This window comes from Aestuariimicrobium kwangyangense DSM 21549, from assembly GCF_000421525.1.
GTDB lineage: Bacteria > Actinomycetota > Actinomycetes > Propionibacteriales > Propionibacteriaceae > Aestuariimicrobium > Aestuariimicrobium kwangyangense.
In genome coordinates, this window is sequence record NZ_ATXE01000003.1 from 115,344 (window position 1) to 229,425 (window position 114,082).

103 protein-coding genes, 4 pseudogenes and 1 riboswitch (1 of these 108 running past the window's edge) are annotated in these 114,082 nt (G+C 68.7%); of the genes and pseudogenes, 68 read left to right on the forward strand and 39 right to left on the reverse strand.

Features of this window, described 5'->3' with window-relative positions; genetic code table 11:
• Positions 1-121: 121 nt before the first annotated feature.
• Genes secY through map form a run of 3 tightly spaced genes read left to right on the forward strand, consistent with a single transcriptional unit; the run spans position 122 to position 2,860 of the window.
• The gene (gene secY, locus H507_RS0110500) at positions 122-1,429 is read left to right on the forward strand and encodes a preprotein translocase subunit SecY (RefSeq protein ID WP_022910671.1); all 1,308 of its coding nucleotides are present in this window, start codon (positions 122-124) and stop codon (positions 1,427-1,429) included.
• On the forward strand, positions 1,426-2,001 hold the full coding sequence (locus H507_RS0110505; RefSeq protein WP_022910672.1) for an adenylate kinase: 576 nt from the start codon (positions 1,426-1,428) through the stop codon (positions 1,999-2,001). Before secY ends, H507_RS0110505 begins: the two co-directional genes overlap by 4 nt.
• A 10-nt stretch (positions 2,002-2,011) precedes the next feature.
• A complete protein-coding gene (gene map, locus H507_RS0110510) occupies positions 2,012-2,860 on the forward strand; it encodes a type I methionyl aminopeptidase (RefSeq protein WP_022910673.1) in 849 nt (282 codons plus the stop codon).
• A 25-nt stretch (positions 2,861-2,885) separates the two neighbouring features.
• Here map and H507_RS17385 read toward each other — a convergent pair whose 3' ends face one another.
• Positions 2,886-4,028 carry a GNAT family N-acetyltransferase gene (locus tag H507_RS17385; protein WP_022910674.1) on the reverse strand — a complete coding sequence of 381 codons (1,143 nt, stop codon included), beginning with the start codon at positions 4,026-4,028 and terminating at the stop codon, positions 2,886-2,888.
• 84 nt (positions 4,029-4,112) lie between these two features.
• On the opposite strand from H507_RS17385, the gene H507_RS0110520 reads away from it, so the two are divergent.
• A complete protein-coding gene (locus tag H507_RS0110520; protein ID WP_022910675.1) occupies positions 4,113-6,185 on the forward strand; it encodes a prolyl oligopeptidase family serine peptidase in 2,073 nt (690 codons plus the stop codon).
• Positions 6,186-6,198: 13 nt separating this feature from the next.
• Positions 6,199-6,567 carry a DUF1707 SHOCT-like domain-containing protein gene (locus H507_RS0110525; protein WP_245558909.1) on the forward strand — a complete coding sequence of 123 codons (369 nt, stop codon included), beginning with the start codon at positions 6,199-6,201 and terminating at the stop codon, positions 6,565-6,567.
• A gap of 18 nt (positions 6,568-6,585) precedes the next feature.
• Here the strand turns inward: H507_RS0110525 and H507_RS0110530 are convergent, their stop codons facing one another.
• Positions 6,586-6,870: a YciI family protein gene (locus H507_RS0110530; protein WP_022910677.1), complete on the reverse strand. Its 285-nt coding sequence runs from the start codon at positions 6,868-6,870 to the stop codon at positions 6,586-6,588.
• Positions 6,871-7,026: 156 nt separating this feature from the next.
• On the opposite strand from H507_RS0110530, the gene H507_RS17390 reads away from it, so the two are divergent.
• The 10 genes from H507_RS17390 to H507_RS16160 all read left to right on the forward strand — a co-directional run bounded on the left by H507_RS17390 (position 7,027) and on the right by H507_RS16160 (position 15,043).
• Complete coding sequence (locus H507_RS17390) at positions 7,027-8,460, forward strand: neutral zinc metallopeptidase (protein ID WP_157438959.1); 1,434 nt, start codon at positions 7,027-7,029, stop codon at positions 8,458-8,460.
• A 24-nt stretch (positions 8,461-8,484) separates the two neighbouring features.
• Entirely contained in the window at positions 8,485-9,435 is a 951-nt protein-coding gene (locus H507_RS0110540; RefSeq protein ID WP_026378092.1) for an aldo/keto reductase, read from the forward strand.
• A 172-nt stretch (positions 9,436-9,607) separates the two neighbouring features.
• Positions 9,608-9,829 (forward strand): translation initiation factor IF-1, encoded by a 222-nt coding sequence (infA, locus tag H507_RS0110545; protein ID WP_022910680.1) that lies wholly within the window; start codon positions 9,608-9,610, stop codon positions 9,827-9,829.
• A gap of 37 nt (positions 9,830-9,866) precedes the next feature.
• Positions 9,867-9,980, forward strand: coding sequence for a 50S ribosomal protein L36 (gene rpmJ / locus H507_RS0110550; protein ID WP_020575560.1), 114 nt, complete (start codon positions 9,867-9,869; stop codon positions 9,978-9,980).
• 303 nt (positions 9,981-10,283) lie between these two features.
• Positions 10,284-10,658: a 30S ribosomal protein S13 gene (gene rpsM / locus H507_RS0110555; protein WP_022910681.1), complete on the forward strand. Its 375-nt coding sequence runs from the start codon at positions 10,284-10,286 to the stop codon at positions 10,656-10,658.
• A 72-nt stretch (positions 10,659-10,730) separates the two neighbouring features.
• Entirely contained in the window at positions 10,731-11,144 is a 414-nt protein-coding gene (rpsK, locus tag H507_RS0110560) for a 30S ribosomal protein S11 (protein WP_026378093.1), read from the forward strand.
• A 28-nt stretch (positions 11,145-11,172) separates the two neighbouring features.
• Complete coding sequence (gene rpsD, locus H507_RS0110565) at positions 11,173-11,778, forward strand: 30S ribosomal protein S4 (protein ID WP_022910683.1); 606 nt, start codon at positions 11,173-11,175, stop codon at positions 11,776-11,778.
• A gap of 221 nt (positions 11,779-11,999) precedes the next feature.
• On the forward strand, positions 12,000-13,025 hold the full coding sequence (locus H507_RS0110570; protein WP_022910684.1) for a DNA-directed RNA polymerase subunit alpha: 1,026 nt from the start codon (positions 12,000-12,002) through the stop codon (positions 13,023-13,025).
• Positions 13,026-13,087: 62 nt separating this feature from the next.
• Positions 13,088-13,660, forward strand: coding sequence for a 50S ribosomal protein L17 (gene rplQ, locus H507_RS0110575; protein WP_022910685.1), 573 nt, complete (start codon positions 13,088-13,090; stop codon positions 13,658-13,660).
• A gap of 129 nt (positions 13,661-13,789) precedes the next feature.
• Entirely contained in the window at positions 13,790-15,043 is a 1,254-nt protein-coding gene (locus tag H507_RS16160; RefSeq protein ID WP_022910686.1) for an MFS transporter, read from the forward strand.
• 1 nt (position 15,044) lies between these two features.
• On the opposite strand, the gene H507_RS0110585 is transcribed toward H507_RS16160, so the two are convergent.
• The gene (locus H507_RS0110585; protein ID WP_022910687.1) at positions 15,045-17,684 is read right to left on the reverse strand and encodes an FtsX-like permease family protein; all 2,640 of its coding nucleotides are present in this window, start codon (positions 17,682-17,684) and stop codon (positions 15,045-15,047) included.
• Positions 17,685-17,856: 172 nt separating this feature from the next.
• Here H507_RS0110585 and H507_RS16165 point away from each other — a divergent pair.
• The 11 genes and pseudogenes from H507_RS16165 to H507_RS17395 all read left to right on the forward strand — a co-directional run.
• Positions 17,857-18,915 (forward strand): annotated as a pseudogene (locus H507_RS16165) (glycosyltransferase); the annotation flags it as partial.
• Between the two features lie 176 nt (positions 18,916-19,091).
• On the forward strand, positions 19,092-19,706 hold the full coding sequence (locus tag H507_RS0110595) for a hypothetical protein (protein ID WP_022910689.1): 615 nt from the start codon (positions 19,092-19,094) through the stop codon (positions 19,704-19,706).
• Positions 19,707-19,712: 6 nt separating this feature from the next.
• The gene (locus tag H507_RS16170; RefSeq protein WP_022910690.1) at positions 19,713-21,251 is read left to right on the forward strand and encodes an arylsulfatase; all 1,539 of its coding nucleotides are present in this window, start codon (positions 19,713-19,715) and stop codon (positions 21,249-21,251) included.
• 235 nt (positions 21,252-21,486) lie between these two features.
• Complete coding sequence (locus tag H507_RS0110605) at positions 21,487-22,602, forward strand: ABC transporter permease (protein WP_022910691.1); 1,116 nt, start codon at positions 21,487-21,489, stop codon at positions 22,600-22,602.
• A 243-nt stretch (positions 22,603-22,845) separates the two neighbouring features.
• Positions 22,846-23,460 (forward strand): annotated as a pseudogene (locus tag H507_RS0110610) (ABC transporter permease); the annotation flags it as partial.
• A gap of 107 nt (positions 23,461-23,567) precedes the next feature.
• Positions 23,568-25,280 (forward strand): ABC transporter substrate-binding protein, encoded by a 1,713-nt coding sequence (locus tag H507_RS0110615; protein ID WP_084707776.1) that lies wholly within the window; start codon positions 23,568-23,570, stop codon positions 25,278-25,280.
• A gap of 122 nt (positions 25,281-25,402) precedes the next feature.
• On the forward strand, positions 25,403-26,464 hold the full coding sequence (locus H507_RS16175; RefSeq protein ID WP_022910694.1) for an ABC transporter ATP-binding protein: 1,062 nt from the start codon (positions 25,403-25,405) through the stop codon (positions 26,462-26,464).
• On the forward strand, positions 26,461-27,663 hold the full coding sequence (locus H507_RS16180) for an ABC transporter ATP-binding protein (RefSeq protein ID WP_022910695.1): 1,203 nt from the start codon (positions 26,461-26,463) through the stop codon (positions 27,661-27,663). The genes H507_RS16175 and H507_RS16180 overlap by 4 nt, the downstream gene beginning before the upstream one ends.
• Entirely contained in the window at positions 27,660-29,459 is a 1,800-nt protein-coding gene (locus H507_RS16185; protein WP_022910696.1) for a glycoside hydrolase family 35 protein, read from the forward strand. Before H507_RS16180 ends, H507_RS16185 begins: the two co-directional genes overlap by 4 nt.
• Before the next feature lie 11 nt (positions 29,460-29,470).
• On the forward strand, positions 29,471-30,643 hold the full coding sequence (locus tag H507_RS0110635) for a Gfo/Idh/MocA family protein (RefSeq protein WP_022910697.1): 1,173 nt from the start codon (positions 29,471-29,473) through the stop codon (positions 30,641-30,643).
• 3 nt (positions 30,644-30,646) lie between these two features.
• Positions 30,647-31,681 (forward strand): LacI family DNA-binding transcriptional regulator, encoded by a 1,035-nt coding sequence (locus H507_RS17395; protein WP_022910698.1) that lies wholly within the window; start codon positions 30,647-30,649, stop codon positions 31,679-31,681.
• A gap of 102 nt (positions 31,682-31,783) precedes the next feature.
• On the opposite strand, the gene H507_RS0110645 is transcribed toward H507_RS17395, so the two are convergent.
• Positions 31,784-33,382: a hypothetical protein gene (locus tag H507_RS0110645; protein WP_157438960.1), complete on the reverse strand. Its 1,599-nt coding sequence runs from the start codon at positions 33,380-33,382 to the stop codon at positions 31,784-31,786.
• Positions 33,352-34,107, reverse strand: a complete 756-nt coding sequence (locus H507_RS0110650) for an ABC transporter ATP-binding protein (RefSeq protein WP_084707810.1) — start codon at positions 34,105-34,107, stop codon at positions 33,352-33,354. The genes H507_RS0110645 and H507_RS0110650 overlap by 31 nt, the downstream gene beginning before the upstream one ends.
• A 252-nt stretch (positions 34,108-34,359) precedes the next feature.
• Between H507_RS0110650 and H507_RS0110660 the strand changes: the two genes are divergently transcribed.
• Positions 34,360-34,971: a superoxide dismutase gene (locus H507_RS0110660; protein ID WP_022910701.1), complete on the forward strand. Its 612-nt coding sequence runs from the start codon at positions 34,360-34,362 to the stop codon at positions 34,969-34,971.
• Between the two features lie 86 nt (positions 34,972-35,057).
• On the opposite strand, the gene H507_RS17400 is transcribed toward H507_RS0110660, so the two are convergent.
• The 9 genes from H507_RS17400 to H507_RS0110710 all read right to left on the reverse strand — a co-directional run bounded on the left by H507_RS17400 (position 35,058) and on the right by H507_RS0110710 (position 42,638).
• Positions 35,058-35,582: a prepilin peptidase gene (locus tag H507_RS17400; protein ID WP_169512706.1), complete on the reverse strand. Its 525-nt coding sequence runs from the start codon at positions 35,580-35,582 to the stop codon at positions 35,058-35,060.
• Between the two features lie 74 nt (positions 35,583-35,656).
• Positions 35,657-36,535: a type II secretion system F family protein gene (locus tag H507_RS16210; RefSeq protein ID WP_022910702.1), complete on the reverse strand. Its 879-nt coding sequence runs from the start codon at positions 36,533-36,535 to the stop codon at positions 35,657-35,659.
• A gap of 7 nt (positions 36,536-36,542) precedes the next feature.
• On the reverse strand, positions 36,543-37,487 hold the full coding sequence (locus tag H507_RS0110680) for a type II secretion system F family protein (RefSeq protein WP_022910703.1): 945 nt from the start codon (positions 37,485-37,487) through the stop codon (positions 36,543-36,545).
• Entirely contained in the window at positions 37,484-39,097 is a 1,614-nt protein-coding gene (locus tag H507_RS0110685) for a TadA family conjugal transfer-associated ATPase (RefSeq protein WP_022910704.1), read from the reverse strand. Before H507_RS0110685 ends, H507_RS0110680 begins: the two co-directional genes overlap by 4 nt.
• Entirely contained in the window at positions 39,094-40,248 is a 1,155-nt protein-coding gene (locus tag H507_RS16215; RefSeq protein ID WP_022910705.1) for a CpaE/TadZ family protein, read from the reverse strand. Before H507_RS16215 ends, H507_RS0110685 begins: the two co-directional genes overlap by 4 nt.
• Positions 40,245-41,006 carry a Flp pilus assembly protein CpaB gene (gene cpaB / locus H507_RS16220; protein ID WP_022910706.1) on the reverse strand — a complete coding sequence of 254 codons (762 nt, stop codon included), beginning with the start codon at positions 41,004-41,006 and terminating at the stop codon, positions 40,245-40,247. Before cpaB ends, H507_RS16215 begins: the two co-directional genes overlap by 4 nt.
• Before the next feature lie 22 nt (positions 41,007-41,028).
• A complete protein-coding gene (locus tag H507_RS0110700; protein WP_022910707.1) occupies positions 41,029-41,961 on the reverse strand; it encodes a pilus assembly protein TadG-related protein in 933 nt (310 codons plus the stop codon).
• A gap of 23 nt (positions 41,962-41,984) precedes the next feature.
• Positions 41,985-42,359 carry a TadE/TadG family type IV pilus assembly protein gene (locus H507_RS0110705; RefSeq protein ID WP_022910708.1) on the reverse strand — a complete coding sequence of 125 codons (375 nt, stop codon included), beginning with the start codon at positions 42,357-42,359 and terminating at the stop codon, positions 41,985-41,987.
• 90 nt (positions 42,360-42,449) lie between these two features.
• Positions 42,450-42,638, reverse strand: a complete 189-nt coding sequence (locus tag H507_RS0110710; protein ID WP_022910709.1) for a Flp family type IVb pilin — start codon at positions 42,636-42,638, stop codon at positions 42,450-42,452.
• A 226-nt stretch (positions 42,639-42,864) separates the two neighbouring features.
• Between H507_RS0110710 and H507_RS0110715 the strand changes: the two genes are divergently transcribed.
• The gene (locus H507_RS0110715) at positions 42,865-44,352 is read left to right on the forward strand and encodes a vWA domain-containing protein (protein ID WP_022910710.1); all 1,488 of its coding nucleotides are present in this window, start codon (positions 42,865-42,867) and stop codon (positions 44,350-44,352) included.
• Between the two features lie 106 nt (positions 44,353-44,458).
• Here H507_RS0110715 and H507_RS0110720 read toward each other — a convergent pair whose 3' ends face one another.
• The 8 genes from H507_RS0110720 to trmB all read right to left on the reverse strand — a co-directional run bounded on the left by H507_RS0110720 (position 44,459) and on the right by trmB (position 52,937).
• Positions 44,459-45,229 carry an ECF transporter S component family protein gene (locus H507_RS0110720; RefSeq protein WP_022910711.1) on the reverse strand — a complete coding sequence of 257 codons (771 nt, stop codon included), beginning with the start codon at positions 45,227-45,229 and terminating at the stop codon, positions 44,459-44,461.
• 4 nt (positions 45,230-45,233) lie between these two features.
• Positions 45,234-46,856, reverse strand: coding sequence for an ABC transporter ATP-binding protein (locus tag H507_RS0110725; protein WP_022910712.1), 1,623 nt, complete (start codon positions 46,854-46,856; stop codon positions 45,234-45,236).
• Positions 46,853-47,944 (reverse strand): CbiQ family ECF transporter T component, encoded by a 1,092-nt coding sequence (locus H507_RS16225; protein ID WP_022910713.1) that lies wholly within the window; start codon positions 47,942-47,944, stop codon positions 46,853-46,855. Before H507_RS16225 ends, H507_RS0110725 begins: the two co-directional genes overlap by 4 nt.
• Positions 47,945-47,974: 30 nt before the next feature.
• A complete protein-coding gene (locus tag H507_RS17405) occupies positions 47,975-48,979 on the reverse strand; it encodes a hypothetical protein (RefSeq protein WP_022910714.1) in 1,005 nt (334 codons plus the stop codon).
• Positions 48,979-50,181, reverse strand: a complete 1,203-nt coding sequence (locus H507_RS0110740; RefSeq protein ID WP_022910715.1) for a prenyltransferase/squalene oxidase repeat-containing protein — start codon at positions 50,179-50,181, stop codon at positions 48,979-48,981. The genes H507_RS17405 and H507_RS0110740 overlap by 1 nt, the downstream gene beginning before the upstream one ends.
• Positions 50,182-50,297: 116 nt before the next feature.
• Positions 50,298-50,451: riboswitch (cobalamin riboswitch) on the reverse strand.
• A 169-nt stretch (positions 50,452-50,620) separates the two neighbouring features.
• Positions 50,621-51,241: a class I SAM-dependent methyltransferase gene (locus H507_RS0110745; protein WP_022910716.1), complete on the reverse strand. Its 621-nt coding sequence runs from the start codon at positions 51,239-51,241 to the stop codon at positions 50,621-50,623.
• The gene (gene truA, locus H507_RS16235; RefSeq protein WP_022910717.1) at positions 51,238-52,110 is read right to left on the reverse strand and encodes a tRNA pseudouridine(38-40) synthase TruA; all 873 of its coding nucleotides are present in this window, start codon (positions 52,108-52,110) and stop codon (positions 51,238-51,240) included. Before truA ends, H507_RS0110745 begins: the two co-directional genes overlap by 4 nt.
• Complete coding sequence (trmB, locus tag H507_RS16240; protein WP_022910718.1) at positions 52,107-52,937, reverse strand: tRNA (guanosine(46)-N7)-methyltransferase TrmB; 831 nt, start codon at positions 52,935-52,937, stop codon at positions 52,107-52,109. Before trmB ends, truA begins: the two co-directional genes overlap by 4 nt.
• Positions 52,938-53,076: 139 nt before the next feature.
• Here trmB and H507_RS16245 point away from each other — a divergent pair, with 139 nt between their 5' ends.
• Entirely contained in the window at positions 53,077-54,738 is a 1,662-nt protein-coding gene (locus H507_RS16245) for a serine hydrolase domain-containing protein (RefSeq protein ID WP_022910719.1), read from the forward strand.
• On the opposite strand, the gene H507_RS16250 is transcribed toward H507_RS16245, so the two are convergent.
• The gene (locus H507_RS16250) at positions 54,656-55,960 is read right to left on the reverse strand and encodes a glycoside hydrolase family 125 protein (protein WP_022910720.1); all 1,305 of its coding nucleotides are present in this window, start codon (positions 55,958-55,960) and stop codon (positions 54,656-54,658) included. The genes H507_RS16245 and H507_RS16250 overlap by 83 nt on opposite strands.
• Positions 55,961-56,332: 372 nt before the next feature.
• Between H507_RS16250 and rplM the strand changes: the two genes are divergently transcribed.
• From rplM to H507_RS0110780, 3 genes are all read left to right on the forward strand, one after another.
• On the forward strand, positions 56,333-56,785 hold the full coding sequence (gene rplM, locus H507_RS0110770) for a 50S ribosomal protein L13 (RefSeq protein ID WP_022910721.1): 453 nt from the start codon (positions 56,333-56,335) through the stop codon (positions 56,783-56,785).
• A gap of 8 nt (positions 56,786-56,793) precedes the next feature.
• On the forward strand, positions 56,794-57,327 hold the full coding sequence (rpsI, locus tag H507_RS0110775) for a 30S ribosomal protein S9 (protein ID WP_022910722.1): 534 nt from the start codon (positions 56,794-56,796) through the stop codon (positions 57,325-57,327).
• 357 nt (positions 57,328-57,684) lie between these two features.
• Complete coding sequence (locus tag H507_RS0110780; protein ID WP_022910723.1) at positions 57,685-58,635, forward strand: DUF559 domain-containing protein; 951 nt, start codon at positions 57,685-57,687, stop codon at positions 58,633-58,635.
• On the opposite strand, the gene H507_RS16255 is transcribed toward H507_RS0110780, so the two are convergent.
• Positions 58,602-59,057: an acyl-CoA thioesterase gene (locus H507_RS16255; RefSeq protein ID WP_022910724.1), complete on the reverse strand. Its 456-nt coding sequence runs from the start codon at positions 59,055-59,057 to the stop codon at positions 58,602-58,604. The genes H507_RS0110780 and H507_RS16255 overlap by 34 nt on opposite strands.
• 102 nt (positions 59,058-59,159) lie before the next feature.
• On the opposite strand from H507_RS16255, the gene glmM reads away from it, so the two are divergent.
• Positions 59,160-60,509, forward strand: a complete 1,350-nt coding sequence (gene glmM / locus H507_RS0110790; protein WP_022910725.1) for a phosphoglucosamine mutase — start codon at positions 59,160-59,162, stop codon at positions 60,507-60,509.
• Positions 60,510-60,664: 155 nt separating this feature from the next.
• Positions 60,665-61,957, forward strand: coding sequence for a multidrug effflux MFS transporter (locus H507_RS0110795; protein WP_022910726.1), 1,293 nt, complete (start codon positions 60,665-60,667; stop codon positions 61,955-61,957).
• Positions 61,958-62,010: 53 nt separating this feature from the next.
• Here H507_RS0110795 and coaA read toward each other — a convergent pair whose 3' ends face one another.
• The gene (gene coaA, locus H507_RS0110800) at positions 62,011-62,958 is read right to left on the reverse strand and encodes a type I pantothenate kinase (RefSeq protein WP_022910727.1); all 948 of its coding nucleotides are present in this window, start codon (positions 62,956-62,958) and stop codon (positions 62,011-62,013) included.
• 65 nt (positions 62,959-63,023) lie between these two features.
• On the opposite strand from coaA, the gene glmS reads away from it, so the two are divergent.
• The 4 genes from glmS to H507_RS0110820 all read left to right on the forward strand — a co-directional run bounded on the left by glmS (position 63,024) and on the right by H507_RS0110820 (position 67,326).
• Positions 63,024-64,868 (forward strand): glutamine--fructose-6-phosphate transaminase (isomerizing), encoded by a 1,845-nt coding sequence (gene glmS / locus H507_RS0110805; RefSeq protein ID WP_022910728.1) that lies wholly within the window; start codon positions 63,024-63,026, stop codon positions 64,866-64,868.
• 265 nt (positions 64,869-65,133) lie between these two features.
• Positions 65,134-65,514 (forward strand): VOC family protein, encoded by a 381-nt coding sequence (locus H507_RS0110810; protein WP_022910729.1) that lies wholly within the window; start codon positions 65,134-65,136, stop codon positions 65,512-65,514.
• Positions 65,515-65,593: 79 nt separating this feature from the next.
• Positions 65,594-65,947 carry a holo-ACP synthase gene (locus H507_RS0110815; protein ID WP_026378102.1) on the forward strand — a complete coding sequence of 118 codons (354 nt, stop codon included), beginning with the start codon at positions 65,594-65,596 and terminating at the stop codon, positions 65,945-65,947.
• Entirely contained in the window at positions 65,947-67,326 is a 1,380-nt protein-coding gene (locus tag H507_RS0110820; protein ID WP_022910731.1) for a bifunctional ADP-dependent NAD(P)H-hydrate dehydratase/NAD(P)H-hydrate epimerase, read from the forward strand. Before H507_RS0110815 ends, H507_RS0110820 begins: the two co-directional genes overlap by 1 nt.
• 6 nt (positions 67,327-67,332) lie before the next feature.
• Here H507_RS0110820 and H507_RS16260 read toward each other — a convergent pair whose 3' ends face one another.
• Entirely contained in the window at positions 67,333-68,481 is a 1,149-nt protein-coding gene (locus H507_RS16260) for a glycosyltransferase family 4 protein (protein ID WP_022910732.1), read from the reverse strand.
• Positions 68,482-68,952: 471 nt separating this feature from the next.
• Here H507_RS16260 and H507_RS18295 point away from each other — a divergent pair, with 471 nt between their 5' ends.
• From H507_RS18295 to tsaD, 5 genes are all read left to right on the forward strand, one after another.
• Positions 68,953-71,247, forward strand: coding sequence for a DEAD/DEAH box helicase (locus tag H507_RS18295; RefSeq protein WP_022910733.1), 2,295 nt, complete (start codon positions 68,953-68,955; stop codon positions 71,245-71,247).
• Positions 71,248-71,348: 101 nt separating this feature from the next.
• Positions 71,349-72,437 carry a tRNA (adenosine(37)-N6)-threonylcarbamoyltransferase complex ATPase subunit type 1 TsaE gene (gene tsaE, locus H507_RS17720; RefSeq protein WP_169512707.1) on the forward strand — a complete coding sequence of 363 codons (1,089 nt, stop codon included), beginning with the start codon at positions 71,349-71,351 and terminating at the stop codon, positions 72,435-72,437.
• Positions 72,434-73,192 (forward strand): tRNA (adenosine(37)-N6)-threonylcarbamoyltransferase complex dimerization subunit type 1 TsaB, encoded by a 759-nt coding sequence (gene tsaB, locus H507_RS16275; RefSeq protein ID WP_022910735.1) that lies wholly within the window; start codon positions 72,434-72,436, stop codon positions 73,190-73,192. Before tsaE ends, tsaB begins: the two co-directional genes overlap by 4 nt.
• Entirely contained in the window at positions 73,189-73,635 is a 447-nt protein-coding gene (locus tag H507_RS16280; RefSeq protein WP_022910736.1) for a GNAT family N-acetyltransferase, read from the forward strand. Before tsaB ends, H507_RS16280 begins: the two co-directional genes overlap by 4 nt.
• Positions 73,632-74,687, forward strand: coding sequence for a tRNA (adenosine(37)-N6)-threonylcarbamoyltransferase complex transferase subunit TsaD (gene tsaD / locus H507_RS0110850; RefSeq protein WP_022910737.1), 1,056 nt, complete (start codon positions 73,632-73,634; stop codon positions 74,685-74,687). Before H507_RS16280 ends, tsaD begins: the two co-directional genes overlap by 4 nt.
• A 45-nt stretch (positions 74,688-74,732) precedes the next feature.
• On the opposite strand, the gene H507_RS0110855 is transcribed toward tsaD, so the two are convergent.
• Positions 74,733-75,224: an NUDIX domain-containing protein gene (locus tag H507_RS0110855; protein WP_022910738.1), complete on the reverse strand. Its 492-nt coding sequence runs from the start codon at positions 75,222-75,224 to the stop codon at positions 74,733-74,735.
• 31 nt (positions 75,225-75,255) lie between these two features.
• Here H507_RS0110855 and H507_RS0110860 point away from each other — a divergent pair, with 31 nt between their 5' ends.
• Both H507_RS0110860 and H507_RS16285 read left to right on the forward strand, forming a co-directional pair.
• Positions 75,256-75,747, forward strand: a complete 492-nt coding sequence (locus H507_RS0110860) for an NUDIX hydrolase (RefSeq protein ID WP_022910739.1) — start codon at positions 75,256-75,258, stop codon at positions 75,745-75,747.
• Entirely contained in the window at positions 75,744-76,931 is a 1,188-nt protein-coding gene (locus H507_RS16285; protein WP_022910740.1) for a class I SAM-dependent methyltransferase, read from the forward strand. Before H507_RS0110860 ends, H507_RS16285 begins: the two co-directional genes overlap by 4 nt.
• 5 nt (positions 76,932-76,936) lie before the next feature.
• Here H507_RS16285 and H507_RS0110870 read toward each other — a convergent pair whose 3' ends face one another.
• The gene (locus tag H507_RS0110870; RefSeq protein ID WP_022910741.1) at positions 76,937-78,925 is read right to left on the reverse strand and encodes a hypothetical protein; all 1,989 of its coding nucleotides are present in this window, start codon (positions 78,923-78,925) and stop codon (positions 76,937-76,939) included.
• A gap of 114 nt (positions 78,926-79,039) precedes the next feature.
• Here H507_RS0110870 and H507_RS16290 point away from each other — a divergent pair, with 114 nt between their 5' ends.
• The 4 genes from H507_RS16290 to H507_RS0110890 all read left to right on the forward strand — a co-directional run bounded on the left by H507_RS16290 (position 79,040) and on the right by H507_RS0110890 (position 81,643).
• Positions 79,040-79,624: a TetR/AcrR family transcriptional regulator gene (locus H507_RS16290; protein ID WP_022910742.1), complete on the forward strand. Its 585-nt coding sequence runs from the start codon at positions 79,040-79,042 to the stop codon at positions 79,622-79,624.
• A complete protein-coding gene (locus H507_RS16295; RefSeq protein WP_040438348.1) occupies positions 79,624-80,271 on the forward strand; it encodes an energy-coupling factor transporter transmembrane component T family protein in 648 nt (215 codons plus the stop codon). Before H507_RS16290 ends, H507_RS16295 begins: the two co-directional genes overlap by 1 nt.
• Positions 80,272-80,333: 62 nt before the next feature.
• Positions 80,334-80,972, forward strand: a complete 639-nt coding sequence (locus tag H507_RS16300) for a biotin transporter BioY (protein WP_022910744.1) — start codon at positions 80,334-80,336, stop codon at positions 80,970-80,972.
• Positions 80,973-80,986: 14 nt separating this feature from the next.
• Positions 80,987-81,643: an energy-coupling factor ABC transporter ATP-binding protein gene (locus H507_RS0110890; RefSeq protein WP_245558904.1), complete on the forward strand. Its 657-nt coding sequence runs from the start codon at positions 80,987-80,989 to the stop codon at positions 81,641-81,643.
• Here H507_RS0110890 and H507_RS0110895 read toward each other — a convergent pair.
• Positions 81,622-82,080 carry a globin domain-containing protein gene (locus tag H507_RS0110895; protein ID WP_022910746.1) on the reverse strand — a complete coding sequence of 153 codons (459 nt, stop codon included), beginning with the start codon at positions 82,078-82,080 and terminating at the stop codon, positions 81,622-81,624. The two genes, H507_RS0110890 and H507_RS0110895, sit on opposite strands and share 22 nt — an antisense overlap.
• Before the next feature lie 241 nt (positions 82,081-82,321).
• On the opposite strand from H507_RS0110895, the gene groES reads away from it, so the two are divergent.
• The 5 genes from groES to H507_RS0110920 all read left to right on the forward strand — a co-directional run bounded on the left by groES (position 82,322) and on the right by H507_RS0110920 (position 87,361).
• A complete protein-coding gene (groES, locus tag H507_RS0110900) occupies positions 82,322-82,618 on the forward strand; it encodes a co-chaperone GroES (RefSeq protein WP_022910747.1) in 297 nt (98 codons plus the stop codon).
• A gap of 11 nt (positions 82,619-82,629) precedes the next feature.
• Positions 82,630-84,228 carry a chaperonin GroEL gene (gene groL / locus H507_RS0110905; RefSeq protein ID WP_022910748.1) on the forward strand — a complete coding sequence of 533 codons (1,599 nt, stop codon included), beginning with the start codon at positions 82,630-82,632 and terminating at the stop codon, positions 84,226-84,228.
• Positions 84,229-84,417: 189 nt separating this feature from the next.
• A complete protein-coding gene (gene guaB, locus H507_RS0110910) occupies positions 84,418-85,929 on the forward strand; it encodes an IMP dehydrogenase (protein WP_051139800.1) in 1,512 nt (503 codons plus the stop codon).
• A gap of 8 nt (positions 85,930-85,937) precedes the next feature.
• The gene (locus H507_RS0110915) at positions 85,938-87,041 is read left to right on the forward strand and encodes a GuaB3 family IMP dehydrogenase-related protein (RefSeq protein WP_022910750.1); all 1,104 of its coding nucleotides are present in this window, start codon (positions 85,938-85,940) and stop codon (positions 87,039-87,041) included.
• Positions 87,041-87,361 carry a chorismate mutase gene (locus H507_RS0110920; RefSeq protein ID WP_022910751.1) on the forward strand — a complete coding sequence of 107 codons (321 nt, stop codon included), beginning with the start codon at positions 87,041-87,043 and terminating at the stop codon, positions 87,359-87,361. Before H507_RS0110915 ends, H507_RS0110920 begins: the two co-directional genes overlap by 1 nt.
• Before the next feature lie 51 nt (positions 87,362-87,412).
• Here the strand turns inward: H507_RS0110920 and cysE are convergent, their stop codons facing one another.
• Together cysE and cysK are read right to left on the reverse strand one after the other, a co-directional pair.
• Positions 87,413-88,018, reverse strand: coding sequence for a serine O-acetyltransferase (gene cysE / locus H507_RS16305; RefSeq protein ID WP_051139781.1), 606 nt, complete (start codon positions 88,016-88,018; stop codon positions 87,413-87,415).
• On the reverse strand, positions 88,015-88,944 hold the full coding sequence (gene cysK, locus H507_RS0110930; RefSeq protein WP_026378105.1) for a cysteine synthase A: 930 nt from the start codon (positions 88,942-88,944) through the stop codon (positions 88,015-88,017). The genes cysE and cysK overlap by 4 nt, the downstream gene beginning before the upstream one ends.
• A gap of 261 nt (positions 88,945-89,205) precedes the next feature.
• Here cysK and H507_RS0110935 point away from each other — a divergent pair, with 261 nt between their 5' ends.
• The 3 genes from H507_RS0110935 (at position 89,206) to H507_RS0110945 (ending at position 91,981) form a co-directional block, all read left to right on the forward strand.
• Entirely contained in the window at positions 89,206-89,565 is a 360-nt protein-coding gene (locus tag H507_RS0110935) for a hypothetical protein (RefSeq protein ID WP_157438964.1), read from the forward strand.
• Between the two features lie 99 nt (positions 89,566-89,664).
• Positions 89,665-91,227, forward strand: a complete 1,563-nt coding sequence (gene guaA / locus H507_RS0110940) for a glutamine-hydrolyzing GMP synthase (RefSeq protein ID WP_022910755.1) — start codon at positions 89,665-89,667, stop codon at positions 91,225-91,227.
• Between the two features lie 94 nt (positions 91,228-91,321).
• Positions 91,322-91,981, forward strand: coding sequence for a DedA family protein (locus H507_RS0110945; protein ID WP_026378106.1), 660 nt, complete (start codon positions 91,322-91,324; stop codon positions 91,979-91,981).
• 5 nt (positions 91,982-91,986) lie between these two features.
• Here the strand turns inward: H507_RS0110945 and H507_RS16310 are convergent, their stop codons facing one another.
• From H507_RS16310 to H507_RS0110960, 3 genes are all read right to left on the reverse strand, one after another.
• Entirely contained in the window at positions 91,987-92,316 is a 330-nt protein-coding gene (locus H507_RS16310) for a PspC domain-containing protein (protein ID WP_022910757.1), read from the reverse strand.
• A gap of 67 nt (positions 92,317-92,383) precedes the next feature.
• Positions 92,384-92,620: a hypothetical protein gene (locus tag H507_RS0110955; RefSeq protein ID WP_026378107.1), complete on the reverse strand. Its 237-nt coding sequence runs from the start codon at positions 92,618-92,620 to the stop codon at positions 92,384-92,386.
• Positions 92,617-94,131, reverse strand: a complete 1,515-nt coding sequence (locus tag H507_RS0110960; RefSeq protein ID WP_022910759.1) for a PspC domain-containing protein — start codon at positions 94,129-94,131, stop codon at positions 92,617-92,619. Before H507_RS0110960 ends, H507_RS0110955 begins: the two co-directional genes overlap by 4 nt.
• 116 nt (positions 94,132-94,247) lie before the next feature.
• Between H507_RS0110960 and H507_RS16315 the strand changes: the two genes are divergently transcribed.
• Positions 94,248-95,588 (forward strand): ATP-binding protein, encoded by a 1,341-nt coding sequence (locus H507_RS16315; RefSeq protein ID WP_022910760.1) that lies wholly within the window; start codon positions 94,248-94,250, stop codon positions 95,586-95,588.
• Complete coding sequence (locus H507_RS0110970; RefSeq protein ID WP_022910761.1) at positions 95,585-96,319, forward strand: LuxR C-terminal-related transcriptional regulator; 735 nt, start codon at positions 95,585-95,587, stop codon at positions 96,317-96,319. The genes H507_RS16315 and H507_RS0110970 overlap by 4 nt, the downstream gene beginning before the upstream one ends.
• Positions 96,320-96,454: 135 nt before the next feature.
• On the opposite strand, the gene H507_RS0110975 is transcribed toward H507_RS0110970, so the two are convergent.
• Together H507_RS0110975 and H507_RS0110980 are read right to left on the reverse strand one after the other, a co-directional pair.
• Entirely contained in the window at positions 96,455-96,724 is a 270-nt protein-coding gene (locus tag H507_RS0110975; protein WP_022910762.1) for a GlsB/YeaQ/YmgE family stress response membrane protein, read from the reverse strand.
• A gap of 191 nt (positions 96,725-96,915) precedes the next feature.
• Complete coding sequence (locus tag H507_RS0110980; protein ID WP_022910763.1) at positions 96,916-98,163, reverse strand: phospholipase D-like domain-containing protein; 1,248 nt, start codon at positions 98,161-98,163, stop codon at positions 96,916-96,918.
• Between the two features lie 62 nt (positions 98,164-98,225).
• Between H507_RS0110980 and pcrA the strand changes: the two genes are divergently transcribed.
• Positions 98,226-100,757: a DNA helicase PcrA gene (gene pcrA, locus H507_RS0110985; RefSeq protein ID WP_022910764.1), complete on the forward strand. Its 2,532-nt coding sequence runs from the start codon at positions 98,226-98,228 to the stop codon at positions 100,755-100,757.
• Between the two features lie 107 nt (positions 100,758-100,864).
• On the opposite strand, the gene H507_RS17415 is transcribed toward pcrA, so the two are convergent.
• Positions 100,865-101,926 carry a M23 family metallopeptidase gene (locus tag H507_RS17415; protein ID WP_157438965.1) on the reverse strand — a complete coding sequence of 354 codons (1,062 nt, stop codon included), beginning with the start codon at positions 101,924-101,926 and terminating at the stop codon, positions 100,865-100,867.
• 218 nt (positions 101,927-102,144) lie between these two features.
• Between H507_RS17415 and sucC the strand changes: the two are divergent.
• Together sucC and sucD are read left to right on the forward strand one after the other, a co-directional pair.
• Positions 102,145-103,317, forward strand: a pseudogene (gene sucC, locus H507_RS16325) (ADP-forming succinate--CoA ligase subunit beta); the annotation flags it as partial.
• Positions 103,318-103,397: 80 nt separating this feature from the next.
• A complete protein-coding gene (gene sucD / locus H507_RS0111000; protein ID WP_022910767.1) occupies positions 103,398-104,288 on the forward strand; it encodes a succinate--CoA ligase subunit alpha in 891 nt (296 codons plus the stop codon).
• A gap of 5 nt (positions 104,289-104,293) precedes the next feature.
• Here sucD and H507_RS0111005 read toward each other — a convergent pair whose 3' ends face one another.
• On the reverse strand, positions 104,294-105,874 hold the full coding sequence (locus H507_RS0111005; protein WP_157438966.1) for a hypothetical protein: 1,581 nt from the start codon (positions 105,872-105,874) through the stop codon (positions 104,294-104,296).
• Between the two features lie 333 nt (positions 105,875-106,207).
• Here H507_RS0111005 and H507_RS0111015 point away from each other — a divergent pair, with 333 nt between their 5' ends.
• The 6 genes and pseudogenes from H507_RS0111015 to H507_RS17875 all read left to right on the forward strand — a co-directional run bounded on the left by H507_RS0111015 (position 106,208) and on the right by H507_RS17875 (position 112,736).
• Positions 106,208-107,494 (forward strand): cell division protein PerM, encoded by a 1,287-nt coding sequence (locus H507_RS0111015; protein ID WP_022910770.1) that lies wholly within the window; start codon positions 106,208-106,210, stop codon positions 107,492-107,494.
• Between the two features lie 9 nt (positions 107,495-107,503).
• Positions 107,504-108,124, forward strand: a pseudogene (gene purN / locus H507_RS17975) (phosphoribosylglycinamide formyltransferase); the annotation flags it as partial.
• Positions 108,125-108,217: 93 nt separating this feature from the next.
• Positions 108,218-109,777, forward strand: a complete 1,560-nt coding sequence (gene purH / locus H507_RS0111020; RefSeq protein WP_026378110.1) for a bifunctional phosphoribosylaminoimidazolecarboxamide formyltransferase/IMP cyclohydrolase — start codon at positions 108,218-108,220, stop codon at positions 109,775-109,777.
• A gap of 9 nt (positions 109,778-109,786) precedes the next feature.
• Positions 109,787-110,218, forward strand: coding sequence for a DUF3017 domain-containing protein (locus H507_RS18085; RefSeq protein WP_022910772.1), 432 nt, complete (start codon positions 109,787-109,789; stop codon positions 110,216-110,218).
• Between the two features lie 147 nt (positions 110,219-110,365).
• The gene (locus tag H507_RS0111030) at positions 110,366-111,355 is read left to right on the forward strand and encodes a malate dehydrogenase (RefSeq protein ID WP_022910773.1); all 990 of its coding nucleotides are present in this window, start codon (positions 110,366-110,368) and stop codon (positions 111,353-111,355) included.
• Positions 111,356-111,482: 127 nt separating this feature from the next.
• Positions 111,483-112,736 (forward strand): histidine phosphatase family protein, encoded by a 1,254-nt coding sequence (locus H507_RS17875; protein ID WP_157438967.1) that lies wholly within the window; start codon positions 111,483-111,485, stop codon positions 112,734-112,736.
• A 103-nt stretch (positions 112,737-112,839) separates the two neighbouring features.
• Here H507_RS17875 and H507_RS0111045 read toward each other — a convergent pair whose 3' ends face one another.
• Positions 112,840-114,082 carry the 3' portion of a solute symporter family protein gene (locus H507_RS0111045; protein ID WP_022910774.1) on the reverse strand. Its footprint extends 416 nt past the window's final position, so 1,243 of the gene's 1,659 nt are visible here — the last part of the coding sequence; the start codon falls outside the window, past its right edge — the gene reads right to left on this strand; it ends in the stop codon at positions 112,840-112,842.

Below are 114,082 nucleotides of genomic sequence, written 5' to 3' on the forward strand. Positions count from 1 at the left end.
ACCCCGATCGGGGCACGTCCCCGATCAGGGCGATACAGAATCAGTGCAGCAACAGAATCAGTGCACCAGCAGAATCAGTGCAGCAACAGACCAGACAGACAAACGAGTGGAGTCGGCCCGGATGCTTTCCGCCTTCGTCAACGCGTTCAGGACGGCGGACCTTCGAAAGAAGCTCCTGTTCACCCTGTTCATCCTGGCCATCTTCCGACTCGGTTCGGTCGTGCCGGTGCCCAACGTCAACATGAGTCGTATCGACGAGTGCCGTCAGCTCGCCGAGGCGGGCCAACAGGCCGGGCTCTACTCGCTGATCAACCTCTTCTCGGGTGGCGCCCTGCTCCGCCTGGCCATCTTCGCGCTGGGCATCATGCCCTACATCACGGCCTCGATCATCCTGCAGTTGCTGACCGTGGTGGTGCCGCGACTCGAGGCCCTGAAGAAGGAGGGCGCCTCCGGTCAGCAGACCATCACCCAGTACACGCGCTACCTGACGCTGGTGCTCGCGGTGCTGAACGCGACGGCCTTCGTCACCATGGCCGTCTCGGGTCAGTTGCTGCCCGGCTGTGACGGCATCGTCTACGACCAGGGCATCTTCGCCGTCGTGGTGATGGTGCTGACCATGACCGCCGGCACCGGACTGATCATGTGGATGGGCGAGCTGATCACCGAGCGCGGCGTCGGCAACGGCATGTCGGTGATGATCTTCACCCAGATCGCCGCTGCGTTCCCGACCTCGATCTGGGGGGTCAAGAACCTTCGTCCGGGCGCCCAGGGCTGGCTGATGTTCGGCGCCGTGATCGCCGTGGCCCTGCTGGTGATGGCGGCCGTGGTCTTCGTGGAGCAGGCCCAGCGTCGCATCCCCGTGCAGTACGCCAAGCGCATGGTCGGTCGTCGACTGGTCGGCGGCACCTCGACCTACATCCCGCTCAAGGTCAACCAGTCCGGTGTCATCCCGGTCATCTTCGCCTCGTCGGTGCTGTACCTGCCGGTGCTGTACTCGACCTTCCGGCCGTCGCGTCCCGAGTCACAGTGGATCGCGGCCAACTTCGTCCGCGGCGACCACTGGCTGTACAACCTCATCTTCTTCGTGTTGATCGTGGCGTTCTGCTACTTCTACGTGTCGATCACGTTCAACCCCGTCGAGATCTCGGACAACATGAAGAAGTACGGCGGCTTCATCCCCGGTATCAGGGCCGGCAAGCCCACCGAGGACTATCTCGCCTACGTGCTGAGCCGGCTCACCGCCCCCGGTTCGCTCTACCTCGGGGTGATCTCGCTCATTCCCACCCTGGCGTTCGTGTTGATGAAGGCCACCCAGTCGATGCCGTTCGGCGGCACCAGCATCCTGATCATCGTCGGTGTCGCGCTCGACACCGTGAAGCAGATCGAGAGCAAGCTGCAACAGCACAACTACGAAGGATTCCTCAAGTGAGACTGCTGATCGTGGGCGCCCCCGGCGCCGGCAAGGGAACCCAGGCGACCCGCATCGCCGAGCACGTGGGCATTCCCACCATCTCGACCGGCGCCATCTTCCGCGCCGAGATGGCCTCCGGCAGTGAACTGGGCCAGCAGGTCAAGCAGATCATGGACTCCGGCGAACTGGTCTCCGACGAGATCACCGACGAGATCGTGTCGAACCGGCTCAAGGCCGACGACGTCGCGGCTGGTTGGCTGCTCGATGGCTACCCGCGCAAGCTCTCCCAGGTGGCCGCACTCGACACCATGCTGGACGAGTCGGGCCAGAGCCTCGACGCGGTCGTCTCATTGGTGGTCGACCCGGAACAGTTGGTCACCCGCCTGCTCGACCGCGCCGAGAAGGACGGACGCTCCGACGACAACGAGCAGACCATCCGCAACCGGATGAAGGTGTACGCCAACGAGACCGAGCCGCTGCTCGCGGTCTACCGCGAGCGGGGTCTGCTCGAGGAGATCGACGGTGTGGGCTCGGTCGACGAGGTCTCGAAGCGCATCTTCGCCGTGCTCGACGAGCTCGCCGGGGCCTGAGGAGCTTCCCATGCGGAGCCCGCGCAAGCCGACCTTCGAGCGCAAGTCCCCCGATCAGCTCAAGCTGATGCGCAGGGCCGGGCTGGTCGTCGACGAGGTGCTCCGCACCCTCTCCGCCGAGGTGAGGCCCGGCGTCAGCACCCGCGAACTCGACCAGATCGGGCGCGAGATCCTGGCCGCCCGTGGGGCCAGCTCGAACTTCCTGGGCTACGGCGCCGACTGGGGTATCCAGCCGTTCCCGGGGGTCGCCTGCATCTCGGTGAACGAGGAGGTCGTGCACGGGATTCCCGGCGACCGCGTGCTCGCCGAGGGTGACATCGTCTCGTGCGACTTCGGCGCCGTCATCGAGGGGTGGCACGGAGATGCCGCCCGCACCTTCCTCGTCGGCGAGGTGTCGGACGAGGTCCGAGAACTCTCGCGGGTGGGCGAGGAGGCCATGTGGGCCGGGATCGGTGCCACCCGGGTGGGCGCCAGGATCGGCGACATCTCGGCGGCGGTCGAGGCCTCCACCTCATCGCACCGGCGCCGCTACGGCATCATCAGGGACTTCACCGGACACGGCATCGGTTCGGAGATGCACATGTACCCCGACGTGCCCAACCACGGACGCGGTGGCCGCGGCCCCGTGCTCAACGAGGGTCACGCCATCGCGATCGAACCCATGGTCACCCTGGGCAGCGGCGACGTCGCCGAACTCGAGGACGACTGGACGATCGTGACCCGCGACAGCTCGTGGGCCGCGCACTGGGAGAACACCGTCACCCCCACCGCCGCCGGTGTCTGGGTGCTGACCCTTGAGGACGGCGGGGAGGCCGAGCTGACCAAGCGCGGCATCCCCTTCGGTCCGCTCGCGGACTGAACCGACGCCGTCGGAACGGCCTGGTTCAGACCTTCTTCTGCCAAGCACCCCCGACCGAGGCCACCTGGTAGCCGAGGCGGTCGTTGATGGCGAGCATCCACTGGTTCTCGCCCGCGTTCCAGGTGTGCACCCGCTCGGTTCGGGGCCACTCTCGGCGGAGCCACTCGAGATTGGCAGCCTTCATCAGTTCGCCCAGCCCGTTGCCCCGGTGTGAGGCGAGCACGATGGTGACCTCCTGCCACGCGACCGCGGGCAACTGTGGCCGCCGCCGGATGTTGGTGTAGCCGGCCAGCTCTCCTGAATCCACGTGGCGTGCGGCGGTGGTCAGGCCCATCCAGTTGCGGTAGGTGTCGCGCTCGGACGAGGCGACCCGGTCCGCCGTCCACACCTCGTCCTCGAGTTCGAGCTCACCCTTGGGCACGTCGGTGCTCATGGCCAGGTTCAGCCGGGCCTTCGCCTCGAGCAGTTCCTCGGGGGTCTCGTTGATCCACTGCACCAGTTCGTAACCGTGCGGGAGATGGGGGACCGACACCTGCGTTCCATGCACCCTCTGCACCGAGTGCCGCTCGCACTGGGCCAACGAGAACCCGTGACGGAGCGCGAACCGGGCGGGCACGTCACGAGCGATCGAGAAGGCACCCTCCCTGGGGTGCAGCGCGTCGTCCCGGCCTTCGCCGTTCTCGTGGGTACCCCAGCTGATCAGGGTGTCCACCCCCCAGTCACGGGCGACGGTCTCCACCGCTCGGACCAACATGGTGCCGACTCCGCGACGACGATGGTCGGGGTCGACGGTGACCTCGAAGCCGTCGAGCAGGTGGAGATTGTCGTGGCGGCTCTGCATGATCATGCAGGTGCCCACCACGACCGCGTCGCCCGGGTCGTCATGGGGCTGCAGCAGCGGCAGACCGGCCTCCTGCCCGGACGCGAAGACGGGCCCGGTGAGGGCGAGCAGCAGCCGCTTGCGGGCGTTCTGCTGTTGGGCGAGTGACTGAAGGTAGGCCTCGGGAATGTTGGTGAAGTCATCGTGGCCGAACACCTCGCGCCAGGCCCGGTTGTCGACCTCGACCGCCGCTCGCAGCAAACCGTCGAGCACTCCGGGATCGCGTGACGAACCGTCCGCCTCCACCGGGGGAAGGTCGGCCATGGCGACGTGGTAGCTGTTCTGCACGCCCTCAGTGTGCGTCGGGCACCAACGGCCTGGCGAGCGGTTTTCCGGCCGCCCCTTGTCGGTGCCACTGTCTAGGCTGGTCGCATGCCCCACCCCCAGACAGCGGCCCATGACCTCGTCGAGACCCTGCACGGCCACCGGATCGCCGATCCCTACAGGTGGCTGGAGGACCCGGACTCCACCGCGACCCAGCAGTGGGTCGAGGCGCAGCGTGACTGGTGTGAGGAGGTCTTCGCGGGGATCCCCGAGCGGGCCCACTTCAGCGACCTGATGCGCTCGATCGTCGTCCGGGAACGACGCGGGACACCCGACCGGCAGTCCGGCTGGTACCTGCGCAGCACCAACGACGGTGGCCAGCCCCAGGACTCCGTGGTCGCCAGTCGTGACCTCGACGAGGTGCTCGGCGGCGCGGCGCCCGTGCTGCTCGACCCCAGCACCTGGTCGGAGGACGGCACCACCTCGCTGGGCACCGTGTCGGTCAGCCCCAACGGCCAGCTGGCGGCCTACACGGTCAGCGTCGCCGGATCTGACTGGACGAGCATCCGGGTGCTCGACCTGCACACCCGCACGCTGCGCGACGACGAGGTGACGGGCAAGTTCGCCCGTCCTGACTGGTTGCCCGATTCGTCGGGGTACCTGTGGTTCGACCACCCCGGTTCCGGGGACGCCACCGGAACAGAGACCAAGACCATGGGTGAGGCCGTGCTGAAGCGCCACCTGCTCGACGGTTCAGATGACTTGGAGCTGTGGCGGGCGGGTGACCCCGACCTGCACGCCTGGTCCCAGGTGCTGCGCGCCCCCGGCCAGCGACATGCCTGGCTCACGGTGACCACGATGCTGGGCACCGAGCGGCTCAGCGACATCCTGGTGGCCCCTGTCGATGGCGCCGGAGTCGGTGAGCTGCGAGCCCTGTTCGGCAACCGATCGGCCTGGCGCCAACCCATCGGTGTCGACGGGGACGACTTGCTCGTGCTCACGTCCGATTCCTCGCCCATGGGCCGGATCGACCGGGTCGACCTGTCCACGGGGCGCTCGCGCACGCTGGTGCCCGAGGGGGAGTGGCCGATCGAGGAGGTGGCCTTCAGCCGGGCACACCTGGTCGTCCACACGCTGGAGGACGCGCAACCGGTGCTTCGTCGCCACGACCTGACCGGAGCCGATCTCGGACGAGTACCGCTGTCGGGCGGCCAGTTGATGGCGCTGTCGGCCGAACGTGACTCCGACGAGGTGCTGCTCGGGTTCTCGTCGGTCAACTCGCCGCGCACCAGCCACCTGCTCGATGCCGCCAGCGGACGGGTCACCGACCTGCCGGGGGTGGCGGGCTCGTCCGAGCCCCTGCAGGTGCGCACCGAGCGCAGAGGGGCGACCAGTACCGATGGCACCGAGGTGCCCTACTTCCTGATCAGCCGCGCTGACCTGGGTTTCGACCAGACCCGCCCCACGCTGCAGTACGGCTACGGCGGCTTCCACATCCCGATCCTGGCCGATCACCGGCCGGGTTGGGAGGGGTGGCTGCGCGCCGGCGGTGTGCTGGTGATCTGCAACCTGCGCGGCGGCTCCGAGTACGGCACGGCTTGGTATGACGCCGGCCGCAAGCAGCACAAACAGCGGGTGTTCGATGACTTCATCGCCGTCGCGGAGCACCTGATCTCCACGGGTGTGACGACGGCCGGGCAACTGGCCAACTACGGTCGCTCGAACGGGGGATTGCTGGTGGGTGCCACGCTGACCCAGCGCCCTGACCTCTGGGCGGCCAGCATTCCCCAGGTCGGTGTGCTCGACCTGCTGAGGTTCCACACCTTCACGGTCGGCAAGGGGTGGACCTCGGACTACGGCAACCCCGACCTGCCCGAGGACTTCGAAGTGGCGCTGGCCTACTCGCCGCTGCACAACGTGCGCCCCGGCGCCCAGTACCCGGCCACCCTGGTGGTGACGGGAGACCACGACGATCGGGTCGTGCCGGCCCACAGCCACAAGTTCACGGCGACCCTGCAGGCTGCCCAGGGCGGGCACGCGCCCATCGTCAGCCGGATCGAGACGGCCACGGGCCACGGGCCGGGCAAACCGCTCGGGATGGTGGCGGACGAATGGGCCGACGTGCTCGCCTGGGCGGCGCACTTCACAGGGCTGTCGGTGCCGGGCGCCCACGTAGACTGAGGGGGTGAGCAACATGCCGATCTCGTCGAAGTACCGCAGCCAGGCCCACCTGCCCGTGAGCGATGGTGAACGCGAAGATCTCGTGCGCCGACTGAACGAGTCGTACTCGGCCGGTGACATCGACGTGGACGACTACCAGCCACTGCTCGACAGGGTGTTCGCCGCCCGAACCCTGGGGGAACTGCTGCCGGTGGTCGAGCGACTGCCGGTGAAGCAGACCTACAACTCGCCAGCCATCGTCGCGCAGGGGACGTCCGGCCCGCCCCCGGGGGAGTTGACCCCCACCCGCCCGGCGCTGCGGGCAGGTATGGCCGTGATGATCGGTGGCGGGATCGCCGCCCTGGCCCTGGTGCTCGCGATCCTGGCCGTGCTCATCTTCTGAGCAGCGTCGTCAGGCGACTCACTCGACGAAGACGCCGATCACAGGATCCCAGGAGCGCACGCTGACCTCGGTGACGAGGCCCTCGCGCTGGAAGGGGTCATCGGCGAGCAGCGCGGTTGCCTCGTCGGTGTCGTCGATGCGCAACAGCAGAAGCGCACCCTCGGGGCTGTCGTTGAGCGGGCCGGAGGCGGCAAGGGTGCCCTGGTCGGCGAGCCCTCGCAGGAAGGCGCGGTGCTCCGGCCGCACCTCGGCCAAGGCGTCGGGAGCGTTGAGGTAGGTGTAGGTCACCACGGAGAAAGCCATGGCTCCGACCCTAGCGGGCGCGGCGGGGATGTCGTCCTGGACCCGAATTCGCCGAATGCCCATTCAAGCGTCGTCCGGGGAGCGTGATGGGGCTGGAATCCGGCCCTCCCGACTGGAATCATGGGTGCAAGCAAGGGGGCAGAAAAGGGGAGCGCCGTGACCGAACCGCGTGGTGGCTGGCCGCCGCCCCCTCCGGGGTCGTGGGTGCCGCCCTCGAGCTCGTCCGACGTGCCCGGTGTGTACTCCCAACCCGGCCAGCAGCCACGCTCGGGCCAGCCCGGACAGCCTGATCAGTACGGGCAGCCGGGTCAGTACGGGCAGCCGGGCCAGTACGGACACCAGTCACCGGGCCAGTACGGGCAGCCGGGCCAGTACCCCGCCCAGGGCCAGTACCCCACCCAGGGCCAGTACTCCTCCCCACAGGGCCAGTACGGGCAGTACCCCCCGCCCAACCCTTACTCGGGGCCACAGCAGGCCCCGCAGCAACCCCAGTTCTGGTCGGACCTGTACCCCACGGCCCCCTACCTGCCGTCACGGCAGGCGGGCGGCGGGCGTCCCGGTCGTGGCACGTCCGCGGGCGCGATCGTCATCAACACGCTCGCAGTGGTGCTGGTGGTGTCGTTCGCGGTGGTCGGGTGGTCGTGGCTGAAGCGTGACCTGGCCACCTCCTTCGGGCCCGTGACGGTGCAGACCCCGCAGGGCCCGGCGACCCAGCCGCCGCCCACCACCGCCCCGCCCAGCGGTGCCCCCACCACACCCGGCTCCAGCCCCACGCGGACGACCAGCGTCGTCCCCTCGGGTCAGGGCACCACGAAGCCGACCACCGCGCCGCGGACGACGAACTCGCCGCCCCCGGGGGTGCCGAGGGTCGACTGGGGGCCGCTCCCGGGATCGACCAGGACGGGCTCCGACTGGGTCACGGTGCAGCGCAATCGGCTGTACTCCCAGAAGATCGCCACCGCCGCCTGCCCTCGGCTTCCCGACCCGATCCCCTCCGGGGCCGCCTACCGTACCTTGGTCGGAGGACTGGTCGACTGCGAGTACAAGCGTTGGCTGCCGGCGCTGACCGCGATCGGCGTCACGTACTCCAAACCCAGGGTGGTCTTCTTCAGCGGTTCCGCCACCTCTGAGTGCGGCAGTGTCACGGCCCAGGAGGTTTCGTTCTACTGCCCGTCGCGAACCCGGCCGACCATCTACGTGCACACCAACCTGAGTCAGCAGTCCAACCAGTGGTGGCGCCTGCGGTTGCCCGAGACGATCAGCCACGAGTTCTTCCACCACGTGCAGGCGTCTGCGGGCATCCTGCAGTCGGAGTACATGCTGGTCCAGGGGGGCATGGACGACGACGAGGGCACTCGCCGGATCGAGCTGCAGACGTTGTGCATCACCTCGAGGATCCTCTCCACCACGCCCGCCTGGGGGTTCACCAGCCGCGACTACTCCCTGATGGTGCGCTGGTTCCGACAGGGCGAGCAGGACTCGGACCACGGTGACGCGGAGTCGAACGACTACTGGGGCCGACGCGGGTTCTCGATGGTGAACGTGGGCGGCTGCAACACCTGGACGGTGCCGGCGGCCAAGGTCTCCTGACACCGCCTGACTAGGCTGGTGCCCATGACTCTTGCCATGCGCCCGCTCGGATCAGGTCCCCAGGTCAGCATCGTCGGCCTGGGAGGCAACAACTTCGGACGACCCGGCTCGGCCACCGCCGACCGCGCCGGCACCGACGCCGTCATCGGCGCGGCCATCGACGAGGGGATCACCCTGATCGACACGGCCGACATCTACAACGACGGACGATCCGAGGAACTGATCGGTCAGGTGCTCACGCCGACTCGTCGGGCGCAGGTGGTCGTGGCGACCAAGTTCGGCCACCAGCACGCCACCGCGCCGGGGGCCGACGGATGGGGGGCCAAGGGTGCCGCTGACTACATCAACCGGGCCGTGGATGCCTCGCTGTCCCGGCTGGGAATCGATGCCATCGACCTGTACCAGATCCACACCCCCGACCCCGAGACACCCATCGTCGAGACACTGACCGCGCTCGACGGTCTGGTCAAGGCAGGCAAGGTGCGAGCCATCGGCCACTCGCAGTTCACCGCCGAGCAGGTGCTCGAGGCCGACCGGGTCGCCAAGGAGCACGGGCTGACCGCTTTCGTCAGCGCGCAGAACCAGTACTCCCTGATGGAGCGCGACCTGGAGGCAGCCGACCTGCCCGCCATGCGCCAGGTCGGTCTGGGTCTGCTGCCCTTCTTCCCGCTGGCCAGCGGTCTGCTCACCGGCAAGTACCGTCGGGACCACGTGCCCACCGGTGTCCGTCTCGAGCAGCGCCCCGAGCGACTCGAGGGGGTCGACTGGGACCAGCTCGAGGACTTCCGGCTGCTGTGCGAGCGGGCCGATGTGCCCATGGTGCAGGCGGCCATCGGGTGGCTGATCGCCCAGCCGGGGGTGAGCTCGGTGATCGCGGGGGCCACTCGTCCCGAACAGGTGCGGGCGAACGCCGCAGCGGGCCGTCGAGCCCTCGAACCCGAGTTCCTGGCACAGGTCGACGCGCTCTTCCGCTGACGGCGTCCGAGGGGCGGGGTTCGGGGAGCGGGTTCGGGGGTCGTCCGATTTGGGTCGTACCCGGCCCCCGGCGTAGAGTGGGGCGTCGGTCAACTGTGGCCGGAATGGTCATGCCCCCACGGGGGTACTCCCGTGCCCTCATCCCGAGGACACACCAACCGATTAGGACGCAATGGCGAAGAAAGAAGGAGCCCTCGAACTCGAGGGAACCGTGGTCGAAGCCCTGCCCAACGCGATGTTCCGCGTTGAGCTGGCGAACGGGCACAGGGTCCTCGCGACCATCAGTGGCAAGATGCGGCAGCACTACATCCGCATCCTTCCCTCTGACCGGGTCGTGGTGGAGCTCTCTCCTTATGATCTGACCCGCGGCCGTATCGTCTTCCGCCACAGGTGATCAACCCAACCCATCAGTTCGATCAGAAAGTAGCTCGATGAAGGTTCAGCCGAGCGTCAAGAAGATCTGTGACAAGTGCAAGGTCATCCGCCGGCACGGTCGCGTGATGGTGATCTGCGAGAACCCGCGTCACAAGCAGCGCCAGGGCTGAGCCCCGGCCGGTGCGTGAGCGGGCCGCAGGCTCGCCCTCCACGGATCAACATCTGACACAACTCAACACCCAAACGTGCACGCACGGCCGGAGGAACACTCCGGTCCCACCCCCGGACGAAGGCCGGGGCCCCCATCGTCAGCACAGTCCGACGATGCACCCACCCGGGCGACCAACCCGGGCACGGGCGACCAGGGGACGCGGCACGCAGACACCTTCGCGGCCAGACCAAACCGCACTCCACACACAACCCTGCGGGAAACAGGGGGAGTCGGGGCCGAGACCACCTAAGGAACTGCCACCATGGCACGTTTGATTGGCGTCGACCTCCCGCGCGAGAAGCGCCTCGAGGTCGCACTGACCTACATCTTCGGCGTGGGACGCACTCGCGCCCTGGAGACCCTGAAGGCCACCGGAATCAGCGGTGACCTGCGAGTCCACGAGCTCACAGACGAGCACCTGGTTGCTCTTCGTGACCACATTGAGGCCAACTACGAGGTTGAGGGTGACCTTCGCCGCGAGGTGGCTGCCGACATTCGCCGCAAGATCGAGATCGGCAACTACCAGGGCCGTCGTCACCGCGCCGGTCTGCCCGTCCGCGGTCAGCGCACCCGGACGAATGCCCGCACCCGCAAGGGCAAGAAGAAGACCGTCGCCGGGAAGAAGAAGGTTCGCTGACGCAGCTGCGTTGGCTGACCTTCACACGAAGACTCCCTCTCGTCCGAAGATTTCAGGAGAAGACCAAGACTCATGGCTACTGCAAGCCGTAAGAGCGCCGCGTCTGCCAAGACCAAGGTGCGCCGCAAGGAAAAGAAGAACGTGGTGGCCGGGCAGGCCCACATCAAGTCCACGTTCAACAACACCATCATCGCCATCACCGATCCGGCTGGCGCCGTGATCTCGTGGGCATCGGCCGGCACCGTCGGCTTCAAGGGTTCGCGCAAGTCGACCCCGTTCGCCGCCCAGATGGCCGCCGAGTCGGCTGCTCGTCGTGCCATGGAGCACGGCATGAAGCGCGTCGAGGTGTTCGTCAAGGGCCCGGGTTCGGGTCGTGAGACCGCCATCCGTTCACTGGCCGCCGCGGGCCTCGAGGTCGGAGCCATCTCCGACGTCACCCCGGTCGCCCACAACGGCTGCCGTCCGCCCAAGCCCCGTCGCAACTGACCCGAGACTCACGAAAAGGATTTGAACCATGGCCCGTTACACCGGCCCCATCACCAAGAAGTCTCGTCGTTACGGCACCGACCTGGTGGGCAATGACAAGGCTTTCGAGCGTCGCCCCTACGCCCCCGGCGTGCACGGCCGCGGCCGCACCAAGGACTCGGAGTACTCGCAGCAGCTGCGCGAGAAGCAGAAGGCGCGTTTCGCCTACGGCGTTCTCGAGAAGCAGTTCCGTCGTTACTACTCCGAGGCCGCCAACACCTCGGGCAAGACCGGTGAGCTGCTGCTGCAGATCCTCGAGTCGCGTCTCGACAACGTCATCTACCGCGCTGGATTCGCCTCGACCCGTCGTCAGGCCCGCCAGCTGGTCGTGCACGGCCACTTCACCGTGAACGGCCACAAGGTGAACGTCCCCTCGTACCGCGTGACCCCGCACGACATCATCGACGTGCGCGAGAAGTCGCTCAACCTGACCCCCCTCGTGATCGCCCGTGAGACCCACGGCGAGCGCGAGGTGCCGGCCTGGCTGACCGTGCGCCCCAACCGGATGCGCATCCTCGTGCACCAGCTGCCCACTCGCGACCAGATCACGGTCGACGTGCAGGAGCAGATGATCGTCGAGCTCTACTCGAAGTGACCTGACGGCGTGGCCCCGGGGTCACACCCGACGAGCCGCCGGATTCGCTCTGTCGTCTCGTCCGGTGTGCCCGGGGGTCACGCCCCAGCCGACTCGTCGCCGGTTCACCCCGGCGCGACCAGGCACCCCCGCCCTGCACACGCAGTCGCGGATCAGAAACCGCCCTCGGGCGGATCTTTGCTCGCATCGTCAAATGGTGGTCGATGCGGAAAGGAACACACATGCTCATCGCTCAGCGTCCGACCCTGTCGGAAGAGGTCGTGGACGAACACCGTTCACGCTTCATCATCGAGCCGCTGGAGCCCGGCTTCGGCTACACGCTCGGCAACTCGCTGCGCCGCACCCTGCTGTCGTCCATCCCGGGCGCCGCCGTCACCAGCATCAAGGTCGAGGGCAACCAGCACGAGTTCTCCACCCTCGAGGGTGTCGTCGAGGACGTCACCGAGATCATCCTCAACCTCAAGGGCCTGGTGCTGTCGTCCGAGGAGGACGAGCCGGTCAGCATGTACCTCAACAAGTCCGGCGCTGGAGCAGTCACCGCTGCTGACATCCAGACCCCCGCCGGTGTCGAGGTGCACAACCCCGACCTGCACATCGCGACCCTGAACGAGAACGGCAAGATCGAGATGGAGCTCGAGGTCGAGCGCGGCCGCGGCTACGTGTCGAGCGTGCTCAACAAGAACCCCGACGCCGAGATCGGTCGGATTCCCGTTGACTCGATCTACTCGCCGGTGCTGAAGGTCACCTACAAGGTCGAGGCCACCCGCGTCGAGCAGCGCACCGACTTCGACAAGCTGATCGTCGACGTCGAGACCAAGCAGTCCATGGCTCCCCGCGACGCCGTCGCCTCGGCCGGGCGCACCCTGGTCGAGCTGTTCGGCCTGGCCCGCGAGCTCAACGTCGACGCCGAGGGCATCGAGATCGGCCCGTCGCCGGTCGACGAGCAGTTGGCCCAGGACCTCGCCCTCCCGGTGGAGGACCTGAACCTGTCGCAGCGTTCGTACAACTGCCTCAAGCGTGACGGCATCCACACCGTCGGTGAGCTGCTGAGCCGTTCCGAGCAGGACCTGCTCGACATCCGCAACTTCGGCTCGAAGTCGATCGACGAGGTCAAGCAGAAGCTGGCCGAGCTCGGTCTGGCCCTGAAGGACTCCGCCCCGGGCTTCGACCCGATGGCTGCCGTCACGGCCTACGACGAGGACGGCTACACCGACGACACCGATTACGCCGAGACCGAGCAGTACTGATCCGCACCCCCTCCTCGTGGTCCTTGAACGGCCTCGAGGCAACACCACTGGAGATTTGAACAATGCCCAAGCCCACGAAGGGTCCCCGCATCGGTGGCACCCCGGCCCACGAGCGGATCATCCTGGCGAACCTCGCCAGCCAGCTGTTCGAGCACGGCCGCATCACCACCACCGAGACGAAGGCCAAGCGCGTTCGTCCGTTGGCCGAGCGCCTGATCAGCAAGGCCAAGCGCGGTGACCTGCACAACCGCCGCCAGGTGCTGACCGTCGTCACCGACAAGTCGGTCGTCGACATCCTGTTCCACGAGATCGCCCCGAAGATGGACGGTCGCGACGGTGGCTACACCCGCATCACCAAGATCGGGCCCCGCAAGGGTGACAACGCCCCCATGGCGATCCTCGAGATCGTGACCGAGGCCGTCGCCAAGAAGTCGGCGCCTGCCGCTTCGGCCGACGAGACCAAGGACCAGATCAAGGCGTCGGCCACCACCGACGCGCCTGCCGAGGAGGTCGTGGTCGACGAGACCGCCGCCGACGAGGTCGTCGTGGAGGACTCGGCCGACGAGACCGCTGCCGACGAGGTTGCTGCTGACGAGGCTCCCGCCGCCGACAGCGATGCCAAGGACCAAGCCTGACGCTCGCGTCTGATGGGTCGGCACCCGCCGACCGATCGGCCGCCTGAGGCACACCGAAGCGCCCGTTCCCTGGGGGACGGGCGTTTCGCGTTCCCTGACCGTGCCCGAGCCACCCGAGAGGGGTGCACCATGAGCAGCTCACCGGAGGACCGGAGGTCCACCGCCCGCGACGGGAGGGGTGGCCATCGACCCGGTGACCCGGGATTCACCCGACTGCGGATCGCACTCTTCCTGGCCGGGGTGGCCACCTTCGCCCTGCTGTACGCACCTCAGGCCGTGCTCCCCGAACTGACCACCGCGTTCGCCGTGACACCCGGTCAGGCGGCGCTGGTGATCTCCGCCGCGACCCTGGGGCTGGGAGTGGGGCTGCTCGTGGCGGGTCCGCTCTCCGACGTGGTCGGACGCACCCGCCCCATGCTGGTCTCGCTCGTCGTCTCGGGCGCGCTCGGCCTGGCCGTGGGTCTGGTGGGCGACTGGAACCTGCTGTTGGTGCTGCGCGCGGTGCAGGGCTTCACCCTGGCCGGGCTCCCTGCGGTCGCCACGGCGTACCTGCGGGAAGAGGTGCACCCCCACCACGTCTCGCGGGCGACCGGTCTCTACATCGGGGGCAACGCGCTGGGCGGCATGAGCGGTCGCCTGGTGACCGGTCTGGTGGCCGACCTGTGGGGGTGGCGATCCGGGCTGGTCGCGATCGGCGTGGTCGGCGTCGCGTGTGCCGTCGCCACGGTCGTGCTGCTGCCGCGATCAACCCGGTTCGTGGCCGCCGAGGCCAGTGCTCGGGCCGTGCTCGTCCGCGCCCGCAAGGCGGCCAGCGATCCCGTGCTGTGGGGACTCTACGTCGTGGTCGGCTGCCTGATGGGGGGTTTCGTCAGCGTCTACAACGTGCTCGGGTTCCGGTTGGTGCAGTCCCCGTTCAACCTGTCGGTCGGTGTCGCCTCGCTCGTCTTCACCAGTTACGTGATGGGCTCGGTGGCCAGTTCCACCGCCGGTCGGCTCGCAGATCGGATCGGACCGCCGACGGTGGTGTCGGTCGGCGTGCTGCTGGGATGCCTGGGTCTGGCGGTGACGATGCCCGACCGGCTGTGGGTGATCATCGTCGGGCTGGTGTTGTTCACAGCCGGGTTCTTCGCCGCTCACGGGGTGGCGAGCGCATGGGTCACCTCGCGCGCCGCGCGCATCGGTGCACCGATCGGGCAGGCGGCGAGTTTCTACCTGACCAGCTACTACGTCGGTTCGTCGGTCGCCGGCGCCTTCTCGGGCTCGGTGTGGAGTGCCGCGCGCTGGCCCGGGCTGGTGGCCATGGTGGGCGCGCTGTGGCTGGTCGCACTGGCGATCGCTGTCGTGCTGGGGGTGGTCTTCGTCCGCAGGCGAGCCGCCGGCTGACTCAGCCGACGTCGGCCAAGGCGTGCACCGGGGTCGCCCGAGCGGCGATGGCTCCGGGCACCACGGAGGCGAGGGCGGCCGTCACGACGGTGCCGACTGCCCCGACGGCGAGCAGGGTGGGCGAGGTGCCCCACGAACCGGGTGGCATGCCCAACCGCTGCACCACGGCTTGCGCGCCGAGCCAGCCGAGCCCGGTGCCGACCACGACCGACGAGACGACGGCCACCGCCGCCAGCAGCAATGACTCGACCAGCACCATCCGTCTGAGGTCGTCCCGGCTCGCACCCAGCGCGCGTAGCAGTGCCGACTCCCGCGTGCGCTCGAGCACCGACAGGCCGAGGGTGTTCGCCACCGAGACCAGGCCCACGACCGCGACGATGGCCAGCAGGGTGCTCACCAGGGTCACGACCGAGCTGATCCGTGCGTTCACGAGGGCCTTCTGTTGCACGTTCCCGGAGGCGGCCAGCGCCGGGTTGTCGGGCAGCAGCCGGGCCATCAGCGACTCGACCACGGTGGTGCTGGTGGTGGCCTGTGGCTCGAGCGAGACGAGCATCAGCCCGTCCTTGGAGGCCATCCCGAGCTTCGCGAAGGTCGTCGGACCCACCACGGCGACCTGCGGGCCGAGATTGAGTTCGGCGACCCGCAGCCGCAGCTTGTTGCCCAGCACCGGGATGAGGTCGACCCGTGCACCCGGCTGCACGTGAAGGCTGCGCAGCTGGTCCGTGGGCAGACCGATCCAGCCCTCGGGGATGGCACCGTCACCCCGTGCGAGACGGTGGGCCTCCGCAGTGATCTGGGCAATCGGCAGCGTGCTGAACACGCCGGGGCCGGCGAGGATGGTCACGGGTTGTGTGGTGCGGAACATGGCGGCGTCCCTCACCCCCGCCGTGGCCCGTACGGTGGCGAGCGCGCCCGCGTCGAAGCCGACGTAGTAACCGTCGGAGTCCTTCGACCCCGTGTTCACCTGCCCGTTGACGGGGTCGGTCGACTCGGGGTCCAGCTTGGCCGAGGCGAGGCTCAGGTCGACCGGGTACAACTGGTCAAGCCGGGCGTGGGCGCCCGATCGTCCGACGTTGGCTCCCGCCAACAACCCGGCGAAGACCAGCAGCGGCACGACCATGGCGACCACCGCCGAGCCGGTGCGGGCGGGGTTGCGCGCGAGGTTTCCCGATGCCACCACGGTGACCGGACGGCGCGCGACCCGCCCCATCCACGTGGCGGCTGCCCGGGCGGTGGGACGCATCAGCAGCAGCAGGCTGACGGCCAGCACGGCCCCCGCGACCAGCGTCGGCCACCAGCGAGCACCGCTGGCGACGCCGACGGTCAGGGCGACAAGTGCCGCGACGGTGACGGCCAGGTCGCTGAAGCGTCGTCTGCCCTCGCCCGGCGGGAGTGCGACCGTGCTGAGTGCCTCCAGCGGCGGCACTCGCGAGGCCTGCCAGGCAGGCGCTGCGCTGGCTGCCACGGTCACCAGGCCGGTGGCGAGCACGGCGAGCACGACCCGGGGCCACCCGATCACCAGACCGAAGGCCAGCGTGCCCGGATGGGTGGCGGCGGCCAACCACGCCCCGCCGATGCCCACAGGGATGGCGAGGACGGCGCTGACCAGCCACAACAGGGTGGACTCGGCCAACATCCACCGCGCGGCCTGCCCCCGATGGGCACCCACGGCGCGCAACAGGGCCAGATTGCGGCGCCGGGCGGTCAGCAGCATCCGCTGGGTCGCGGTGATGGTCAGCGCACCCACGAACAGAGCCAGTGCCGCGCTACCGACCAGTACCCACGGGAGCCAGACCGTTCCACCCCGGCTGGCAGCCGCAGCCCTGTCGACCACCTCGGATGCGAGCCAGGGCTTCGCGATCGAGCCCAGGATCACCTGGTCGGTGAGAGCGTGCTGTACCCGCTGAACGGTCTGTGACGGGTTCGCGGAGGCCACCAACAGGTCGACCCCGACGGCCGAGCCGGACGACCCGGGTGTCTGCTCGGCGGCCTCGTCCGGTCGCGCGATCGTCCCTGGCGGAGGGGGCAGCAGCACCACGTCGGGGCGCTGGAAGAAGGCCAGCGTGACATAGGCCGGGGCGCGGGTGTAGCCCCCGTCATCGGTCAGCCCCACCACCGTCAGTTCGCCCCCCGCCAGGCGGCTGAGCCGCACGCGGTCGCCGATGCCGACCCGGAGGTCGCGGGCCACCTCACGAGTGAGCATGATCTCGTTGCCTGTGGCGGGGGAGCGGCCCTGCACGGGCCTGTACCACTGCAGTGCTGGAGTGCCCACTGTCGAGGTGAGCATCACATCGGCCCCGAAGCCCTCGTGGGTGAGCAGTGAGCGGAGTTGGCTGAACCGTTCGACGGCGGTGACCGACGGATCAGCCGCCAGCGCCTTCTCGGCGATGGCCAGTCCCGCGTCCCGGTCGGTGAGCGAGCGCCAACTGTTCCAGACATGGGTCTCGACCACGACGTCGGCACGGCTCGCCCAGACGGCGCTGCGCTGTTTGACGGCGCTGGTCTCGGTGGCGAGGTACACCTGCGTGGCGACCAGGAACGCGATGGCGATGGTCGAGGCGAGCAGGGTCGCCACGAAGCGCATCGGTTGCAGCCGGAGTTCCTCGCGGGCCAGCCGCCACGAGAGGGGTGCTCCGAACATGGGCCAAGTCTGGCACGGGCAGGGTGCCCCAGCCCCGGCCCACAGCCCCGGCGCCCCAGCCCCGGCTCCAGAGCCCCGGCGCCGGGGAGCGGATGGCTAAGCTGCTGGGGTGCCCACCGACCAGTTGAGGATCGCCCAGCTCGCCAACTTCGTGGGGCCCGTCTCGGGTGGCATGAAGGTGGCCATCGACCAGTTGGGCAAGGGTTACGTCGCCGCGGGGCACGAGCGCATCCTGGTGATACCCGGGCAGGTCGACTCCGAGCAGGAGGACGAGTTCGGCCTCGTCGTGCGCGTGAGGGCCCCCCGCATCTCGAAGGACTACCGGATGATCGCCCGCCCGTGGCGAGCGCTCGACGTGCTGGACCGGTTCAGGCCGACCACCATCGAGGTCAGTGACAAGTGGACCCTCTCGCCGGCGGCTCGTTGGGCCCGGCGACGTGACATCGGCTCGATCCTGTTCAGCCACGAACGCTTGGACGACATGCTGGGCATGTGGCTCCGGCGCCAGTTCGGCGTCGAGTCGGCTGTCGGTGGACTCAACCGGCAGCTGTCGAAGAGGTTCGACGCGGTCGTCACCACCAGCCAGTACGCCGCCGAGGAGTTCGAGAACACAGGGGCCCGGTTGTGGCACGTGCCCCTCGGGGTCGACCTCGAGACCTTCCACCCCTCGGTCGGGCGGCCGGCCGATGACGGGGTGCTCAAGCTCTGCTACGTGGGCCGGATGAGCCGTGAGAAGAGCCCCCATCTGGCCGTCCAAGCAGCCGTCGAGTTGCACCGGCGAGGACGACCGGTACGTCTCGACATGTACGGGGTCGGCCCCGACACCGAGGAACTGCGTGAGCTGGCCGGCGATGCGCCCGTCGTCTTCCACGGGTTCGTCCAGGGCCGCGACGAGGTGGCCCGCAAGTTCGCGGCCAGCGACATCTCGTTGTCGGTCTGCCCGGCCGAGACCTTCGGTCTCGCGGTGCTCGAGGCGATGGCCTGTGGCACCCCGGTCGTCACCGCCACCCGCGGTGGGGCCAGCGAACTGGTCGACGCCACCTCCGGGGAGTCCGGACGCCCCGACGCCCGCGGGATCGCCGACGCGGTCGAGCGGCTCGTCCCGCGACTCTCGGACGACCTGCGGCGCACCGCGCGGACCAGGGCCGAGCAGTACACCTGGCAGGCCTCGGTCGACCTGATGCTCGACCTGCACCGCCGGCTGGCCGACCCCGTCGCCCGGGCCGACTGGCTGAGGAGCGGGGGGCCGGCACGAGCCGCCGCCACCCGCGGGCGGGCGTCCGGAGCCGACCCGACGTCCGGTACCCACCCGACCATGACCGAGTCGACCGTGACCGACCCGACCATGACCGACCCGGCCAACACCGATCCGGCCAACACCGACCAGCACGGGGGAGCCCAGCAGTGATGAAGATGTCCAGCCTCGTCCGACTCGCCACCGTGCTCGGCATCGGCGCCGTCACCCCCGTGGTGGCGCTCGCCCCGAGGCCCAGGGGTGGCGACCTGACCGTCGACGACCTGGTCCGACAGGTGTCGGCGTCCTCCCTGCAGGGTTGGCACCTGGTCGACCACGCCACAGCGGTCGTGCATGCCTCATTCGACCACTACTCCGCCTGGCACCTGTGGGAGACCCCGGCGCAGGCGCTGGCGGGCGGGCGAGGCTCGTCGGTGCAGGTGAACCAGGTGTTGGCCGAGGTGCTCGACGGACTGGGGTTCGACGTCGAACTGGTGCACGCGGCCAGGGTCAGGTTCGGAGGCAACCCGTGGTGGCACGCGGGTCACCTGTGGGCCCGGGTGAGCATCGGCGACGACCTGCGCGACGTGTGCGCGGTGGACGGACGCAACCGGGCTGGTCACGTGGTGTTCACCCCGCTCACCGAGGTGCGCGAGGTGCACCCGTGGACCGTGCCCGCGGGCATGCTGGGGCTGGCTCCCTTCGTGGTGGTGCAGGTCTGGCGACAGTTGCTGCTCGGCGACGAGGTGCCGAGCTGGATGTACCGCCCCTTCGACCAGAGAGCCTGACGTTCCTTGCGCGCTGAGCCTGCCGACCCCCGCCCCACCAGTCCTGAACCCGTCAGCGCCGATCAGCGACCCAACATCATCCTGATCTGCGTCGACCAGATGCGTGGCGACACCATGTCGTCGGCGGGGCACCCCGTGGTGCAGACCCCGAACCTCGACGAATTGGTGGCCACCGGGACAGCCTTCTCGTCGGCCTACTCGGCGACCCCGACCTGTGTGCCGGCGCGGGTGGCGCTGTTCACGGGGCAGTCGCAGGAGCGGCACGGCCGTTACGGCTATCGCGAGGGAGTTCGGTTCCAGGAGGCCCACCCCGTGACCCTGCAGGGCACCTTGCGCGAGGCCGGCTACCAGACCCAGGCGATCGGCAAGATGCACGTGTGGCCCGAGCGGGCGCGGTGCGGTTTCGACAACGTGCTGCTGCACGACGGGTTCCTGCACTTCGCGCGCGGACGACACCCCCGCCATGAGGACAATGACGACTACCTGACCTGGCTGCGACGCCAGCCCGGCCTGGCCGCAGCCGACATCGACGACCACGGGGTGGGCTGCAATGACGTCGTCGGCCGTCCCTTCGACAAGGACGAACGCGTGCACCCCTCGACCTGGGCGATGACCGAGGCGGTCGACTTCCTGAAGCGGCGCGATCCCACCTCGCCCTTCTTCCTCTACCTGTCGTTCCACCGGCCGCACGGGCCATTCGACCCGCCCCAGTGGGCGTGGGACCTCTACCGCGACGCCGACGTCGCCGAACCATCCGTGGGGGACTGGGAGGACGAGCTGCCGGGTCGCCGTGACCACCGCATCCGGGCCCAGTTCGGACGTCGCTCCCGGGCCGTGCGCGAACAGGTGCTCCGCGGTTACTGGGGCAACATCACCCACATCGACCTGCAACTCAACCGCCTGCACGAGACCTTGACGGCGCGCGGTCTGGCGCACAACACCGTGATCTGCTTCGTCTCCGACCACGGGGACATGATGGGCGACCACCACCTCTACCAGAAGGCGGTCGGCTACGAGGGCAGCGCTCGCGTGCCGTTCGTCGTGCAGGTGCCCGGTGGTCACGGGGCCGCAGCAGGGCGGTGGCGAGACGAGGTGGTCGAGTTGCGCGACCTCGCCCCGACCCTTCTCGACCTGGCCGGTGTCGACATCCCCGACGAGATGGACGGGCGATCCCTGGTGCCCCTGCTGGCCGGGGCCGAGCCGCAGGACTGGCGCGACCACCTGCACGGTGAGCACGTGATCAACCACTTCGGTCTGGTCGAGCAGATGCACTGGGTGACCGACGGCAGCAGCAAGTTCTGCTGGTTCTCGGGCTCAGGGCGCGAGCAGTTCTTCGACCTGGTCGACGACCCGGGAGAGTGCCACGACCTGGTCGACCACCCGGGCCGGCTCGCCGAGGTCGACGCCTGGCGGGCCCGGCTGGTGGCCGACCTGTCCGGGCGCGAGGAGGGGTTCGTCCGTCTCACCGATGACGGCGCCCCAGAACTCGTCCCGGGGCGTCCGATCTCGTCGTGCGCGAGTTGGGTGCCCTCGGCCGCCCACTGACCTCACTGAATGGCTGGCACCAATTTCCGGGAGAGTCGCACGGGAAACCGTCAGGAGCGGTCCCGTCGACAACGCGATCGCCCTGAACCGCTCACCGGAGGTGAGCACTCCGCCCACGGGTTGGGACGTTCCTCCTGTCAACGACCTGTGAATCGATTTACTTGCCGTCAGTTCCCCAGCCGACCCGCGTCGGGCGGCTGACCTCTGACTCACATGGCGGTGACGAATGGCGCAGATGGTCGTCGAACCCACGACCCCCTTGGGGTCCGGCCCGCGCGCAATCCCGACCGAGGCCCCGCTCAGCCCTCGCCACACCGGGCGACTGCGCCTGCCGGGCGGGCTGGGGGCAGGCCGTGCCCGATTCTTCTTGCGGCGCGTCAGTGCTTACCTGGTGGTTGCCTGGGCTGCGGTGACGCTCAACTTCATCATTCCGCGCTTCATGCCCGGGGACCCCGCCGAGGCCGTGCTCCGTCGCATCCAGTTCAACACCGGACGAGCCCCCCTGCACTCAGAGATCGAGGCCGTCCGCCGCATCTACGGCGACCCGCAGAAGAACATCATCGGCCAGTACTTCGACTACTGGTCGGGGGTCATCCACTTCGACTTCGGTGTCTCGACCACCAGCTACCCGACCCCGGTCTCGGAGCTCATCCTGCAGGCCTTGCCGTGGACGGTGTTCCTGGTCGGAAGCACCACCCTGATCGCCTGGCTGATCGGCACGGCGCTCGGTGCCCTGATGGGATGGAAGCCGGGCAACACCTTCGACTCGATCTTCGCCCCGGTCACCACCTTCTTCCACGCCTTCCCCGGCTTCTGGCTGGGGCTGGTGTTGCTGTGGATCTTCGCCATCAAGCTGCAGTGGCTGCCCGTCTCGGGCGGCTACGACCCGAACGTGCCGTTCTCGCTGGGCAACTTCTGGTTCGTCCTGTCGGTCATCTTCTACGGCGCGCTGCCGATGTTCGCGCTCATCTTCATCGGGTTCAACGGCTGGCTCTTCTCGATGCGCAACGTCATGGTGGCCACCGTCACCGAGGACTACGTGCTGCTGGCCCGGGCCAAGGGCCTCAAGGAGTCGACCATCCTGATGCGCTACGCGGCACGCAACGCCCTGCTGCCCAACGTCACGGGGCTCGCCATGGCCATCGGCGGGGTGATCGGCGGCACCGTGCTGATCGAGGCCGTGTTCACCTACCCGGGCATGGGCTTCCTGCTGCAGAACGCCATCACCCAACACGACTTCCCGACCATGCAGACGGTGCTGCTGATGCTCACCGCCTGCGCCATCGTCGCCAACTTCGTGGCCGATTCCATCTACGTCCTGCTCGACCCCCGGGTCGCCGACACCAACTGAGGGGCTGACATGTTCGAGGGTTTCCTCAAGAACCGCCGGGTGCAGTGGGGCCTGGGCATCTTCGGTGCGTTCGTGTTCGTCGCAGTCTTCGGCGACCTGTTGATCAAGCTGGTCGGGTGGGGTCCGCTGGACGTCGACTACGACGCCCTCCACACCGGCCCGGGTCACGGTGGCCACCTGCTGGGCACCACCATCTCGGGCCAGGACGTCCTGGCCCAGCTGATCTCGGGCGCCCGCGGTTCGATGGCGGTCGGCACCCTGTCGGCCCTGTTGGCGATCGCGCTGGGTGCATTCATCGGGGTCTCGTCCGGCTTCTTCGGCGGCACCTACGACACGGTGATGAACGGCATCACCAACGTGTTCATGACGATGCCCTCGTTCGCCCTGACCCTGATCGCGGCCGGCTACATCTCCGCTGCCGGAGGCCCGGGCAGCAATGCCATGGGCTGGGCGTTGATGGCGTTCCTGATCGGCATCTTCGAGTGGCCGGGCATGGCTCGCTACCTGCGCGCGCAGACGCTCACCCTGCGCAGCCGCGACTGGGCGATGGCAACCAAACTGCTCGGCGAGTCACGGATGCGGATGATCTTCTCGGAGGTCTTCCCGCACCTGCTGGGCATCGTCTCGGCCACGTTCCTGCGCGCCATCATGGCCGGCATCCTCGCCGAGGCCGGACTGAACTTCCTCGGCGTCTCCACCGGAGGCGTCATCAGCTGGGGAACCATGATCACCAACGCCCAGAACCAGGGGGCCCTGACCCTCGGCTGGTGGTGGTGGTTCCTCACCCCAGGTTTGGCCATCGCGTTCATCGGCACCGCCGCCGCCCTGGTCAACTTCGGCCTCGACGAGGTCACCAACCCGAAGCTGCGCACCGGCAACGCCGGTGCGGTCAACCGCTTCATCAAGGCCCAACGGCGCGCCGCCCGGGCCTCCGCCTGACCCCCATCCCCGGAAGGAATCCCCCTATGGCCGATCCGCGTCTCGCACGCCGGTCTCTGTTCCTGGCAGCAGCAGCTGTTGCAGGGAGCGGAGTGCTCGCCTCGTGCAGTTTCGACAAGTCCACCAGCACCTCCACCGGCGCCACCTCGGGCAGCACGCCCGGTGGCAAGCAGTTCACCGTCGACACCCTCAACGTGAACTCGTTCGGGCCTCGTCCGTCGTTCGTCAACAACTTCTCGCCGTCATCACCGGCAGAAGGGGTCGTCGGCACCGGCTACCTCTACGAGACGCTGCTGTGGAACGACCGGCTCAATGCCAACAAGCTGTCACCCTGGCTGGCCAAGGAGTTCACCTTCGACCGGGCGGCCCGCACCATGACCATCACCCTGCGCGACGACGCGAAGTGGTCGGACGGCAAGCCGATCACCGCCGACGACGTCGTCTACACCGTGGTCGAGATGCCCAAGCAGGCCGAGAAGCAGAAGGCCAACGCCGAGACCTTCGACTTCACCGCCACCAAGGTGGACGACCTGACGGTCACCTTCACGTGGCCCGAGGACAAGGCCAATGCCGAGGGCGACCGTGCCGTCGGCAACCTGCGCCCCAAGCCCAAGCACGTCTACGAGAAGCAGAACCTGGCCACCTGGACCAACGCGGACGCCCCGGTGACGTCGACCCCGCTGACCCTCGAGCGGTTCACGCCCCAGCAGGTGACCTTCGCGGTGCGCGATGACCACTTCAACGGTCCCATCCCGCACGTCAAGAAGGTCAACTGGGTCACCTTCGGCTCGGCTGACGTCGGCAAGAACCTGCTGCTGCAGGGCAAGATGGACCTGGCCACCCTGTCGATCCAGAACTCCGAGGACACCTTCGTCAAGCAGACCGAGGGCAACAAGTACTGGACGCTGTACGCCAACTCGGCCGAGGGCTTCTTCTTCAACTGCGGCAAGGCCCCGTTCAACGACGTGGCAGTGCGCAAGGCGGTGTACCAGGCCATCGACACCGACAAGATCCATGCGCTCTACGACATCGGTCTGCCCTCGATCAGCCCCACCGGCCTCGACCCGCAGATCTGGGGCGACTGGGTCAAGCCCAGCCTCACCGAGCCGCACCGAGCCGACACCGAGGCTGCCAAGAAGACCCTGGCCGACGCCGGCTGGACCGTCCAGGGGGGCAACCTCACCAAGGACGGCAAGTCGTACCCGATCAGCTACAAGACAGTGGCCGACTACACCAACTGGTCGACCTGGGCCGACGGCGTGAAGGACCAGCTCAAGACGGTGCTCGGCATCGACATCAAGGTGCTCAAGGTTCCCGACGCGCAGATCTGGGAGCAGTACAACAAGGGCGAGTTCGACATGGGCATGACCTGGGTCGCCAGCGGCACCCACATGGGCTTCGTGTACTCCGACCTCGACTCCAAGCAGGCCATGCCTGTGGGCGAGGAGGCCAGCGCCAACCCCGGTCGCGTCAAGGACCCCGAGCTGGACGCCCTGCTCGCCAAGGCGCAGGCCGAGACCGACGAGGCCAAGCTCAAGGAGTTGGGCTACCAGATCCAGCAACTGGTGGTCGACAAGGCCTACATCGGCCCGGTCAACCCCGGCGCCAACTTCATCGAGATGAGTGGCAAGAACTGGACCGGTCTGCCCGACAAGCTCGAGGCCGGTTCGCCGGTGCCGCTGCCGTACGGCACCGCCGACACCTGGATGATGCTCCAGAAGCTCGTGCCGGTGCGCTGACCCTCGCGGTCACCCACACGCGGGTGGGGGACGAGTTCGTCCCCCACCCCACGAACCCACGAACCCCACCCCAAGAACCCCCACCCCGAGAACCCCGAACCGACGAACAGAGAGGCGAGCAGGTGAGTCGACGAGAACTGGGAGAGGTGTTGCTCGAGGTCAACGACCTGAGCGTTGACTACCTCACCCTCAAGGGGGCCGTCCGCGCTGTTGACGGCGCCACCTTCACCCTGCGGCGCGGCGAGATCCTCGGGGTCGCGGGCGAGTCGGGGTCGGGCAAGTCGACGTTGACGACCGCGATCCTGCGCCTGCAGCGTCCCCCCGCGGTCACCGCCGCAGGTCAGGTGCTGTACCACGACCAGGACGGGACGGTGACCGACCTGGTGCCGCGCACGGACGCCCAACTGCGGTCGATCCGCTGGGACAAGTTGGCCATCGTGATGCAGTCCGCCATGGACGCCCTCAACCCCGTCAAACGGCTCGGCGACCAGTTCCGTGACGTCCTCCAGTTGCATCAGCCCAAGATGAGCAACCGGGAGGCGATCGAGCGCGCCCAGGACCTGCTCGCGATGTCGGGCATCCCGCGCGACCGCGTCAACTCCTACCCCCACGAGATGTCGGGCGGCATGCGCCAGCGGGCGCTGATCTCACTCGCCCTCGCCTGCGATCCCGAACTGGTGATCATGGACGAACCCACCACGGCCGTCGACGTGGTGATGCAGCGCACCATCATGGGTCAGGTGCTGCGGCTGCAGCGCAAGCTGGGTTTCGCGATCATCTTCGTCACCCATGACCTGTCGCTGCTGCTGGAACTGTCCGACCGGCTGGCCATCATGTATGCGGGCAAGATCGTCGAGATCGGCCCCGCCGCCCAGCTCTACCGCGACCCGAAGCACCCCTACACCCAAGCGTTGCGCGACTCGTTCCCCCCGCTGTACGCCCCCCTGGTGAAGATGTCGGGAATCCCCGGCACCGCACCCGACCTGATGAACCTGCCCGATGGCTGCTCGTTCGCGCCGCGATGCCCGGTGGCGATGACAGCGTGCGCGTCGGTTCGTCCGGCCCTGATCGAGGTGGGACCGGTCGATGCCGCCTGCCTGCGCAACCAGCCGGAATACGCCGACGCACCCGTGGCCGACCGGGTCGATGCCGAAGCCCTCGAGATGGAAGGAGTGTTGCGATGAGCCAGACCACGACCGACCAGCCGGTGGTGCTGGAGGCACGCAATGTCACCAAGCACTTCGAGGTGCGCTCCAAGGAGGGCGTGCGGGTCGTCCGTGCAGTCGAGGGGGTCGACCTGCAGCTCCACCGTGGGGAGATCGTCGCCATGGTGGGGGAGTCGGGCTCGGGCAAGACCACCGTGGCGCGGATGCTCAGCCTCTACTACCCGGTCACCGAGGGCGAGATCCTGCTGCACGGCAAGCCCGTGACCAAGGTCTCGGGCGGGGCTGCCAAGGACTACTACGCCCAGGTGCAGTTGCTCTTCCAGGACCCGTTCGCCTCGCTCAACTCGCTCAAGTCGATCCGGCACATCCTCAGCCGGGCGGTGCGCATCCACAGTCCCCGGCTGGGCCGGGAGGCCGTCGAGGAGAAGGTGCTCGCCCTGCTCGACAAGGTGGCCCTCACCCCGGCCTCGCAGTACATCGACAAGTTCCCCCACGAACTCTCGGGTGGGCAGCGGCAGCGGATCGTGATCGCCCGTGCGCTGGCCGTCGAACCCAGCGTGATGCTCGGTGACGAACCGATCTCGATGCTCGACGTCTCGATTCGTCTCGACGTGCTCAACCTGCTCACCCACCTGCGGGACGAGGAGGGCGTCGCCCTGCTCTACATCACCCACGACATCGCGTCGGCGCGCTACATCGCCGACCGGATCAACGTCATGTACGCAGGCGAGATGGTCGAGGGAGGCCCCTCGGAGTCGGTGATCCACACCCCGCAGCACCCCTACACCCGGCTACTACTAGATTCCTCACCCAATCCCGACCGGGGCATCGACTCAGACCAGGGCTCCCTGTTCGACGAGGTGGGCGACCTGGGTGAGCCTCCCTCGCTGATCGAGCCACCGGCCGGCTGCCGGTTCAACCCGCGCTGCCCGTTCGCGATGCAGATCTGCACCACCGACAAGCCGGAACGCACCGAGGTGACGCCCGGCCACTGGGCACGATGCCACCTCCACACCGTCGGGGGCGCCGAGCAGTTGCTGCAACCGAGCATCCAGTTCGGCATTCCCGTCGAACACGTCGAGGCCCAACTCGACCAGGCCCTACCTTTTGAATCCAGCACACCCGACACCCTCGGGGATCGGGCCGACGGCGCCGAGACCCAGACGGTGGTCGCCGAGTCAGAATCCACCAGCCAGTTCGGAGGACCCCAACCGTGAGACTTCAGTCCACCCCGCAGGGATTCCTGCGCGACGGACAACCCCACCTGATCGTCTCGGGAGCCGTGCACTACTTCAGGGTGCTCCCCGAACTGTGGCGCGACCGGCTGCTCCGGGTGAAGGCGATGGGGTGCAACACCGTCGAGACCTATGTCGCCTGGAACTTCCACGCACCGACCGCTGACCAGGTCGACTTCAGCGGATGGCGTGACCTCGAGCTGTTCCTGCAGACGGCTGCCGAGATCGGACTCGATGCCATCGTGCGGCCGGGCCCCTACATCTGCGCCGAGTGGGAGGGCGGCGGCTTCCCCGGCTGGCTGCTGCGCGACCGCAACCTTCGACTCCGCGTGAACGATCCCGGCTACCTGGCCCACGTCGACCGCTGGTTCGACGAGCTGATCCCGCGGATCGCCCGCCACCAGGCCAGCCGGGGCGGGAACGTCGTGATGGTGCAGGTCGAGAACGAGTACGGCTCCTTCGGTGACGACCGGGCGCACCTCGAGCACCTGCGCGACGGACTCCTCGCCCGCGGCATCGACGAACTGCTGGTCACCTCGGACGGGCCCGGTCAGGCATGGCTGTCGGGGGGCACGGTCGACGGTGCGTTGGCGACGGTCAACTTCGGGTCGCGCGCCGACGAGGTGATCGAGATGTGCCGCACCGAACTGCCCGACCAGCCGCTGATGTGCATGGAGTTCTGGAACGGCTGGTTCGACCACTGGGGCGAGGAGCACCACACGCGCCCGGCCGACAGCGCCGCTGCCGAACTCGAGACCATGCTGGCGCATGGCATGTCGGTCAACTTCTACATGGCACACGGTGGCACCAATTTCGGGCTGTGGGCTGGGGCGAACCACCACGCCGAGTACCTCGAGGCCGGGCTGCAGCCGACGGTGACCAGCTACGACTACGACGCCGCCATCGGTGAGGACGGTCGGCTGACCCCGAAGTTCCACGCCTTCCGTGAGGTGATCGGGCGCCACCTCGACCTGGCCGCAGCCAACGAGGCGCTGGCCCTCGTCCCCGAACAGAAGGTGCTGCCAGAAGCCAGGCTCGACCTGGAGTGGCGAGGTCTGGTCGGCACAGACCTGTGGCAGCGGCTCGACTCCGGGGGACACCCCCACCCACCCACCTTCGAGGACCTCGGCCTCGAGCGAGGGGCACTTTTGCTGAAACGGCGCACCCAGCTCTCCGACTGGCCCGCGACCGTCAAACTGCTCGGACTGCATGATCGTGCGTGGGTCTTCTGCGACGGCCAGTACGTCGGCGTCTGCGACCGCAACGACGAAGCCCCCGAACTGACGCTGCCGACCTCCTCCGCCTCGGGTGAGGGACGGCGCGAGGTCGACCTCGAGATCCTGGTCGAGTCGCAGGGCCGGGTGAACTTCGGCCCGCACCTGCCCGACCGCAAGGGAATCCTGCGCGGGGTGTGGTTGTCCCCGCGCTTCCTCAACGGCTGGCAGGTCACCGCCTGGCCGTTGGAGCAGATGGCAGACGACCTGCGGGCGGTCGCCTCGTCCGACGCACTGGTCGGCCCACCGAACGGGCCGTCCGTTGCCACGGTCACCATCGATGTGGACGAACCCGCCGACACCTACCTCGACACCAGCGGTCTGGGCCGGGGTGTCGTGTGGGTCGGCGACTTCTGTCTGGGACGATTCGACCAGCGCGGTCCGCAGACGACCCTGTACGTGCCAGCCCCGCTGCTGGCAGACGGCAGCACCACCATCACCCTGCTCGACTTCGAACCCACGGGGGTCACCAGCATCGGGCTGGTCGCACACCCCAGTCTGTGAAAGGACCTGTTGTGAACGACCTGCGGATTGCTGTCATTGGCCACGGCATGCGCGCCAGCCTTGCCAAGCTCGCCCACAAGCCGGGAGAGGGATCCCGGGTCACCGTCATCGTCGAACCCACCGATCGTGGTCTGGACGATGCGCGGAAGTTCTACGACGACCAGGTCACCTACCTTCGGTCGGTCGACGAGCTGATGGAGCGGGACGATGTCGACGCCGCCATGGTGTTCACCCCCGACAACGTGCACTTCGAGGTCGCGATGCGCACCCTCGAGAAGGGGTGGCCGACCTTCTGTGAGAAGCCGATGGGCATCACCATCGAGCAGTGCGACTCGATGCTCGAGTTGGCTCATGAGAAGCGCACCCGGCTCTACATCGGGCACAACATGCGCCACATGCCGGTGGTGCGCCAGCTCAAGCGGCTGATCGACGAGGGTGCGGTCGGGAACGTCAAGGCGATCTGGACCCGGCACTTCGTGGGCGCAGGCGGCGACTTCTACTTCAAGGACTGGCACGCCGATCGCGCCAACGTCACGAGTCTGCTGCTGCAGAAGGGCGCACACGACATCGACGTGATGCACCACCTGGCCGGCAGCTACACCCGACGGGTCTCGGGCATCGGTGACCTGATGGTCTACGGCGACATCGCCTCGCGTCGCGACAACACCGACCGGCGCATGTGGGACTGGTATGACGCCGATGTCTTCCCGCCCACCACCCAGACCGACCTCAACCCGGTGGTCGACGTCGAGGACATCTCGATGCTGCACATGGTGCTCGAGAGCGGCGTGCTGGCCAGCTATGAGCAGTGCCACTTCACGCCCGACTACTGGCGCAACTACACCGTCATCGGCGACGCCGGCCGCATCGAGAACATGTCGGACGACGGAGGCGGCCAGATCCACATCTGGAACTCACGCCGCGGCGGGGCCGGGCAGCCCGACGCGGTCGAGGTGATCTCGCGGGGAGACGGCACCCACGCCGGTGCGGACCCCAACCTGGTGGCCGAGTTCCTGAGGTTCGCCCGTGAGGGCGGCGCGACCGACGTGTCGGCCATCGCCGCCCGCGAGGCCGTGGCGACGGGCTGCGTCGGCGCCGAGTCCATCCGGACGGGCGGGGCCATGCTGCCCGTGCCCCCGGTGGCCGAGCACCTGCGGGCCTACTTCGACGGCGGTCAGGTCTGAGCCGTGACCGTCGGGGGGGAGCAGGGGGAGGTGGCCCGCACCGGGCGGGTCACCCTCTCGCAGGTCGCCAGGGCTGCGGGGGTGTCGACCACCACGGCATCGTTCGTGTTGGCCGGTCGCAAGGACGGCCAGCGCCCGGCCTCCGACCAGACTGCCGCCCGGGTGATGCAGGCCGCCCGCGACCTGGGGTACGCCGCCAACGCCCACGCCAGGGCCATGCGCCGGGGACGCACTGACTCGGTGGCGCTGGCCCTCGGCGACCCGCGGGACCCCTGGGCCAACGAACTGGCGCACGTGGTCAGCCTGCACGCCAGCGGTCGTGGGCTGAGCACACTGGTGCTGGCCGACGACTCGTGGCCCACCCTGCTGCAGGGGCACCAGTTCGACTGCGCCCTGGTCACGGGCGCCGAGTACCACGAGCACGGGCACGACCAGGTGCGCGAACTGGCGCGGCAGGGCAACCGGTTGGTCGTCCACTCGGCCGAACTCGAACCCGCCGGCTTCGATGTGATCCGGTCCGCGGCGACGACGGCAGTGGGGGAGGCGCACGCCCTGCTGAGGTCCCGACATGAGCGGGTGCACTACCTGGGCGCCGTGCAGGCAGCGACTCCCGTACGGTCACCCAGCCGCCGTGACCTGTTCCTGCAGGCTGTCACCGAGGCGGGGGACGACCCGCGTGGCGCCGTCGTCCGGGTGGCACCCACGCTGGGAGCGGCCCAATCGGCCGCGACCGAGTGGTTGCACAGACCGGGTCGTCCGACGGCCGTGGTGACCCAGACCGGGTACCTGGCCATCGCGTTGCAGGCGGCCGCGCTGCGGGTCGGCGTCCGGGTGCCCGACGACCTCGAGATCATCGCCCTGGGTGACGTGCCGGAGGCCACCTCACTGTTCGGCCCCGTCAGCCACTTCGCCCCCGACGACGGCTTCACCCAGATCGCCGACGCGCTGGTGGTCAGGGCGGTCACCCCGCCGGACGATCTGCCCTGGCGACTGGTGGATCTCGCCTGGGTGCTCCAGCCGGGACTCACCACCCGCTGAGGACCAGCTCGCGGGTGGCGCGCCGAGCTGTGTTGCTTTGCGGGAGCGGGTCTGGATCGGTGCCACGCGGAGAGCTCCTGGGATGGAGGGATCGTCGCTGGCTCAACCTTGGTAGGTGACCCGCTTCAGCACCTCGGGCCAGGTGCGGTCCAGCACCATGCCGCCGAAGACCACCCCGAGCCAGGTGTAGACGGGGCCGAGCAAGGCCCCGATCACTGCCACCAGCCACACCAGGGAGGGACGATCGAGGCTCACCAACAGCGGCCCGATGAACGGCAGCGAGATGATCAGCGTGCCGACCATGCAGACCAGGGTCAGGAACAGCCCGACCATGCCGCCACCGCTGGTGCGTCCGAACGCGTTCTGCCCCGGCGGGGGTGCGGCGTACTGCCACACGGCGCCGGCCAGGGAGCCCACACCCATGCCGGCACCGACCGCGCCGATCATCCCCCCGTAGACGGCGGGGGCCCACGCCCACTGCCCGGACAGTGCCAGAAAGGCGGTGGCGCTCACGAGCGCGATCGGCCCCAGGATGCACAGCACCGCCAGCACCCGCCCCCACCGGTCGTCCATGCCCCGCAGTCCCGAGGTGACGTGCATCCACAGGGCAGAGCCGTCATAGACGATCTCGGTGGAGACCGTCAGCCCGGCCATCATCACCATCCCTCCGATCGGGTACAGCGTGGTCGAGACACGGTGCACCCCACCGAGTTCGGGGTTGATCAACATCGGGAAGGCCATCAGGAAGGGCACCGCGAACACCGACACGAGCACCATCAGGTGTCGGGGGTCCCGTCGCCAGTACCGCAGGGACCGAGCGGCCACGGCACCGGCGGGGGAGTCGGGGAACAGTCGATCAAGTCGGGAGTGGGGGCGCACCTTCGTCCCGTCACCACCGGTGAGCAGGGGCGAGACGAGCGCCAGGTCGAGCTGGCGCTCCCACACCTTCCACAGGACGACCACGAAGGCCACGGAGAGCACCAACTTGACCGCCGCCACCCACCACAGGCCGTGCGCCGCCTCCCAGGGCATCGACCACGCCCATGCCAGCGGCGTCCATCCGAGCAGGGTCGCGGCTGGCTGCAGGGTGCTCGCCAACTCGTGGCGGTGGTCCATGATGGTGCGCTGCAGCAGCTGGATCGCCACACCGACTCCCAAACCGAACAGGCCGAGGATCAGCGCAGCCACGTCGCGCCAGCGGCGCCGGTTGAAGGCTGCCGAGAAGAAGCTGGCGAGGGTGCGGGCCAGCAACACGCAGGTGGGAACGCCCACCAGCAGCGCCAGCACCGAGAACACCAGTGGGCCGGGGGCGCGTGACCATGTCACCACCTGCCCGGCGGCCAGTGCGAGCGTGATCAGACCGCCCACTCCGATCTGGCTCACGGCGAGCAGGCCAGGCATCAGCTGCCTCGCCCGCACCGGGAAGAGGGCGAATCGTCCGGGATCCAAGGTCTGGTCCATGCCGGCCACCAACAGCGTCACCATCGGCCAGCCCACCGTCACCAGCGCGAACCCCAGGGTGGTCACGACACCGGCCAAGCTCAGCGGTTGGCCGCGCAACAGAGTCAGCCCTGCCACCGCCGCGAGCACGAAGCCGAGGGCGTACAGGCCTCCGATGGCCAGGGCGATGAGGATGCCGACGTTGCGGCGCACCGCCCGCCAGGAGAGCTTCAGTTGGAGTCGAAGGAGCGTCCCAACCATGCCATTGCCTCCCCTGCCACGTGCTGCGGGCCTCCGACCAGTTCCACGAAGCGGTCCTGCAGAGACTGGCCCTGCTTGACCTCCTCGGTGGGTCCGACCGCCAGCACCTTGCCGGCGGCGATCACCCCCACGGCATCACAGAGCGACTCGACCAGTTCCATCACGTGTGACGAGATCACCACCGTCCCGCCGGAATCCACGAACTGTCTCAGCAGTTCCCGGATGCCCTGGCTCGACACCGGGTCCACCGCCTCGAGAGGCTCGTCCAACAGCAGCAACTGGGGGTTGTGGATGAGTGCACAGGCGAGCCCGATCTTCTTGGTCATGCCGGCGGAGTAGTCCACCACCAGGGTGTCGGCGTCGGCGGTCAGGCCAAGGGTCTCGAGCAGTGCCCCGCTGCGCTCGCTGATCACCGACGACGGCACCCGCCGCATGCTGCCGACGAAGGCCAGCAACTCCCGACCCGAGAGTCGGTCGAACAGGCGCATCCCGTCGGGTAGCACCCCCATCAGGGCCTTGGCCGAGACAGGGTCGCGCCAGACGTCGTGGCCCCACACCCGTACCCCGCCGGAATCGGGGCGAAGCAGACCGGTGGCCATCGACAAGGTGGTGGTCTTGCCGGCTCCGTTCGGCCCCACCAGGCCGAACAGGCACCCGGCGGGGACGACCAGTGAGAGGTCGTCCACCGCGACCTTGGCGCCGAAGCGCTTCGTCAGGCCCCTCATCTCGAGGGCAGGTGTGTGGGGTTGTCGTGCCGGCGTTGTGGTGCGTGCAGGTTGGACGATGGGGCGGGGCTCGTTCACGGACCCATCCAATCCCACATGGCGGTCGCCGGGAATGCGACCATCGGCCAGTCCGTTGCACCGAAAGCCCGGTCCGTTGCGCCGATACGTTGAACGAGTGCCGGATCAGGGCTTGAATGGAACGTGTCCGACAGGATCTGAACCAGAAGCATGTACCGCAACGAAAGGCGAACCATGGCTGTCTACACCCTGCCCGATCTCGACTACGACTACGGGGCACTTGCCCCCCACATCGCTCCCGAGATCATGGAGCTCCACCACAGCAAGCACCACGCCACCTACGTCGCCGGCGCCAACACTGCCCTCGAGAAGCTGGCCGAGGCGCGCGACAAGAACGACTTCGGCGCGGTGAACAAGCTCGAGAAGGACCTCGCCTTCCACCTGGGCGGCCACATCAACCACTCCGTGTTCTGGAAGAACATGTCACCGGACGGCGGCGGCCGCCCCGATGGTGAGCTGGCCTCGGCGATCGATGAGTACTTCGGCTCGTTCGAGGGCTTCCAGAACCACTTCAACGAGAACGCCAAGGCCCTGCAGGGCTCCGGTTGGTCGATGTTGGTCTGGGACCTGCTCGGCAAGCGTCTGAACGTCGCCCAGTTGTTCGACCAGCAGGGCAACCTGCCCGTCGGCCAGGTGCCGGTGCTGCAGCTGGACATGTGGGAGCACGCCTACTACCTGCAGTACAAGAACGTGAAGGGCGACTACGTCACCGCATGGTGGAACGTCGTCAACTGGGCCGACGCCGCCCAGCGCTTCGCCAAGGCGCAGGCTGCCGACCTGGTCTGATCGGTCGCTCCGATCGGCCCCGAGTGGCTCTTCGACGGGTCCCCACCTCAGGGTGGGGCCCGTCGTCATGTCCGACGGCGGTCGGCTCACCAGCCGAGCAGGCCAGCGGCGGCGGGAGTCAGCAGGACTCCGGCGATCATGAACGGGCCGAAGGCGACCTCGCTTGCGCGGCTCGCCCGGCGCAGGGCCAACAGGACGAGGCTCGTCATGGCCACCAGCACGAACGCGATGGCGAGCGACAGCAAGCCCAGGCGGATTGCGCCCCAGCCACCCCCCAGCCACCCGACCGCCGCGCCGGTCGAGAGCGCCAGCTTCACGTCCCCCAGTCCCATGCCGGCGGGATGCACGAAGGCGAGCACGAAGAACATGAACGCCGTCACGAGCCCGACCACGACCGCGATCCAGAGCCGCTTCCACTCACCGTGCGCGAGGGCGGGTACGACCAGCAGCGCGATGAACACCGGGAACATCTTCACGGTGTAGCGGTCGGGCAGTTCGTGGTGGGCCAGGTCGACCGCGACTGCTGATCCCCACGCCCAGGCGACAACGGCGAAGGCAGGCAGGGCCCACCAGTCGTGAAGCAACAGGGCGGCCCAGACGAGCACGGCCATCGTGGTCGCCACCCTGACCCAGGGGTCACCGGGACCCACCACCGCTGCGCCCGCGGGCGCTTGGTCCGGCAACGTCACTTCAGGACGCCCGTGAAGGCGTCGATGATCGAGATGGCCGCCGGCCCCAGGATGACCAGGAAGATCACGGGCAGGATGCAGAGGATCAGCGGGAAGACCACCTTCACGGGGATCTCCATGGCCTTCTTCTCGGCCATCTGGCGACGCGCGATGCGCATCTCGTCCGACTGGGCGGTCAGCACGTCGGCCAGAGGGATGCCGTACGACTCGGCCTGGATCACCGTGCGCACGAACCTCCGCAGCGGGTCGGAGCCCGTACGACGGGCCAGGTCTTCGTAGGCGCTACGCCGGGACTGGCCCACCTGCACGTCCTGCATGGTGCGGATCAGCTCTCCTGCGAGCACACCACGCCCGTTGCGCGCGACGCGGAGCATCGCCGCGTCGAAGCCGAGTCCGGCCTGGACCGCAATGCTCATCTGGTCGAGGGTGTCGGCCAACTCGAGGTCGATCTGCTCCCGACGCTTGAGGAAGGTGTTGTACAGCAGGAGGTCCGGCAGGAAGAAGGCCAGCACTGCCATGCCGAGCAACATCAGCACGAGGAGGGGATTCTTCCCGGTGGCCCACGCCAGGGTGGCCAGCACGAGGGAGAAGAGCGTCCCCAGCACCTTGATGGAAAGCAGTTGGTCGACCGTCCACCCACTGGGGAATCCGGCCTTCGCCAAGGCCAGTTCGAGGCGGCCGCGCCTGGCCGGGGTGTCGATCCAGCGGGCGAATCCGAGGTTGCCCTGTTGACGGCGGGCGACAGTGGCGTCAACACCGCGACCGCGCTGCAGGTTCGCCATGGCGCGGACGCGCACCGGGTCGCGACCGGCGAACAGCACAGCCAGTACGGTGGCCAGCCCCAGGCCGAGCAGGGTGAGTCCGAGGGGGAGCATGGCGGCCTCAGTACTTGATCCGGACGGCGACGCGCAGCCACAGACTGCCGATGGTGAGCAGGATCGCGGCCATGCCCAACATCACCCAGCCCAGCAGTCGGGTGAACAGCAATCCGATGTACTTGGGATTGACGACAGCGAAGACTCCGGCCAGCACGAAGGGGAGGCCGATCAGCACGAGCGCGGACAGCCGGCCCTCCGAACTCAGCGACTGCACCTGCCGACGCAACTGCGCGCGTTCCCGGATCGTGTGCGACACCCCCTCGAGCACATCGGCCAGGTTGCCGCCCACCTCCCGGTTGATCGCCACCGCCTGCCCGATCCACGAGAAGTCCTCACTCTTCATGCGCCGGGCGGTGTTCTCCATCGAGTCGGCGATCGGACGACCCAGTCGCAACTCGTTGGTGATGCGGACGAACTCCTCACCGGTGGGGCTGACCGCCTCCTTGCCCACGGTGGCCAGGGCTTGGGTGAAGGAGTACCCCGAGCGAAGGCTTCCGGCGAGCATCTGGGCGGTTTCGTCGAGTTGGCCTGCGAAGGCCGCCCGGCGCCTGTCGGTCATCACACGGATCGTCAGCATCACTCCGATGGGAATCAGGGCCAACAAGGCGAAAGAGAGCAGCGGGAGGCCAAGGAGGAGTCCCAGTGCGAAGCCGACGATCATGCCTGATCCGGTCAGCACCACGAGATTGCTGGCGGGCAGCCGAATGCCGGCGACGTCGAGCCGTTCAGCAAGATGGCTGTCCCGGCTCGTGAGCGCCCGGTCGACGCCGGCGGTGAGCCGTTTGGCGATGCCGCCGACCGCAGTGTCGCCCGGGTCGTCGACAGGTCGCCTACGGTTCCGCGGCACCACGGGCGAACGGGGAGCGACCACAAGGATGAGCACGACCACGAAGGCGACCACTCCCAGCGCCGCTCCCGTGCCGAGGTAACCGTCGCGCCACCACGTCATCGTGACCACACCATCGGGTCGCCGAAGATCTGCGGCGGGAGGTGGATGCCCAGGTCGGCGAACTTCTCCGCGAACGCGGGGCGGACGCCGGTGGGCTGAACGTGACCGAGGAAGCGTCCGTTGGGGTCGACGCCGGCGCTGTAGTCGAACATGAAGATGTCCTGCAGGGTGACGATCTGCCCCTCCATGCCGTGCACCTCGGTGACGGCGACCACACGCCGGGTGCCGTCACGCAGGCGAGCGAGCTGCACGATCAGGTCGATGGAGCTGGCGATCTGTTCGCGGATCGCGCGCAGGGGCAGGTCGAGGCCCGCCATCAGCACGAGGGTCTCGAGGCGGGCGAGAGCGTCACGGGGGGTGTTCGCGTGCACCGTCGACAGGGAGCCGTCGTGACCGGTGTTCATGGCCTGCAACATGTCGAGCGCCTCGGCACCACGCACCTCGCCCACCACGATGCGGTCGGGTCGCATGCGGAGTGCGTTGCGGACGAGTTCGCGGATGCCGATCTCGCCCTTGCCCTCGATGTTGGCGGGACGCGACTCCAGTCTGACCACGTGTTCCTGCTGCAACTGCAGCTCCACTGCGTCCTCGATCGAGATGATCCGCTCCCCCTCGGGGATGAACGACGAGACCACGTTCAGCAGGGTCGTCTTCCCGGTGCCGGTTCCCCCCGAGATGATGATGTTCAGCCGTGCTCGCACGCAGGCGGCCAGCAGGTCGGCGATGCCGGGTGAGAGGGTGTCGAGCCTGATCAGGTCGGGGACGCTGAGCGCGTCATGGCTGAACTTGCGGATGGTGAGCGTCGAACCGCTCACCGCCAGCGGCGGGATGATGGCGTTGACGCGGGAGCCGTCCTCGAGGCGGGCATCGACCAGGGGGGAGGACTCGTCAATGCGGCGGCCGATCCGGCCCACGATGCGGTCGATGATCTGGCGCAGGTGGGGCTCGTCGCGGAACTGAACGCCCGAGAGATACAGCCGACCGCCGTGCTCGACGTAGACGTGGTGCGGCCCGTTGACCATCACCTCGGTCACTGAGGGGTCGGCGAGCAGACCCTGGATGGGGCCGAGCCCCAAGATGTCCGACTGCACCTCCTCGACGAAGCGCCGACGTTCCGGTCCACTCATGGCGAGGCTCTCGCCCTCGATCAGCGTGGCGAGCTCGGACTGCACCATCTGGCGCAGTTGCTCGTCGGTGAGTTCCGAGTCGGACAGTCGGTTGCCCAACCGCTCGTAGAGGCTGGTGATGGTGCGGTCCTGCAGGCGACGCATGGCGTCCTGCTTGCCGGGCACCACACCTCCGCGGGCGGCCAGGGAGCCGAGGCCCACCTCTTCATCGGCGTCTGGGGAGCCTGGCTGCGCACCACCGCCGGGTGTCATCGCCCGGCTGGGGGGCGCGGCCCAGAACGAGTCGTCGGGCTCATCGGGACTCGATCGCTGCGGCGGCACGATGACCTCGTCGCGACCGGCGTCAGGAGCTGGCGGCTCGTCGGCACTGCGGGCGGGTGAGGATGCAACGTTGTGGTCGACTCGTGGCAGCGGACCGGTGGCGGCGGGGGGAGGGACCGGCATCTGCCCCCGCGCGGCGGCGAGTCGCTCGGCGAGGTTCATGCGCTCTCCTTGCGCCGGGAGAAGAGTCCGCGCTTGGTTTCGACCGTGGGGCGGCCGACCAGACGCCCGACGATCTGGTCGAGTTGGCGGGAGATCTTGTCGTTGCCACGACTCTGCAGCAGCGGGATCCCTTGGTTGACCGAGATCGGGACGATGCCGGCGGTCGGGATGGCGACATCGACCTTGGCCCGCACGGTCGCCTCGACGTCGGCGACGGAGAGTCCGCGGGAGGGATCGGCGAAGTTCAGGACGATCTGACGGGTTTCCATCAACATCGACAGTTCGTTCAATGTCTCGATCTCCTTGCGCAGCCCCCGCACGCCCGGAACGTCAAGCCCCGTGACCAGCACCAAGTCACTGGTCAGGTCGAGCGCCGTGAGGGTGGCTTCCGCCAGGCCCGGTGCGGTGTCGACGACGACGTAGGCGAAGTCGAGAGTGAGGGTGCGCAGCAGGCCGGTGATCTCCTGGGCCGTGACGGCGTCGGCGGCGACCGGATCATCGCTCCCGGCGACCACCCACAAGCCGGTTTCGTGGCGCGTGAGGTACGGCTTCAGCGCGAGTGGGTCACCCGCGAGGGCGGCACGGGCGGTCTCGGGCAGGGTGTACTCCGGCTCGAGGTTGAGTGCGCTGGCCACGTCGCCGAAGTGCAGGTCGAGGTCGACCAGCACGACGGGGAGTTGAGTGGCGAGGGCGAGCCCGACGGCGATGTTGGTCGTGATGGTCGTCTTGCCGACCCCGCCCTTGGGGGAGGCGACCGTGACGACGCGCCCACGATGGACGGCGTCGCCGCTGCTGCCAGCCAAGCGACGATTGCGGGAGATCGTGTCCCTCGCCTCGGCGGGGGTGCTGGTGACGCGGAGCATGTCGCGAACCCCGGCGCGCATGGCTTGCAGGCCCAGCGAGGCGTCATCGCTGATCAGGACGACCGGGGCGCCGAACCGTTCGACCACCCAGCCGCTGATTCCCAGCGCTTCTGAGGGATCCACAGTGGCGTCGATCAACACGAGTTCCGGTTGAACGGCGAGGTGCTGGGCCACGACCTGGGGGCTCTTCACCTGTTCACCCTCGAGCACGGTCACCTGACCGGCGGTGGCCTCGGTGATGAGCTCGGACGCCGCGGCCGCTTGGGCGAGCATCAGGACGCCGCTCATGAGCCGGCCTTCGGTGTCGGTGAGGACGAGCTCGAGCCGGTGGGCACGTCACCCGGGAGCACGTTCGGGTCACCCCACACGACCAAGGAGCCGTCGTCGGTCTTGGACTTCTCGCGCTCGAGAGTCAGGTAGATGGTGCCGTGCTCGGAGGCCCACACCAGTCGGTCCGCCTCGGTGTTGGCCACAGCCAGCGTGACGTACTGGGGGACGGGCGCCGCGCTGGCGCCGTCCTCCTTCGGCGCCGTGCTGATCACCTTGGTGACCAGGATCTTGTGGAGCAACGGGTAGGTGTAGTGGACGGACTTCGTGTCAACCCATGAGATGTCGACGCCGACGGTGTCACCGGCCTTCAGCTGGCCGCCGAGCAGTCGCTCGGGATCAAGCTTCACGGTCACCTGCACCAACTTCTCGGGGACGACCACGTCGTCGTTGGTGAGCGCTTCGGGCTTGGTGAATCGGTCGATGAACACCTGCTCGCCCGGATGCAGGTCGGTGTCGGCGACCAACCCCTGGAGGGTGCCGAGATCAGTCACGACCCCCGGTGCCACGGCTGATCGGGGGAGGGTGCGAGCCTCGATGTTCTTGCCCAGTCTGGCCGGTGTGCCCTTCGCGATCTCCTGGGTGACGATCAGAACACTGGTCGGTTCGAGGGTGCGCATGGCCCGACGGTCGGATTGCTGCACGTAGAGAGCAATCATCACCACGCCCGCGAGGGCCAGAACGCTGGCGACGATGGCGGCGAGAACGCGGCGTTTCATGAGTAGCTTTCGGTAGTGGTGATCAGGCCGTCAGTTGAACAGTGGTGGCGCCGTAGCTGGGGCCGCCGAGCGTAGCGTCAAGGAACACCTTCTTGATGAAGGTGCCAGTGATCCACTTCTCGTTCTCACTCTTGCAACCGCTTGTCGGGTAGCCCCAGCCCTTCTGGGCGTTCAGGCAATAGGTGTCGACCCGGATCACGGCGTAGGCAGACAAGTGAAAGACGATGTTGCTTCCGGAACCGGTGTAGCTGTCGAAGACTGGAAGAAGGACCTCTCGCCCATGCAGCGTGGAGAGGATGCTGTTGCACGCATCGATCGACAGGGAAGGACCTGGATCGCCCGTGTTCCCAGCGACGGTGCCGTTCACCGAAGTCTTGACCGTGCACGCGAGTGCGGGATCGGTCGCATCAGGATTGGGGTCCTTCAACCAGCCGAAATTCCCAGTGATGGTGTTGCCGCTGGTGAGTCCACAGGTGGGGGACGAGCCGCCCTTAGTCCAGAGCGTCACCGTCGAGCCGGAGGCGATGTTGGCAAGTTGGCAGTCGCCCACAACGAAGGGCAGCACCGACGCACCTCCGACGCCACCCCACTTGACGGTGGCGCTCGCGTTGACGACGCTGGACTTTTGGCCGATCACCGGAGCGAACCAGTGGTTGCGGGTGGTGGTGACATCGACCTTGACCCACCCGTCGCCATGGGTGATCGAGGTGACCGACACCGTGGACGAGGCGTTGTCCACCTTGTTGCCGGTGGCGTAGGTGGTGGCCATGGCCAACTCGTTGGGTTCGCACATGGTGACACCCGGCCCCTTGACGCAACTCTGCGCCAGGGCAAGGGCTGCCGAGTCTGCGCCATTCTGGAGTTGGCTACGGTCCCACCAGAGAGCCCCGACGTCCACGGCAATGGCCGTGAAGCCGATCAGCACCACGCACAGCAGGGCGGTCGACACCGCCACCGCGCCCCGCTGGGAGCGCTCCCTCAGCCTCCGCATCGCATCTCACCCTTCCCGGTGACGTGCTTGCTTCCGAAAAATCCGGTGAGCCCGGAGTAGTTGTACGTCACCGTCACGACCACGGGGTTGCCGGCCGTGCACGTTCCCCCGGGGGAGACCGCGATGCTCCCGATCTTTCCCGTGGTGTTCGTGAAAGCCAGGTCGGCCTTGGTGACTGCGTCTGCGGACTTCGTGCTGATCGCCATGGCCCTGGCGCCTTCGCGCGCGGCGCCGGCGGCCGAACCGTAGAGAAAGAATTGGTAGCCGTACTCGATGATTCCCAACAGCAGCACGAGCAGCACCGGCAAGACCAGTGCGAATTCGACGGCTGCTGCCCCCCTTTGGCCCTTTCGACCCTTCATGCCTGCGCCCCCCACGCGTATGTTCTTTTCCCCAGTAATGGGCCGGGCCACCGAGGCTTCACGCCACGGTGGCCCGAGCCAGTCAGTCGATCACGGCAGCTTGGCGGTGATGGTGGCGAACAGGGCCGCCACCTTGTCGCCGAGCAGGAAGACGGTGGCGAGAATCGCCACGGCGATGGCGGCGACCATGATGCCGTACTCCACGGCAGTGGCACCCTTGGACTTGTTCTCGAAACGGCCCATGAGGGCGGTCTGGATGAAGACGTACAGTGCAACCATGAGAGTTGCCCCTTTCGGAAAGAAGAAAAGCCTTGTTGTGGGGCAACGCTGGTGCTGATCCCCCCCAGGGCGATACACGTCCGCCCGATGAGAAGTAAATCCGTGAAGAGTCCCCTCAGTCAAGCGGTCGAGACCCCGGACGTATAACGTTTCCATAACGGAATCGGACACGCCGCTCGAGGTTACGTCATCATGAGCTGTGCGTAGACTTTGGGGGGCCCTTTTGATGGCCCTGACGATGCTGTTCGCAGCGCCGTCGGTGGGCCATGCGGACCAGTTGAGTGATCTGGCCGGCAGGGTCGGTGTCGCAACGGAGCCCACCGACTACGTGCTGCTGGTCGACACCTCCGCCTCGATGAAGCAGGACGGCCGCTGGGGTCGCGTGCGACAGGCGCTCGGAGCGTTGGCCGGCCAGCTCGGAACCGGTGACCGAGTCACCATGATCACCTTCGATGACGGGGTCCGGTCGACCTGGCAGGCAGCGAAGCCGTCGTCCGCCCAGGTGCTGGCCCATCTCCCCAAGGAGCCGACGGGCAAGCAGACCGACATCGGAGCAGCCATCGACGCCGGGGTCACAGCTCTGGCCAAGTCTCGCAAGGTTGGCGCCCTCGTGCTGTTGACCGATGGCGAGATCGACGCGTCACCGTCGTCCAAGTACCCCAATGGCCAGGCCGACTCCTGGGATTCATTGCGAACCCGGGCCGCCAAGGCCATCCAGGGCAGACAGGTCGGCGCCTTCGCCGTCTCGATCGGCGGCAAGACCGACGCCCGCCTGCTCACCTCGGTCTTCCCCAAGGCGACGGTCGCTGACCCCGCTGACATCGTGGGCTATCTCGCGGGCATCACCCGTGAACTCACCAAGGTGCGCGTGGCGCAGGCGCTGGCCGCCGACCTCAAGGCTCCCGTCTCGGTGGTGGTCGACCACGTGACGCCTGACCCACAGAACCGAGTGGGGTCACCGGTCACCGCCCGGGTGCACCTGTCCTCGTCCGCCACCCGGGTGCCGGTGACCATTTCGGGTTTCTCCGTCTCCGGAGTCACCGGAGCGACGGCGACTGTCGACCCTGCCTCGGTCGATCTCCAGCCGGGGGCGTCGTCCGATCTCACGCTGACGATCACGGGGCTCCCTGCGGGTGGGTCGACCATCACGCTGGCCGCGAAGCTCTCGAGCCCGTGGCAGACCCAACTGGCGGCCGCCGGGTTGAAGCTGCCCAGCAGTCTCTCGAGCGGAGCCGTCACCGTCACTGCACCTGAGGCCAGCGCGGGCCCGACCTCGGCCGCCCCCTCCTCACCGAGTCCCGAGACGCAGCCGTCGTCAGGCGGCGCCGACGTCGCGACGACGTCGTCCAGTGGCATTCCGGCGTGGCTGCCCCTCGCGGGTGGTGGTGCGATGGCCGCGCTCGTCCTGGTCGGAATCGTGCTGGCTGTGCTGCGCGGACGTCGTCCGGCGCTCAACGGGTCGTTGGCGATCCTGTCCGAGGGCCGGGTGGTCGACGAGATCCTGCTCGACGGTCCCTCGGCCACGACCCAACGCGGACACACGAAGCTCCAGGTGTCAGCGAGCAGGAACGGGTCCATCTCCGTGAAGGGCAAGGAGGGTGCGCGCGGATTCGCCACGGTGCTCACCGACGAGGGCGAGTTCGACCTCGGGGAGGGTCGTACCCTTCGCTACACAGCGCAGCGCACCCGCATGCTCGACATGGTGCAGAACTGAGCGCTGCCGGTTTCGACACGGTCGCTTCGCTCCCTACTCGACCGACGAGAGAAGAGCCCACTCTTCGCCCCTACTCGATCGGCGTCCCGGGACCGACGGGAAGGACTCAGGCGAAACGGCCCTTCACCGCGGCCCTGCGCAGGATCCGCAGCATGGGCGAGCCCAGCACCAGCACCAGCGCTGCCGTGGTCAGCGCTCGTCCGAGATTCCAGCCCATCGAGGTGGCCACGTTGTAGAGCGCGAACCGGTGCAGGTTCACCCAGGCCGACGCGTGCGGGTCGTAGCTGATGGTCGAACCCATGCCGGTCATGAACGGCCAGAACGAGAGGTCCATCAGCCAGCCGTAGGCGAACGCGATCAGCAGCGACCAGCCGGCGAGCAGGACGACCTCGGCTCGTCCCCGCAGTCGAGGCAACAGTCCCGAGAACAGTCCGACCAAGGCGGCGGCCAGCATCTGGTAGGGGAGCCACGGCCCCACCCCGCCGGTCAACAGCGCCGAGGTCAGCAGCCCGGTGGTCCCCAGCACGAACCCGAACCCGGGCCCCAGGGCTCGTCCGGCGATGACGATCGGGAAGAAGACGGTCTCGATGCCCGCGGTGCCTGCCCCCAGGGGACGGACGACGGCCACCACGGCAGACATCACCCCCAACAGCGCTAGGGCCTTCACGTCGAGGTCGTCGCCGGTCAGGTGTGAGATCACGACGGCCAGCACCACGGGCAGGATCAACGCGAAGACCAGGGGTGCGAGCTGCGAATTCGACGCCACCCCGCTCGGGTGGAACCACAGCGGCCACACGAACGCCGCCACCGTCAGCGGGGTCACCACGGCCAGCAGTGCGGTCGAGCGCGGTGACAGGGGGACGGCCCGGCGGGCCACGGGATCAGACACGGCGCGCCACCACCTCGTCGGTGGTCAGCACCGGATCGGGCAGGAAGACCTTGGTGACCTGCGGGGCGAACGCGGGAGACGAGGTGCAGACCTCGCGGGTCGGGCCGTCGGCGACCACCTCACCCTCGGCCATCACGATGGTGCGCTGCGAGATGCGGGCGGCGAACTCCACATCGTGGGTGCTCACCACCACGCAGGTGCCGCGGTCGACCAGGTCGCGCAGGATGAGGGCCAGGTTGTGCTTCATGGTGTAGTCGAGCCCGCGGGTCGGCTCGTCGAGCAGCATCACGGACGGGCCGGCCGACAACTGGATCGCCAGCACCAGGGCCAACCGCTGGCCCTCCGACAGGTCGCGGGGGTGGTGGTCGGCGTCGAAGTCGGCACCCAACCTCTGCAGCAGCGCCCACGTGGTGCCCGCGTTGACCCCGGACTCGCGGTCGGACTGGGCGCACTCGAGCCCGACGGTGTGCAGGTGCAGCAGGTCGGCAGCCTCCTGGGGCACCAGCCCGACGAGGCTGCGCGCGGCCTCCGCTGAGAGGGTGCGGGGGTCCCGCCCTGCCACCGACAGGGTGCCCGTGCTGGGAAGGGCCCCCTGGATCGCCCACATCAGGGACGACTTGCCTGCTCCGTTGCGACCCATCAGCGCGGTGATGGACCCGCCCTCGAGGGTGAGGCTGAGTTCGTCCACGGCTCTCAGTTGGCCGTGCTTGACCGTGAGGGAGCGGAGGCAGACCGCGGGCCTCTCGACACGGTCGCTTCGCTCCCCACTCGACGGGCGCAGCGGGTCGGGACCCGCAGCCAAGGGGCGCAGGGTGATCCGTTCCCGCGCCACCCGGCGACGGGCGTCACGTACTGACAGCGGAACTTCTGACCAGCCCAGGGCGTGGGCCAGTTCGGCCAGCGGCGGTACCACGCTCGCCCGTCCCAACACCTGTGCGGCGGGGCCCAGCGTGGCCGATCCGTCACCCGGTAACCAGAGCACCTGGTCGGCGGCCTGCATCACTCGCTCCAGCCGGTGCTCGGCGACGACGGCGGTCATCCCCACGTCGTGCACGAGGGTGGTCAAGGCGCTTAGCACGTCCTGGGCCGCGGTGGGGTCGAGGGCCGAGGTGGGTTCGTCCAGCACGATGACCCGCGGTTGGGCGGCCAGTACCGAGGCGATGGCCACCCGCTGTTGTTGACCGCCCGACAGTTGCATGAGGGGACGACGGCGCAGCTCGGCGATGTTCATCAGGTCGAGCGTCTCCTCGACCCGCTTGCGCATGGCCGTGGCGGCGATGCCCAGCTGTTCCATGCCGTAGGCCACCTCGTCCTCGACGGTGTCGGTGACGAAACCGGCGAGCGGGTTCTGGCCCACGAAGCCGATGAGGTCGGCCAGTTCCCTGGGTCGTTCGGCGCGGGTCGAGCGTCCGTTGACGATCACCCGGCCCGTCATGATGCCCCCCACGAAGTGGGGCACCAGCCCGTTGATGGCGCGCAGCAGGGTGGTCTTGCCCGAACCGGTGCCGCCCACGACCAGACACAGGTCGCCGTCGGGAATGGTGAACGAGGCATCGGCGATCACGGGGCTGGCCGACTCGGTGTAGCGGATGCTGACCTCGTCGAAGCTGATCATCGTGGCCTCTCGGACGAGGGGGAGGGGGCATCGGGCACGGTCGCCGCGATCGGTGCGGCGAAGAGCACCGCTGCCACCAGGAAGAGGGGGTGGAGCGAGGGCCAGGTCAAGGGTCTGGTGGGCGGGTTCAGCACGCCCGCATCGAGCACCATCACGCCGGCGACAGCGAGCAGTCCGGCCAGGGCCAGAGCGACCGTGGCCGTCTCGCGCCAGCGCCATCGATCGGGACGGTAGCGGGTGACCGAGAGTCGCCGTCCCGAGGCGCGCAGCCCCACGGCGGTGACGACCACCCCGACGAGCAGGCAGACCACACCGGGGCGGGCTCCTCCCGGCACGCCGAGCAGCAGGAACACGCCGAAGGTGACCGCCATCACGGCGAGCAACAGACTTGCGCTCACCCAGCGCGGCACCCGGGTCAGGTCACGGGTGCGTCCGTAGCCGCGTGCCTCCATGCTGGTGGCCAGGGTCAGCGAGCGCTCCACGGCGTCCTCGAGGATGGGGACGACCAACGCGGGCACGGCCCGCCAGCCCTTCACCCGTCCGCCGCGCAGCCGTCTGGCGCGTCGCACCCGGTGGGCCGACTCGACCAGCTGCGGTGCGACCGACAGGGCGATCACCACGGCCACCGACAGCTCATGGAGGGCCGCAGGCACGTTGCGCAGGGCCCGCCGAGGATTCGCCAGTGCGTTGGCGGCACCCACGCAGATGATGATGGCGGCCAGCCGTAGGCCGTCGTAGAGGGCAGCCAGCAGGGAGTTGAGCGTGACCGGGCCACCCAGCCTGATACCTGCGGCCCAGGCGGGCAGGGGTAGTTCCGGCAGGCTGAACAGGACGAATCCCGTCCGCTGCCCACCGAAGACGACCTGCATGACGACCCTGAAGGCAACGATCACGAGCGCCAGCATGAAGTAGGTGCTCACCGACCGGGCCCACGGGGCGTCGCTGCGGCGTGCGACGACGACCGCGACGACCGCGGCCACCACCAACACCAGCAGCAAGGGGTTGGTGGTCACCGAGACCGCGCCGGCGGCGAACAGGGCCCACACCCACCAGGCCCAGGGATGGGTGGGTGCCTCGGTGCGTGCCATCAGGTCGTCATCGCCGCGTGTCGTGCCCGATCAGGGGCGACGAATGCGCCACAGGTAGCCGCCCAGTCCGGCGGCGCCGGCGACCACCACCGCGCCGGTGACGACCAGCCCGGTGGGGGAGCCGGAGTCGGTCACCGTGGCCGGAACCGTGGTGGCTTCCTGACTGGGTGAGGTGGAGGTGGTGGGGCTCTGGGTCGACCCTTCAGACTGACTGCTGCTCGCTGCGGACGGTGAGGAGGCCACGCGGGACGGCTTCGACGACGTGGACGCCCGGGGGGCGGCCGTGGTCGCGCCGGGCCGCCGACTGATGGTCGGCCAGGTCTTCGCGGTGGTGGGCGCGGTGGTGCGCGTCCCCACGGTGGGGGGCCGGGTCGTCCGTGGCTGGGTGGGCTTGAGGCTGGTGGGCTTCGGCTGGCTGGTGGTCGGCCGGGCAGTGGTCGGCTTGGCCGTTGCCGTGGTGGGCGCGGCGCTGGGCTGCGGCGCCGTTGGCACGGTGCTGGCCGGGTTCACCCGGGCGTTGAGCTGCCGCAGGCAGGTCGACTTCTGGCTGGACTGGTCGCCCGGGGCCGTGTAGCACCATCCATCGAGGGTGCCTGCCGGTGGCTTGCGCGCGTCGGCGCCCAGGTTGGAGTAGCTCCACGAACCGCCCGGCTTGGCGATCCAGTAGCTCCAGTACTGCCCGTTGTAGGTGGTGGGGCAGGCCGCGGGGTAGCCGCCGATCGTGCAGAGGTAGCCCGAGCGGTAGGTGAGCGAGAGCCCCGCGTTCTGCAGGGCCGCAGTCCCGCTGCCGGGGTTGCCCACGCACTGGTTGCGCAGGGTGGATCCGCCGTCGGTGACCACGACCAGCCACACCTTGCCGGAGCCGACGCAACTGTCGGCCACACTCGCGCCCAGGGTCCGATCCGCGAGTTCTCGGGCGGTGGCGCTGGGATGGGCCAGCGCCACGCTCGAGAGCAGGATGACGGCGAACCCGATGAGCACCTTCACCAGCCGCGAGACCAGCACACGATCCGCATTCGGGTTGGTCGCGAACATCAGCGACGACGAGCGACCAGGGCGCCGGCTGCCACGGCACCGAAGCCGAGGGTGACCCAGAGCGCAGCGGGCGTGCCCTCGTCACCGGTGTCGGGCAGGCCGATCGGACGTGTGGTCGGGGTTGACGAGACGGTCACGGAGGGCGACGGAGCCGAGGACGTCGGGTCGGGGCTCGCCGGGGCCGAGGTGACGGGGGCCGACGACGCCGGGGCCGATGATGCCGGGGCGGAGGGGGTCGAGGTCGAGTCACCCGCAACGAGGGTGACCGTCGCATAGCTGGCGCCGGCGAGACCCAGGATGGCCTGGTTGGTGGCCATCAGGTTCGAGTCCGTCGAGTCCAGAGCGGCTGGGAAGCCGCCGTCGCCGAGTTGGATGCCCTTGAGCCAGGTGGTGGCTGCCTGGACGTCGACACCGGCGTCGTCAAGTGCGGCGGCCATCAGGCCGGTGGTGTTGGCCGGTGAGTAGTTGTCCCAGTAGCCGGGCGCCGTGGTGTTCTGCTTCGCCCACGCCTGTGCCTTGGTGAGCGCGGTCGTGATGCTGGGATCGGCACCGTTGCCGTCCAGGGTGAGCAGGGCCGAGATCATCAGAGCGGTCGAGTCGGGGTCGGTCACGAAGGTGTTGTTGTTCCAGGTCTCGATGTAGCCGTAGCCACCATCAGGTCCCTGCTGTGAGACCACCTCGGCCAGCGCTGCGGCGGGAACGTCCACGTTGTTGCGAGTGAGGCCCAGCACCGCCAGGGCGAGGCCGAACGAGCCGCCGGCAGTGGGATCGGTGGCCAGGCTCGTGGTGGTCACGTCGATCAGGTCGACCCCACCGAACGAGCGGGGGTCCTTGCCGACGACCGCGGCGACCAGGGCCAGCTTGCCTGCCGAACCGGCGTTGTAGGAGTTGTCGACAGCCAGCGGGAGGAGGGTGTCGACCATCTCGGCCACCACGTCGGAGTGGGACTCGCTCGATGCCAGCGCGAGGATCGCGTCCTCCAGGTTGCCGGCGGTGAACTGGGCCGGGTTGCTGGCCCACTGGTGGGCGATCCAGTCAGCCGCCTGCTGGGTCTGGGCAGGGTTGGTGACGGCGGCCACGGTGATGGGGGCGGCCTCGGCGGTGGTCAGGGAGCCGGCGGCGACCGCGCCGCTGAGGGCGATGCTGGCGGCAAACCCGGCGGCCAGCAGGCGCGTGATCCGATCGTTGCGGGTCACAGACATGGGGAGTTCCTCTCGGGAGAGGCGGCGGAGCGGTTCCGAAGATCGCCGGCCTCCCCTGGGGGTGCCCCTCGTCCTCGACCCCGGCCCGCGTGCCTCGGCGGGTGTTCGTTCTCGAACATGGGTCGGTCCAGAACGCGGGCATTCCGACTCGGACGCCACCTTCGAGCACAAGCCCGGGTGTCGATCCTCACGGCTGCGGGTCAGTCCCGGATTCACACCGGATTCCCCCACGAGGTGGATCTGCGGATCACAGTACAGCCCGCCGGCGGCGACGAGCCACCCGGGTCACGGATGCCCCGCGCAGGTCACCGGCCGGGGCTCGTCCCCGGCGATCCATACCCGTGCGGTGGCGCGGAATGTTGACCACCACGTGCCACATTCGGCGCTGGGGAGCGGTTCTGGATCGGAGACCGTGAGCGGCCGGTCGCGAACAATGCAGTCAGGGCAGCAGGCGCACGCTCAGCACCCGGAAACCCTTGGCTGACGCCGCCCGTTCACAGGCGAATCGCACCCCATCGACCCGCTGCTCACCGATCCAGCGCTGCAGGGAGTCCGCACCGAGGTTCCTGCCCACCACCAGCCTTGCCTCGCCGGCCGGGGCGAGCCTCGGGAGCCAGGTCAGCAGCAGTTCGTGCAGGGCCGGCTTGCCGATGCGAATGGGTGGGTTCGACCAGATCTGGTCGTAGCGCGTCGTGGGGTCGACCTCGTCCGGACGAAGCGCCCGCACCCTGTCACCCACGCCGAGGGAGTCGGCGTTGAGCCGAGTCAACTGCAACGCCCGGTCGTTCACGTCCACCGCGTCCACCAGCGCCTCGGGGGCCACCCTCGCCAGCGCGACGGCGATGGGCCCGAATCCACACCCCACATCTGCCACCCGCAGGGCACCCGTCGGCGGCGCCGACTCCTTGAGGAGCACGCTGGTGCCCGGGTCGAGCCGGGTTCCCGAGAACACCCCTGCCGCGGTGCGGAAGGTCAGCGTCTCGTCCCAGATCTGGCAGTCCACCGTGCGCACGAGGTTGAGGTCGAGGGGCTCGGCAGGGGAGTCGAAGTAGTGGCTCACAGGTCCTCCAGTCGCACGCCGTCGGTGAGTTCGTCCGGGACTTCGATCTCGGCCCCTTCGACGAGTTCGGTCGGCTCGCGGTGCCGGCGCGACTGCTCCGCGCGTTCGGCCAGGTCGGTGTCGGCGGGGTAGCCGACGGCCTCGAGGGTGAGTCCTCGCGCGGGCATGACGGTGATGTCGCTGGCGCGCCGGTCGAGGGTGAGCACCTCCTCGAGCCAGGCCAGACCGCGACGGTGTTGCCCGATCGCCACCAGCGCCCCCATCACCGACCGCACCATCGAGTGGCAGAAGGCGTCCGCCACCAGCACCGTGTCGACCTGGCCCTGCTCGTCGCGTTCCACGGCCACCCGCCGCAGGGTGCGGATGGTGGTGGCGCCGTCGCGGGGCTTGCAGAATGCGGCGAAGTCGCGCAGTCCGCGCAGCAGGTCCGCGGCTGTCTGCATGGCGGCGACGTCGAGGGTTCCCTTGGCGGGGGCGACCTGGTGCCGTCGGGTGGGGGTCCGCACGGAGGCGTCGTCCCAGATGCGGTAGCGGTAGCGACGCCAGAGCGCAGAGAAGCGGGCGTCGAACCCCTCGGGGGCGGCGGTGATCGAGCGGATCGCGATGTCGTCGGCGAGCACTCGACGAAGGCGGTGGAGCAGGGACGAGGTGTCCACCTCGTCGGGCAGGTCGACATGGCAGACCTGCGCGTCGGCGTGCACGCCGGCGTCCGTGCGTCCGGCCACCGTGAGCCGGACGGGCTGGTCCAACCGCAGCACCTGGGGCAGCCAGCGCTCAAGTTCGCCCTGCACCGTGCGCAGACCTGGCTGCTCGGCCCACCCGTGGAAGGCGGTGCCGTCGTAGGCGAGGTCGATCCGCCAGCGGATCATGGTCGTCCCGGATCTGGCTCAGCTGGGCGGCGCACGTAGGTGAGGTCGTGCACGCTGCGTCCGGCGGCCAGCCCCTTGGCCTCGAACTTTGTGATCGGACGAAGCCCGAGCCTCGGCGCCCATCCCGCGTAGTCACACGGCACGTCGTCGGCCAAGGCGGGGCACGGGGCGGCGTCGGCCGGAAGGTGTGGGTTCCGTAGCCGCGGTTCCGAGTCGAGGGTGGTGTGCAACCAGTGGGCGTAGTCGTCCCAGTCGGTGGCCAACCGCCACACCCCCGACGGAGCGAGCCGGTCTGCGACCAGGGCGGCGAACTCGGCCTGGACCAGTCGCCGCTTGTGGTGGCGAGTCTTGTGCCAAGGGTCGGGGAAGAAGGTCCACAGCTCGGTGACGGAGCCCTCGGCCAGCAGGTGGCGTAGCCCCGCGGCGGCGTCGTTCATCGCGAACCGGACGTTGGTGTGACCTTCGCGTCCGAGCAGGTTCATGGCGCTCGCGACGGCCGGCTGGAAGACCTCGAAGGCCAGGATGTTCCACTCCGGGTGGGCGCCGGCCAGCGCCTCGGTCGACTCTCCGGTGCCGGTGCCGATCTCGACGGCCAGCGGGGCCTCTCGTCCGAACAGGGCAGTCAGGTCGAGGCGCTGGTCGGGCGCCACGGAGGTCTCGGTCTCGAGTTGGCTGACGGGCACCAGCCAGTCGTCCGCGTGTCGGGCCCAGGCCTTCTGCTGCGAGGGGTTCATGCGATCGGAGCGACGGACGAAGCTCACCACCTCGCGGTGCACACGCGCCGCCCCGGTCCGGCTGGGGATGCGCAGGGGCTGCTGGTCGCTCACCCGCGCAAGCCTAGACAAGTCGGCGGGACTGTCCCACTCCTCTGGTGGGGAGTGCCTCGTCCGGGGGGACTGCCGCGTCTGGCGGGGGAGTGCCGGGACTCCGGGCGCCAGTCTGCGTCCACTCTGGTTGGATCGGACCATGAACGACGCCACCAGCATCGAATCCACGGACGCCATCCACGACACGTCGGGTGACACCCGACTGGCCGAGGTCATTGGCTGGCTGGAGCCCTTCCTGGTCGACTGGATCGACACCCAGCGGCTCCGCACGGGCGTGCCGGGAGTGCAGGTGGCGATCCGAAGGGGCCGCGAGCTGCTCAGTTCCTTCGCGGTCGGGTGGGCCGACGAGCCCTCGCGGGTGCCGTTGACCACCCGCCACGCCTTCCGGATCGCTTCGCACTCCAAGACGTTCACGGCCACCGCGGTGATGCAGTTGGCTGAGGCGGGCGCCCTGCGGTTGGACGACACCCTGGGCCACTGGCTGCCCGAGTTGGCCGACGTACCCGCCGGCGAGGTCACCCTGCGCGAGCTGCTGAGCCACCAGGCCGGGGTGCTCCGCGACGGTGAGGACGCGAACTTCTGGCAGCTGGCACGCCGCTTCAACGACCGCGACCAGCTGATCGCCGAGCTCCGCCGCGACCTGGTGTACGCGCCGAACACCCACTTCCACTACACGAACATCGGCTACTCGGCGCTCGGACTGGTGGTCGAGCAGGTGACCGGACGAAGCTGGCACGACGTGGTCCTCGAACTGGTCGCGCCGTTGCGCTCGTTCGTCGACGATGACCTGGTGCTGGGCCCCGAGCTCGGCCACGGGGACGATGGCGTCGAGTACGCCAGCGGACACGCCATGCAGGCGGTCGGTGTCGACGGTGGCGACCCCTCGAAGCTGGCCCCGAGCCAGCTGGCCCCCACTGAGCTGGCCCGGATCGAGACCATCGCTCCCGTCGACACCCACGCCGAGGGGGCCGCGACCGGCTGCTGGGCCAATGCCGAGGCGACGACCGCTTGGCTGGCGGCGCACGCGCTCGGCACCGACCTCCTGCTCTCGGACGCCTCGAAGCGGCTGATGCAGCGCAAGGAGTCGACCATCGTCGAGGCAGGACAGACCCGCTGGTACGGGCTGGGATGGATCATGCGCGAGATCGGGCAGCGCTTCGTGATCGGCCACTCGGGCGGCTTCCCGGGCCACATCACCCAGACGTGGGGGGACCCGGCGACCGGGCTGTCGGTGTCCGTGCTCACCAACCGCAACGGATCGTCGGCCAGCGAGTGGGCAACCACGCTGATCAAGCTGATCGATCACGCCGCCGCGCTCGTCGGCACCTCGACCGATGCACCGGATGACCGCTTCCGGGGACGATTCACCTCGCTGTGGGGGAGCACCCACCTGGTGCCGCTCCCGGGCACGGTTCTGGCCTTGTCGTCCGAGGCAGCTGACCCGACGGGTTCGGCGGTCAGCCACACGATCGTCGACGCCGGCACCCTGCGGGCCCAGGCCCGCGACGGGTTCTCGTCCTTCGGCGAGGAACTACGGGTCGCGCGGGACGAGGCGGGGCAGATCACCTCGATCACCACCACCGGCATCACCTCGTGGACGCCGCCCCTGTTCGCGTCGATGCGGTCCGAACTCCTGTCGGGCTCCCGGCTGCGGGCCCCCGGGACATCGGTCGAGTGGGCGCGAGCAATCAGCGCCCTGTCGAGACCTCGCGCGACGCTCACCGCACCGAGGTCGCCTGCTCCATCGTGTGCCCGGTCAGTGACAACAGCAACTCGCATGCCATCGAGTTGGCCCAGCTGAACCACGGACGCGTGAACTCGTCCGGGTTGTCGGGGTTGGAGCCCTCGTGCATCAACCCGGTACCGCCGGTGGTGTCGAGCAGGCAGGCCGCCAGACCGAGCGCCTCGTCCCGGCTGGACGCGGTCAGCCCCTGCACCGCCAGCGCGATCGGCCAGACGTAGCCCTCAGGGGTGTGCGGACTGCCGATGCCGCGGGCATGCGAACCCTGCTGGTAGAAGGGGTTGGCGTCGCTCAGGATCCAGGCCCTGGTGACCTGGTAGCGCTCGTCGGTGATCGTCAGGTCGCTGCACAGCGGAAGGCTCAGCAGGCTGGGCATGTTGGCGTCGTCCATCAGCAGTTCGTCGCCCAGCCCGTTGACCTCGTAGGCCAGTGTCCCTTCGCCCGTGATCGCGTGGGCCTCGATTCCCGCGCGGATCTCGTCGGCCAGGGCCGTGGCGTCGTCGGCGAGCGCCCTGTCGTCCCAGATGCTGCGGGCGAGGTCGGCCAACAGACCCAAGGTGTGTGCGGCGAAGTACTGCGCCGGCACGTTGTAGTGGTAGCTGCAGGCGTCGTCGCTGGGACGAAATCCCGACCAGGTCATCCCGGTGACGGCGACCGGGTTTCCCCGGCCGTCCGGGCCCAGGGTGTCATCGGTGCCTTCGCGGACGAACCGGTAGCTCGACCGTTGCTCGTGGTGCTGCTCGAGGCGCCACAGGTCGATGACGGTCCGGGCCCCTTCGTGCACCGGCGCCAAGGTCGGGGCGTCCCCGGTGACCTTCCAGTACTGCCAGGCCAGTTGGATCGGGAAGGCTAGGGAGTCGATCTCGTACTTCTCCTCCCACACCCACGGGTTGTCACACAGGTCCGCGGCGTGCCACGAGGCGCTGTTGGGCTCGACGTTGAAGGCATTGGCGTAGGGGTCGATCGCGATCTGCTGCCATTGCCTGCGGATCAGCCCCGCGATCGAGGCGCGAACCTCCTCGGACTCGCTGACCAGCAGCAGGTAGGGCCGAAGTTGGGCGGACGAGTCGCGCAGCCACATGGCCGGGATGTCGCCGGTGATCACGAACACCGACCCGTCGGGCTGCGGGTTCAGTGTGGTCTGCCAGGTGTTCAGCATGGCCTCGCGGAAGAAGGCCCGGGCGTCGTCCCTCTTCAGTTCGGAGCCGATGGCGGCCGCATGGGCATCGATGAGGTGCACGAGGGCATCGCTGGCCGGGTTCACGATCGTCGGTTCGGTCATGCCCCCACTCCATCGAGTCAGAGGTGCGAATCGCAGGCGAACGGCACAATTGATCACGGCGGTCCGGGCGAGCCGGCGACCCAACCAGGTGAATCCGCGGACGAGCCCGGGCCACTGCGAGGGACGACGCCAGCGAGGACGAGCGGGACGATCCCCGCGGGTGCCAGTGGGGGTGTGGGCCACGCTCACCGGTCCTCTCCGGGCCCTGCTGCGGGTCGTCTGTGGGCCCTGCCCGGGCGATTTGGAGGCCAGCGCGCTGGCGGGGTAGCCTAAGACGCTGTTGCGCATCGGCATGCCTGCTCGCTCTGGCTGAGCTCGCGGCCCGCGCTGCAGGTCCTGTACAAGCAACTCTATGGAAGATGGTCCGCGACCGTGTCTACCTACACTCCCAAGCCGGGCGAAATCACCCGGAACTGGCATGTGATCGATGCCGAGGACGTCGTTCTCGGTCGATTGGCTGTTACTGCGGCCACCCTGCTGCGCGGCAAGCACAAGCCCACCTTCGCGGCGCACGTCGACACCGGCGACTTCGTCGTCATCGTCAACGCTTCCAAGATCGCCCTCACCGGCCAGAAGGCCACCGACTCGATGCGTTACCGCCACTCGGGTCGTCCGGGTGGTCTGACCGCGACCCCCATCGGCGAACTGCTCGCCCGTGACCCGCGCAAGGCCGTCGAGCTGGCTGTCTGGGGCATGCTGCCCAAGAACAAGCTGGCCCGTCAGCAGATCACCAAGCTCAAGGTCTACGCCGGCCCCGAGCACCCCCATGCTGCCCAGCAGCCGCAGCCGTACGAGATCACCCAGATCTCGCAGACCGCCAAGTGAGCCAAGGAATGACCGTGTCTGAGAACGTTGAGCTTGACGAGAACTTCGACGCCGAGGAGACCACCTTCGTCGACGAGAACGATCGCGAGATCGCCTACCGGTCCGACTCGAACGCTGCCGCCGCTTCGGGCGCTGCCTCGCGTCCGGCCGTGATCGCCGCCGGAGGTGGCACCGGTCGCCGCAAGGAGGCCGTGGCCCGCGTGCGCCTCGTGCCCGGTTCGGGACAGTGGACCGTGAACGGTCGCAACCTCGAGGAGTACTTCCCGAACAAGGTGCACCAGCAGATCGCCAGCCAGCCCCTGGTGGTGGCCGGTGTCGAGGGCTCCTACGACATCATCGCCCGCATCCACGGAGGCGGCATCACCGGTCAGGCCGGCGCCCTGAGCCTGGGCATCGCCCGCGCGCTCAACGGTGTCGACCTCGAGGCCAGCCGCGCCGTGCTGAAGAAGGCCGGACTGCTGACCCGCGACTCCCGCATCAAGGAGCGCAAGAAGGCTGGTCTCAAGAAGGCCCGCAAGGCTCCTCAGTACTCGAAGCGTTGATCTGCTCGACGCGCTGACGTCGTCACTCGGCCCCGGATCCCTCGTGGATCCGGGGCCGAGTGCGTTTCCGGGGTAGGGCGGTTCCCCCCGGATGTCGCTGATCTCGTGACCCGCGGCGGGGGGACCCCCGGGTTCCACGCCGAATGGGGCACGTGAGAGGCACATCCGTCACGTGGCGTGGCGAGCAGCCCGCTGGCGTGCCCCATCTTGCGCGGAATCTCGGGACGAGATCCCCACGAGCCGCGAAACGGGTCCTGGTTGTCCACAAGGGGCCCGATCTCGGGGCGTGTCGTGGGAGTTGTCCACAGAATCCGGGCCTCGTCCGTCCCCGCCGCCCCACCGTGGCCCAATCGATGCATGTCACCCGACCCCACCCGGCAGCGCTGCCGCCCGTCCGATCGCGAACTCCGGGAGGTGCTGCGCCAGGAAGGCGGTGTGATCCGCATCAGCGACCACCCACGCCTGAGCCACTCCATCCGGCGCCATGAGGACGCCGGGGAACTCGTGGTGCCGCTGCGTGGAATCGCGGTGGTCAGTGCTCAGCAGTCCGACTGGAGGGTGCGACTGCGGGCCGTCCGCCTCTGGCGCCCGGATGCAGCCCTGGCCGGGCGGGTGGCGGCGCGGCTCACCTACTGGGAGTCGGCGGAGGTCACCCACATCGACGTGGCTCTCACCCGCCTGCGCGGGCAGGTGCCCTCCTGGTTACGGGTCGCCACGTTGCCCCGGCGACCGGGGCACCTCGTCTGGCGCGGTGATGTTCTCTTCCTCAGACACCCCATTGCTGCCTTGGTCGGCGCCGCCCACGGAGACCTCGAACCGCTCTTCAACGGCTTGAGGCAGAATGCCTTCACACCCGCCGGTCTGCAGCGAGCAGCTGCGTCCGCGCCCGTCGGGCACCAGTCGGCCTGGGTGGATGCCGCCAGGTTGATGCGTACCAACCCGTGGTCGGCCGCCGAACTCGAGAGCCACCAGTTCCTGACCGAAGCCGGGTTCCGGCGCTGGAAGGCCAACCCGCTGCTGCTCATCGACGGGCGCCGCTACCACCCCGATGCCCTGTTCGAGGGGTCACGCACCATCTTCGAGTTGCAGAGCCGCGAGCACCACGGCCCGGGTGAACAGCGTGAGAGCGACTGGGCCCGCCACAACCGACTCTCGGCCGCCGGCTACACGGTGCTCCACTACACACCCTCCGACCTCCGCCTCAACCGAGACCTGGTGGTGCAGCAGTTGCTGGCACTCGTCCGGTCGAGTGAGGCACCCCTCGTCCGACTGGCTCAGTGCAGCTTTCGGTCTGGGATGGGTCCGTAGCGCACCGGGATCCGGTCGCGGTCGAAGGTGATGGATGAATACCCGTGCGGCTTGGGGTGCCCGTCCTCGTCCAGGTTCACGAAGACCATGGAGTCGATGGTGAGCAGGGTCTCGCGGGTGATCATGTTGCGGGCCTCCGCCCGCAGGGTGATGCTGGTGCGCCCGAAGTGGGTGGGGATCAACCCGATCTCGACGAGGTCGCCCTGCCAGGCAGAGGCCACGAAGTTGATCTCGGAGATGTACTTGGTGACGACGCGCTCGTTGCCCAACTGCACGATCACGTAGATCGCGGCCTCCTCGTCGATCCACTTCAGCAGGCTGCCGCCGAACAACGTCCCATTGGCGTTGAGATCTTCGGGACGCACCCACCGCCGGGAGTGGAAGCGCATCTCGTCATCGGTCTCGAGGTCAGAGGTGCTCACGGGTCACCAGTCTAGGATCCGTCCGCCCGGCGGCCCGCCGGATCGTCCGAGCAACCCTGCTGCGCGAATCTTGCGGGGCCAATCCCGGCTAGGGTGGCACCCGTGGCACGACTCTTCGGAACTGACGGTGTGCGCGGCAAGGCCAACCAGGACCTGACCGCCGAACTGGCCCTCGACCTCTCGGTCGCCGCGGCTCACGTCCTCGGGGAGGTGGGATTCTTCGGCGGACGGCGCCCCAAGGCGTTGGTCGGGCGAGACCCCCGCGCCAGCGGTGAGTTCCTCGAGGCGGCCGTCATCGCCGGTCTGGCCTCCGCGGGAATCGACGTCGTCCGGGTGGGCGTGGTGCCGACCCCCGGGGTGGCCTTCCTGGTCAACTCCCACAACGCCGACCTCGGCGTCATGCTCTCCGCCTCGCACAACCCCATGCCCGACAACGGCATCAAGTTCTTCAGCCGCGGCGGCGTGAAGCTCGACGACACCCTCGAGGACGCCATCGAGCAGCGGATGGGGGAGGACTGGCAGCGTCCGGTGGGCGACCAGGTCGGACGCGTCACCTCGGATCTGGGGGCCATCGAGGAGTACGTGGCGCACCTGGTGGCCTCCATCGACGGCACCAGCCTCGACGGACTCACCATCGTCATCGACACGGCCAACGGGGCTTCGTCCGCGACCGCCAAGGACGCCTTCGAGACCCAGGGCGCACGCGTCGTCGCCATCCACAACGCCCCCGACGGGCTCAACATCAACGAGAACTGCGGGTCAACCCACATGGGTGACCTGCAGGCCGCGGTGGTCGCGAACGGCGCCGACCTCGGGCTCGCCTTCGACGGGGACGCCGACCGCTGCCTGGCCGTGGACGCGACCGGCCAGCTCGTGGACGGGGACCAGATCCTGGCGATCCTCGCCCTCGGGCTGAAGGAGGAGCACAAGCTGGCCTCCGACACGGTGGTGGCGACGATCATGTCGAATCTCGGCTTCGTGAATGCCATGCGCGAGCACGGCATCCGCGTCGACCAGACCAAGGTGGGCGACCGGTACGTGCTCGAATCCATGAACGCCAACGGCTTCACCCTGGGCGGTGAGCAGTCGGGGCACGTGATCATGAGCGAGTTCGCCACCACGGGCGACGGGGTGCTCACCGGGCTCCACCTGGCTGCCCGCATGGCCACCACTGGCAAGTCGATGGCCGAACTGGCGGGCGTGATGACACGCCTCCCGCAGGTGCAGATCAACGTCAAGGACGTCGACAAGTTGCGGGCCGGTATCGACACCGAAATCCAGTCGGCCGTGGCCGCGGCGAACCACGATCTCGGTACCAGTGGACGAGTGGTGCTGCGCCCGTCGGGAACCGAACCGCTGGTGCGGGTCATGGTCGAGGCCGACACCCACGACCGGGCCGAGGGCATCGCCCAGCGGTTGGCCGAACTCGTCAAGGCGCGCGTCAGCATCTGACCCCCACGGCGGGGAGCCCGGCGAAAGACGCGGTGACAACCGTGCACGTGCCAGACCTCAGATCACACCTCTGAGGGGGAACAACGGCACCCCCCTGTGGCGTTGCCCCATCGAACTGAATGCCTGTTCACTGGAGTGCACGTTCACTGGAACGGATGGGCGTCAGCCCTGCCACCCACCACAGCCACCACAAGGGGACCACCATGGGCGCGACAGCCATCACCGCGAGACCCTTCATGTCCAATGCGGGTCACGCCAAGACCGTCACCCCGCTGCTCATCGCCGCCGTCGTGCTGCTGGGTGCGGTCGGCCCCCTGGCCACGGACATGTACGTGCCGGCGTTCCCCCACGTCACCGCCGACCTCGGCGCGAGCATCGGGTCGGTGCAGCTGACGCTGACCACCTTCTTCCTCGGCATGGGGTTGGGCCAGCTGATCGGTGGTCCCGTCTCCGACCAGATCGGGCGCAAGCGTCCGCTGCTGGTGGGCACGGTGGTCACGTTGGTCGCCTCGGTGATCTGTGCCATGGCGCCGACGATCGGCATCATGCTCGTCGCCCGGTTCTTCCAGGGCCTGGGCGCCGGGTGGGCGATGGTGATCGGACGAGCCGTCATCGTCGATCTGGCGCACGGAAGCCAACTGGTGCGGGTCATGAACGTGCTGATGGGCGTCGGCGCGCTCGCGCCCATGATCGCGCCGCTGATCGGGGCGTTCATCCTGCGCTTCTCGGTGTGGCGCAACGCCTTCTGGCTGATCGCGGTGCTGACGATCGTCATGTTCCTCGCCGCACTGCTCGTCATTCCCGAGTCACTGCCACCCGCGAAGCGTCACGGGGGAGGACTTCAGGCCTTCGTCCGCAACTCCCGGGTGGTGCTCGCCAACCGTCGATTCGTCGGATACATGCTGACCAACGCTGCCACCGGCGTCGCCCTGTTCGCCTATGTCGCGAGCTCGCCCATCCTGATCCAGGTGCGCAACGGCCTGTCTCCGATGACCTACTCGGTGGACTTCGCGGCCAATGCCGGGGGCATGATGATCATGACCCTGCTGGCTGCCCGGCTGGCCACCCGCGTGAACACCCGCAAGGTGATGTTCACCGGACAGTCGATGGCCTTGGTCGGGTCGCTGATCATGATGACCGGAGCGGTGTGGTTCAACGCACACTGGACGTTCCTGCTGCCCAGCTTCTTCTTGCTGATGGCAGGTCAGGGCCTGATCGGACCCAACGGTGGAGCACTGGCCAGCGCCGAGGTTCCCCAGTACGCCGGCACGGCTTCGGCCGTGCTGGGACTCACGATGAGCCTGTCGTTCTCGATCTCGCCGCCCATCGTCGCCCTGTTCGGCGAGGGCAGCGCCTTCGGCCCGGCGCTCATGTTCCTGCTGGGCGCGCTGGCGTCGATGTTCTTCCTGCTGGTCGTGGCTCGTCCAAAAGCAGGCGCCGGGCTCTGAGTCATGGTGGATGACCCGGCAGCCAGGCTCACGCGGCGTCAAGCAGGGCCAGCTCAGATCTTCCGGATCCGCACCGACTCCATCGAGTGGTCGGCACTCTTGCGCAGGATGACCGTGGCGCGTTCCCTGGTGGGGCGCACATTCGCCTCGAGATTGGGGCCGTTGATCTCGTCCCAGACCTGGTGGGCGAACCGCACTGCTTCGTCGACCCCCATCGAGGCGAAACGCGCGAAGAACGAATCGGGCTTTTGGAATGCTGTCTGTCTCAAGGCCAGGAAACGTTCCACGAACCACGCCCGAATGTGGTCGTCCTCCGCGTCGACATAGACCGAGAAGTCGAAGAAGTCGCTCAATGCCAGCCCGACGCGGCCGTCGGAGTGACGACGCGCGGGCTGCAACACGTTCAGTCCCTCGATGATCAGGATGTCGGGCTGTCGCACCACGGTCTGCTGACCGGGGACGATGTCGTAGATCTGGTGCGAGTAGACCGGTGCCCCGACCTCCGGCAGGCCCGATTTCACGTCCATCACGAATTGCTGCAGGGCCCGGCGGTCGTAGGACTCGGGGAAGCCCTTCTTGTCGAGGATGCCTCGTTCCTCGAGCACGGCGTTCGGGTGCAGGAACCCGTCCGTGGTGACCAACTCGACGCGTGGGTGGCCGGGCGCCTGGCCCAGCAACTCCTTGAGCAATCTGGCTGTGGTCGACTTGCCGACGGCCACCGACCCGGCCACGGCGATGACGAACGGGGTTCGTCCTACGGAGCGGTCGAGGAAGGCGTTGCTCGCGCGGTACAGGTGGCCCGTGTGCTTGATGTGCAGGTGCATCAACTGGGTGAGGGGAATGTAGACCTCACGTACGTCATGCTGGCTGGTGGGGTCCCCGAGCCCCCGCAGCCGCGCGAGGGTGTCGGCGTCGACGTCGATGTCGGTGTGGTCGGCCAGATCAGCCCACTCGGCGCGGGTCATCTCGAGGTACGGGCTCGGGGTGAGCGTGGACTGCATGGCGGCAAGAGTCACACGGGGCGGCGGATTGGTCAATCGCTCAACCTGTCTGTACGTTTGTTGATGTGTGTGGAATCGTCGGATATGTGGGCCGCCAAGACGCCCAGCAAGTAGTCATTGAAGGACTTCGTCGCCTCGAGTACCGAGGCTACGACTCCGCGGGCATCGCGGTGGAGTCCGGGGGGCAGTTGTCGTCGGCCAAGAAGTCCGGCAAGCTCGCCAACCTCGAGGCCGAGCTGGCCGAACGCCCGCTGCCGGGTAGCAGGCACGCCGTGGGTCACACCCGGTGGGCCACCCATGGCGGCCCGACGGACGAGAACGCCCATCCCCACCTGAGCGACAACGGGCGCGTCGCGCTCGTGCACAACGGCATCATCGAGAACTTCGCGCAGTTGCGCTCCGAACTCGAGGAGCAGGGCATCGCGTTCCACTCCCAGACCGACACCGAAGTCGCTGCCCAGCTGCTGGGTCTCGAGGTCGAAAGCGCCGGGTCACTCGGCGACGCCATGCGCAATGTGGTCAACCGGCTCGAGGGCGCCTTCACCCTGGTCGCCATCGACACCCACGACCCTGACCGGGTGGTCGCTGCCCGTCGCAACTCACCGTTGGTGGTCGGACGAGGGGACGGGGAGAACTTCCTCGCCTCGGACGTCGCTGCCTTCATCGAGCACACCCGTGACGCCATCGAGCTGGGCCAGGATCAGGTGGTCGAGATCACCCCGGACGAGGTGGTGGTGACCGACTTCGCCGGCAACCAGTCCGAGGGCAAGCCGTACCACGTCGACTGGGATCTCTCGGCGGCCGAGAAGCAGGGCTTCGACTGGTTCATGCGCAAGGAGATCTTCGAGCAGCCGCAGGCGGTCGCCGACACCCTGCTCGGACGTTGGAACAGCCGCGGCGAGTTGACCCTGGACGAGATCCGGATCAGCCCCGAGGAACTGCGCCGGATCAACAAGATCGTCATCGTTGCGTGTGGCACGGCCTTCTACGCCGGTCTGGTCGCCAAGTACGCCATCGAGCACTGGACCCGCATTCCGTGCGAGGTCGAGATCGCCTCGGAGTTCCGTTACCGCGACCCGATCATCGACCCGATGACACTGGTGGTCACCATCTCCCAGTCAGGCGAGACGGCCGACACACTGATGGCGATCCGTCACGCCCGCGAGCAGCACGCCAAGGTGATCGCGATCTGCAACACCAATGGCGCCACCATCCCGCGCGAATCGGACGCTGTCATCTACACCCACGCGGGCCCGGAGATCGGGGTGGCCTCGACCAAGGGGTTCACCACCCAGGTGGTCGCCTGTTACCTGCTGGGCCTCTACCTGGCGCAGGTGCGCGGCATGAAGTACGGCGACGAGATCAGGGCCGTGATGAATGAGCTCGACTCGATGCCGCAGAAGATGCAGCAGGTGCTCGACAACTCCCAGCAGGTGCTCGACCTGGCCGCCCAGTTCAAGGACGTGCCCTCGGTGCTGTTCCTGGGACGTCACGTCGGCTACCCGGTGGCGCTCGAGGGGGCGCTGAAGCTGAAGGAGCTGGCCTACATCCACGCGGAGGGGTTCGCCGCCGGGGAGCTCAAGCACGGACCGATCGCGTTGATCGACGAGGGTCTGCCCGTGTTCGTCGTGGTGCCGCCCCGCGGACGGGACCAACTGCACGACAAGGTGGTCTCCAACATCCAGGAGATCCGAGCCCGCGGTGCCCGCACCATCGTGCTGGTCGAGGAGGGGGACGAGGTCGTCGCCCCCTACGCCGACACGCTGGTGGAGCTGCCGAAGGTGTCGACCCTGCTGCAGCCGCTGGTGGCCACGATTCCCCTGCAGGTGTTCGCCTGCGAGTTGGCCACCCAGAAGGGCCACGACGTCGACCAGCCCCGCAACCTGGCCAAGTCGGTCACGGTGGAGTGAGGTGTGGGTGGGTCTCGGGTTCGTCCGCCCACCCGCCGACTGCCGACGGTCTCGTCCGCCGCTCTGGGCGCCTCGGCGGCGCAGCACCTCGGCGTCGGAGGAGGCCGCGGGGAGCGACGAGCTGGAGACCTCGTGGTTTGCCGGTTTGCCGCGTTTTTGTCGGACCCGATGCCTACCGTGATGGGTGGACGCCATCCGCGTCCGCCCATCGGATCGGAGCGGCTCCGTGCGGGGTCGCGACGTCCATCACGGAAGAAGGACGACCATGGCCCACGGTGACATCACACACACCGACATCCCCGTCTCGGACCTCGAGGCGGGCAAGAAGTTCTACGGCACCCTGTTCGGCTGGAACATCGCCGAGTACCCCGGCTTCGAGGGGTACCCCATGTGGCAGAACCCCAACAAGGTCTCGGGCGGCGGCCTGATGCTGCGCGACGGCAGCCTCACCCAACCCCGCGGCTACGTCGAGGTGGATTCGATCGACGACACCCTGGCGAAGGCCACCGAGATGGGCGGATCGGTCGTGATGCCGAAGACCGCCATCGACGAGACCTCGTGGTACGCCGCATTCACCGACCCGGACGGCAACCAGCTCGGCCTGTTCGAGGGCATGACGGGCGGCGGGGGTGACGCCCAGGAGTGAGGACAGCGCACCGGTCGCGACCGCGCGGTGGCATCGATGCCGGGCACCGGTCGTGCGCCTCAGCCACTACGTTGGCAGCATGATCGTTGGCATCGGCATGGACGTGTGCAGCGTCGCCCGGTTCGAGGGCATGGTGGAACGCCACCCCGGCGTCGTCGACCGCCTGCTGAACCCGGGGGAGCGGCGCGTTCCGATCGCCTCCCAAGCTGCCAGATTCGCGGCCAAGGAGGCCCTGGCGAAGGCACTGGGCGCACCGTCGGGCATGAGCTGGCACGACTCCGAAGTGGTGCGCCACGACGGTGGACAACCGCAGTTCGAGCTCCGCGGCACTGTCGCGGCGAGGGCGGCCGAGTTGGGGATCACCCGGGTGCACCTGTCGATCAGCCATGACGCGGGTCTGGCCTGCGCCTACGTCGTCTGCGAGGCCCTCTGATGCGTCCGATCTGCTCTGCCGAATCCATTCGCTCCGCCGAGCACGGCTGGTTCGCCGCCCATCCCGGTGGCGACCTGTTCCGACCCGCGGTGACGGCACTGACCGAGGTCGCCCGTTCGATGCTGGTCGGCCTGCCCCACGGTTTCGTCCTCGTGGTCTCCGGACCGGGCAACAACGGTGAGGACGCTCGCCGGACCGGTCGGGCACTGGCGGCCGAGGGGGTCGAGGTGCGTCACTGGGACGACGAGGCCGAAACCTTCGCGCCGAACTCCGAGCACTGGTCCCATTTGGTGCTGGTGATCGACGGGTTCACCGGCATCGGCGGCCGCGGTGGGCTTCCCGATCATGTGCGTGCCCTCGCGGTGCACTGCGCCCGCCGCCACGTCGCCGTGCTGTCGGTCGACCTGCCCTCGGGTCTGGTGGCCGATTCGGGGGCGGAGCATCCCAGCTTCCGGGCCACCACGACCGTCACCTTCGTCGCCGAGAAGCCCTGTCACGTGCTGCAGCCCGCGGCCTCGAGGTGCGGACGAGTGGTGGTCGCCGACATCGGGGTGCGGGTGCCCGAACGGGTTGCCCATGCAGTCGAGCACTCCGACCTGGCCGAGCACTGGCCCGTGCCGGGCGTGCGCAGCGACAAGTACTCGCGAGGGGTGGTCGGCCTGGACACCGGGTCCGACCAGTACCCGGGGGCGGGACTGCTGGGTTGCGACGGCGCGCTGTTCTCCGGTGCCGGCATGATCCGCCACAACGGACCCCAGCGCGTCACCGACGAGGTGGTCCGGCGCCATCCCAGCGTCACCGTGGGGGAGGGGCGGGTGCAGGCGTGGGTGGTCGGCTCGGGCTGGCCGGTCTCCGACGGACACGACCTGGCCGAGGCAGTCGCCCGGCTGGGGCGGCGGGCAGCCGATCGGGTGCCGATGGTGGTCGATGCGGGGGCCATCTCATCCGAGGTGCTGGGTGAACTCGGTGAGGGGCTACCCCCGGGGTCCCTGCTCACCCCCCATGCCGGTGAACTGGCCGGACTGCTCGGCGTGGCCCGCCAGACCGTCGAGTCCGACCCGTTGGCCCATGCCCACGAGGCGGCCCGGCAGACAGGCGCCACCGTGCTGCTCAAGGGAGCCACGCAGGTCTGCGTGACACCGGACGGGCAGGCCTTGGTGGCCGTCGCCGGTCCGGCCTGGACTGCACAAGCAGGTTCGGGGGACGTACTGGCGGGTGTCTGCGGCACGCTCCTGGCTGCCGGACTCACGCCCCTGTGGGCGGGAGCCCTGGCTGCCTCCCTGCAAGCCCTCACCGCGGAAGACCACCCCGGCCCCTGGCCGCCGGACCGGTTGGCACAGTGGTTCCCCGAGACCATCGCCCGGCTCACCCACCGCTGACCGACGTCAGGGGAGCAGGTGGGGCGCCTCCTTCGCGACCCGGGACCCGGCCGCGATCGCCTCGCGGTAGTGCTCGACGAGTTGGGAGCAGATGAAGTCCCAGGTGCGGTGTTCCACCGACGCGCGGGCGGCCAGTGCGAAGGCGGCACGCTTGGCGTCGTCCCCGATCAGGTCGACCACGTACTGGCGCATGGCCTCGAGATCGCCCGGCTCGTACAGCCAGCCGGTGCGGGAAGGGCTGATCAGGTCGATCGGACCGCCCCGGCGCGGAGCCACCACCGGGAGCCCCGACGCGAGTGCTTCCTGGATGGCCTGACCGAAGGTCTCGAGCTCGCCGGTGTGCACGAACAGGTCGAAACTGGCCAGCGCGACGGGCAACTCCTCGCCGCTCATCGGCCCGGTGAAGACGGCCCCCGGCAGCATCCCCTCGAGCTGCTCCCGCTGGGGTCCCCCGCCGATGATGACGAGCTTGGAGTGGGGCAGGTCCGCGAGCACGCGCAGGTCTTCCACCCGCTTCTCACTGGCCAGTCGTCCCATGTAGCCGATGATGCGCTCACCGGCCGGGGCCCACTCGGCACGCAGGGCCTCGGAGCGCTTGGCCGGGTCGAACCGCACCGAGTCGACCCCTCGAGACCAGATGCCGACCCGCGGGATGCCCTGGCTCTCCAGTTGCTCCTTCGCGAAGGTCGAGGGAGCGAAGTTGAGGGTGGCCAAGGAATGGGCATGCCGGATCCGGGCCCACAGGATGGGTTCGATGGTGGGGAAGCCGTAGCGGGCCGCATAGCTGGGGATCTCGGTCTGGTAGATCCCGACGGTGGGGATCCCCAGGTGGGCGGCGGCGAGGGCCACCTTGTATCCCAGCGCGAAGGGTGCGGCCAGGTGCACGACGTCCGGGGCCTCGTCGGCCAGCAACTTCGTCATCTGGAAGGTGGTGACCCCGCAGACGCGCACGTCGGCATACCCGGGCAGCCCGACCGAGGGCACCGCGATCACCGGGAAGCCGAGGTAGTGCCGGGGGGTCTTGGTGCCATCGGCTGGCGCCAGCACGAATGCCTCGTGGCCGGTGGCTCGCAGGTGCTCCAGCATGCGCAGCACCGAGTTGGTCACCCCGTTGATCTGGGGCAGGAAGCTCTCCGCAACAATGGCCACGCGCACGTCACGAGTCTATGGCCGCGGACATGGGGACCACCGTCGCGAATCGCTCCGCACCATGAACGTTCGGTGACACTTGGGAGCCCTCGATGACAGTGAGGACGTCCGATGACAGGTGGTGACGTTCGCTGACAGGTGGGTGACCTCCCACCGTGACCGGGCCTCCCGAACCCTCCCGAATTGGAGATGGGGACGAGCTCCGGTAGAGTTGTCAGAGCCTCAGTTCGAGGCCACCTCAGGGCGCGGTCCTCCGGCTGGACATCCAGTCGAAACCGGACGTGCGCCAGTCAAGGCGAATGGTTGCGTGGGCGGCGGCAGGAGAGATCCTGGAGCTGACGCCAGTGGGCGACTCGTTCGCACCCACCATTCGCACCCCGATGATCACCCTCGTCCGACACGTCGGAAGGGTTGCGCGGGTGCGCCCGGCGCCGCGCCGGGAGATCAGAACCGTTTGGTTCGGAAGTGAGCACCCCTGTGTCGAAATTCGACAATCGTCCCAAGAACAAGCCCGTGAAGGCGCGCGCTCCGAAGGCCTTCAAGGCCGACGGGTCGCCCAAGAAGCGTTGGAGCACCGACCAGCGCGCCGCTGCCGGGCACGACCCCCGCCGTCGCGGTGGACAGCCCCGTTTCGAGGGTCGCAGCGACCGCTTCGAGGCGCGCGATCGCTCCGAGTCGCGTGACCGTTCCGAGTCGCGTGAGGGGGGCTTCGAGCCCCGCGGCGACCGTCCCGAGCGTGACACCCGCGACGAGCGTCGCCCCGCCGACCGCTTCGAGCGCTCCCAGGGTGGTGGCCCGTTCAAGCCCTACACCCGCCCCGACCGCAAGCACGATCGCCCCTTCCGTGACGACCGAGCCCGGGACGACCGTCCCCGTGATGACCGGTTCGGTGACCGTGGCCCCCGTCGCGAGTTCGATGATCGTCCCCGTCGGGACTTCAACGACCGTGACGATCGTCCCCGTCGCGACTTCAACGACCGTGACGACCGTCCCCGCCGTGACTTCAACGACCGCGACGCCACTCGTCCCCATGCCGGTGCCCGCGGACCCCGCCAGTTCCAGACCGATCCGGCCAAGGACCGCTTCCGCAAGGAGCGCGACGAGCGTCGTTCGAGCAGCTGGGGTCGTGACGCCGACGGCGAGCGCCGCTCGTGGAACCGTGACGATCGTCCGGCCCGTGGCCCCCGTGAGGATCGTGGCACCCGTGAGGATCGCGACTTCCGTGCCCCCCGTGAGGATCGCCCGCAGCGCAGCTTCCGTCCCGACGAGGAGGCGGCCTTCGACGCCGACATCATGAGCTGGTCCGAGGCCGCCGACGTCGAGGTCGACGCGAGCAGCGTCACCGAGACCGACAGCTTCCACCAGTTGGGACTGCCCGACCAGTTGGTCGCCACCCTCACCTCCCAGGGCATCACCGAGCCCTTCCCGATCCAGACCGCCACCATCCCCGTCGCCCTCACCGGTCGCGACGTGCTCGGACGCGGTCGCACCGGCTCGGGCAAGACCCTGTCGTTCGGTCTGCCGATGCTCACCCGCATCAGCCAGAACAACGGTTTCAAGGACGCCCCCGCCGGCCTGGTGCTGGTGCCCACCCGTGAACTGGCCCTGCAGGTCGCCGACGCGCTGTCGCCCCTGGCCAAGTCGCTCGGCCTCTCGCTGGCCCTGGTGGCCGGTGGCATGAGCTACGGCCCGCAGATCAAGGCGCTCTCGAGCGGTGTCGACGTGGTCGTGGCCACTCCCGGCCGTCTGATCGACCTGATGGAGCAGGGCGTGGCCAACCTGTCGAAGGTGCTGGTCACCGTGCTCGACGAGGCTGACCACATGGCTGACATGGGCTTCATGCCTGACGTCAAGGCCATCCTCGACGCCACTCCCGACAACGCCCAGCGGCTGCTGTTCTCGGCCACCCTGGACGACGCCGTCGGCTCGCTGGTCAAGCGCTACCTGCACGACCCCTCGACCCATGAGGTCGACTCGGGCCAGGCCAGCGTCACGACCATGGAGCACCTGCTGCTGCTGGTGCACCCGCACCACAAGAACGAGACCACGGCCCTGATCGCCAACCGCGAGGGACGCACCGTCATCTTCGCCCGCACCCAGATGGGCGTCTCGCGTATCGCCGACCAGCTGCGCGAGGCCGGCGTGATGGCCGGTGCCCTGCACGGTGGCCTGACCCAGGGCGCCCGCGCCCGCGTGCTGGCCGCCTTCAAGGAGGGTGTCGTGCCCGTGCTGGTGGCGACCGACGTGGCCGCCCGAGGCATCCACGTCGACGACGTCTCGCTGGTGCTGCAGGTCGATCCGCCCCAGAACTCCAAGGACTACCTGCACCGCGCCGGACGCACCGCCCGCGCCGGTGAGAAGGGTGTCGTCGCCACCATCGTGCTCCCGCACCAGCGCCGCACCATGCAGCGTCTGGCCAGCGGCGCCGGAGTCTCCGGTGACCTGACCCGCGTCGAGCCCGGCGAGGAGTTGCTCGGTGAACTGACCGGCGCCCGCGCCATCGACCACGACGCGATCAGCGAGGACGAGTACAACGCCCTGATCGCCCCGCCCAAGCGTGCACCCCGCGCCGGCCGTGGCGGTGGACGGTCCTTCGGTGACAAGAAGTTCGGTGGCAAGAAGTTCGGTGACCGCTCCTTCGGCGACCGCAGGTCGGGCGACCGGGGCGGATTCCGCAAGGCCGGCCGCGACGGTGGCCCGCGCGGTGGCGCACACCACTCCGGTGGCCGTGATCGCATCGCCGACTTCGGTGGCTGGAACCGCGGCGAGTGAGTGATCGCTGACAAGACACGACTGTGACCCGCGCCTGGTGCCGCCCTCGAGGGGCGGGACGAGGCGCGGGCCTCGTCATGCCGGGGTTAGGCTGGTGGGCTGTGGCAGATGACGTGCAGTTGCGGCTGGCCGAGGTTGACGACGCCCCGGCCATGCTCGCCGTGATCCAACAGGCCTTCTCGGCCCGTCCCCCGGTCGACCCGCCGGCGGCGGCATTGTCGGACACGGTTGACTCCGTGGCGACCCAGTTGGCCCGCGGGTACGGCGTGATCGCCGAGGTCGACGGGGTGCTGAGCGGGTGCCTGCTGCTGAGCGGGCCGGACGACGATCCGGCCGTCCCCGGCGCCCGGGTGATGGGCGTGCACCGCGTCAGCGTGTTGCCCGGAGTGCGGGGGAACGGTCTTGCCTCGGCGCTCGTGCACGGGGCGGCCGATTTGGCCCTCGACCTGGGTGCCACCCACCTGGAACTGCTCAGCCGGCGCGAGTTCCCCCAGACCCGCGACTGGTGGCTGCTGCACGGCTTCGTCCAACACTGCGAGGTCGAGCTCGGATGGATGCTGCGGGCAGCCCTGCCCACCCGCGTGCACGTGCCCGACGCCGAGGCGATGCAGCGTCTGGGCGGCTGGTTGGCCACCGTGCTCACGGCCGGTGACGTCCTGGTGCTCGACGGTGAACTCGGGGCCGGCAAGACCACCCTCACCCAAGGTCTCGGGGCCGCGATGGGGGTCTCCGGACCGATCATCTCGCCCACCTTCGTGTTGTCGCGCATCCACCCGCCCACCCGACCGGGCACCCCGGGGCTCGTCCATGTTGACGCCTACCGGCTGGCCTCCGCCGCCGAGGTGGAGGACCTCGACCTCGAGGACTCCCTGGCCGACCACGTCACCGTGGTGGAGTGGGGGCGAGGCGTCGCCGAGACGCTGAGCCCCGACCGGCTCGAGATCGAGATCCGGCGCCCCCTGGGATCCGACCCGACTCCCGGCCTGCCCGAGGCAGGGGCCGGCCCCGAGGCCGCGGCCGGCTCCGAGCGCCCTGACAACGCCGAGGGTCGCGATGTGCTGCTGATGGGTGTCGGCCAGCGCTGGACTGGGGTCACCCTCGACCCGCCGGCCGAGCTGCTCCGTCCCACCCCCCGGTCGGCCACGGAACCGACGGACGACGCCCCTGCCACCCCTGAGGAGAGCCGATGACCACCCCTCGTCCCGACGGAGTCGTGTTGGCCATCGACACCTCCACCGTCGTCTGCGCGGCCCTGGCCCGGGGTGGCGAACTGCTCGCCACCGGCAGGGTCGACGACACGCGAGCGCACGTCGAGGCCCTCACCCCGCTGATCTCCCAGCTGTGTCAGCAGGCAGAACTGGCGATGTCCGACATCACTGAGGTCGCCGTGGGCGTCGGACCGGGGCCGTTCACAGGACTGCGTGTCGGTGTCGTCACCGCCCTGACCGTGGCAGAACTCGCCGGGACGACAGCGCGTGGGGTCTGCTCCCTCGACATCGCAGCCCGACAGCACGTGCTCGGCCGCACCGCCTCGTCGCCCGCAGTCGACGAGGGCTTCGTGGCTGTCATCGACGCACGCCGCAAGGAGCTGTACTGGGCTCGCTACGACGCCGATGGCGCTCGGGTGGACGGCCCCTTCGTCGGCCCCGCCGACGAGCTGCCCGACCTGCCGGTGGTGGGACCCGCTGCCACCCTGCTCGCGGACGACCCACGCGTGATCGATGCCACCCCGCTCGACGTGGCAGTGCTGGCCCAACTGGCGGCCACCTTCGCCGATGCCGGGCTGGAACCCCTGTACCTGCGCAAACCGGACGCCGAGGTCTCGACCTCGCGGAAGTCCGCGCTGCAGCCAGGGGTGCGCCTGTCGCTGACCAAGCGCCACCGCCAGGATTCCGCCACCGATGCCTCGTCCGATGCCCCGTCGACGGGGGGTGGCCAGGCATGATGCAGCGCAGCGCCACCCTCGACGACGTCGATGCCATCACCGCACTGGACGAGCGGTCGTTCCCCCCGAGGGAACGATGGAGCCGCCAGTTGTGGGCCGACGAACTCAGCTCGGACGACCGGTTCGTGCTGGTCGCGGCCGACCACACGGGTCACCTGGTCGGCGTCGCCACCTTCCAGCTGGGGGACGAGGTGATCGACCTCAACCGGGTGATGGTGGAGGCCCGCTGGCGTCGGATGGGAGTGGCCCGCGACCTGATGCGTTCCGGTTTCCTGTACGCCTCGACCCACGGCTGCTCACGCATGCTGCTCGAGGTGAGGGACGACAACGACACCGCCATCGCCCTGTACGAGCAGTTCGGTTTCCGCGTCATCGACACCCGCAAGAACTACTACGGCCAGGGTCTCGACGCCCTGGTGATGGAGCAGGAGGTGACCGCGTGAACGCCTCATCGGCAGAACCCCTGGTGCTGGGCATCGAGTCGTCGTGTGACGAGACCGGCGTGGGCATCGTCCGGGGCAACACGTTGCTCGCCAATGAGGTCGCGAGTTCGGTCGACCTCCACGTGCGGTTCGGTGGGGTGGTGCCCGAGGTGGCCAGCCGTGCCCACCTCGAGGCGATGGTGCCCACGCTACGGCGCGCGCTGGCCGCCGCCGACGTCGACCTGGCCCAGCTCGACGGGATCGCCGTCACGGCAGGTCCCGGACTGATGGGTGCGCTGGTGGTGGGGCTGGCCAGCGCGAAGACGCTGGCGGCCTACCTGAACAAGCCCCTCTACGGGGTCAACCACCTGGCGGGCCACGTCGCCGTCGACCTGCTCGACCACGGCGACCTGCCCACACCCTGCGTCGCCCTGCTCGTGTCGGGTGGTCACACCTCACTGCTGCTGGTCAACGACATGGCCACCGACATCGTCGAGATCGGCTCGACCATCGACGACGCCGCTGGTGAGGCCTATGACAAGGTGGCCAGATTGCTGGGGCTGCCCTACCCGGGCGGTCCCGTGATCGACAAGGCTGCAGCCGAGGGCAACCCGAAGGCGATCCGCTTCCCGCGGGGTCTGACGGCTCGTCATGACCTCGACAAGCACCGGTTCGACTTCAGTTTCTCGGGGCTCAAGACGTCCGTCTCCCGCTGGGTCGAGACCGAGGAGCGGGCGGGTCGTCCCGTACCCGTCGCCGACGTCGCCGCCAGCTTCCAGGAGGCGGTCTGCGACGTGCTCTCGGCCAAGACCGTCGACGCTGCGCTGCACCACGGCGCCCAGCACATCCTGATCGGCGGGGGAGTGGCAGCCAATTCGCGGCTGCGGGCCCTGCTGGAGGAGCGAGCTGTCGCCGCCGGTCTGGAACTGCGCAGGCCCCGACCGGGACTGTGCACGGACAACGGCGCGATGATGGCGGCGCTGGGCACCCAGGTGATCAAGGCAGGTCTTCGTCCGAGTTCGTTCGACATCTCGGCCAATTCGGGGCTGCCGGTCTCCACCATCCTGGTCTGACAGGCCGCGGGGCCGGCACCCGCTGGCGGCCCGGGCCTGATGCGGTCAGTTCACGTCGCCCAGCCACAGCGCGCGGCTGGTCTCGTCCTGGTTCAGCCAGCGTGCCAGCGCCTGCGGGAAGAAGGGACTGCCGACCAGCTCACTGATGGCCACCCACCTCACGCCCACCTGACGCTCGTCCACCTCGCTGGGCGGCAGGGGATCGGGGTGCAGCAGCGTGCACCAGAAGAACAGTTCGCTCTGGTGGAAGCCCGAGTCCCACTCGGGGAAGTGGGTGGCACCGATGTAGTCGCGGCCGCAGGCGAGGTCGCCCACCCTGACCCGGTATCCCGTCTCCTCGAGCACTTCCCGGGCCACGTTGTCGAGCTTCGTCTCGCCGAAATGTTGCCCGCCGCCGGGGGTCAGCCAGAACTCACGGTGCCTCTCGCCGACCATCACGCTGACCAGCAGTTCGCCCTCGCGCACCACCAGGCCGCGACTGGCGGGCCGCACGCGGCCATCGTGCGGAGGGGTGGGATGGACCCCCGGCTGGCTCATGTCGCGACTCTACTGGCGGTAGCCTCGCGATGTGCTGACCCCGATCCTCACGACTTTGGCCTTCGTCCGGCACCCGGACGGCGAGCAGGTGCTGATGTGTCACCGGGTCGCGCGCCCCGACGACGACCAGCACGGCAAGTACAACGGGCTGGGCGGCAAGGTCGAGGTCGACGAGGACGTCTGGACCGGCATGGTGCGTGAACTCCGGGAAGAGGCCGCCATCACCCCGACCGCCATGCGGCTACGTGGAACGATCTCCTGGCCCGGATTCGGCGCCGACGGCTCAGACCATTTCGGGTTCATCTTCGTGGTCGACGCGTTCACCGGCACCCCGCCGCCGTCCAATGACGAGGGGGAGCTCAGCTGGGAGCGGATCGACTCGCTCGACACCCTCGACATGTGGGAGGGCGACCGGCACTTCCTACCCCTGGTCTTCGACCCCGAGGTCACCCAGTTCCATGCCGTGCTGCCGTATGCCGACGGGCGCCCCACCCTCTTCAGTGCCCACGTGGTGCGAGGGTGACCACGAGCCAGCCCGCCCCCCACCCGCTCACAGTCGGCGAGGGACCGATGGCCCTGGAGAGGGCGCTCGCCCAGCCCGATCCCGACTCCCTCGCGGCCGCCAGCGCGCTGCGTCGTCTGGTCGCTCCCGAGTTGGCGGCCCTGGTGCTGGAGCAGGCCTCCCTGCGGCGTCGGGCACGCAGCAAGTTCGGGGACCGGGCTGCCGACATGCTGTTCACAGCGACAGGCCTCGAGCAGGCCACCCGGCCCGAGGTCTCGGCCTGGCGCGCCGACACGTTCGCCGAGGGCTGCTCCCGGGTGCTCGACCTCGGATGTGGTCTCGGATTCGATGCCCTCGCCATGGGACGGGCGGGTCTGGGGGTGGATGCGGTCGAGCTGGATCCGCTCACCGCCAGTTGTGCCCAGCACAATCTGGCCTCCGTCAAGGGACGGGTCCTCGTCGGGGATGCCGCGTCAGCGGTGCCCGCGGTGATGGACGGTGGCGTCCTCGTCTTCGTCGACCCGGCGCGACGATCGTCGACGGGCAGGAGCTGGCGGCTCGAGGACCTCTCGCCGGGCTGGGACTTCGTCCTGTCCCTGCGCCAACGCTGTGACCGGCTCGTGGTCAAGCTGGGGCCCGGCATCTCGCGGAGCCTGCTGCCTGACGACCTGGGCCGGCACTGGGTCAGCCATGAGGGAACCCTCGTCGAGGTCTGCCTCGCCACCGACGTGGGTGAGGGCCCCGCGGTTGACCGGGTGGTGGTGCTGCGCGGCGGCAGGCGGTACGAACTCGTCGGACGAGGTCTGGCGCGTCTTCCCGTGGCAGACGTGGGGGAGTACCTGCACGAACCCGACCCCGCCGTCATCCGCTCCCAGTTGTACGCCGAGGCCTGCTCGGGGACGAATGCCTGGCTGGTCGACCACGACGTGGCCTACCTCTCCAGCGACGAGCCACTCGACACGCCCCTGGTCACCAGCTTCAGGGTGCTCGAGAGCATCCCCTGGTCGGTCAGGACGCTGCGCGCGTGGTGCCGAGAGCACCGCATCGGCACTCTCGAGATCAAGAAGCGGGGGCTCGACGTCGACCCGGCGGAACTGCGACGCCAGCTCAAGTTGAAGGGATCGGCGAGCGCCACCGTCGTGCTCACTCCGACTCCCCGCGGTACCCGTGCCCTCGTCTGCGAGCGAGTGCCGCGGTCGCCCTGAGCAGATCAGTGCCCGACCAGGCGTGCCCACAGGCCGGGACGTCTGGTCGGCGTCGGCTGCGCTGCCTGCCACCGGTCCCGGAAGGCAGACAGTTGCGCCGCCGTCAGGCTGGGAGGCTGCTCGGTGCGGCCTGCGCGGTCCAGCACCAGGTGGCGCGCGACGGTCCTGACCACGTGCTCGCGCACCGCCGGGGTGAGATCGGGATGCTCGAGCACCAGCAGGCCGCGGTCGAGCCACGCCGGGTCGGAGGTCGAGAAGGTCCGGCCCCACAGCGGCAGCTCGGGCACCACTGTCGCGATGATGGCGTCCGCGACCTGCTGGGGGTGGCGCAGCGGTGCCTCCCGTAATGCCACGTCACCCAAGGCCACCGGTGTCACCGAGGTGAGCCGACTGCGCGCCAGCAGCCAACTCCGCCACAGGTTGCTGGCGTCGTCGCTGGCCACGGCGACGTCCCACAGCTTGCGGAGACCCTCGACGGAAGGGTCACCCACCAGCACCAGAGGCGCCAGACGCCTTGCCCATCCGGTCGCGGCCCTGAGCCAGAAGGTCTCCAGGTCACCGCGCAGCGGATGGTGGAGCTCACGAGCCAGCACCGTCAGGGTGACCAGCGGGTGCCGCCACTCCCCAGCAGGGGCGTCATAGTTCTTGGCCAAGCGCTTGCGCCAGCCGGCGGCGAGGGTGTCGACGTCGGCGGCGGTACCGCGACCGTGGGACACCAGGATGTCGAGGCAGAAGCCCAATCCCTGCAGGTCGATCCCAGGACGAACGAGTTGGCTCCTCAGCCACGATTCCTGACTCGGCTGCAGGTGGCGGTAGTCGTCGTACCTGGCGGCCAACTCGGTCTCCGTGCCGGTCAGGTCGGGCCCGGTTCCCTCGAGCAGGTCATCGGCTTGCTCCCGGAACCGTCGCACCAGATCGGGGTGGTGCTCCTCGGCGTGGGCCAGGGACTCCTTCGCGGTCTGGGCCACCCCGCGCCGCACCGCAAGGGGCAGTCTCTCGTCCGTGGCGACCTTGAGCGCCTTGAACGGCGGGGGGGTCAGCGTCAGCAGTGCCTCGGCGAGCGCGCTCGCCCGTTGCTCGGCCAGGCCGGCCCCCACCAGGTCGTGCCACAGGTTGAGGGCCGCGTCGACGAGGTCGACCTGGCTCAGCACCCGCTCGGAGTGCAGCCACGGGGTGAGGTCGACCGGCTGGGCCAGGGCGTGCTCGCGCAGGGCCCCCACCGCGCCGGGGGTGGGCACCTCGGCCAGTACGGGATCGGCCAACACCCCCAACCGCAGGATCATGGTGGTGGCGGCCGGATGGCCTTGCCGCAGGAGGGCCACCAGCACGGCCCGCCAGGCGCCCCACTCCGCGGGGTGCTCGAGGTCGAGCCACTCCGCGACCAAGCTCGACAGGAGGTGTTCGTCCAGCCGCTGCCGCATGGCCAGGGCCCGCACGAACGGGGCGGCCTGCTCGATGTCGGGCGACTCCTCCCACCGGGCGAACAGCCATGCCTCCTCCGGCGGTGTGAGCGGGCCGAACTGAAGCGGTCGGGCGGTGTGGTCGATCGGGGTGAGCAGACGCTCCATCAGTTGTCGCACGGCCACGGGGTCGTCGGGATCCGCCAGCCCGTCGTCCCCCAGGTGGGCCCGCTTGTCGATCTCGAAGGCGGCGCCGGTGCGTGCCGCGGTCACCGTGAATTCCTGGGGTGCCGTGGCCAGGTGCTGGTGGACGACCTGGGGGTCCCCGCCCCAGTGCAGGAAGAGCCGTTCCTGCAGGGCACCGTCGGCGTCGAAGGCCCGTTCCTGGGACTGCCACTGCCATCCGGCGTACGCCGTGGTGGGGGCAAGTCCGGCGGCTGTGATGGCCCGATCGGCATCGGAGTGCAGGTCGGCCTGGGTGTGGCGACCGTGCGGTGCCGGTGGGGGAAGGGCGACGAACGTGTCATCGGACAGGTCCGCCCACCATTCCAGGAACACCGACAGGTCGGTGGCGGCGGGCGTGGATTCACTCATGGTCCGATTATCCCGCCCGTGGCGCCAACGGTCCGCCCGGACCCCTGGCCGCAGCGGTGGGGGAACGCAGGAGGCACTTGAACGCCGTTCAAGCGCTGGTCCTAGGATGGTCCCATGGCGTTGACGAGGGACGAGGTGCTGGCCGCGGCCCTGCACATCGTCGACGAGTACGGCCTGGCGGATCTGTCGATGCGTCGCCTCGCGGGCCAGCTCGACGTGCAACCGGGGGCCCTCTACTACCACGTGGCCAACAAGCAGACCCTGCTGGTGGCACTGGCGGATCTGGTGCTGGCGGACCTGGTGCTGGCCGATCTGGTGCTGGTGGCACCGGACGACGTGGCCCCGGAGCATCGGCATGGGGCCGACCCGGGAACACCGGGCCCTTCTCCGGACCCGGTAGCCTGGGGCATGAACCTGCACTCCCTGCTGCGCCAGCACCGCTCGGGTGCGGAACTGGTCAGCGCGGCGCTGGCGATGCGCCCGTGGGCCGAGTCACCCGCCGCGGCCCTGGCCAGCCGACTGCCCACGTCCCCCGATGACGCCCGGGTGGTGGCCGAGTCCGTTCAGCACCTCGTGCTGGGCCACGCCTTCGACGCGGAACAGCGCGAGCAGTTCGCCAGGCTCGGGTTGGGTGATCCGCCCGATCCCGGCGGAGACCAGCGGCTGCGGTCGGCGCTCGAGAGATTGTGCGGCCCCTGATGCTCAGCCTCCACGTGCCGGGCCACTCCCTCGTCCACCGACTGCCGGCGGGCGCCAAACTGCTGACCATCCTCGTCTTCGGCACGTTCGCCTTCTTCGTCGACTCGCTGGTCGTGCTCGGCTCGTGCGTCGGTGTGGTCGCAGCCGCCTACCTGGTGGCGCGGGTGCCCCCCGCGCGAGCCTGGCAGTTGCTGCGGGGTGTGCTGGCGATGGTGGCACTCATCGTGCTGGCCCAGGGATTCCTGGGTGACTGGACGACGGCTGCCCAGGTCGGGCTGAGGGTGCTGGCGGTCGTCCTGCTGGCCAATCTGGTCACGTTGACCACCGCCCAGACGGCACTGGTCGACGCGGTGGTGTGGGCCGCTGGGCCGCTTCGACGGGTCGGGGTCGATCCCGACCGCATCGGGCTGATGATCGCACTGGTCTTCCGGTTCATCCCGGTGATCGCCGAGGAGGCCTCGAAGGTGCGGGAGGCCCACGCCGCACGAGGGGTCCGTCCGGGTCTGTTCGGCCTCGGGGTGTCGTACCTGGCACCCCTGGTGATCCGGACCTTGAGGATGGCCGACGGGCTGGGTGAGGCGCTCGAGGTGAGGGGCGTGGGCACCCGCCCTGCACCACCGGACCGACCTGCTAAGGTGCCGTTTTGAACGCTGTTCAAACCGCGGAGCTGAGTGCCTCAGTCCTTCGCGACGACCTGGAAGGAACCCCGATGCGCGCCAAGGACCTCGCCCTGATCGCCCTGTTCACCGCCCTGATGTGCGTGCTGGGTCTGGCCCCGCGCATCCAGTTGCCCCTGCTACCCGCCCCGTTCACCACCCAGACCCTCGGCGTGATGCTTGCCGGCGGGATCCTGGGCTGGAAGCGGGGGACCCTGTCGATGCTGCTGTTCGTGCTGCTGGTCGCCATCGGTGCCCCCGTGCTGGTGGGTGGCCTCGGCGGCTTCGGCATGCTGCTGGGCCCTACCGGCGGCTTCATCTGGGCCTACCCGTTGGGTGCACTGGTCACCGGCCTGCTCGTGGAGCGGTGGTGGATCCGGTTGAACGCGGTGTCGGCCTTCATCGCCTGCTTCGTGGGTGGAGCGCTGGCTGTCTACGTCATCGGTCAGCCATGGCTGATCGTCGCGTCGGCCAAACTGACGCTGGCGCAAGGGTGGTGGAGTTGGGTGGTCTACCTGCCCGGAGACATCCTCAAGGCGGTCGTGGCGGCGCTGGTGATCATCACCGTCAAGCGCGCCTACCCCCTGATCACCCCACGCGTCGATCGCCCGTTCACGGATGACCCCGCCGCTGGTCACCCCACCGGTGATCAGCCCGGGCTGAAGACGCTGGGCGGCGACCCGCGACTGTGATCGAATTCGACCGGGTGAGCTTCTCCTACCCGCAGCGCCCCGTGCTGCGGGAGGTCTCGCTCACCCTGTCGGAGAAGCGCATCGGCATCATCGGGGGCAATGGCTCGGGCAAGTCCACCCTCGCCCGGTTGGTGAACGGACTGGTGGTACCCACCCGGGGCACGGTGGCGGTCAACGGCCATGACACCCGTCGAGGCCTCGACCGGGTCCGCCGCACGGTGGGGTTCGTCTTCCAGGACCCCGACCTGCAGATCATCATGCCCACCGTCGCAGAAGACCTGGCCTTCAGTCTGCGGCCCCTGAAGCTGCCCAAGGCAGAGGTGGCCCGACTGGTGGAGGCACAACTCGACAGGCACGGGCTGCTCGCCCACCGTGACCATCCCGCCCACCTGCTGTCGGGTGGGCAGAAGCAGCTCCTGGCCATCGCGTCCGTGCTGATCACCGGGCCTTCAGTGCTGGTGATGGACGAGCCCACCACGCTGCTCGACCTGCGCAACCGGCGGGCGGTGATGCGTCTGGTCGAGGGCCTGCCGCAGCAGGTGCTGCTGGTCACCCACGACCTCGAGACGCTCGAGGGTTTCGACCGGGTGGTTGTCATCGACGACGGACGAGTCGTGGCCGACGCCAGCCCTGCCGAGGCCATCGGCGCCTATCGGGCACTGGTCGGCTGAAGGCCGTCCCAGCCCCAATGGGGCAGTGGTTCGTTCGAGGAGGGGTCGTGACCGGTGGGATGCCCGGCCATCAGGACCGTGGCCCAGTGCCAGTAGTCGCGCAGCACCGGCTGCACCTCGGCAGGGATGCCGGCATCGACGAGCGCCTCGGCGAAGCAGGCCTCGCCGCGGCGGTCCATCTCGACGTGCTCGCCCTCGCCCGAGTGCAGGGACACCACCTCGGAGTGGCTGCCCAGGTGATCGGAGAACTCCGTCGGGCCACCCCAGGCCTCGGTCAGGTAGGCGGCGAGGCGTTCGGTGTGGTCGGCGCGGAAGCCATGACTGAAGGCGTGACTGACGACCTCGTCGGCCATCACGCGCTCGTGCCACGCCCGGGCCAGGCGCAACACCGCTTCGGGGCCGCCCGCGGCCTCCAGGATCGTCGGCTCCCGGTGCATGCGCCCGAGTCTGCCACCGGTCATCGTCCGTGGCTCGGATTTGCACGACACGGGGTTCGGATTCGTCGGCCCGGATTTGGCACTCGGGTTGAAGGAGTGCCAGCCCGGTACTAAGTTGGTCTCTGGCACTCGCCCCGGGTGAGTGCCAGATTTGGACGGGACGACACCGCGACGACGCCCCGGCCGAGACCTTTTGACTGAAGCCGTAGCACCCGCTACCACCACCAGAAAGGGGTTTGACGTGGCAACCACGATCAAGCCGCTCGAGGACCGCGTCCTCGTTCAGCCTCTCGACGCCGAGCAGCAGACCGCCTCCGGCCTGTACATCCCCGACACCGCCAAGGAGAAGCCCCAGGAGGGCAAGGTCGTGGCCACCGGCCCCGGCCGCATCGACGACTCGGGCAACCGCGTGCCCCTCGACCTCGCCGAGGGCGACGTCGTCATCTTCTCCAAGTACGGCGGCACCGAGGTCAAGTACGACGGCCAGGAGTACCTGCTCCTGAACGCCCGCGACATTCTCGCTGTCGTCAGCAAGTGAGCTGAGCGTTCATGCCCAAGATTCTGAAGTTCGATGAGGAAGCACGCCGCGCGCTTGAGCGCGGGGTCGACATCCTCGCCAACACCGTCAAGGTGACCCTGGGCCCCAAGGGCCGATACGTCGTGCTCGACAAGAAGTGGGGCGCGCCCACCATCACCAACGATGGTGTCACCGTGGCCCGCGAGGTCGATCTCGAGGACCCCTACGAGAATTTGGGTGCCCAGCTGGCCAAGGAGGTCGCCACCAAGACGAACGACGTCGCAGGTGATGGCACCACCACGGCCACCGTGCTGGCCCAGGCGCTCGTGCACGAGGGCCTGCGAGCGGTCGCCTCCGGCGCCAACCCGATCGGCCTCAAGCGTGGTATCGACAAGGCCGTGGAGGCCCTGATCACCGAGCTGCGCAGCGTCTCCAGTGCGGTCGAGACCGCCACCGACATGGCGTCGGTGGCCACCATCAGCTCGCGCGACGAGCAGATCGGTGAGCTGATCGCCGAGGCCTTCGACAAGGTCGGCAAGGACGGCGTCATCACGGTCGACGAGTCCAACACCTTCGGTACGGAACTCGAGTTCACCGAAGGCATGCAGTTCGACAAGGGCTATCTGTCGCCCTACTTCGTGACCGATGCCGATCGCATGGAGGCGGTGCTCGAGGATCCCTACATCCTCATCCACTCCGGCAAGATCAGCTCGATGAACGACCTGCTGCCGTTGCTCGAGAAGGTCATCGCGGCCCACGGCACCCTGTTCATCGTGGCCGAGGACGTCGACGGCGAGGCGCTGTCGACCCTGGTCGTGAACAAGATCCGTGGGACGTTCACCTCGGTGGCCGTCAAGGCCCCCGCGTTCGGTGATCGCCGCAAGGCCATGCTCGAGGACATCTCGATCCTGACCGGTGGTCAGGTGATCGCCCCCGAGGTCGGCCTCAAGCTCGACCAGGTGGGTCTGGAGGTGCTCGGCCGCGCTCGTCGCGTGGTGGTCACCAAGGACAACACCACCATCGTCGATGGCTCCGGTTCGTCCGAGGAGGTCGCGGGCCGGGTCGCCCAGCTGCGCGCCGAGATCGAGCGCACCGACTCCGACTGGGACCGCGAGAAGCTGCAGGAGCGCGTGGCCAAGCTGGCCGGCGGTGTCTGCGTGATCAAGGTCGGCGCCGCCACCGAGGTGGAGCTGAAGGAGAAGAAGCACCGTATCGAGGACGCCGTCTCGGCCACTCGTGCGGCCATCGAGGAGGGCATCGTCGCCGGTGGCGGCGCGGCCCTCGTCCACGCCTCGAAGGTGCTGGTCGGTGGTCTGGGTCTGGAGGGTGACGAGAAGACCGGCGTGCACATCGTTGCCAAGGCGGTGGTCGAGCCGCTGCGCTGGATCGCCGAGAACGGTGGCGAGCAGGGCTACGTCATCGTCTCGAAGGTCGCCGAGCTCGAGGCCAACTACGGCTTCAACGGCAGGACCGGCGAGTACCAGAACCTCGTCGAGGCCGGGGTCATCGACCCGGTGAAGGTGACCCGTTCGGCCCTGGCCAACGCCGCCTCCATCGCGGGGCTGTTGCTCACCACCGAGACGCTGGTCGTCGAGAAGCCCGAGGACGAGGAAGACGCCCACCAGCACTGAGCTGGAGCGGAAACCGAACCCGTGCCACAGCGACCCCTGCCCTTCCCGGGCGGGGGTCGCTGTGCGTTCGGATGTGATCCACTCGTCGGCGGTGCACCATCCCGGGCACGGTCGGTCGCGGCGGCCGTGCGCGGATAGACTGAGCCGGTCCTCCCTCCTGAAAGGCGCGCAGTGACCGTTCCCGCAGACCTGTCCCCGGCCGGTGTTCCCCTGGCCTTCGAGGCCCTCGGACTGACCTTCGATGACGTGCTGCTGCAGCCCGTCGCCTCCGACGTGATTCCCTCGCAGGTCGACACCTCGGCGCACATCTCGCGCCGGATCGAACTCAAGATCCCCCTGGTCAGCTCCGCGATGGACACCGTCACCGAGACCCGGATGGCCGTCGCCATGGCCCGGCAGGGCGGCATCGGCATCCTGCACCGCAACCTCTCCATCGAGGACCAGGCCGCCATGGTCGACCAGGTCAAGCGGTCCGAGGCAGGCATGGTCGACGAGCCGATCACCATCACCCCCGACGCCACCCTGCGCGAGGCCGACGAACTGTGCGGCCGCTACCGCATCTCGGGTGTGCCCGTGGTGAACTCCAGCCTCGAACTGCTGGGCATCGTCACCAACCGCGACATGCGCTTCGAGGAGGACGGCTCACGCCTCGTCCGCGACGTCATGACCCGCATGCCGCTGGTCACCGCCAAGGTGGGAGTGACCTCGGACGAGGCCCTCAAACTGCTCGCCCAGCACAAGATCGAGAAGTTGCCCATCGTCGACGACCAGAACCGTCTGCGGGGACTGATCACGCTCAAGGACTACGTGAAGTCCGACCGCTACCCGTTGGCCAGCAAGGACCCGCACGGACGCCTCCGCGTGGGCGCGGCCATCGGCTTCTGGGGCGACTCATGGGAGCGCGCCATGGCCTTGGTCGAGGAGGGCGTCGACCTGCTCGTGGTCGACACCGCCCACGGGCACTCCCAGGGCGTGGTCGACATGATCAAGCGACTGCGTGCCGAACCGGCTGCCCGCGACGTCGACCTGGTGGGCGGCAACGTCGCCACCTACGCCGGTGCCAAGGCGTTGGTCGACGCGGGGGCCGACGGCATCAAGGTCGGCGTCGGTCCGGGATCGATCTGCACCACCCGCGTCGTCGCCGGCGTCGGGGTTCCCCAGGTGACCGCGATCCACCAGGCCGCGCGGGCGGCTCGTCCGGCCGGTGTACCGGTCATCGGTGACGGTGGCCTGCAGTACTCCGGTGACATCGCCAAGGCCCTGGTCGCCGGCGCCGACACGGTCATGCTCGGCTCCCTGCTCGCCGGATGCTCCGAGTCCCCCGGGGAACTGGTGTTCATCAACGGCAAGCAGTACAAGTCCTACCGGGGCATGGGATCGCTGGGTGCGATGGCTGCCCGCGGACGCAAGCCCTCCTACTCCAAGGACCGTTACTTCCAGGGCGACGTGACCTCCGACGACAAGATCGTGCCCGAGGGCATCGAGGGTCAGGTTGCCTTCCGCGGACCGCTGGAGGCCGTCGCCTACCAGTTGGTCGGGGGACTGCGGCAGTCGATGTTCTACTCGGGCGCCCGCTCCCTCGACGAATTGCACGAGAAGGGCGCGTTCGTCCGCATCACCTCCGCGGGGCTTCGCGAGTCGCACCCCCACGACATCCAGATGACCGTCGAGGCACCCAACTACTCCTCCTCCAAGAACTGAGGTTCCCCGTGTTCGACATCGGACGCAGCAAGCGCGCCCAGCGCGCCTACAGCCTGGACGAGGTCTCCATCGTCCCCTCCCGTCGCACCCGCGGCGTCGACCAGGTGAAGCTCGGCTGGAAGATCGACGCCGTCGGCTTCGAGTTCCCCATCGTGGCGGCCCCCATGGACTCGGTGATGAGCCCCACCACTGCGATCGAGATGGGACGACTGGGTGGTCTCGGGGTGCTGAACCTCGAGGGGCTGTGGACCCGCTACGACGACCCCACCGAGGTGCTGGCCGAGCTGGCCACCATCGTCGACCCCGTCGAGGCGACGATCGCGATGCAGCGCATCTACTCCGAGCCGATCAAGGGCGAGTTGATCCGCGCCCGCATGAACGAGATCCGTGAGGCCGGCGTGCCGGCCGCCGGGGCGCTGTCGCCCCAGAACACCCAGGCCTTTGCCGACGACGTGGTCGCCTCGAACCCCGACTTCTTCGTCATCCGCGGCACGGCGGTGTCGGCCGAACACGTCTCCGACGAGGTGGAACCGCTCAACCTCAAGGAGTTCATCTACGCCCTCGACGTGCCTGTGATCGTGGGTGGTTGCGCCAACTACCAGACCGCCCTGCACCTGATGCGATCGGGCGCGGCCGGAGTGCTGGTCGGCTTCGGCGGTGGTGCCACCGGTTCCAACCGCGACGTGCTCGGCATCGAGGTGCCGATGGCCTCGGCCATCGCCGACGTCGCCGAGGCACGCCGTGACTACATGGCCGAGTCCGGTGGACGCTACGTGCACGTGATCGCTGACGGTGGCATGGGACGTTCCGGGTCCATCGTCCGGGCGCTGGCCTGTGGGGCCGACGCCGTCATGGTGGGCACCCCGCTGGCCCGCGCCCAGGAGGCCCCGGGGCGGGGCTGGCACTGGGGTGCAGAGGCATGGCACGAGACCCTTCCCCGCGGACGCCGCACCCGGGTCGAACCCGTGGGCAGTCTCGAGGAGGTGTTGTTCGGCCCCTCCAGGGTGACCGACGGCACCATGAACCTGGTCGGCGCACTGCGGCGCGCCATGGCCACCACCGGCTACACCGATCCCAAGGAGTTCCAGCGCATCGAACTCGTGGTGCACTGATGGGCCCGCAGGACGCAGCGGCCCAGGGCGGCGCCGTGCCCGCCGAGCTGGCCCGGTTGCGCTCGTCGATCGACAACATGGACGCCGCCCTGGTGCACCTGCTCGCTGAGCGGTTCAAGGTGACCCAGCGGGTGGGGGAGTTGAAGGCTGGTCTCGGCCTGCCGCCGGCCGACCCGGTACGTGAGCAGGCCCAGATCGCGCGCCTGCGCGCCCTCGCCGAGGACGCCCATCTCGACCCGGAGTTCGCCGAGAAGTTCCTCAACTTCGTCGTTGCAGAGGTGGTGCGCCACCACGAGGCCATCCGGGACGCCCGGGACTGATCCCGGCCGTCGTGACCTCGCCCTGTCACGGGGTGGTCGGAGGGCGATCGGTCAGATCTCGAACTCCGGAGCCAACCCGGTGTCCTCGGAGAAGACGCCGACCCCGACCTTCTGTTCGCGGATGTGCGAAGGCGCGGCAAGCACCGTCTCGCCAGCGGGCACGTCCTTGATCACCAGCGCCGCCGAGCCGATCTTGGCGTCATCGCCGATGGTGATGTTGCCGATGATGGCGGCCCCGGCGCCGATCACCACCCGGTTGCCCAGGGTGGGGTGCCTCTTCACCGGCTGCAGGCTTCGTCCACCCAGGGTGACCTGGTGGTACATCATGCAGTCATCGCCGATCACGGCGGTCTCACCGATCACGACGCCCATGCCGTGGTCGATGAAGAACCGGCGCCCGATGGTGGCGCCCGGGTGGATCTCGATGCCGGTCAGGAAGCGACTGGTCTGGGAGACCACCCTCGCCGCCGGGCGCAGCCGTTCGGACGACTGCCACATCGAGTTCGCGATCCGGTGCAGCCAGATGGCGTGCAGCCCGGAGTACGCGACAGCGACCAAGGTGCGGGAGCTGGCCGCGGGATCCTCGCGCATGGCTGCGTCGATGTCCTCCGCGACCCGCTCCCGCACCCGGGAAGCAAGGTGGAGCAGTCGGCTCATGCCTGCATCAGGTGGCTGTACAACACCGAGGTGAGGTAGCGCTCGCCGAAGCTGGGCAGCACGACCACGATCAGCTTGCCTGCGTTCTCGGCGCGCTCGGCGACCTGCTGGGCGGCGGCCAGTGCGGCCCCCGACGAGATGCCCACCAGCAGTCCTTCATCGGTGGCAGCCTGACGGGCCACCTCGACGGCCTTCTCGCTGGTGATGTCGATCACCTCGTCGAGGATCTCGCGGTCGACGTTGGTGGGGATGAAGTTGGCGCCCAGACCCTGGATCTTGTGCGGACCGGGCTTGCCACCGTTGAGCAGGGGGCTCTCGGAGGGCTCGACCGCGATCAGCTTGATCTCGGGGTTCTTCTCCTTGAGGAACTTGCCGGCTCCCGAGATGGTCCCGCCGGTGCCGATGCCCGCGATCAGGATGTCGATCTTGCCCTCGGTGTCGTTCCAGATCTCGGGGCCGGTGGTGGAGTAGTGGATGGCCGGGTTCGCGGGGTTGTCGAACTGGCGCACCAGCACCGCCCCCTCCTGCGCCCCCAACTCCTCGGCCTTGGCGACGGCACCCTTCATGCCCTCGGCGCCGGGGGTCAGCACCAGTTCGGCGCCGTAGGCGCGCAGCAGTGCGCGACGCTCCATCGACATCGTGTCGGGCATGGTCAGCACGACCTTGTAGCCGCGCGCGGCGCCGACCATGGCCAGCGCGATTCCGGTGTTGCCCGACGTGGCCTCGACGATGGTGCCGCCCTCACGCAGCTCACCCGACTTCTCGGCTGCGTCGACCATGGCCACGCCGATCCGGTCCTTGACCGAGTTGGCGGGATTGTAGAACTCAAGCTTGGCGGCCACGGTGGCGTTGTCGCCCACGAGGCGGTTGATGCGGACGAGCGGGGTCCGTCCGACGAGGTCAGTCACATTCGCATAGATGCCCATGGCCATAACAATCTCTTATCTCACCCATTTGTTCCAGTGTCGGTCACCACATCTCAGCATGTGTCACCGTCCCGGCGCAGCCCAGATGGCCGACTCGACCAGCCCAATCGTGCGAATCGTGTGTCCTCGTACCGGTTCCGCCCTCCCAGCCGCAACTGTCGGGGCCAGAGCACACGATTGGCACGATTGGGACGGGAGACCTGCGACGCCCACGCCTCGCGGCACCCCCAGGCGGACGCCGCGAAGCGTACAGTGGCGACCGTGAAGATGCTCAAGATCGTGGTGACAGGCCTCGGGGCGCTGATCCTTGGGGTGGGCGTGTACTGGTTCGTCAACGGCTGGGTGCAGCTCGACCGCATGATCACTGCCGTGCACACGACGGCACCGCGCATGGACAGCCCCCGACCCGAGTACAACGCGGCGGTTCTGTTCGCCCTGCTCGGAGGACTGCTGCTGGGTCTGGGTATCGGCCTTCCCTCGCAATTGGCGAGTCGCGCACGCCGCCAGACCCTGCGCGAGCTCAACGAGCGCGTCGGCTCGATCGACCCGGACGCCGACCGCGGCCACTCCCGGACCTCGTCGGCTCCGGACCATGCGGACGAACAGCCCACCGAGCGCTGACGATTCGGCCGGCACGACGGCCAACCCGTACATCACACAGGCGGTTCACCGGGTACCGAGGGTGCGGGGGAGGGCGAGCACAACCCCTAGACTCGCCCCATGAGCGAGACCCCAACCGAGCACGACCTGGTGCTGGTCGTCGACTTCGGAGCCCAGTACGCCCAGCTGATCGCCCGCCGGGTGCGCGAGGCCGGGGTGTACTCCGAGATCGTGCCGCACACCTTCACCGCCGCGCAGGTGGCGGAGAGGCAGCCCAAGGCGATCATCCTCTCCGGCGGGCCGCAGTCGGTCTACGCCGAGGGTGCCCCCCAGATCGACCCCGCCCTGTTCGACCTCGGTGTTCCCACGTTCGGCATCTGCTACGGCTTCCAAGCGATGACGGCAGCTCTGGGCGGTGCCGTGGCCAAGACGGGACTCAGCGAGTTCGGTCGCACCCAGACCTGGGTCGACCAGCCCGGACGACTGCTGGCCGAGGTGCCGCATGCCCTGAACACGTGGATGAGCCACGGTGACTCGGTCAGCCGGGCGCCCGAGGGTTTCACCGTGCTTGCGCGTACCGCCGGCGCCCCGGTCGCCGCCTTCGAGTGCCTCGACAAGGGCCTGGCTGGCGTGCAATGGCACCCCGAGGTGCTCCACTCCGAGCACGGCCAGTCGGTGCTCAAGCGCTTCCTGGTCGACATCGCCGGCCTGCGTGCCGACTGGACCTCCAAGACCATCGTCGACGACCAGGTCGCCCTGATCCGCGAGCAGGTGGGCGACAAGCGGGTGTTGTGCGCGCTGTCGGGAGGCGTCGACTCCGCGGTGGCCGCGGCCCTGGTGCAGCGCGCCATCGGTGACCAGCTCACCTGCGTGTTCGTCGACCACGGACTGCTGCGCAAGGGCGAGGCCAAGCAGGTCAAGACCGATTTCGTCGAGCTGACGGGTGTCGACCTCGTGGTGGCAGACGAGCGTGAGCGATTCCTGGGAGCCCTTGCCGGTGTCACCGATCCCGAGACCAAGCGCAAGATCATCGGACGCGAGTTCATCCGCACCTTCGAGGCGACCGCCCGCCAACTCAACGACGATCGCGACATCGAGTTCCTGGTGCAGGGAACGCTCTACCCCGACGTGGTCGAGTCAGGCGGCGGCGAGGGTGCGGCCAACATCAAGAGCCACCACAACGTCGGCGGGCTGCCCGACGACCTGCAGTTCAGCCTGATCGAACCGCTGCGCACCCTGTTCAAGGACGAGGTCAGGGCGGTCGGTGCCGAACTGGGTCTGCCCGACCACATGGTCTGGCGCCAGCCGTTCCCGGGCCCTGGGCTCGGCATCCGCATCATCGGCGAGGTTACGGCCGAACGCCTCGACATCCTGCGCGAGGCGGACGCCATCGCCCGCGAGGAGCTCACCCGCGCAGGACTCGACCGTGAGATCTGGCAGTGCCCCGTCGTGCTGCTGGCCGACGTGCGCTCGGTCGGCGTCCAAGGTGACGGACGAACCTACGGGCACCCGGTGGTGCTGCGTCCGGTCTCGTCCGAGGACGCCATGACAGCCGACTGGAGCAGGGTGCCCTACGACGTGCTGGCCACCATCTCGACCCGGATCACCAATGAGGTGCGCGAGATCAACCGGGTCACCCTCGACGTCACGTCCAAGCCGCCGGGCACCATCGAGTGGGAGTGACGGTCCGGGCCTGAACACCCGCGGGTGGGCACCGGGCGGTTGATCAGGGGTGCGACGATGGGGCAATGACCCGTTCGTCGCAGAGGCAGCAGTCATGAACGAATGGCTGTCGACCCTGCTCGACCACGTCGCAGGGTTCGATCCCGTGGTGCGCATCCTGTTCGCCGGGGTGGGCGTCATGCTCGAGACGTCGATCCTGATCGGCCTGGTGATCCCGGGCGACTCGGTGGTGCTGGTGGCCGCGACGGGCGTCCGCAATCCTCTGGAGTGGGCACTCACGATCGTCGCCGTCGTCGCCGGGGCCCTGGTCGGGGAGTCACTGGGTTTCTACCTCGGACGATGGTTCGGTCCCCGCATCCGCCACTCCTGGCTCGGGCGTCGGATCGGCGAGGAGCACTGGCGCCGAGCTGAGGTCTACCTCACCAGGCGTGGGGGGATCGCGGTGTTCCTGTCCCGATTCCTGCCGGTCCTGCACTCACTGGTTCCGCTGACCGTCGGCATGAGCCGGATGGGCTACCGCACCTTCATCGCATGGACGAGCGCCGCGTGCTCACTGTGGGCCGTCCTGTACGTCACCGTGGGTTGGCGGGCGGCTGAGAGCTACCGCGAGGTGGCCGGGCAACTGGAGTACGCCGGTTACTTCTTCGTCGGCGCCGTGCTGGTCTTCGGGGTGCTGGTGTGGGCGGTCAAGAAGGTGATCGCCCACGTCGAGGCCCGGCACATGCGCGAACCCGAGGTGGGCGATCGGGACTGACCGGCTCAGTGCTGGTCGTCGTAGGGGTTGAAGGTGTCCTTCGGGTCGGCGCCGGGCTGGCTGCCGGGCTGGGATGCCTTCTTGGTCTTGTAGTCGTCGTAGGCCTGCTTGCTCTTGCCGAGCACGGCATCGAGGTGCGTGCTTGACTCGCCCTCGAGCGGCAGTACCAGCCAGGCGATGCCGTAGATGAGGGCAACTGTTCCGCTGGTGGCAATGGTCAGCACGACCACGATCAGGCGCACGATGTTGACGTCGATCTTGGTCTGGCGGGCGATGGACTGGCAGATGCCGGCGACCATCTTGTCGCGGCTGCGGGTCCAGGTGATGTCGGACATGTTCTCTTCCTTCTGTTGGTGACGAGCGTTCGTGGTGGATGTGGGACGTGGGAGGGGTGGGTCCGGTTCAACGGTGGTGACGTCGACTGAGCACCACCCCGAGGATTCCGAGACAGACGAGGTACACCGGGGCAGCCACCCTGACGAAGGCCCACCGCAACTCGTGGCCGGTGGCGATCCACAGAGCCGCGGCTGCGATGGTCAGGAACAGCAGGCCCCAGATGAGGGACGAGACGTCGATGCGGCGGCGGGAGCGCCTGACGGGACGGATGTCGTCGGGCCGGACGAGGTGGGGCATCGTCATGACGTGTGCACCGCCCCCGCGGACCAGGTGAGGTTGAGCACGAGCGTCAGGCGGGGCCCGCTGGAGCCTCCGAGGTCGACGGTCTCGCGGTGGTCGCCCGCCGTGGCGCGCTGGACGGGCGCGATGGAGCGGTCGGCGATCACCTGTTTGGAGCCGGGGCTGTCACCCCGGGTGTCGATCGCCATGGCCGATGCCTTCGAGTTGTAGACGACCGTCACCGGCAGGGTCCCGGGCACGCTCACGGCGACCACCGAACCCACGGCGTCGATCGTGATGGTCGTGTCGTCGGTCAGCACCAGATGGCTCAGGTCGAGATTCCTCGCCTGCCCGACCAGATTGAGGTCGTGGGTCTCGGCGGGGGTCGTCCAGACCAGTTGCTGCATCGTGGGCCCCTGCCGATCGCCGGGGATCACGCCTGCTGGCACCAGCGAGAGAGCCACGACCAGACCCAGGGCGACCATCAGTCGGGGACGTCCCACGAAGGCACCCACCATCAACCCGAGCCCGATCACACACAGAGCTGCGGTGAGGGCGACGAGGTGGTTTCCTGGATCGACCCGGGTGACGGCGGCGTAGGCGCCCACCGCCAGGGCCACGGTGATCAGGCTGCCCCACCACGAGGGACGAGGACCGGTCACCGACCGGGTATGGACCCGCCTCCCAGCTCCGTGCACTGGACGCGGCTGGGCCGTGAGCAGGGGCACCGACGGCCGGGGTGCCTCCGAGTGGGTGAGCGGGGGCGGTACGCGGCCCTCCCGCACCTGCTGCATGCGGGACTGCCATGCCGCCACGGCCCCCCCGAACTCTGTGTCGGGGCGACCGGGAACCTGTCGGACGTGGGCGGAGGCGTCCGCACGGGGCAGCACAAGGGTCGGTTCGTGGCCGGTGACCGGGGCGGATGACCCGGAGCCCCATGGGACCAACGGCGCAGTCGGCCAGTCCGCGGTGGTGGCAGTTGCCGTTCCCGGAGCAGGGGTCGCGACCGCGGAACCCCGAGGCAGCGCGACGGTCGGGAGGGCAGCGGGACCCATGCGGCCCGAGGAGGCGAGGATGGGGGCGGCCGAAACCGCGGACACCCGTGGCGGCAGGACGGAGGCCCGCAGGTGACGCTCGGCATCCAGCTTGGCCACGTGACGTCGTCCCACGGCGGTCATCACCGCGAGCACGACCAACGGGCCGATCCCGAACGGGGTGATGGTGGAGGTCACGACGGTCGCCAGCACCGAGAGCGCGACGATCAGCAGCACCACCTTGCCGGTCGACCAGTCCCGCCAGGCGGGCAACCATCGGGTGATCTTGGCGGGGCCGCCGTCGGCCGGGGGCATCCACAACCACAGGGCGCCGTAGACCACGAGACCGACTCCACCGGACAGCGCCGCCACCACCATCGCGGTGCGGATCAGCAGGGGGTCGACCCGCCAACGCGCGGCCAGGGCAGCGCACACGCCAGCCAACTGACCCTCGCTGGCGCGGGGCTGGCGCACCAGTTCTGCTGTCGGCTGCTCGGTCACCCGCCCATCCTGTCGCACTTGCCTGCCCGATTCATCGGGTGCGACCCTGACCGGGCCATGATCCAGACCCCCGGTCGCTGGCGCCCGGGCCGCACCCGTGTGAGTCTTGAAGCATCATGACCACGCTGCAGCCATCCCAGGACGCGCGACCCCCGTCGCTCGAGCCGAGCGCAGCGCCCCGACCCGCCGATCCGGTCGAGCCGGGCACCTCCGTCACGCCGGCCCCGGACGAACGTCCCGCGCTGAGGCGCGCCGGCGAAGGGGCGTGGGTGGCCGGGGTGGCGCAGGGAATCGCCACGCATCTGGGGTGGCCGCCGCTGCTCGTGCGGGCCGGATTCGTCGCGATGGCCATGTTCAACTTCCTGGGTGTACTGGTCTACGGGGTGCTGTGGGTCGTGCTGCCGGGCCCGCGCGATGCGGCTGAGGCTCCGGGACTCCAGGCCGCTTCCCGCACCGGCAAGCGCCCCCGCCGACAGGTCACCTCCCGCGACTTCGGGGTGGTCAGCGCGCTGGTGGTGGGCGGAGTGGGCGTGGCCTGGCTCACCCAACTCTTCGGGCTGGGACTGCCCCAGCAGATCTTCTGGCCCACCGCCATCGCTGCGGCAGGACTGGCCCTCATCTGGCGGCAGGCGGATGACACCACCGTCGCCGACGACCATCGCACCAGCAAGTGGCTTCGTCCGCTCGTCTCCGGCGGTGGGTGGGCCGTCTGGACGCGGATCGCGCTCGGGGTGGGCATGCTCGGCACCGCCTTCACGATCGTCGTGGGCAACCAGATCGGTTTCGCCAACCTGCCCACCATCCTGTTGCTGAACCTGCTGGTCGTCGCCGGGGTCGGGCTGGTCTCCGCGCCTTGGATCTACCGCGCGCGGCGACGGATGAACGAGGCCACCGAGCAGCGGCTCCTCGCCGATGCCAGGGCCGACATGGCCGCCCATCTGCATGACTCGGTCCTGCAGACCCTCGCTCTCATCCAGCGTCAGTCCACCGATGCACAGGCGGTGGCCAGCCTCGCCCGCCGCCAGGAGCGCGAGCTGCGCGGTTGGTTGTACGGAAGCGCCGACGGCGCTGACGAGACCCACCTGAAGGCGGCACTCGTCCGCGCTGCCCAGGAGGTCGAGGACGAGCGCGGGGTGCCCGTGGAGGTGGTCTGCGTCGGCGACATCGACCTGACCAGCGACCTCTCGGCGATGGTGCAGGCTGCACGTGAGGCGATCATGAATGCGGCCAAGCACTCGGGTGCTGCCAAGATCGACGTGTACGCCGAGGTCGAACCCGAGCAAGTCGAGGTCTTCGTGCGGGATCGCGGCAAGGGATTCGCCGTCGACGAGGTGGCCCACGACCGCCAGGGCGTGCGCAACTCGATCATCGCCCGCATGGAACGACACGGGGGCAGGGCGACGATTCGCTCAGCGCCCCGCGAGGGAACCGACATCAGACTGGAGATGAAGCCATGACGCAGACGCCCGACCTACCCGCCCACCCGAACCCTGCTCCGCGACCGGAGGCTGTGACCGGACCCGTCCCGGTGGTGCTGGTCGACGACCACGCCATGTTCCGGGCCGGGGTGCGGCACGAGTTGACCCGATACCCGGCCCAGGTGCGGGTCGTCGGTGAGGGGGAGGACGTCGAGACCTCCGTGAAGGCGATCCGGGCCACCCGTCCCACTGTCGTGCTGCTCGACGTGCACCTGCCCGGCGGCGGCGGCGCCGAGGTGATCCGCCAGTGTGAGCAGTTGTCGATCCAGGCCGGCGAGGATCCGCTGACGCGCCCCAAGTTCTTGGCGCTGTCCGTCTCGGACGCCGCCGAGGACGTGATCGGCGTGATCCGTGCCGGTGCACGCGGCTACGTCACCAAGTCGATCGAGTCGGACGACCTGGTCGAGGCGATCGGCCGGGTGGCCACCGGCGACGCGGTGTTCTCGCCCCGTCTGGCGGGCTTCGTGCTGGATGCCTTCTCGGGTGCGATCGACATCGCCAGCATCGACGAGGATCTCGACCGGCTCTCGCAGCGCGAGCGTGAGGTCATGAAGCTGATCGCCCGTGGCTACGCCTACAAGGAGGTCGCCCGGGAGTTGTTCATCTCGATCAAGACCGTCGAGACCCACGTGTCGAGCGTGCTACGAAAACTGCAGTTGTCGAACCGACACCAGTTGACCAAGTGGGCCACCGACCGCAAGCTGGTCTGACCAAGGCCGGCAGGTACGCCCCCGGACAAGAAGCAGCCCCCAGACAGAACCAGCCCCGAGACAGAACCAGTCCCGAGACAAGGAACAGCCCCCGCCAACGGCGGGGGCTGTTCGTGTAGAGGAGCGAAATGCCGATCAGACAGCGCGCCCGGTGCGACGCGAGATGAAGCCCCAGATGACCAGGACGATCAGCGCACCCACGATGGCCATGAGCCAGGTGTAGATGCTCCAGAAGGAGCTGATCGGCTTGTTGAACAGTGCCGACCCGATGAACCCGCCGAGGATGGCCCCGACGACACCGAGCAGCAGAGTGATGAGCCATCCGCCGCCCTGACGGCCCGGCATGATGGCCTTGGCGATGGCGCCTGCAATGAGGCCCAGAATGATCCAACCGATGATTCCCATGCGTTCATTCAAGCATCAAACGATCGGACTGCTGCCGAATTCGGGGATTGTTCAGGTGATCTTCACATTTTCACCCCTAGGGGTGGCCGCCGCCGACCCTGTTGGGGACCATGCCGCGAGGCCCAAGAAACGACGTTTCAGAACGTTGGTGCTTCGCCGGAGGTTGAGCTCAGTGTTCCGCGACGGGTGCGTCAGAAGAGGGGCCGCCAGGGCGACAGGAGGTACTCGGTGAACTTCGCCGTCACGCTGCGACGACGCCATTCGTCCTTGGTGAGTTCGACGCAGTTGGTCAGGTCGACGCGGTAGACCTCCTCGAGTTGTGCCGCCACCTCGGGGCTGACGATCTCGGCGTTCACCTCGTAGTTGCCAAGCATGCTCATCCGGTCGAGGTTGGCCGTGCCGATGGTCGACCACACGGAGTCGATGACAGCGGTCTTCGCATGCACCATGGCCCCTTGGTAGAGGAACAGGCGGATGCCCTTCGTCAACAGGTCGTCGTAGAACCCGCGCGAGAGCCAGTCGGCGACCACATGGTTCGACTGGGCGGGCACGATGATGCGCACGTCGGCGCCCCGCTGGCACGCGGCGTGCAGGGCGGCGACCAGGTCGTCGTCGGGGATGAGGTAGGCGTGGGTCAACCAGACGCGCTCGTTGGCCCGGTCGATCGCTTCCAGGTACATGTTGCGGATGGGGTAGACCGCCATGCTGGGGCTGTTCCGGTGGATCTGCACCGGCCCCTCCCACACGCGCTCGCGAGGTGACTCGAGTTCGGGGGTACGGCGGTGGATCCCGAACATGCCTGCCGGGCCGGAGTTCCAGTAGTCGACGAAGGCGTTCTCGATCTCCGCCACGCTCGGGCCGACCACGCGGGCGTGGGTGTCACGCCACCGGTCGGCGTAGAGCGAGCCGATGTTGTAGCCGCCGATGAACGCGATCGCCGAGTCGACCACCAGGAGTTTGCGGTGGTCGCGACCGCCGTTGCGGGGGCGGGGGACCAACCCACCGATGAGCGGGTGACGACCCAGGTGGATCTCGGGCGGCAGTCGGTAGAACGAGGGCTTCACGACCAGGTTCGCGAACCGGTCGTAGACGACGTACACGTCGACCCCGCGGCGGGAGGCTCGGATCAGGCCGTCCTTGAACTTCTGACCCACCTCGTCGCCCTTCCAGATGAAGGTCTCGAAGTAGATGGTGTGCTCGGCCTGGTCGATGGCCGCCAGCATGTCGGCGTAGACGTCCTCGCCGTAGGTGTACACGGTGATCTCGTCGTCCTCGGCCTCGACGGCGTGGGGCGGGGTGGTCGGGAACCGGTGCGGCTTGCGATGGCGACGTCTGATGCTCTCCGCAACGCTCAGCCCGACCATGGTCGCCACCTGGGCGCCCACGGTGATTCCGGTCACCCAGTTGACGACTGATCTGGTCCGCACCCACCACGACATGCCCCTCAGCGTAGGGGACGACGACCGCCGCCGGTTGGCGGGACAACTAGGCTTGGACAGCCATGTCTGACCAGTTGCCCGACCTGTTCTCGTTCCTCGACACCCAACCCGGCCCCGCCGAACGCGCGCCGTTGCCCTCCTTCGTCGACGACAGTGTCGAGCCACCGGCCAAACCGCGCGGCAGTCGCGGTCCCAAACCCGAGGAACTGCTCGACGGGCTGAACACCCCCCAGCGCGAGGCGGTGCTGCACGAGGGCTCGCCGGTGCTGGTGGTGGCGGGCGCGGGCTCGGGCAAGACGCGGGTGCTGACGCGTCGCATCGCCTGGCTGGTGAGCCAGCGTGACGTCCACCCCGGGTCGATCCTGGCGATCACCTTCACCAACAAGGCGGCCGCCGAGATGCGCGCCCGGGTGGTCGACCTGGTGGGTGGTCGGGCCAAGCTGATGTGGGTGTCGACCTTCCACTCGGCGTGCGTGCGCATCCTTCGGGCCGAGATCGACAAGTTCGGGTACAAGCGCACCTTCTCGATCTACGACGACACCGACTCGAAGCGACTCATGTCGCTGGTGTTGCGCGACCTCGACCTCGACCCGAAGAAGTACCCGGTGCGCTCGGTGATGAACTGGGTCTCGAACCGCAAGAACGACCTGGTCGACTTCGAGCGGGCCATCCGCGACTTCGGAGGCTCGAACGAGCAGGTCTTCGCCGAGATCTACGGGGAGTACCAGCGCAGGCTGAAGGCGGCTGAAGCGTTGGACTTCGACGACCTGATCATGACGACGGTGCACCTGTTCCAGGCGTTCCCCGAGGTCAGGGAGCAGTACCGCAGGCGGTTCCGGCACGTGCTCGTGGATGAGTACCAGGACACCAACCAGGCCCAGTACCAACTGATCCGCCAACTGTGCGGGGTGCTGTCGGACGAGGAGATGGCTGGCTTCGATGCGGTCGCGACCGATCCCGCAGAACTGATGGTGGTGGGCGACTCCGACCAGTCGATCTACGCCTTCCGTGGTGCGACGATCCGCAACATCCTGGACTTCGACTCCGACTTCCCCGGCGCCCGGACCATCTTGTTGGAGCAGAACTACCGCTCGACCCAGAACGTGCTGACAGCGGCCAACGCGGTCATCCGCAACAACTCCGGACGTCCCGACAAGCAACTGTGGTCGCAGGCCGGTGAGGGTGACCTGGTGGTCGGCTACGTCGCCGACACCGAGCACGACGAGGCGAACTTCATCGCCAACGAGATCGATGCCCTGTCTGACGCGGGCACCTCGCGCTACGGCGACACCGCGATCTTCTATCGCACCAATGCCCAGTCCCGGGCGTTCGAGGAGGTGTTCATCCGCACCGGCATTCCCTACCGCATCGTGGGAGGTGTGAGGTTCTACGAGCGCCGCGAGATCCGTGACGCCATCGCGTACCTGCGCGCCATCGCCAACCCGGCCGACGACGTCTCGGTTCGGCGCATCCTCAACGTGCCCAAGCGAGGCATCGGTGACAAGGCCGAACAGGCCGTCGAGGCGCTGGCCGTCAGCGAGCGGATCCCCTTCGGGCAGGCGCTGGACAGGGTCGATGAGATCACCGAGCTCGCGACCAGGTCGCGCACCCAGCTGCGGGAGTTCGCAGCGATGATGGCGCGCCACCGGGCCATGGTCGACCAGAAGGTTCCCGCGAACGAGATCCTCACCTCGATCCTGAAGGAGTCGGGGTACCTGCAGGAGCTGGAGCACTCGTCCGACCCGCAGGACCAGACCCGGCTGGAGAACCTGGTGGAGCTGGTGGCGGTCGCCCAGGAGTTCGTGGTCAAGGTCAACGCCCTCGACATCACCGATCTGGACGAGGACGACCTGGACGCGCTGGACGAGGGGGAGCAGATCACCGGGCTGGCCGCCGGCATGCCCGAGGCCGACGATTCGCTGGCGGCCTTCCTGGAGCGCACGGCCCTGGTCGCGGACTCGGACTCCATCCCCGACGACGGGAGTGGGGCGGGAGTGGTGACCCTGATGACGCTGCACACGGCCAAGGGGCTCGAGTTCGACACGGTCTTCCTGACCGGCCTCGAGGACGGCGTCTTCCCGCACATGCGTGCGTTGGTGGACCCGGCGGAGCTGGCCGAGGAGCGACGGCTCGCCTACGTGGGCATCACCCGGGCCCGCAAGCGGCTGTACCTCTCCCGAGCCGCCGTGCGTACGGCGTGGGGCGCTCCTGCCTACAACCCTCCGTCGCGCTTCCTCGACGAGATCCCCGCGCACCTGCTCGACTGGCGACGCACCGGGGCGGCGCTGACCTCGTGGGCCGCCCAGTCCGCCACGCGCACCAGGCAGGCCCGGCAGGCGACGTCATGGTCGGGGGCGTCCGGTTCGTCCGGTGGTGTGTCGTTCGGAAACGGACGCGGGGTGCTCCCCGCCTCGGCCAAGCCGAAGGCCGCGCTCGTGGTGAAGCCCGGCGACCGGGTGCTGCACACGGTGTTCGGGATGGGCACGGTGGTGGCGACCAGCGGGTCGGGGGACCAGGCGCGCGCCGACGTGAACTTCGGTTCGGGTGGCGTGAAGCGTTTCATGCTGAAGCACGCCCCGATGGAAAAGCTCTGACGGGTAGCGCGGGGGATGGGTCCCCGAAGGATCAGCCTTCGGCGGAGCGGCCGGTCGAAGGGGAGATTCTGTGGAGGAGACGCGTCAGGGGGGAGCTTCAGGGAAGCTCAGATGCCCACGCCGATGGCCCGCAGGAAGGCAAGCGGGTTGCCGGTGCTGTACACGTCTCCGGGGGTGGTGCCGGCGGGGTAGTACTCGAAGTGCAGGTGGCAGCCGAAGGATCGTCCGGTGTTGCCCACGTAGCCGATCAGCTGGCCGGCCTTGACGACCTGTCCCTGTGCGACCGCATGGCGGGACAGGTGGGCGTAGAGGGTCGAGGTGCCGTTGGCGTGGTTGAGCACGAGCGAGTAGCCGGCCCAGCCGCCCACCGAGGTGCCGACGACACCGGTGCTTGCGGCGTAGACGGGGGTCCCGCAGGCAGCGACGAAGTCCTGACCCGTGTGGTACCTGGCCCACGACCCGGTCGCGCCGAACCCCGCACCCATGTGGAAGGTGCCGGCCTTGAGCGGCAACGATCCGCCACCCGAACTGGTCAGGATCGAGAGGTCGACCGGACCAGTGGTGGACCCGCCCGAGGACTTCAACAGCGCAGCGGCCTTGACCTTCTCCTGCTTGATGCGACCGGCCTCCTTCTTGACCTTGGCGACATCGGCATCCATCAACTGCTGCAGCTGCTTCTGCTGGGCCGCGGCCTGGGCCGACGTCACGTCGGCGTTGGTCTCGCCCAGTTCGACGGAACGGCTGGAGTTGGTGGTGTTGTTCAGCTCGGCACTGAGCTGGGCCCGCACGCTGTTGCGGTTCACCGTGGTGCCGCGCTGTTCGAAGGCCTTCAGGGCCCCCTGGTCCTGGGCTGCCGGCTTGTTCAGCCGGGCCTCGATCGCCTGCTGCTCGGCCGACAGAGTCTTGTCGATCGGCTTCGCGGAGGACGTGTCGGGCGCGTTGCGGTCGACCATCGACGAGGTCTGGTCCTGCTTCGACGCTGACGCGGAGGCGGCCGTGACGACGCCGACGGCGACGCCCAGACTGAGGCTGGCCGCGACCACGCCGGTCACGAGCGGGCGAACGACCGAGCGGGGAGGGCGATCGCGCTCGAACTCGACGGCCGGGGCGACGCGCGCGCGCAGGGTGCGTGTGTTGCGCAGGTTGCGCACTGCCTCGCTGTTGGTCACCTGGGGTTCCTCCACTGGGTCGACATCCTCGGACAGCTTAAGGACTTCTCAGGATTCTGCCAAATTCTCTCAGGAACTGTGGACAACTGCTGGCAACCACGGCCCTCGGGCTGGGCATGGGGCCTCGTCGCTGTTGGTAGGCTCGCTGCGGAGTCGCAACCCTGACGGGCGGCCCCGAACCAGGACGTCAGGCACAACTTCAGGGAAGAAGCGCGGGAGTGGACCTCTTCGAATACCAGGCCAGAGACATGTTCGAGGCGCACGGCGTTCCGGTGTTGCGCGGCATCGTGGCCGAGTCGCCGGAGCAGGCCCAACTGGCCGCCGAACAACTCGGCACCCCGGTGGTCGTGGTCAAGGCCCAGGTCAAGACCGGCGGACGGGGCAAGGCCGGTGGTGTGAAGCTGGCTCGCTCGCCCCAGGAGGCAGCCGAACACGCTCGGGCGATCCTGGGCAGTGACATCAACGGCCACACGGTGCACCAGGTGATGGTCACCGAGGGCGCCGACATCGCCGTCGAGTACTACTTCTCCCTCCTGCTCGACCGCGCCAACCGTCGCTATCTGGCCATGTGCTCCGCCCAGGGTGGTGTCGACATCGAGACCCTCGCCAAGGAGCACCCGGAGGCGCTGGCGAAGGTGCCCGTCGACCCCCGGGTCGGCATCGACGACGACAAGGCGGGCGAGATCCTCGAGCAGGCCGGCTTCGCCGTCAGGGACGCCGTGGTGATCGCACCGGTGCTGAAGAAGCTCTGGGAGGTCTACCAGGCCGAGGACGCCACGCTGGTGGAGGTCAACCCATTGGTGAAGACCGGCGCCGGGCGCATCATCGCCCTCGACGGCAAGGTCAGCCTCGACGAGAACGCCGACTTCAGGCACCCCCAGCACGAGGCCCTGGCCGACGACACGGGCACCGACCCGCTCGAGATGAGGGCCAAGGAGAAGGGGCTCAACTACGTCAAGCTCGACGGGTCCGTCGGCGTCATCGGCAACGGTGCCGGCCTGGTGATGAGCACCCTCGACGTGGTGGCGAATGCCGGTGCCGACCTCCCCGGAGCCCCGCGTCCCGCGAACTTCCTCGACATCGGTGGCGGAGCGTCCGCGCAGGTGATGGCCAACGGGCTGGGCATCATCCTCGCCGACCCCCAGGTGAAGAGTGTCTTCGTCAACGTCTTCGGCGGCATCACCGCCTGCAATGAGGTCGCGAACGGCATCGTCCACGCCATGAAGATGCTGGGCGACGTCGCCTCGAAGCCGCTCGTCGTCCGTCTGGACGGCAACGCCGTCGAGGTCGGTCGCGAGATCCTGCGGGAGTTCGCACACCCGCTGGTGACGGTCGTCGACACGATGGACGCCGCGGCCCGCAAGGCCGCAGAACTCGCCGCGGACACGGCAACGACCGACCCGGGCCAGTCAGACACCCCCACAGCACCCATCCCGCGCGCCGACGCCGCGACGAGCCAGGAGGCCTGAGCATGTCGATCCTGCTCACCAGCAAGTCCAAGATCATCGTCCAGGGCATGACCGGCTCGGAGGGTCGCAAGCACACCCAGCGCATGATCATGTCGGGGTCGCGCATCGTCGGCGGGGTGACCCCCGGCAAGGGAGGCCAGTCCATCCGCTTCGAGGAGGACGGGGTCAAAGTCTATGACTCGGTGCACGAGGCGAAGGAAGCCACCGACGCCAACGTGAGCGTGATCTTCGTGCCGGCCGCCCACACCAAGAAAGCCGTGCTCGAGGCCATCGACGCCAGGATGGAACTGGTCGTCTGCATCACCGAGGGAGTGCCGGTCGGCGACACCGCCGAGTTCTTCGCGGCCGCCGAGGAATCCGGCACCACCCGGCTGATCGGCCCCAACTGCCCCGGCGTGATCTCACCCGGCAAGTCGAACGCCGGCATCATCCCGGCCAACATCTCGGGCCCGGGGCCGGTCGGACTGGTCTCGAAGTCGGGCACCCTGACCTATCAGATGATGTACGAACTGCGCGATCACGGTTTCTCCACCGCCGTCGGTATCGGCGGTGACCCCATCGTCGGTACCACCCACATCGACTGCCTGCGTGCCTTCCAGGACGACCCCGAGACCGAGGCGATCGTGATGATCGGTGAGATCGGTGGTGACGCCGAGGAGCGTGCGGCGGAGTTCATCCGCCAGTACGTCACCAAGCCGGTGGTCGGCTACGTGGCGGGCTTCACCGCGCCCGAGGGCCGGACGATGGGGCACGCGGGTGCGATCGTGTCGGGTTCCGCGGGCACCGCCCAGGCCAAGAAGGAGGCCTTGGAGGCGGCCGGCGTCCAGGTCGGTCGAACCCCCTCGGAGACCGCCGCCCTGATGCGGGAGATCCTGGGTCAGCGTCGACGCTGACGCAGTCACTTCGTCAACGTGGAGCGCTGACCTGCCCGCGCGTTGAGCTGCAGCCAGGAGTCGGCCGGGTAGTCGTACGACGGGGCCACCTTCGAGACGGTGTAGGTGACGCGGTCGTTGGCCGACGACACCCCCACGCGGAACAGCACGGTGGCGTTCCCGCCGGTCTTCTGTTCCACGAGCCAGACCTTGCCCGACACCTTGGCACGGTCCTGGCCGGTGATGGTGAAGGTGCGCGACGACTTGATGGTGGCGGTGCCACCACGCTTGGCACATCCGTCGATGTTGCCCGTCAGCTTGGTCGCGAAGGCCGTGGCTCCAGCGGGGTCGGCGAAGGTGTACTGCACCTCGTCGATGCCGAACTGGTCGGGCGCGGCGTCATCCTGGCTGAGCAGGTATGACCGCTGTTCGCGCTTGGACGGCCCGGGGGCCGTGGCCAGGGTCAGGTTCTCGCAGCCGGACCCCACCGAGGTGACCTTGGCCACCTCGGTGGCGTTCCAGCGACCCTGCCCCGCCGTGAGCCGGGGGAGGTCGGACTCCGCCAGCCAGCCGAGGACGGGTGTTGCCGGGATGGCCGTCACCTGGGCCTTCGGAGTGGCTGGGGCCGTGCCCCGGCTGGCGGTGGCCAGTCGTCCGAGGGTGGGCGCGGTGGCATCCAACAGTTTCTGGGTGTCGAGCTTGGACGCGTTGTTGGCGCCGTCGACCATGGTCACGCTCACCCCGGTGCGCGCGATGATCACCGTGTGGTACTGCAGGGGATTGTCCTGGAAGGCCACGGTGACCGAGAACGACTCGTCGGCGGCCTGGGTGATCGCATCGGCCGACGACAGGAACGCCGGCACGTCGTTGCAGGCGGCCAGGGCTGCGAAGTCGATCGAGTAGGCCTTCTTGGCCGACGCCTCGTCGGCGTACGCGTCGATGCGCTGCAGCAGTGCGGTCTGGCTGGCCGAGGTGCTGACCAGGCCCCGCTGACGGGTGATCACCGGGTTGGGCAGGCCCTGCCTGTTCGACATGCAGGTGATGCCGGGGGCGGTGGCCGGGATCGTCTCGAGGGTCTCGGCTGCCCGCCAACCCTGGGCGCCGAGCGACCGGGTGGCTTCGTCGGCGGTGATCATCATCTCGCTGGTGAGCGCGCCCGAGGTCTTCGCCGAGGAGAGCGCCGATGAACCCGACGCGCTCGCGGTGACGGTGCTCGACGTGGTGGGGCTCTGGGTCAGTTCCCGCACCCCCCAGAACACTCCTGCGGCCACCGCCACGGCGGCGACCGCGGCGACCACCGTCATGCCCCGGCGCCGCGAGTGGCGGCGACCCGCCACCAGTTCGTCATGGTGGCCGGGGGCGCTTTCCACGTGGGCGCGGCTCGACCCGGGCGACTCGTGCCCGATGGAGCGGGCCGATTCGGGCCCCGTGATGCCCGGACGTGAACTCACGGCCTCATCCGCCAGATGGGGCCGGTGGGAGATGCTGCCGACTGCGGTGGCCGGGACGCCACCGTCCGGCTGGGCCAGACCCGGTTCGGCCAGACTCGTCTGGGAGGGGCTGGCGGAATCTGCGACCTGCGGGTCGGCGCTGTCGGTCGGTGGCATGGGGGGAGGCGCCGTTCCGGGCCGCATGAAAGCGGCATGGTGATGGGGCACAGCCGGGGCCGCACTCACGGCGACGTCACCCGCCATTTCGTCCGGGGATTCCTCGCGGGTGCGGCGTCCGCCGCGGGCCGGAGTCGCTGAGGTATCGTCGGGCGCGCCGTGGTCGCCATCGGCGTCCACGGCTTCGGCACCCCGCCGGGGTACGAATGGTGGGTGGTCGGTCACTCGGTCACCTCGGCTCATGTCTGGGGGCGCGGGGTGGCCCCGCGCATCACCTGACGAGTTTACCTGAGCGATACTCAGGATCCGATTTCGTAGGAAAGGTGGTCGTCGGTGGCATCGTCCGACAACAGGCGCCGCACCCGCAAGCAGCGTGGCTTCGACGTCGAGGTGGACGGGGGTCGCGCCACCGACGAGCGCCCGGCAGTGACGCTGTGGTGGCCGCTGGCCAGCGTGGGCGCGGGGATGGTCTCGGCACTCGCCCTGTGGCTGGTGGTGACGGGCATCGTGGTCGCCGGTTGGACCGCGACCCCCGACATCGCACTGTCGAGCGTGCTGCGCACATCGACGCGGTTCTGGCTGCTCGGCTACTTCGCCCCGGCGACCCTGGCCGATGTCACGGTCACCCTGACCCCGCTGGGGTTGTCCCTCGCCATGGCGGTGGTCACCACCTGGCTCGGTGGATGGGCTGCTGGGGTGGCCCGTCGGGCCGCCGACGAGGAGCTCTCCCAGCGCGAGCGCGGTCGCATCGTCGCCCGCACAGCGGGTCTGTTCACCCTCTCGCACGTGGTGATGGTGATGGTCGCCAGCTTCGCCGTGGCCAGTGGCGAGCACACCGCCCGGGCGCTGATCGGATCGGTCCTGCTCGCCGGCGGGTCGGCCGTCCTGGGAGCGGGGCGCGCCTGCGAGTGGCATCCCCTGCTCGACCTGCCGATGTGGGCCCGAGCCCTCCCGCGCGCCGTGGGGGTTGCCATGCTCACCATGGTGGGTTGCGGGGCTGCGGCGCTGTTCGTCCAGCTCGTGCGCAGACGTCACGAGGTCGAAGCCCTGCACCTCGCCCTCGGTGCGGGTGCGGTCGGAGGGGTGCTCGTGCTGCTGCTGCAACTGTTGTGGCTGCCCAATCTTGTCGTCTGGATGTCGGCCTGGGCGCTGGGGGCCGGGTTCAGCCTCGGCGACGGATCGACCGTCAGCCCCGCCGCCAACCAGACCGGGCTGCTGCCCGGCATCCCGGTGCTGGCTGCGGTGCCTGCGTCGGGCGCGGGCCCGGTCGGGACGTGGTGGTGGTTGGCATCAGGAGTGCTCGCCGGAGCGCTGGCCGCGCTGGTGATCCTTCGCGCCCGACCTCGCGCCCGGTTCGACGAGACGGCCCTGGTGGGCGGGCTCGCCGGCGTGCTCGCGGGCGTGGGCATGGTCGCCCTGGGCTGGCTGTCGATGGGCGACCTGGGCAGCAACCGGCTGACGGGTCTGGGCCCGAGGCTGACCCCTCTGTTCGTGATGTCACCCACGCTGATGGGCCTCGCCGGAGTGCTGACCGGGTTCGCCGTGGGCCTGCTGCGACGGCCCCGGGCCGAGGCCGAACGCATCCCGGTCGAGCACGACCAGGACGACCCGGCCCGATAGGGTGGCGCGGTGACCTGTCGTGTGGTGGTGCTCGTTTCGGGCAGCGGAACGCTGCTGCAGAGCCTGCTCGACCACACCGCCGCCCGTGAGGACGTGGCCGTGGTCGCCGTCGGTTCCGATCGTGACCACATCGAGGGTCTGGCGCGGGCCGAACGTGCCGGCGTGCCCACGTTCGTCCACCCCTATGCCAAGGGCAGCGACAGGGCCGCGTGGGACGAGGAACTCACCCGGCTCGTCGATGCCCACCACCCCGACCTGGTGGTCAGCGCGGGATTCATGAAACTCGTCGGCGCCGCCTTCCTGGCCCGGTTCGGTGGGCGGACGATCAACACCCACCCCGCGCTGCTGCCCAGCTTCCCGGGCATGCACGGCGCCCGCGATGCCCTTGCCCACGGTGTGAAGCTGACCGGTGCCACCGTCTTCATGGTCGATCCGGGCGTCGACACCGGGACCATCCTCGCCCAGGGCGCCGTGCCCGTGCTGCCCGACGACACGGTCGAGAGCCTGCACGAACGCATCAAGGTCGTGGAGCGCGACCTGTTGGTGCAGGTGGTCGACGAGTTCGCCACCGCCCACGCCACCCGACCAGGGACCAACCAGCGCACCCCCAGCATGCCGACCACCCCGGAATACCCCCAGCACGCCGAAGACCCCCAGCACGCCGAAGACCCCCAGTACACCGACCACCCCCACCAGCCAGGACAGCAGCCACCAGGAGAACTGATGAACGATCGCCTTCCCATCAAGCGAGCCCTCGTCTCGGTCTACGACAAGACCGGGCTGACCGACCTGGGGGCCGCGTTGGCGGCAGCAGGTGTCGAGATCGTGTCGACGGGTTCGACGGCCAAGACCCTGGAGGCAGCCGGTGTGGCGGTCACCCCCGTGGAGGCGGTGACGGGCTTCCCCGAGTGCCTCGACGGCCGGGTCAAGACCCTGCACCCCAAGGTGCACGCCGGCATCCTCGCGGACCGCCGTCTGGAGAGTCATCGTCAGCAACTGGACGACCTCGGCGTCGCCCCCTTCGACCTGGTCGTGGTCAACCTGTACCCGTTCACGCAGACGGTCGCCTCGGGGGCCACCCCCGACGAGTGCGTGGAGCAGATCGACATCGGCGGGCCCTCGATGGTGCGTGCCGCCGCCAAGAACCATCCGAGCGTTGCGATCGTCACCTCACCCGCACGCTACTCGCAGGTGGCCGAGGCCCTCTCGGAGGGCGGGTTCACCTACCAGGAGCGCAAGGTGCTGGCCGCCCAGGCCTTCCAGCACACCGCCGAGTACGACATCGCGGTGGCTTCCTGGATGGGATCGGTGCTCACCGACTCGTCCGAGGGTGACGGCTTCCCGGCCTTCATCGGTGGGGCGTGGCACAAGCTCGGCACCCTGCGCTACGGCGAGAACGCCCACCAGGGCGCCGCGCTCTACTCCTACCCGGCCGGCCCCGCGGGCATCACCCAGGCCCAGCAGTTGCACGGCAAGGAGATGAGCTACAACAACTACACCGACGGTGACGCCGCCTACCGTGCCGCGTACGACTTCGAGGCGCCGGCGGTGGCGATCATCAAGCACGCCAACCCCTGCGGCATCGCCGTCGGTGCCGACGTCGCCGAAGCACACCGCAAGGCCCACGAGTGCGATCCCGTCTCGGCCTTCGGTGGGGTGATCGCCACCAACCGGCCGGTCTCGGTCGAGATGGCCAAGCAGGTCGCAGAGGTGTTCACCGAGGTGATCATCGCCCCCGCCTACGAGGAGGGTGCCGTCGAAGTGCTGCAGGCCAAGAAGAACGTGCGCATCCTGGTGGCCCCCCCGTACACCCACCGTCAGCGTCAACTGCATCCCATCTCGGGGGGTGCGCTGCTGCAGCAACCCGACCGGATCGATGCCCCCGGTGATGCGGTCGAGAACTGGCAGTTGGTGGCCGGCGAGGCGGCCGACGAGGCCACACTTGCCGACCTCGAGTTCGCCTGGCGGGCCTGCCGGGCCGTGAAGTCGAATGCCATCCTGCTGGCCAGCGGCGGCGCCTCGGTCGGTGTGGGCATGGGTCAGGTGAACCGGGTCGACTCCTGCAAGCTGGCCGTTGAGCGCGCCGGGGACCGTGCCCCGGGCTCGGTCGCTGCCTCCGATGCGTTCTTCCCGTTCCCTGACGGGCCCCAGATCCTGCTCGACGCCGGGGTGAAGGCGATCGTGCAGCCCGGTGGGTCGATGCGCGACGAGCAGACCATCGAGGCCGCCAGGGCAGCCGGGGTCAGCATGTACTTCACCGGTACCCGCCACTTCTTCCACTGAGGGCGGCCGATGGACGATCCCCAGATGGACGCGCCGACCGGCCCCGGCCCCGGCACGCCGGATCCCGGACCGGGTGAGAGCTCAACCGGACAGGGGGCCTCCCGTGGACGGAGAGGCCGGGAGCAGGGTGCGGAGGAGCGCCGTCGTTTCAGGCTGGCGGCCGCCGCGTCGGCGCGCGGCGTCAACCAGTGGCCGCTGCTGGCCGTGCTGGGCTGCCTGGCGGTCGCCTTCGGCGTGGTGGCCACCGGTCACTGGCGCAAGGGTGCGTTCGCCGTCGGTTGCGCGGTGCTGTTCGCCGGCTTCCTGCGCGCCGTCCTGCCCGCCAAGACGGTGGGCCTCCTGGCAGTGAGGGCGCGTTGGTTCGACACCCTTCTGCTGGTGCTCAGTGGGGGAGCGATGCTGGTGCTCACCATGCTGGTCCCGCCGTCACCCCCGCGCTGAGCGAGCCGGCCTGAGCCGTCACCCCGCCACGCGACCCGCCCGTCGACCCGATAGGGTCGTTCCTGACCGTCGGCCTCGTCCGATCCAGGAACGGACCTGACAGACGAGCCGCCGCACACATCCGTTCCGTGGAAAGAGGACGACATCGTGACCACCACTCCCGTCAAGGTTGCAGTCACCGGCGCCGCCGGGCAGATCTGCTACAGCCTGCTGTTCCGCATCGCCAGCGGAGCGCTGCTCGGCCCCGACGTACCCGTGGAGCTTCGCCTGCTCGAGATCACCCCAGCTCTGAAGGCGCTCGAGGGCGTCGTCATGGAACTCGACGACTGTGCCTTCGGCAACGTCGCCGGCATCGAGATCGGCGACGACCCCAAGAAGGTCTTCGAGGGCGTCAACCTGGCCATGCTGGTCGGTGCCATGCCTCGCAAGGCGGGTATGGAGCGTTCCGACCTGCTGAGCGCCAACGGTGCCATCTTCACCGCGCAGGGCAAGGCCCTCAACGAGGTGGCGGCCGATGACGTCAAGGTGCTGGTGACCGGCAACCCGGCCAACACCAACGCCCTGATCGCCATGACGAACGCCCCCGACATCCCGCAGCGTCGGTTCAACGCGCTCACCCGCCTCGACCACAACCGGGCGAAGGCACAGCTGGCGCGCAAGCTGTCGGTCGGCACCGACGACATCAAGCACATGACCATCTGGGGCAATCACTCCTCGACCCAGTACCCCGACCTGTTCAACACCCTGGTCAACGGCACCAGTGCCGCCGACCAGGTCAACGACCAGTCATGGATCGAGAAGGAGTTCATCCCCACCGTCTCGAAGCGGGGAGCAGCCATCATCGAGGCTCGTGGACTGTCGTCGGCAGCATCGGCCGCCAACGCCACCGTCGAGCACATGCGCGACTGGGTGCTGGGCACCCCTGAGGGCGACTGGGTGTCGATGTCGGTTCCCTCCGACGGCTCCTACGGTGTTCCCGAGGGCCTGATCAGCTCGTTCCCGTGCATCGTCACCGGCGGGGAGTACCAGATCGTCCAGGGGCTCGACGTGAACGAGTTCAGCCGCTCGCGGATCGACGCCTCGGTGGCCGAGCTCGTCGAGGAGCGCGACGCCGTGAAGGGTCTGGGCCTCATCTGAGTCCCGACGATGGTTCGGGCCTGATCTGAGCCCTGCCCATTCGGGTTCGGGCCGTCAGCACCCGGTGGGGAAAGGCCCGGACTTTCGGTCCCTGGGGACTGTCGGGCCGGCCGGATAGGTTGGGGGCATGCGCCTCCACCTCATCCGGCACGGTCGCACAGCGGCCAACGTGCACCACCTGCTCGACACCGCCACGCCCGGGCACGACCTCGACGACGAGGGTCGTGCCCAGGCGGCGGTGCTGGTCGAGAAGCTGGCCGACCGTCCGATCGAGGCGATCTACGTCTCGCCGATCGCGCGCACCCAGCAGACGGCGGCCCCGCTGGCCGACGCGCTCGGCCTGACCCCCGTGGTGCTCGATGGTCTCGCTGAGATCAAGGCCGGCGACCTGGAGATGTGGCCGGGCTTCGGGCAGTACATGCAGGTGATCGCGGCGTGGGCCACGGGCGACCTCAGCGCCACCCGGCCCGGCGGCGAGGACGGAACCACCTTCATCTCCCGCTTCGACGAGGCCATCGCCACCATCGTCGCCTCCGGCCACCGCGAGGCGGCGGCCGTCAGCCACGCCGCGGCTCTGGGCACCTGGTTGGCGGCAAGGGCAGGAGGGCCGGTGGCCGGTGACGGGTCGGAGCGCCGGCTCGGCAACACCTCGATCATCACCCTGGACGGGGACGGTGACCAGGGCTGGACCATCGTCGAGTGGGACGACGGCGCCTCCTTCTTCCAGGAGGGGTTCCAGCCCGGACGCACGCTGTTGACCCGCAGTCAGACCCGTGAACTGGCACCCGAGTGGTCGTACGTGTTGGGCCGCCTGCAGCAGGTGTTCCGGTTCCCCGACTTCCCGACGGCGGCAACCTTCGTGGGTCGAGCCGCCGAGTTCGCCGGGGTCGTCGACCACCACCCCGAACTGAGCCTTCGTTTCGACAGGGTGCACGTCGGCGTCGGCAGCCACGACTGCGGTGGGGTCACCCACCGTGACACGGCCATGGCGAACCGCCTGCTGGCCATCGCCACCGAACTGGGCGGCACCACGGTCCCCGAGAAGCTGGAGGAGTGGGAGATCGCCATCGACACCATGGACGCCGACGCGATCCGTCCGTTCTGGCAGGCGGCGACGGGGCACGACGAGATCGACGGAAGCCTGGTCGACCCGTTACGGCTCGGGCCATCGATCTGGTTCCAGCAGTTGGACGAACCCCGCCCCGTGCGCAACCGCATCCACGTCGACCTGACGGTGGCCGCCGACGAGGCACCTGCCCGGATCGAGGCGGTCGTGGCAGCGGGCGGTCGAGTGGTCGGCGGGCGGGAACCCGCGTTCACGATCCTTGCGGATGCCGACGGCAACGAGGTGTGCATCTGCACCGAACTCGGTCGCGACTGATGAGACGAGGCCCCGTCCGGGTTGCGGACGGGGCCTCGCCATTCACACCGGTCGACCCGGGAGGGGGGTCGGGGTCGTGCCGGTGGGTCGGGGGTTGTCTTCCTCAGTGGGCGATGGCCCCCTCGGCGCCTGCTCCGGTCATGGAGCGGACCTCCATCTCGGCCTGCTTGTCGAGGTTGGGTTGCTCCTTCGACAGCAGCGTTCCCAGGATGCCGAGGAGGAACCCGAGCGGCACCGACACGATGGCCGGGTTGTCGAGCGGGAACCAGGCGAAGTCGGCATCGGGGAACATCGACGTCGGGGCCCCCGACACGGCCGGTGAGAAGATGATCAGCACCAGTGCGCTCACCAGCCCGCCGTAGATCGACCACAGTGATCCCTGGGTGTTGAACCTGCGCCAGTACAGCGAGAACAGGATCGAGGGAAGGTTGGCCGACGCCGCCACGGCGAAGGCCAGCGAGACCAGGAAGGCGATGTTCTGGCTCTTGGCGGCGATGCCGCCGATGATGGCGAGCACGCCGATCACGATCACCGTGTAGCGGGCCACGCGCACCTCGGTCGCGCCGTCGGCGAGGCCACGCTTGATCACCGAGTTGTAGATGTCATGGGCGAACGAGGCCGAGGCGGTGATCGCCAACCCGGCGACGACGGCAAGGATGGTGGCGAAGGCCACCCCCGAGATCAGCGCCAGGAAGACGGTGCCACCCACGCCCTGCCCCGGCAACCAGAACGCCAGCGCCGGCGCTGCCGCGTTGGCCTTGCCGGGCAGTTCGCCGATCGTCTTCGCCCCCACGAGCCATGCAGCGCCGTAACCCAGCACGAACGTGAACAGGTAGAAGGCCCCGATCAGACCGATCGCCCACGAGACGGAACGCCGGGCCTCCTTGGCCGTGGGCACGGTGTAGAAGCGCATCAGCACGTGCGGCAGACCCGCAGTGCCGAAGACGAGTGCGATCGACAGCGACACGAACGCCAACTTCGAGGTGGACGACTTGCCGTACTTGTGCATGGGCACCGACAGGTCGACTGCCGTCCCGGAGTCGGCGGCGGACTTGTCGTTGGCCAGCCCGATCAGGTGCGAGAGGTTGAACCCGGACTTGCCCAACACCCACAAGGTCATGATGGCTGCGCCCGTGATCAGCAGGATCGCCTTGATCATCTGCACCCACGTGGTGCCCTTCATGCCACCGATCAGCACGTAGGCGATCATCAGCACGCCCACGACGACGATCACCAGGTCCTGCATGAGGGGAGAGGTGACACCGAGCAGCAGCGAGACCAGGCCGCCGGCGCCGGCCATCTGGGCGAGCAGGTAGAAGAACGAGACGGCCAGGGTCGAGATGGCG

Excerpts from the sequence above, each read along its gene's own strand:
- secY (WP_022910671.1), top strand. The coding sequence starts at position 122 with ATGCTTTCCGCCTTCGTCAACGCGTTCAGGACGGCGGACCTTCGAAAG.
- map (WP_022910673.1), top strand. The coding sequence starts at position 2,012 with ATGCGGAGCCCGCGCAAGCCGACCTTCGAGCGCAAGTCCCCCGATCAG.
- H507_RS0110520 (WP_022910675.1), top strand. The coding sequence starts at position 4,113 with ATGCCCCACCCCCAGACAGCGGCCCATGACCTCGTCGAGACCCTGCAC.
- H507_RS0110525 (WP_245558909.1), top strand. The coding sequence starts at position 6,199 with ATGCCGATCTCGTCGAAGTACCGCAGCCAGGCCCACCTGCCCGTGAGC.
- H507_RS0110530 (WP_022910677.1), bottom strand. The coding sequence starts at position 6,870 with ATGGCTTTCTCCGTGGTGACCTACACCTACCTCAACGCTCCCGACGCC.
- H507_RS0110540 (WP_026378092.1), top strand. The coding sequence starts at position 8,485 with ATGACTCTTGCCATGCGCCCGCTCGGATCAGGTCCCCAGGTCAGCATC.
- infA (WP_022910680.1), top strand. The coding sequence starts at position 9,608 with ATGGCGAAGAAAGAAGGAGCCCTCGAACTCGAGGGAACCGTGGTCGAA.
- rpmJ (WP_020575560.1), top strand. The coding sequence starts at position 9,867 with ATGAAGGTTCAGCCGAGCGTCAAGAAGATCTGTGACAAGTGCAAGGTC.
- rpsM (WP_022910681.1), top strand. The coding sequence starts at position 10,284 with ATGGCACGTTTGATTGGCGTCGACCTCCCGCGCGAGAAGCGCCTCGAG.
- rpsK (WP_026378093.1), top strand. The coding sequence starts at position 10,731 with ATGGCTACTGCAAGCCGTAAGAGCGCCGCGTCTGCCAAGACCAAGGTG.
- rpsD (WP_022910683.1), top strand. The coding sequence starts at position 11,173 with ATGGCCCGTTACACCGGCCCCATCACCAAGAAGTCTCGTCGTTACGGC.
- H507_RS0110570 (WP_022910684.1), top strand. The coding sequence starts at position 12,000 with ATGCTCATCGCTCAGCGTCCGACCCTGTCGGAAGAGGTCGTGGACGAA.
- rplQ (WP_022910685.1), top strand. The coding sequence starts at position 13,088 with ATGCCCAAGCCCACGAAGGGTCCCCGCATCGGTGGCACCCCGGCCCAC.
- H507_RS16160 (WP_022910686.1), top strand. The coding sequence starts at position 13,790 with ATGAGCAGCTCACCGGAGGACCGGAGGTCCACCGCCCGCGACGGGAGG.
- H507_RS0110585 (WP_022910687.1), bottom strand. The coding sequence starts at position 17,684 with ATGTTCGGAGCACCCCTCTCGTGGCGGCTGGCCCGCGAGGAACTCCGG.
- H507_RS0110595 (WP_022910689.1), top strand. The coding sequence starts at position 19,092 with ATGAAGATGTCCAGCCTCGTCCGACTCGCCACCGTGCTCGGCATCGGC.
- H507_RS0110605 (WP_022910691.1), top strand. The coding sequence starts at position 21,487 with ATGGTCGTCGAACCCACGACCCCCTTGGGGTCCGGCCCGCGCGCAATC.
- H507_RS0110615 (WP_084707776.1), top strand. The coding sequence starts at position 23,568 with ATGGCCGATCCGCGTCTCGCACGCCGGTCTCTGTTCCTGGCAGCAGCA.
- H507_RS16180 (WP_022910695.1), top strand. The coding sequence starts at position 26,461 with ATGAGCCAGACCACGACCGACCAGCCGGTGGTGCTGGAGGCACGCAAT.
- H507_RS0110645 (WP_157438960.1), bottom strand. The coding sequence starts at position 33,382 with ATGGTTGGGACGCTCCTTCGACTCCAACTGAAGCTCTCCTGGCGGGCG.
- H507_RS0110650 (WP_084707810.1), bottom strand. The coding sequence starts at position 34,107 with ATGAGGGGCCTGACGAAGCGCTTCGGCGCCAAGGTCGCGGTGGACGAC.
- H507_RS0110660 (WP_022910701.1), top strand. The coding sequence starts at position 34,360 with ATGGCTGTCTACACCCTGCCCGATCTCGACTACGACTACGGGGCACTT.
- H507_RS17400 (WP_169512706.1), bottom strand. The coding sequence starts at position 35,582 with ATGGCCGTGCTCGTCTGGGCCGCCCTGTTGCTTCACGACTGGTGGGCC.
- H507_RS16210 (WP_022910702.1), bottom strand. The coding sequence starts at position 36,535 with ATGCTCCCCCTCGGACTCACCCTGCTCGGCCTGGGGCTGGCCACCGTA.
- H507_RS0110680 (WP_022910703.1), bottom strand. The coding sequence starts at position 37,487 with ATGACGTGGTGGCGCGACGGTTACCTCGGCACGGGAGCGGCGCTGGGA.
- H507_RS0110685 (WP_022910704.1), bottom strand. The coding sequence starts at position 39,097 with ATGAACCTCGCCGAGCGACTCGCCGCCGCGCGGGGGCAGATGCCGGTC.
- H507_RS16215 (WP_022910705.1), bottom strand. The coding sequence starts at position 40,248 with ATGAGCGGCGTCCTGATGCTCGCCCAAGCGGCCGCGGCGTCCGAGCTC.
- cpaB (WP_022910706.1), bottom strand. The coding sequence starts at position 41,006 with ATGAAACGCCGCGTTCTCGCCGCCATCGTCGCCAGCGTTCTGGCCCTC.
- H507_RS0110705 (WP_022910708.1), bottom strand. The coding sequence starts at position 42,359 with ATGAAGGGTCGAAAGGGCCAAAGGGGGGCAGCAGCCGTCGAATTCGCA.
- H507_RS0110710 (WP_022910709.1), bottom strand. The coding sequence starts at position 42,638 with ATGGTTGCACTGTACGTCTTCATCCAGACCGCCCTCATGGGCCGTTTC.
- H507_RS0110715 (WP_022910710.1), top strand. The coding sequence starts at position 42,865 with ATGGCCCTGACGATGCTGTTCGCAGCGCCGTCGGTGGGCCATGCGGAC.
- H507_RS0110725 (WP_022910712.1), bottom strand. The coding sequence starts at position 46,856 with ATGATCAGCTTCGACGAGGTCAGCATCCGCTACACCGAGTCGGCCAGC.
- H507_RS16225 (WP_022910713.1), bottom strand. The coding sequence starts at position 47,944 with ATGGCACGCACCGAGGCACCCACCCATCCCTGGGCCTGGTGGGTGTGG.
- H507_RS17405 (WP_022910714.1), bottom strand. The coding sequence starts at position 48,979 with ATGTTCGCGACCAACCCGAATGCGGATCGTGTGCTGGTCTCGCGGCTG.
- H507_RS0110740 (WP_022910715.1), bottom strand. The coding sequence starts at position 50,181 with ATGTCTGTGACCCGCAACGATCGGATCACGCGCCTGCTGGCCGCCGGG.
- truA (WP_022910717.1), bottom strand. The coding sequence starts at position 52,110 with ATGATCCGCTGGCGGATCGACCTCGCCTACGACGGCACCGCCTTCCAC.
- H507_RS16245 (WP_022910719.1), top strand. The coding sequence starts at position 53,077 with ATGAACGACGCCACCAGCATCGAATCCACGGACGCCATCCACGACACG.
- H507_RS16250 (WP_022910720.1), bottom strand. The coding sequence starts at position 55,960 with ATGACCGAACCGACGATCGTGAACCCGGCCAGCGATGCCCTCGTGCAC.
- rpsI (WP_022910722.1), top strand. The coding sequence starts at position 56,794 with ATGACCGTGTCTGAGAACGTTGAGCTTGACGAGAACTTCGACGCCGAG.
- H507_RS0110780 (WP_022910723.1), top strand. The coding sequence starts at position 57,685 with ATGTCACCCGACCCCACCCGGCAGCGCTGCCGCCCGTCCGATCGCGAA.
- H507_RS0110795 (WP_022910726.1), top strand. The coding sequence starts at position 60,665 with ATGGGCGTCAGCCCTGCCACCCACCACAGCCACCACAAGGGGACCACC.
- coaA (WP_022910727.1), bottom strand. The coding sequence starts at position 62,958 with ATGCAGTCCACGCTCACCCCGAGCCCGTACCTCGAGATGACCCGCGCC.
- H507_RS0110810 (WP_022910729.1), top strand. The coding sequence starts at position 65,134 with ATGGCCCACGGTGACATCACACACACCGACATCCCCGTCTCGGACCTC.
- H507_RS0110815 (WP_026378102.1), top strand. The coding sequence starts at position 65,594 with ATGATCGTTGGCATCGGCATGGACGTGTGCAGCGTCGCCCGGTTCGAG.
- H507_RS0110820 (WP_022910731.1), top strand. The coding sequence starts at position 65,947 with ATGCGTCCGATCTGCTCTGCCGAATCCATTCGCTCCGCCGAGCACGGC.
- tsaB (WP_022910735.1), top strand. The coding sequence starts at position 72,434 with ATGACCACCCCTCGTCCCGACGGAGTCGTGTTGGCCATCGACACCTCC.
- H507_RS16280 (WP_022910736.1), top strand. The coding sequence starts at position 73,189 with ATGATGCAGCGCAGCGCCACCCTCGACGACGTCGATGCCATCACCGCA.
- H507_RS0110855 (WP_022910738.1), bottom strand. The coding sequence starts at position 75,224 with ATGAGCCAGCCGGGGGTCCATCCCACCCCTCCGCACGATGGCCGCGTG.
- H507_RS0110870 (WP_022910741.1), bottom strand. The coding sequence starts at position 78,925 with ATGAGTGAATCCACGCCCGCCGCCACCGACCTGTCGGTGTTCCTGGAA.
- H507_RS16290 (WP_022910742.1), top strand. The coding sequence starts at position 79,040 with ATGGCGTTGACGAGGGACGAGGTGCTGGCCGCGGCCCTGCACATCGTC.
- H507_RS16295 (WP_040438348.1), top strand. The coding sequence starts at position 79,624 with ATGCTCAGCCTCCACGTGCCGGGCCACTCCCTCGTCCACCGACTGCCG.
- H507_RS16300 (WP_022910744.1), top strand. The coding sequence starts at position 80,334 with ATGCGCGCCAAGGACCTCGCCCTGATCGCCCTGTTCACCGCCCTGATG.
- H507_RS0110895 (WP_022910746.1), bottom strand. The coding sequence starts at position 82,080 with ATGCACCGGGAGCCGACGATCCTGGAGGCCGCGGGCGGCCCCGAAGCG.
- groL (WP_022910748.1), top strand. The coding sequence starts at position 82,630 with ATGCCCAAGATTCTGAAGTTCGATGAGGAAGCACGCCGCGCGCTTGAG.
- H507_RS0110920 (WP_022910751.1), top strand. The coding sequence starts at position 87,041 with ATGGGCCCGCAGGACGCAGCGGCCCAGGGCGGCGCCGTGCCCGCCGAG.
- cysE (WP_051139781.1), bottom strand. The coding sequence starts at position 88,018 with ATGAGCCGACTGCTCCACCTTGCTTCCCGGGTGCGGGAGCGGGTCGCG.
- cysK (WP_026378105.1), bottom strand. The coding sequence starts at position 88,944 with ATGGGCATCTATGCGAATGTGACTGACCTCGTCGGACGGACCCCGCTC.
- guaA (WP_022910755.1), top strand. The coding sequence starts at position 89,665 with ATGAGCGAGACCCCAACCGAGCACGACCTGGTGCTGGTCGTCGACTTC.
- H507_RS0110945 (WP_026378106.1), top strand. The coding sequence starts at position 91,322 with ATGAACGAATGGCTGTCGACCCTGCTCGACCACGTCGCAGGGTTCGAT.
- H507_RS16310 (WP_022910757.1), bottom strand. The coding sequence starts at position 92,316 with ATGTCCGACATCACCTGGACCCGCAGCCGCGACAAGATGGTCGCCGGC.
- H507_RS0110955 (WP_026378107.1), bottom strand. The coding sequence starts at position 92,620 with ATGACGATGCCCCACCTCGTCCGGCCCGACGACATCCGTCCCGTCAGG.
- H507_RS16315 (WP_022910760.1), top strand. The coding sequence starts at position 94,248 with ATGACCACGCTGCAGCCATCCCAGGACGCGCGACCCCCGTCGCTCGAG.
- H507_RS0110970 (WP_022910761.1), top strand. The coding sequence starts at position 95,585 with ATGACGCAGACGCCCGACCTACCCGCCCACCCGAACCCTGCTCCGCGA.
- H507_RS0110975 (WP_022910762.1), bottom strand. The coding sequence starts at position 96,724 with ATGGGAATCATCGGTTGGATCATTCTGGGCCTCATTGCAGGCGCCATC.
- H507_RS0110980 (WP_022910763.1), bottom strand. The coding sequence starts at position 98,163 with ATGTCGTGGTGGGTGCGGACCAGATCAGTCGTCAACTGGGTGACCGGA.
- pcrA (WP_022910764.1), top strand. The coding sequence starts at position 98,226 with ATGTCTGACCAGTTGCCCGACCTGTTCTCGTTCCTCGACACCCAACCC.
- sucD (WP_022910767.1), top strand. The coding sequence starts at position 103,398 with ATGTCGATCCTGCTCACCAGCAAGTCCAAGATCATCGTCCAGGGCATG.
- H507_RS0111005 (WP_157438966.1), bottom strand. The coding sequence starts at position 105,874 with ATGCCACCGACCGACAGCGCCGACCCGCAGGTCGCAGATTCCGCCAGC.
- purH (WP_026378110.1), top strand. The coding sequence starts at position 108,218 with ATGAACGATCGCCTTCCCATCAAGCGAGCCCTCGTCTCGGTCTACGAC.
- H507_RS18085 (WP_022910772.1), top strand. The coding sequence starts at position 109,787 with ATGGACGATCCCCAGATGGACGCGCCGACCGGCCCCGGCCCCGGCACG.
- H507_RS17875 (WP_157438967.1), top strand. The coding sequence starts at position 111,483 with ATGCGCCTCCACCTCATCCGGCACGGTCGCACAGCGGCCAACGTGCAC.